At 66.2% G+C, this 110,754-nt stretch carries 113 protein-coding genes, 1 other RNA gene and 2 pseudogenes; 32 read left to right on the top strand and 84 right to left on the bottom strand.

Features of this window, described 5'->3' with window-relative positions; translation table 11 throughout:
- Window positions 1-3 precede the first annotated feature (3 nt).
- The 9 genes from ACTFO6_RS12035 to ACTFO6_RS11995 form a co-directional block, all read right to left on the bottom strand.
- Complete coding sequence (locus ACTFO6_RS12035; protein WP_439934691.1) at window positions 4-1,062, bottom strand: formate dehydrogenase subunit gamma; 1,059 nt, start codon at window positions 1,060-1,062, stop codon at window positions 4-6.
- A 9-nt stretch (window positions 1,063-1,071) separates the two neighbouring features.
- Window positions 1,072-1,311, bottom strand: coding sequence for a hypothetical protein (locus ACTFO6_RS12030; protein ID WP_439934690.1), 240 nt, complete (start codon window positions 1,309-1,311; stop codon window positions 1,072-1,074).
- A 2-nt stretch (window positions 1,312-1,313) separates the two neighbouring features.
- Window positions 1,314-1,937, bottom strand: a complete 624-nt coding sequence (fdh3B, locus tag ACTFO6_RS12025) for a formate dehydrogenase FDH3 subunit beta (RefSeq protein ID WP_439934689.1) — start codon at window positions 1,935-1,937, stop codon at window positions 1,314-1,316.
- Window positions 1,938-1,959: 22 nt separating this feature from the next.
- Window positions 1,960-4,881 carry a formate dehydrogenase subunit alpha gene (locus ACTFO6_RS12020; protein WP_439934725.1) on the bottom strand — a complete coding sequence of 974 codons (2,922 nt, stop codon included), beginning with the start codon at window positions 4,879-4,881 and terminating at the stop codon, window positions 1,960-1,962.
- A gap of 24 nt (window positions 4,882-4,905) precedes the next feature.
- Window positions 4,906-5,103, bottom strand: a complete 198-nt coding sequence (locus ACTFO6_RS12015; RefSeq protein WP_439934688.1) for a twin-arginine translocation signal domain-containing protein — start codon at window positions 5,101-5,103, stop codon at window positions 4,906-4,908.
- 30 nt (window positions 5,104-5,133) lie between these two features.
- A complete protein-coding gene (locus tag ACTFO6_RS12010) occupies window positions 5,134-5,754 on the bottom strand; it encodes a TorD/DmsD family molecular chaperone (RefSeq protein ID WP_439934687.1) in 621 nt (206 codons plus the stop codon).
- Window positions 5,751-7,838, bottom strand: a complete 2,088-nt coding sequence (locus tag ACTFO6_RS12005) for a 4Fe-4S binding protein (protein WP_439934686.1) — start codon at window positions 7,836-7,838, stop codon at window positions 5,751-5,753. Before ACTFO6_RS12005 ends, ACTFO6_RS12010 begins: the two co-directional genes overlap by 4 nt.
- A 153-nt stretch (window positions 7,839-7,991) precedes the next feature.
- Window positions 7,992-8,603: a DUF3306 domain-containing protein gene (locus tag ACTFO6_RS12000; RefSeq protein ID WP_439934685.1), complete on the bottom strand. Its 612-nt coding sequence runs from the start codon at window positions 8,601-8,603 to the stop codon at window positions 7,992-7,994.
- Window positions 8,581-9,051 carry a DUF3305 domain-containing protein gene (locus ACTFO6_RS11995; RefSeq protein ID WP_439934684.1) on the bottom strand — a complete coding sequence of 157 codons (471 nt, stop codon included), beginning with the start codon at window positions 9,049-9,051 and terminating at the stop codon, window positions 8,581-8,583. The genes ACTFO6_RS12000 and ACTFO6_RS11995 overlap by 23 nt, the downstream gene beginning before the upstream one ends.
- 230 nt (window positions 9,052-9,281) lie before the next feature.
- Here ACTFO6_RS11995 and moaA point away from each other — a divergent pair, with 230 nt between their 5' ends.
- From moaA to ACTFO6_RS11975, 4 genes are read left to right on the top strand one after another with little or no spacing between them, the layout of a single operon-like run.
- Window positions 9,282-10,289 (top strand): GTP 3',8-cyclase MoaA, encoded by a 1,008-nt coding sequence (moaA, locus tag ACTFO6_RS11990; RefSeq protein ID WP_439934683.1) that lies wholly within the window; start codon window positions 9,282-9,284, stop codon window positions 10,287-10,289.
- A gap of 4 nt (window positions 10,290-10,293) precedes the next feature.
- Window positions 10,294-11,109 (top strand): formate dehydrogenase accessory sulfurtransferase FdhD, encoded by an 816-nt coding sequence (locus ACTFO6_RS11985; protein WP_439934682.1) that lies wholly within the window; start codon window positions 10,294-10,296, stop codon window positions 11,107-11,109.
- Complete coding sequence (gene mobA / locus ACTFO6_RS11980; protein ID WP_439934681.1) at window positions 11,106-11,690, top strand: molybdenum cofactor guanylyltransferase MobA; 585 nt, start codon at window positions 11,106-11,108, stop codon at window positions 11,688-11,690. The genes ACTFO6_RS11985 and mobA overlap by 4 nt, the downstream gene beginning before the upstream one ends.
- Complete coding sequence (locus tag ACTFO6_RS11975; RefSeq protein WP_439934680.1) at window positions 11,675-12,595, top strand: substrate-binding domain-containing protein; 921 nt, start codon at window positions 11,675-11,677, stop codon at window positions 12,593-12,595. Before mobA ends, ACTFO6_RS11975 begins: the two co-directional genes overlap by 16 nt.
- On the opposite strand, the gene glk is transcribed toward ACTFO6_RS11975, so the two are convergent.
- Genes glk through ACTFO6_RS11960 form a run of 3 tightly spaced genes read right to left on the bottom strand, consistent with a single transcriptional unit; the run spans window position 12,579 to window position 16,762 of the window.
- Window positions 12,579-13,607 (bottom strand): glucokinase, encoded by a 1,029-nt coding sequence (glk, locus tag ACTFO6_RS11970; RefSeq protein ID WP_439934679.1) that lies wholly within the window; start codon window positions 13,605-13,607, stop codon window positions 12,579-12,581. The genes ACTFO6_RS11975 and glk overlap by 17 nt on opposite strands.
- 4 nt (window positions 13,608-13,611) lie before the next feature.
- Window positions 13,612-15,993 (bottom strand): EAL domain-containing protein, encoded by a 2,382-nt coding sequence (locus ACTFO6_RS11965; RefSeq protein ID WP_439934678.1) that lies wholly within the window; start codon window positions 15,991-15,993, stop codon window positions 13,612-13,614.
- Complete coding sequence (locus ACTFO6_RS11960) at window positions 15,986-16,762, bottom strand: zinc-dependent peptidase (protein ID WP_439934677.1); 777 nt, start codon at window positions 16,760-16,762, stop codon at window positions 15,986-15,988. The genes ACTFO6_RS11965 and ACTFO6_RS11960 overlap by 8 nt, the downstream gene beginning before the upstream one ends.
- Window positions 16,763-16,894: 132 nt before the next feature.
- Here ACTFO6_RS11960 and ACTFO6_RS11955 point away from each other — a divergent pair, with 132 nt between their 5' ends.
- Entirely contained in the window at window positions 16,895-17,581 is a 687-nt protein-coding gene (locus ACTFO6_RS11955; RefSeq protein ID WP_439934676.1) for a Bax inhibitor-1/YccA family protein, read from the top strand.
- A gap of 37 nt (window positions 17,582-17,618) precedes the next feature.
- Here ACTFO6_RS11955 and rlmD read toward each other — a convergent pair whose 3' ends face one another.
- From rlmD to gyrA, 21 genes are all read right to left on the bottom strand, one after another.
- Entirely contained in the window at window positions 17,619-18,920 is a 1,302-nt protein-coding gene (gene rlmD / locus ACTFO6_RS11950) for a 23S rRNA (uracil(1939)-C(5))-methyltransferase RlmD (RefSeq protein WP_439934675.1), read from the bottom strand.
- 46 nt (window positions 18,921-18,966) lie between these two features.
- Entirely contained in the window at window positions 18,967-19,746 is a 780-nt protein-coding gene (locus ACTFO6_RS11945) for a 3'-5' exonuclease (RefSeq protein WP_439934674.1), read from the bottom strand.
- Window positions 19,743-20,165 carry a YdbL family protein gene (locus ACTFO6_RS11940; RefSeq protein ID WP_439934673.1) on the bottom strand — a complete coding sequence of 141 codons (423 nt, stop codon included), beginning with the start codon at window positions 20,163-20,165 and terminating at the stop codon, window positions 19,743-19,745. Before ACTFO6_RS11940 ends, ACTFO6_RS11945 begins: the two co-directional genes overlap by 4 nt.
- A 16-nt stretch (window positions 20,166-20,181) precedes the next feature.
- On the bottom strand, window positions 20,182-20,382 hold the full coding sequence (locus ACTFO6_RS11935) for a hypothetical protein (protein WP_439934672.1): 201 nt from the start codon (window positions 20,380-20,382) through the stop codon (window positions 20,182-20,184).
- Between the two features lie 44 nt (window positions 20,383-20,426).
- On the bottom strand, window positions 20,427-22,280 hold the full coding sequence (locus ACTFO6_RS11930; RefSeq protein ID WP_439934671.1) for a hypothetical protein: 1,854 nt from the start codon (window positions 22,278-22,280) through the stop codon (window positions 20,427-20,429).
- A 151-nt stretch (window positions 22,281-22,431) separates the two neighbouring features.
- Complete coding sequence (gene cysM, locus ACTFO6_RS11925) at window positions 22,432-23,349, bottom strand: cysteine synthase CysM (protein ID WP_439934670.1); 918 nt, start codon at window positions 23,347-23,349, stop codon at window positions 22,432-22,434.
- Between the two features lie 54 nt (window positions 23,350-23,403).
- Complete coding sequence (gene rfaD / locus ACTFO6_RS11920; protein ID WP_439934669.1) at window positions 23,404-24,411, bottom strand: ADP-glyceromanno-heptose 6-epimerase; 1,008 nt, start codon at window positions 24,409-24,411, stop codon at window positions 23,404-23,406.
- An 18-nt stretch (window positions 24,412-24,429) separates the two neighbouring features.
- Window positions 24,430-25,365, bottom strand: coding sequence for a D-glycero-beta-D-manno-heptose-7-phosphate kinase (gene rfaE1, locus ACTFO6_RS11915; RefSeq protein WP_439934668.1), 936 nt, complete (start codon window positions 25,363-25,365; stop codon window positions 24,430-24,432).
- Between the two features lie 40 nt (window positions 25,366-25,405).
- A complete protein-coding gene (gene pyrF, locus ACTFO6_RS11910; RefSeq protein ID WP_439934667.1) occupies window positions 25,406-26,104 on the bottom strand; it encodes an orotidine-5'-phosphate decarboxylase in 699 nt (232 codons plus the stop codon).
- Window positions 26,101-27,276, bottom strand: coding sequence for a lipopolysaccharide assembly protein LapB (gene lapB, locus ACTFO6_RS11905; RefSeq protein ID WP_439934666.1), 1,176 nt, complete (start codon window positions 27,274-27,276; stop codon window positions 26,101-26,103). Before lapB ends, pyrF begins: the two co-directional genes overlap by 4 nt.
- Window positions 27,277-27,323: 47 nt before the next feature.
- The gene (locus tag ACTFO6_RS11900; RefSeq protein ID WP_439934665.1) at window positions 27,324-27,584 is read right to left on the bottom strand and encodes a LapA family protein; all 261 of its coding nucleotides are present in this window, start codon (window positions 27,582-27,584) and stop codon (window positions 27,324-27,326) included.
- Between the two features lie 132 nt (window positions 27,585-27,716).
- Window positions 27,717-28,019, bottom strand: coding sequence for an integration host factor subunit beta (locus ACTFO6_RS11895; protein WP_439934664.1), 303 nt, complete (start codon window positions 28,017-28,019; stop codon window positions 27,717-27,719).
- 10 nt (window positions 28,020-28,029) lie between these two features.
- Entirely contained in the window at window positions 28,030-29,745 is a 1,716-nt protein-coding gene (gene rpsA / locus ACTFO6_RS11890) for a 30S ribosomal protein S1 (RefSeq protein ID WP_439934724.1), read from the bottom strand.
- Between the two features lie 247 nt (window positions 29,746-29,992).
- Complete coding sequence (gene cmk, locus ACTFO6_RS11885) at window positions 29,993-30,643, bottom strand: (d)CMP kinase (protein ID WP_439934663.1); 651 nt, start codon at window positions 30,641-30,643, stop codon at window positions 29,993-29,995.
- A 53-nt stretch (window positions 30,644-30,696) separates the two neighbouring features.
- Window positions 30,697-32,007 carry a 3-phosphoshikimate 1-carboxyvinyltransferase gene (gene aroA / locus ACTFO6_RS11880; protein WP_439934662.1) on the bottom strand — a complete coding sequence of 437 codons (1,311 nt, stop codon included), beginning with the start codon at window positions 32,005-32,007 and terminating at the stop codon, window positions 30,697-30,699.
- On the bottom strand, window positions 32,004-32,879 hold the full coding sequence (locus ACTFO6_RS11875) for a prephenate dehydrogenase (RefSeq protein ID WP_439934661.1): 876 nt from the start codon (window positions 32,877-32,879) through the stop codon (window positions 32,004-32,006). The genes aroA and ACTFO6_RS11875 overlap by 4 nt, the downstream gene beginning before the upstream one ends.
- Entirely contained in the window at window positions 32,876-33,970 is a 1,095-nt protein-coding gene (gene hisC / locus ACTFO6_RS11870) for a histidinol-phosphate transaminase (RefSeq protein ID WP_439934660.1), read from the bottom strand. The genes ACTFO6_RS11875 and hisC overlap by 4 nt, the downstream gene beginning before the upstream one ends.
- Window positions 33,971-33,972: 2 nt before the next feature.
- Window positions 33,973-35,037 (bottom strand): prephenate dehydratase, encoded by a 1,065-nt coding sequence (pheA, locus tag ACTFO6_RS11865; protein ID WP_439934659.1) that lies wholly within the window; start codon window positions 35,035-35,037, stop codon window positions 33,973-33,975.
- Window positions 35,021-36,223 (bottom strand): phosphoglycerate dehydrogenase, encoded by a 1,203-nt coding sequence (locus ACTFO6_RS11860; RefSeq protein WP_439934658.1) that lies wholly within the window; start codon window positions 36,221-36,223, stop codon window positions 35,021-35,023. Before ACTFO6_RS11860 ends, pheA begins: the two co-directional genes overlap by 17 nt.
- A gap of 9 nt (window positions 36,224-36,232) precedes the next feature.
- Entirely contained in the window at window positions 36,233-37,315 is a 1,083-nt protein-coding gene (gene serC, locus ACTFO6_RS11855) for a 3-phosphoserine/phosphohydroxythreonine transaminase (protein ID WP_439934657.1), read from the bottom strand.
- Complete coding sequence (gene gyrA / locus ACTFO6_RS11850) at window positions 37,316-39,910, bottom strand: DNA gyrase subunit A (RefSeq protein ID WP_439934656.1); 2,595 nt, start codon at window positions 39,908-39,910, stop codon at window positions 37,316-37,318. It lies immediately after the preceding gene.
- A 339-nt stretch (window positions 39,911-40,249) separates the two neighbouring features.
- Between gyrA and ACTFO6_RS11845 the strand changes: the two genes are divergently transcribed.
- The 4 genes from ACTFO6_RS11845 to ACTFO6_RS11830 are packed head-to-tail and all read left to right on the top strand — an operon-like array spanning window position 40,250 to window position 43,728.
- Window positions 40,250-40,945: an OmpA family protein gene (locus ACTFO6_RS11845; protein WP_439934655.1), complete on the top strand. Its 696-nt coding sequence runs from the start codon at window positions 40,250-40,252 to the stop codon at window positions 40,943-40,945.
- A gap of 56 nt (window positions 40,946-41,001) precedes the next feature.
- Complete coding sequence (locus ACTFO6_RS11840) at window positions 41,002-42,351, top strand: TRZ/ATZ family hydrolase (RefSeq protein ID WP_439934654.1); 1,350 nt, start codon at window positions 41,002-41,004, stop codon at window positions 42,349-42,351.
- Between the two features lies 1 nt (window position 42,352).
- Window positions 42,353-43,078, top strand: a complete 726-nt coding sequence (ubiG, locus tag ACTFO6_RS11835; protein ID WP_439934653.1) for a bifunctional 2-polyprenyl-6-hydroxyphenol methylase/3-demethylubiquinol 3-O-methyltransferase UbiG — start codon at window positions 42,353-42,355, stop codon at window positions 43,076-43,078.
- On the top strand, window positions 43,075-43,728 hold the full coding sequence (locus ACTFO6_RS11830; protein ID WP_439934652.1) for an HAD-IA family hydrolase: 654 nt from the start codon (window positions 43,075-43,077) through the stop codon (window positions 43,726-43,728). The genes ubiG and ACTFO6_RS11830 overlap by 4 nt, the downstream gene beginning before the upstream one ends.
- 24 nt (window positions 43,729-43,752) lie before the next feature.
- Here the strand turns inward: ACTFO6_RS11830 and ACTFO6_RS11825 are convergent, their stop codons facing one another.
- Window positions 43,753-44,667, bottom strand: coding sequence for an adenylate/guanylate cyclase domain-containing protein (locus ACTFO6_RS11825; protein ID WP_439934651.1), 915 nt, complete (start codon window positions 44,665-44,667; stop codon window positions 43,753-43,755).
- 140 nt (window positions 44,668-44,807) lie between these two features.
- On the opposite strand from ACTFO6_RS11825, the gene ssrA reads away from it, so the two are divergent.
- From ssrA to chrA, 10 genes and pseudogenes are all read left to right on the top strand, one after another.
- Window positions 44,808-45,203: a transfer-messenger RNA gene (ssrA, locus tag ACTFO6_RS11820) on the top strand.
- Window positions 45,204-45,277: 74 nt separating this feature from the next.
- Window positions 45,278-46,003 (top strand): annotated as a pseudogene (locus ACTFO6_RS11815) (RNA polymerase sigma factor); the annotation flags it as partial.
- Window positions 46,004-46,023: 20 nt separating this feature from the next.
- Complete coding sequence (locus tag ACTFO6_RS11810; RefSeq protein WP_439934723.1) at window positions 46,024-46,146, top strand: hypothetical protein; 123 nt, start codon at window positions 46,024-46,026, stop codon at window positions 46,144-46,146.
- 322 nt (window positions 46,147-46,468) lie between these two features.
- Window positions 46,469-46,960 (top strand): VOC family protein, encoded by a 492-nt coding sequence (locus ACTFO6_RS11805; protein ID WP_439934650.1) that lies wholly within the window; start codon window positions 46,469-46,471, stop codon window positions 46,958-46,960.
- 44 nt (window positions 46,961-47,004) lie between these two features.
- Window positions 47,005-47,388, top strand: coding sequence for a YciI family protein (locus tag ACTFO6_RS11800; RefSeq protein ID WP_439934649.1), 384 nt, complete (start codon window positions 47,005-47,007; stop codon window positions 47,386-47,388).
- A complete protein-coding gene (locus ACTFO6_RS11795; protein WP_439934648.1) occupies window positions 47,385-47,492 on the top strand; it encodes a DUF1579 family protein in 108 nt (35 codons plus the stop codon). Before ACTFO6_RS11800 ends, ACTFO6_RS11795 begins: the two co-directional genes overlap by 4 nt.
- Window positions 47,493-47,607: 115 nt before the next feature.
- Complete coding sequence (locus tag ACTFO6_RS11790; protein ID WP_439934647.1) at window positions 47,608-48,726, top strand: glycosyl hydrolase; 1,119 nt, start codon at window positions 47,608-47,610, stop codon at window positions 48,724-48,726.
- Between the two features lie 13 nt (window positions 48,727-48,739).
- On the top strand, window positions 48,740-48,997 hold the full coding sequence (locus ACTFO6_RS11785; RefSeq protein ID WP_439934646.1) for a MoaD/ThiS family protein: 258 nt from the start codon (window positions 48,740-48,742) through the stop codon (window positions 48,995-48,997).
- A gap of 244 nt (window positions 48,998-49,241) precedes the next feature.
- Window positions 49,242-50,447 (top strand): MFS transporter, encoded by a 1,206-nt coding sequence (locus ACTFO6_RS11780; RefSeq protein WP_439934645.1) that lies wholly within the window; start codon window positions 49,242-49,244, stop codon window positions 50,445-50,447.
- A gap of 185 nt (window positions 50,448-50,632) precedes the next feature.
- Window positions 50,633-51,997: pseudogene (gene chrA / locus ACTFO6_RS11775) on the top strand (chromate efflux transporter).
- Between the two features lie 86 nt (window positions 51,998-52,083).
- Here the strand turns inward: chrA and ACTFO6_RS11770 are convergent.
- The 31 genes from ACTFO6_RS11770 to ACTFO6_RS11620 form a co-directional block, all read right to left on the bottom strand.
- Window positions 52,084-52,503: an ExbD/TolR family protein gene (locus ACTFO6_RS11770; RefSeq protein WP_439934722.1), complete on the bottom strand. Its 420-nt coding sequence runs from the start codon at window positions 52,501-52,503 to the stop codon at window positions 52,084-52,086.
- A gap of 5 nt (window positions 52,504-52,508) precedes the next feature.
- The gene (locus ACTFO6_RS11765; protein WP_439934721.1) at window positions 52,509-53,192 is read right to left on the bottom strand and encodes a MotA/TolQ/ExbB proton channel family protein; all 684 of its coding nucleotides are present in this window, start codon (window positions 53,190-53,192) and stop codon (window positions 52,509-52,511) included.
- Window positions 53,193-53,255: 63 nt separating this feature from the next.
- Window positions 53,256-53,900, bottom strand: a complete 645-nt coding sequence (locus ACTFO6_RS11760) for an energy transducer TonB (RefSeq protein ID WP_439934644.1) — start codon at window positions 53,898-53,900, stop codon at window positions 53,256-53,258.
- Window positions 53,901-53,909: 9 nt separating this feature from the next.
- Entirely contained in the window at window positions 53,910-55,895 is a 1,986-nt protein-coding gene (locus ACTFO6_RS11755; RefSeq protein WP_439934643.1) for a TonB-dependent receptor, read from the bottom strand.
- Between the two features lie 227 nt (window positions 55,896-56,122).
- Window positions 56,123-57,070, bottom strand: coding sequence for a HoxN/HupN/NixA family nickel/cobalt transporter (locus tag ACTFO6_RS11750; RefSeq protein ID WP_439934642.1), 948 nt, complete (start codon window positions 57,068-57,070; stop codon window positions 56,123-56,125).
- 196 nt (window positions 57,071-57,266) lie between these two features.
- Window positions 57,267-58,571, bottom strand: coding sequence for a sensor histidine kinase (locus tag ACTFO6_RS11745; RefSeq protein WP_439934641.1), 1,305 nt, complete (start codon window positions 58,569-58,571; stop codon window positions 57,267-57,269).
- A gap of 70 nt (window positions 58,572-58,641) precedes the next feature.
- On the bottom strand, window positions 58,642-59,094 hold the full coding sequence (gene nikR, locus ACTFO6_RS11740) for a nickel-responsive transcriptional regulator NikR (RefSeq protein ID WP_439934640.1): 453 nt from the start codon (window positions 59,092-59,094) through the stop codon (window positions 58,642-58,644).
- Window positions 59,095-59,167: 73 nt separating this feature from the next.
- Entirely contained in the window at window positions 59,168-60,616 is a 1,449-nt protein-coding gene (locus tag ACTFO6_RS11735; protein ID WP_147799291.1) for a nickel-dependent hydrogenase large subunit, read from the bottom strand.
- Window positions 60,617-60,695: 79 nt separating this feature from the next.
- Complete coding sequence (locus tag ACTFO6_RS11730; protein WP_439934639.1) at window positions 60,696-61,730, bottom strand: HupU protein; 1,035 nt, start codon at window positions 61,728-61,730, stop codon at window positions 60,696-60,698.
- Entirely contained in the window at window positions 61,702-62,826 is a 1,125-nt protein-coding gene (locus tag ACTFO6_RS11725; RefSeq protein ID WP_439934638.1) for a sigma-54 interaction domain-containing protein, read from the bottom strand. Before ACTFO6_RS11725 ends, ACTFO6_RS11730 begins: the two co-directional genes overlap by 29 nt.
- Before the next feature lie 10 nt (window positions 62,827-62,836).
- Window positions 62,837-63,811 carry a hydrogenase nickel incorporation protein HypB gene (gene hypB, locus ACTFO6_RS11720; protein ID WP_439934637.1) on the bottom strand — a complete coding sequence of 325 codons (975 nt, stop codon included), beginning with the start codon at window positions 63,809-63,811 and terminating at the stop codon, window positions 62,837-62,839.
- Window positions 63,802-64,140 carry a hydrogenase maturation nickel metallochaperone HypA/HybF gene (locus tag ACTFO6_RS11715; protein ID WP_439934636.1) on the bottom strand — a complete coding sequence of 113 codons (339 nt, stop codon included), beginning with the start codon at window positions 64,138-64,140 and terminating at the stop codon, window positions 63,802-63,804. The genes hypB and ACTFO6_RS11715 overlap by 10 nt, the downstream gene beginning before the upstream one ends.
- A 16-nt stretch (window positions 64,141-64,156) precedes the next feature.
- Window positions 64,157-65,245, bottom strand: a complete 1,089-nt coding sequence (hypE, locus tag ACTFO6_RS11710; RefSeq protein ID WP_439934635.1) for a hydrogenase expression/formation protein HypE — start codon at window positions 65,243-65,245, stop codon at window positions 64,157-64,159.
- Window positions 65,242-66,411 (bottom strand): hydrogenase formation protein HypD, encoded by a 1,170-nt coding sequence (gene hypD, locus ACTFO6_RS11705; protein ID WP_439934634.1) that lies wholly within the window; start codon window positions 66,409-66,411, stop codon window positions 65,242-65,244. Before hypD ends, hypE begins: the two co-directional genes overlap by 4 nt.
- Entirely contained in the window at window positions 66,408-67,097 is a 690-nt protein-coding gene (locus tag ACTFO6_RS11700; RefSeq protein ID WP_439934633.1) for a D-sedoheptulose-7-phosphate isomerase, read from the bottom strand. Before ACTFO6_RS11700 ends, hypD begins: the two co-directional genes overlap by 4 nt.
- 53 nt (window positions 67,098-67,150) lie before the next feature.
- Window positions 67,151-67,426 (bottom strand): HypC/HybG/HupF family hydrogenase formation chaperone, encoded by a 276-nt coding sequence (locus ACTFO6_RS11695; RefSeq protein WP_439934632.1) that lies wholly within the window; start codon window positions 67,424-67,426, stop codon window positions 67,151-67,153.
- A gap of 15 nt (window positions 67,427-67,441) precedes the next feature.
- Window positions 67,442-69,844: a carbamoyltransferase HypF gene (gene hypF / locus ACTFO6_RS11690; RefSeq protein WP_439934631.1), complete on the bottom strand. Its 2,403-nt coding sequence runs from the start codon at window positions 69,842-69,844 to the stop codon at window positions 67,442-67,444.
- The gene (locus ACTFO6_RS11685) at window positions 69,841-71,055 is read right to left on the bottom strand and encodes an NHL repeat-containing protein (protein WP_439934630.1); all 1,215 of its coding nucleotides are present in this window, start codon (window positions 71,053-71,055) and stop codon (window positions 69,841-69,843) included. The genes hypF and ACTFO6_RS11685 overlap by 4 nt, the downstream gene beginning before the upstream one ends.
- A gap of 2 nt (window positions 71,056-71,057) precedes the next feature.
- Window positions 71,058-71,903 (bottom strand): NifU family protein, encoded by an 846-nt coding sequence (locus ACTFO6_RS11680; protein ID WP_439934629.1) that lies wholly within the window; start codon window positions 71,901-71,903, stop codon window positions 71,058-71,060.
- A 72-nt stretch (window positions 71,904-71,975) separates the two neighbouring features.
- Window positions 71,976-72,191: a hypothetical protein gene (locus ACTFO6_RS11675; RefSeq protein WP_333841066.1), complete on the bottom strand. Its 216-nt coding sequence runs from the start codon at window positions 72,189-72,191 to the stop codon at window positions 71,976-71,978.
- 24 nt (window positions 72,192-72,215) lie between these two features.
- The gene (locus tag ACTFO6_RS11670; protein ID WP_147799280.1) at window positions 72,216-72,446 is read right to left on the bottom strand and encodes a hypothetical protein; all 231 of its coding nucleotides are present in this window, start codon (window positions 72,444-72,446) and stop codon (window positions 72,216-72,218) included.
- Window positions 72,447-72,475: 29 nt separating this feature from the next.
- On the bottom strand, window positions 72,476-73,489 hold the full coding sequence (locus ACTFO6_RS11665; protein WP_147799279.1) for a hypothetical protein: 1,014 nt from the start codon (window positions 73,487-73,489) through the stop codon (window positions 72,476-72,478).
- Between the two features lie 98 nt (window positions 73,490-73,587).
- A complete protein-coding gene (locus ACTFO6_RS11660; RefSeq protein WP_439934628.1) occupies window positions 73,588-73,857 on the bottom strand; it encodes a hypothetical protein in 270 nt (89 codons plus the stop codon).
- A 79-nt stretch (window positions 73,858-73,936) separates the two neighbouring features.
- On the bottom strand, window positions 73,937-74,410 hold the full coding sequence (locus ACTFO6_RS11655) for a hydrogenase maturation protease (protein ID WP_439934627.1): 474 nt from the start codon (window positions 74,408-74,410) through the stop codon (window positions 73,937-73,939).
- Window positions 74,411-74,573: 163 nt separating this feature from the next.
- The gene (locus tag ACTFO6_RS11650; RefSeq protein WP_439934626.1) at window positions 74,574-74,888 is read right to left on the bottom strand and encodes a hypothetical protein; all 315 of its coding nucleotides are present in this window, start codon (window positions 74,886-74,888) and stop codon (window positions 74,574-74,576) included.
- 52 nt (window positions 74,889-74,940) lie between these two features.
- Complete coding sequence (locus ACTFO6_RS11645) at window positions 74,941-75,255, bottom strand: hypothetical protein (protein WP_333841062.1); 315 nt, start codon at window positions 75,253-75,255, stop codon at window positions 74,941-74,943.
- 322 nt (window positions 75,256-75,577) lie between these two features.
- The gene (locus ACTFO6_RS11640) at window positions 75,578-76,165 is read right to left on the bottom strand and encodes an OmpW/AlkL family protein (RefSeq protein ID WP_147799275.1); all 588 of its coding nucleotides are present in this window, start codon (window positions 76,163-76,165) and stop codon (window positions 75,578-75,580) included.
- A gap of 105 nt (window positions 76,166-76,270) precedes the next feature.
- Entirely contained in the window at window positions 76,271-77,866 is a 1,596-nt protein-coding gene (locus ACTFO6_RS11635) for a nickel-dependent hydrogenase large subunit (protein ID WP_439934625.1), read from the bottom strand.
- A 30-nt stretch (window positions 77,867-77,896) separates the two neighbouring features.
- Entirely contained in the window at window positions 77,897-78,859 is a 963-nt protein-coding gene (locus tag ACTFO6_RS11630) for a hydrogenase (RefSeq protein ID WP_147799273.1), read from the bottom strand.
- Between the two features lie 266 nt (window positions 78,860-79,125).
- Window positions 79,126-79,374, bottom strand: a complete 249-nt coding sequence (locus tag ACTFO6_RS11625; RefSeq protein WP_147799272.1) for a hypothetical protein — start codon at window positions 79,372-79,374, stop codon at window positions 79,126-79,128.
- A 10-nt stretch (window positions 79,375-79,384) separates the two neighbouring features.
- Window positions 79,385-80,842 carry a sigma-54-dependent transcriptional regulator gene (locus ACTFO6_RS11620; RefSeq protein WP_439934624.1) on the bottom strand — a complete coding sequence of 486 codons (1,458 nt, stop codon included), beginning with the start codon at window positions 80,840-80,842 and terminating at the stop codon, window positions 79,385-79,387.
- A gap of 168 nt (window positions 80,843-81,010) precedes the next feature.
- Between ACTFO6_RS11620 and ACTFO6_RS11615 the strand changes: the two genes are divergently transcribed.
- Window positions 81,011-82,198 carry a phospholipase A gene (locus ACTFO6_RS11615; protein ID WP_439934623.1) on the top strand — a complete coding sequence of 396 codons (1,188 nt, stop codon included), beginning with the start codon at window positions 81,011-81,013 and terminating at the stop codon, window positions 82,196-82,198.
- Between the two features lie 15 nt (window positions 82,199-82,213).
- On the opposite strand, the gene ACTFO6_RS11610 is transcribed toward ACTFO6_RS11615, so the two are convergent.
- The 3 genes from ACTFO6_RS11610 to ACTFO6_RS11600 are packed head-to-tail and all read right to left on the bottom strand — an operon-like array spanning window position 82,214 to window position 83,233.
- Window positions 82,214-82,510: a YqjK family protein gene (locus ACTFO6_RS11610; protein ID WP_439934622.1), complete on the bottom strand. Its 297-nt coding sequence runs from the start codon at window positions 82,508-82,510 to the stop codon at window positions 82,214-82,216.
- Window positions 82,507-82,905 carry a phage holin family protein gene (locus ACTFO6_RS11605; RefSeq protein ID WP_333844462.1) on the bottom strand — a complete coding sequence of 133 codons (399 nt, stop codon included), beginning with the start codon at window positions 82,903-82,905 and terminating at the stop codon, window positions 82,507-82,509. Before ACTFO6_RS11605 ends, ACTFO6_RS11610 begins: the two co-directional genes overlap by 4 nt.
- 10 nt (window positions 82,906-82,915) lie before the next feature.
- Window positions 82,916-83,233: a DUF883 family protein gene (locus ACTFO6_RS11600; protein ID WP_333844464.1), complete on the bottom strand. Its 318-nt coding sequence runs from the start codon at window positions 83,231-83,233 to the stop codon at window positions 82,916-82,918.
- 321 nt (window positions 83,234-83,554) lie between these two features.
- Here ACTFO6_RS11600 and ACTFO6_RS11595 point away from each other — a divergent pair, with 321 nt between their 5' ends.
- From ACTFO6_RS11595 to ACTFO6_RS11575, 5 genes are all read left to right on the top strand, one after another.
- Window positions 83,555-84,127 carry a LemA family protein gene (locus tag ACTFO6_RS11595; RefSeq protein WP_439934621.1) on the top strand — a complete coding sequence of 191 codons (573 nt, stop codon included), beginning with the start codon at window positions 83,555-83,557 and terminating at the stop codon, window positions 84,125-84,127.
- Window positions 84,128-84,166: 39 nt separating this feature from the next.
- Window positions 84,167-85,069 (top strand): hypothetical protein, encoded by a 903-nt coding sequence (locus tag ACTFO6_RS11590; RefSeq protein WP_439934620.1) that lies wholly within the window; start codon window positions 84,167-84,169, stop codon window positions 85,067-85,069.
- A 165-nt stretch (window positions 85,070-85,234) separates the two neighbouring features.
- Complete coding sequence (locus ACTFO6_RS11585; protein WP_439934619.1) at window positions 85,235-85,798, top strand: cytochrome b; 564 nt, start codon at window positions 85,235-85,237, stop codon at window positions 85,796-85,798.
- A 16-nt stretch (window positions 85,799-85,814) separates the two neighbouring features.
- Window positions 85,815-86,369: a YceI family protein gene (locus ACTFO6_RS11580; protein ID WP_439934618.1), complete on the top strand. Its 555-nt coding sequence runs from the start codon at window positions 85,815-85,817 to the stop codon at window positions 86,367-86,369.
- Window positions 86,370-86,448: 79 nt separating this feature from the next.
- Complete coding sequence (locus ACTFO6_RS11575; protein WP_439934617.1) at window positions 86,449-87,015, top strand: YceI family protein; 567 nt, start codon at window positions 86,449-86,451, stop codon at window positions 87,013-87,015.
- Window positions 87,016-87,035: 20 nt separating this feature from the next.
- Here ACTFO6_RS11575 and ACTFO6_RS11570 read toward each other — a convergent pair whose 3' ends face one another.
- The 13 genes from ACTFO6_RS11570 to ACTFO6_RS11510 all read right to left on the bottom strand — a co-directional run bounded on the left by ACTFO6_RS11570 (window position 87,036) and on the right by ACTFO6_RS11510 (window position 101,445).
- Window positions 87,036-91,868, bottom strand: coding sequence for an NAD-glutamate dehydrogenase (locus ACTFO6_RS11570; RefSeq protein ID WP_439934616.1), 4,833 nt, complete (start codon window positions 91,866-91,868; stop codon window positions 87,036-87,038).
- Between the two features lie 125 nt (window positions 91,869-91,993).
- Window positions 91,994-92,932, bottom strand: coding sequence for a PLP-dependent cysteine synthase family protein (locus tag ACTFO6_RS11565; protein WP_439934615.1), 939 nt, complete (start codon window positions 92,930-92,932; stop codon window positions 91,994-91,996).
- Window positions 92,929-94,101 carry a molybdopterin-synthase adenylyltransferase MoeB gene (gene moeB / locus ACTFO6_RS11560; RefSeq protein ID WP_439934614.1) on the bottom strand — a complete coding sequence of 391 codons (1,173 nt, stop codon included), beginning with the start codon at window positions 94,099-94,101 and terminating at the stop codon, window positions 92,929-92,931. Before moeB ends, ACTFO6_RS11565 begins: the two co-directional genes overlap by 4 nt.
- Complete coding sequence (locus ACTFO6_RS11555) at window positions 94,098-94,427, bottom strand: ubiquitin-like small modifier protein 1 (RefSeq protein ID WP_439934613.1); 330 nt, start codon at window positions 94,425-94,427, stop codon at window positions 94,098-94,100. Before ACTFO6_RS11555 ends, moeB begins: the two co-directional genes overlap by 4 nt.
- Window positions 94,424-94,840 (bottom strand): Mov34/MPN/PAD-1 family protein, encoded by a 417-nt coding sequence (locus ACTFO6_RS11550; protein WP_439934612.1) that lies wholly within the window; start codon window positions 94,838-94,840, stop codon window positions 94,424-94,426. The genes ACTFO6_RS11555 and ACTFO6_RS11550 overlap by 4 nt, the downstream gene beginning before the upstream one ends.
- A gap of 52 nt (window positions 94,841-94,892) precedes the next feature.
- Window positions 94,893-95,213, bottom strand: a complete 321-nt coding sequence (locus tag ACTFO6_RS11545; protein ID WP_439934611.1) for a Rieske (2Fe-2S) protein — start codon at window positions 95,211-95,213, stop codon at window positions 94,893-94,895.
- Between the two features lie 58 nt (window positions 95,214-95,271).
- The gene (locus ACTFO6_RS11540; protein ID WP_439934610.1) at window positions 95,272-95,628 is read right to left on the bottom strand and encodes an SUF system Fe-S cluster assembly protein; all 357 of its coding nucleotides are present in this window, start codon (window positions 95,626-95,628) and stop codon (window positions 95,272-95,274) included.
- A 10-nt stretch (window positions 95,629-95,638) separates the two neighbouring features.
- Window positions 95,639-96,088, bottom strand: a complete 450-nt coding sequence (gene sufU / locus ACTFO6_RS11535) for a Fe-S cluster assembly sulfur transfer protein SufU (RefSeq protein WP_439934720.1) — start codon at window positions 96,086-96,088, stop codon at window positions 95,639-95,641.
- A 35-nt stretch (window positions 96,089-96,123) separates the two neighbouring features.
- On the bottom strand, window positions 96,124-97,374 hold the full coding sequence (locus ACTFO6_RS11530; protein WP_439934609.1) for a SufS family cysteine desulfurase: 1,251 nt from the start codon (window positions 97,372-97,374) through the stop codon (window positions 96,124-96,126).
- On the bottom strand, window positions 97,371-98,714 hold the full coding sequence (gene sufD / locus ACTFO6_RS11525) for a Fe-S cluster assembly protein SufD (RefSeq protein WP_439934608.1): 1,344 nt from the start codon (window positions 98,712-98,714) through the stop codon (window positions 97,371-97,373). Before sufD ends, ACTFO6_RS11530 begins: the two co-directional genes overlap by 4 nt.
- Window positions 98,711-99,481, bottom strand: a complete 771-nt coding sequence (sufC, locus tag ACTFO6_RS11520) for a Fe-S cluster assembly ATPase SufC (RefSeq protein ID WP_439934719.1) — start codon at window positions 99,479-99,481, stop codon at window positions 98,711-98,713. The genes sufD and sufC overlap by 4 nt, the downstream gene beginning before the upstream one ends.
- Before the next feature lie 28 nt (window positions 99,482-99,509).
- The gene (gene sufB, locus ACTFO6_RS11515) at window positions 99,510-100,958 is read right to left on the bottom strand and encodes a Fe-S cluster assembly protein SufB (protein ID WP_439934607.1); all 1,449 of its coding nucleotides are present in this window, start codon (window positions 100,956-100,958) and stop codon (window positions 99,510-99,512) included.
- A 25-nt stretch (window positions 100,959-100,983) separates the two neighbouring features.
- Window positions 100,984-101,445: an SUF system Fe-S cluster assembly regulator gene (locus ACTFO6_RS11510; RefSeq protein WP_439934606.1), complete on the bottom strand. Its 462-nt coding sequence runs from the start codon at window positions 101,443-101,445 to the stop codon at window positions 100,984-100,986.
- A gap of 162 nt (window positions 101,446-101,607) precedes the next feature.
- Between ACTFO6_RS11510 and ACTFO6_RS11505 the strand changes: the two genes are divergently transcribed.
- The 4 genes from ACTFO6_RS11505 (at window position 101,608) to ACTFO6_RS11490 (ending at window position 105,779) form a co-directional block, all read left to right on the top strand.
- A complete protein-coding gene (locus tag ACTFO6_RS11505; protein ID WP_439934605.1) occupies window positions 101,608-102,516 on the top strand; it encodes an alpha/beta fold hydrolase in 909 nt (302 codons plus the stop codon).
- 228 nt (window positions 102,517-102,744) lie between these two features.
- Window positions 102,745-104,196 (top strand): diguanylate cyclase domain-containing protein, encoded by a 1,452-nt coding sequence (locus tag ACTFO6_RS11500; RefSeq protein ID WP_439934604.1) that lies wholly within the window; start codon window positions 102,745-102,747, stop codon window positions 104,194-104,196.
- 23 nt (window positions 104,197-104,219) lie between these two features.
- Window positions 104,220-104,648 carry a DUF1992 domain-containing protein gene (locus tag ACTFO6_RS11495; protein ID WP_439934603.1) on the top strand — a complete coding sequence of 143 codons (429 nt, stop codon included), beginning with the start codon at window positions 104,220-104,222 and terminating at the stop codon, window positions 104,646-104,648.
- A gap of 93 nt (window positions 104,649-104,741) precedes the next feature.
- Window positions 104,742-105,779, top strand: a complete 1,038-nt coding sequence (locus ACTFO6_RS11490) for an MBL fold metallo-hydrolase (protein ID WP_439934602.1) — start codon at window positions 104,742-104,744, stop codon at window positions 105,777-105,779.
- 129 nt (window positions 105,780-105,908) lie between these two features.
- Here ACTFO6_RS11490 and ACTFO6_RS11485 read toward each other — a convergent pair whose 3' ends face one another.
- Window positions 105,909-106,565, bottom strand: a complete 657-nt coding sequence (locus ACTFO6_RS11485; RefSeq protein WP_439934601.1) for an ArsR/SmtB family transcription factor — start codon at window positions 106,563-106,565, stop codon at window positions 105,909-105,911.
- 98 nt (window positions 106,566-106,663) lie between these two features.
- Here ACTFO6_RS11485 and ACTFO6_RS11480 point away from each other — a divergent pair, with 98 nt between their 5' ends.
- Genes ACTFO6_RS11480 through ACTFO6_RS11470 form a run of 3 tightly spaced genes read left to right on the top strand, consistent with a single transcriptional unit; the run spans window position 106,664 to window position 108,873 of the window.
- A complete protein-coding gene (locus ACTFO6_RS11480) occupies window positions 106,664-107,518 on the top strand; it encodes a sterol desaturase family protein (RefSeq protein WP_439934600.1) in 855 nt (284 codons plus the stop codon).
- Window positions 107,505-108,545: a VTT domain-containing protein gene (locus ACTFO6_RS11475; RefSeq protein ID WP_439934599.1), complete on the top strand. Its 1,041-nt coding sequence runs from the start codon at window positions 107,505-107,507 to the stop codon at window positions 108,543-108,545. Before ACTFO6_RS11480 ends, ACTFO6_RS11475 begins: the two co-directional genes overlap by 14 nt.
- Window positions 108,520-108,873, top strand: a complete 354-nt coding sequence (locus ACTFO6_RS11470; RefSeq protein ID WP_439934598.1) for a DsrE/DsrF/TusD sulfur relay family protein — start codon at window positions 108,520-108,522, stop codon at window positions 108,871-108,873. Before ACTFO6_RS11475 ends, ACTFO6_RS11470 begins: the two co-directional genes overlap by 26 nt.
- Before the next feature lie 44 nt (window positions 108,874-108,917).
- On the opposite strand, the gene ACTFO6_RS11465 is transcribed toward ACTFO6_RS11470, so the two are convergent.
- The gene (locus tag ACTFO6_RS11465; protein WP_439934597.1) at window positions 108,918-109,424 is read right to left on the bottom strand and encodes a MaoC family dehydratase; all 507 of its coding nucleotides are present in this window, start codon (window positions 109,422-109,424) and stop codon (window positions 108,918-108,920) included.
- Window positions 109,425-109,440: 16 nt separating this feature from the next.
- Entirely contained in the window at window positions 109,441-110,604 is a 1,164-nt protein-coding gene (locus ACTFO6_RS11460) for an acyl-CoA dehydrogenase family protein (RefSeq protein ID WP_439934718.1), read from the bottom strand.
- Window positions 110,605-110,754 lie beyond the last annotated feature (150 nt).

The raw sequence follows: 110,754 nt of genomic DNA, 5'->3' as shown, positions 1-110,754 counted from the left end.
TCCTCAAGCCCGTTGCGGGGCGCCGCCCACGGTGGGCGCGGCCTGGGCCCCCGCCTTCTGCTGGGCCTTGACCTCCTCGTACCAGTACTCGTGGTGGGCCTTGGCCCAGGCCTCGTCCACCATGCCGTCGTAGCGCATGGAGTGGTAGGCCCCCTGGACGCCGATGGTGCCCAGGTAGATGTGGCCCATGCCGAAGGCCATGTAGAGCAGCGCGCCGATGGCGTGGATCACGTTGGCGAGCTGCATTGCCTCACGCCCCTGCCCGAAGTTCGGGAAGTCCAGGATCAGCCCGGTGACGCTCACCACGATGGTGAGGAAAACGACGCCGATCCAGAACCACAGCTTCTCGCCGGCGTTGAAAAAGCCGGAAGGCACCTCCTTCTTGCTGAAAAAGCCCCCCAGCTTGGCGAGCCACTGCAGGTCGTAGGCGCGGGGGAGGTTGCGCCCCATGTAGGTGGCAATCATGGCCAGCGCCGAGACGATGAAGTACGGCCCCACGAAGTTGTGCAGGTTTTTCGACAGGTTGGCGAAAAACGCGAACACCGTGTAACCGAACACCGGCAGCAGCACGAACTTTCCGAAAAGGATGACGAGGCCGGTGATGGCCAGGATCACCCAGGAGATGGCCGTGGACCAGTGGATCACCCGGTCCCAAGCGCTGAAGCGCAGGATCTTGCGCCCGGTGTCGGGCTCGTGCTGCCCGATGGGGCCCCGGATCAGGTAGAAGGCGAGGATCAGGAGCGGAACCGCGATCATCAGGATGCCGCCATACAAAGTGACGGGACCGTTGCGCAGCTCCCGCCAGGTCTCTCCCTGGGACTGGACCAACACCCCGGTTTCGACGCCGCGCACCTGGGTGATGCCCTGACCCGAGCGCACCTCGCGCCACACCGGCGCGTTGTTGAGGGGCTGGGTCTCCTGGCGCGCTTGCTGCTCCTCGACCCGCTGCATCGGGACATCCACGAACGGCTGCTGCCCGGGAGCGGCCAGCGCCGTCCCCCCGATCAGCGCCAGGCCCAGCAGCCCGGTCGCCGCGAAACGGGCACAGACAAGGTTTGGCATGGATTCCTCCTATCGTCCGGCCGTATCGCCCGCGATGCGGACGTACTCGTTCTGGCCCAACTGCCGGGTCTTAATGCTCTTCTCCCAGGCCGCCTTATCGCCCTTGAACTCCTCGTTGTCCCACGGCAGGCTGTCCGGCTTGCCCTGGTACTTGCCCGCCTTGTACTGGGTCACCTGCGGCCTCTCGCCGCAGGCCCCGAGTCCCAAGGCGAGCAGGGCCGCGATGGCGGCCGCTGCCACCTTTTTCATGATCAGCCTCCTTTCCCGGCCGGCGCGCTCGGCTGCTGCTCAGGCCGCCCGTAGGCGGTCGCCCAGCCCCAGACCTCCGCGCCCCTGCCGCGCACCAGGACCCGCTGCCGATAGATGTCCGCCAGCACGTCCCCATCGCCGCCCAGGAGGGCCTTGGTGGAGCACATCTCGGCGCAGGCGGGGAGCTTTCCTTCCGCGATGCGGTTGCGGCCGTACTTCTTGAATTCCACCTCGGAGAAGTCCGGCTCGGGGCCGCCGGCGCAGAAGGTGCACTTGTCCATCTTGCCGCGCAGCCCGAAGCCCCCGTCTTGGGGAAACTGGGGCGCGCCGAACGGGCAGGCGTAGAAGCAATAGCCGCAGCCGATGCACAGATCCTTGTCGTGCAGGACGATGCCCTCCGAGGTCTTGTAGAAGCAGTCCACCGGACACACCGCCATGCACGGGGCGTCCGAGCAGTGCATGCACGCCACCGAGATGGAGCGCTCCCCGGGCACGCCGTCGTTGATGGTCACCACCCGCCGGCGGTTCACGCCCCAGGGCACCTCGTGCTCGTTCTTGCACGCGGTCACGCAGGCGTTGCACTCGATGCAGCGCTCCGCGTCGCATATGAACTTCATTCGAGCCATGGTCTAGCCTCCTCCGAATCCGTTACGCCTTGGAAATGCGGCAGAGCGTCGTCTTAGTCTCCTGCATCATGGTGACCGCGTCGTAGCCGTAGGTGGTGGCGGTGTTGACCGCTTCCCCACGGACGATGGGCGCCGCCCCCTGCGGATACTTGTCCAGCAGGTCCTGGCCCATCCACCATCCCGCGAAGTGGAACGGTAGGAACACCGTTCCCGGGGCCACGCGCTCGGTGACCAGCGCCTTGACCTTGATGCGCGCCTTGGTGGGGGACTCCACCCACACGTACTCGCCGTTGCGCACCCCGGCGTTGTTGGCGTCCTTCGGGTTCACCTCGACGAACATGTCCTGCTGCAGCTCGGCGAGCCACGGGTTGGACCGGGTCTCGTCGCCCCCGCCCTCGTACTCCACGAGCCGGCCGCTGGTCATGATTAGCGGATACTCCTTGGAGATCTCCTTGTTCGCCATCTGGATGGTCTTGAACAAGGTGGGCATGCGCCAGAACGCCTTCTTGTCGTCATGAGTGGGATACTTCTCTACAAGATCCGGCCGCGGCGAGTAGAGGGGCTCCCGGTGCTGCGGGATGGGATCGGGGAAGTTCCACACCACCGCCCGGGCCTTGGCGTTGCCGAAGGGATGGCAGCCGTGGTTCTTCATCACCACCCGGATGATGCCGCCGGAGAGGTCGGTCTTCCAGTTCTTGCCTTCGGCCTCCTTCTTCTCTTCCTCGGTCAGCTCGTCCCACCAGCCTAGTTTTTTGAGGAACACGTGGTCGAACTCGGGATAGCCGGTAGTGATGTCGGCGCCCTTGGAGTGGGAGCCGTCCTCCGCCAGCAGCGATACTCCATCCCGCTCCACGCCGAAGTTGGCGCGGAAGTTGCCGCCGCCGTCCATGACGTGCTTGGAGGTGTCGTACAGGTTGGGGGTACCCGGGTGCTTCAGCTCCGGCGTCCCATAGCAGGGCCACGGCAGCCCGAAGTAGTCGCCGTCCAGCACGTACCCGGTCTCCTTATCCACCCCGCCCTTGGCCCGCAGAGTCTTCACGTCGAAGACGTGCATGTTGCGCATGTGGGCCTTCAACCGCTCCGGCGACTGCCCCGTGTAGCCGATGGTCCAGGTCCCTCGGTTGATCTCCCGCAGGATCGATTCGGGTTCGGGTTCCTCGAACTTGTCTGGATCGGGCTTGACGATCTTCAGGTTCTTGGCGAACTCTTTTTCGAACCCGAACTTCTTGGCCAAAGCGTACATAATCGCCTGGTCGGTCTGGGACTCGAATAGGGGCTTGATCACCCGCTCCCGCCACTGGATCGACCGGTTGGACGCCGTGCAGGACCCGGACGTCTCGAACTGGGTGGCTGCCGGCAGGAGGTACGCGCCGTCGGTGCGGGCGAGGGCAGCCATGGCCGCAGTGGCGGACGGGTAAGGGTCGATCACGACGATGAGGTCGAGCTTCTTTATCGCCTCCAGCATGTCCTTGTTGCGGGACTGGCTGTTGGGCGCGTGGCCCCAGTAGATCACCGCCCGCAGGTTGGGATCTTGGTCGATGTTCTCGTTTTTCTCCAGCACCGCGTCGAACCAGCGGGACACGGTGATGCCCGGCTTGGTCATCATGGCCTCGGAGGCGAAGCGGCCCTTCAGCCACTCGTAGTCCACGCCCCACACCCTCGCCCAGTGCTTCCACGATCCCGGCGCGATGCCGTAGTAGCCCGGCAGGGAATCCGGGTTGGGCCCCACGTCGGTGGCGCCCTGCACGTTGTCGTGGCCGCGGTAGATGTTGCACCCGCCCCCTGAGACGCCCACGTTACCGAGGGCGAGCTGCAGGATGCAGGAAGCGCGCACGATGGCGTTGCCGGTGGTGTGCTGGGTCTGGCCCATGGCCCACACGATGGTGGACGGCCGGTTCTCCGCCATAAGCTTAGCCACCGTGTAGACCGACTTTTCGTCCAGGCCGGTGACGTCTTCCACCTTGTCCGGAGTCCACTTGGTCAGGACTTCCTCCTTGACCTTGTCCATGCCGTAGACCCGCTGGCGGATGTACTCCTTGTCTTCCCAGCCGTTCTTGAAAATGTGATAGAGCAGCCCCATCAGGAACGCCACGTCGCTACCGGAGCGGGTGCGGAAATAATAATCCGCCTTGGCCGCGGTGCGGGTGAAGCGGGGATCCACCACGATCACCTTGGCCCCGTTCTCCTTCGCGTGCAGCGTATGCAGCATCGACACCGGGTGCGCCTCGGCGGCGTTGGAGCCGAAGAACAGGATGCACTTGGAGAACTGCTCGTCGTTGTAGGAGTTGGTCATGGCCCCGTAACCCCAGGTGTTCGCCACCCCCGCCACGGTGGTGGAGTGGCAGATGCGCGCCTGGTGGTCGCAGTTATTCGAGCCCCACATGGACACGAACTTGCGCAGCAGGTAAGCCTGCTCGTTGCTGTGCTTGCTGGAGCCGATCCAATACACCGCGTCGGGGCCGCTCTCCTTGCGGATGGCGAGCAGCTTGTCGCCCACCTCGTTGATCGCCTGCTCCCAACTGATCTTCTGCCACTTGCCGCCCGCGAGCTTCATGGGATAGCGCAGGCGATGCTCGCCGTGGCCGTGCTCGCGCACGGATGCGCCCTTGGCGCAGTGTGAACCCAGGTTGATGGGCGAATCGAACACCGGCTCCTGCCGCACCCACACCCCGTTCTTCACCACGGCGTCGATGGCGCAACCCACCGAGCAGTGGGTACACACGGTGCGCCGCACCTCCACGGAACCCGCGCCTTCGGCCTTGGCGGCCTGGGCCCTATCCATCATGGAGAAGGGCAACTGGCTGGCAAAGGCGCCGGCACCGACCGCGATGCCGGAGCGCCTGAGGAAGGTGCGCCGGTCCATGGTGTTGCCCAGGAAAGCGGCCACGCTACGGCTCAGGCGACCCGAGCGCTGGACCTCAGTCGTCGATTTCTTGATCAGCAACATGTTTAGAGCCTCCTCCTTCCGTCAGACCCGGGCGGTCTGGTAGTACTGGCGCACGTGGGCCGTCTCCTGGTAGCCCCGCTTGGCGGCCGCCGCTTTCCCGGCTTTCGCCTTGAGGTGCGCCGGGGAAGTCCCGGTCAAAGCGGCCGTCGCGGCCGCCGCGCCGCCGGCGGTGAGCGCCAGCATGAACTTGCGCCTTCCGGCATTGGTCGTCGCGCTCATGGTCTTTACCCTCCTCTTCTCTGTCAGCCGTCAATCGGCAATGTCGAACGAAGCCACTTCCACATCGAAAAAAGCTGCAGCAAACCTGGCCACGTGCCTGAAAAAATCGGCCTCCTCGGTCCGCGCCAGGCTCTCGGCGAGCCTCGGGTACCAGGATTTCACATGGGCGGAGAAAAACCGCTTCTGGGTCTCCAGCCCGGCCCCGGAAAGAATCAGGATGCGCATCACATCGCACAGGGCCGCGATGTGATCCTCGGGTTCGCCGGCGGTGAGCTTGCGGGAAAACCCCAGCACCGCCAGGTCGTCCCGCAGCGCCGCCAGGGGCTTTTCCATCATAAACCCGGCCAGGTAATAGGAGCCGAACACCATGACCTTGGGCCGCCCCACGCCGTAGAACAGGGTCTCGAACTCTTCCCGCACCCGCGCCGGATCGGCCGCCGCGGCCGCGGCCTTCAGATCGCGCCAGGCGGAAGCGAAAGGCGACGCCCCCTCTCCTCCCGGCCCCGCATCGGATTGGGCCACCAGGCGCAGCAGCTCGTCCGACGGCGGCGCGTAGAACAAGTTGGAGATCAGCGCGTACATGTCGGCCCGGGCCAGATCCTCCGGAGCCACCGGCGCCGGGGCGTGCACGGTCATGGCGCTGCCGCTCATCGGGTCACCTCGAAGATGGACACCTTCTTCTCGCCTTGCATGAGGTCGATCACCCGGCAGTCGGCGCACATCTGCAGCCGGGTGAGCGCCCCCGCTTCGGCGAACATGGAATGGGAGGCGAGCTTGGCCGTCATGTTGTCGATCATCTGCTTCGTGGCGAAGGGCTTACCGCACTTCACGCAGTGGAAAGGCTCCGCCTCGTTGAGCACCCGCGGCTCCTTGGACGCCTTGGACAGCAGCAGCCGGGGCGCCAGGGTGATGGCACCCTCGGGACAGGTCTTGGCGCACAGGCCGCACTGCACGCAATTGGCCTCGACGAACTTGAGCTGGGGCAGCTCCTTGCCGTCCAGCAGGGCGCTCTCGGGACAGGCCCCGACGCAGGCCATGCACAGGGTGCAGCGTTCCTTGTCGAGGCGCACCTCGCCGTAAGGCGCTCCCGCCGACAGGGCGACCGCCTCCATGGGGCGGGGGGCATGGCGCAGGAGGTGCTCGAAGACGAAGTCCAGGGTGCTGCGCTTGTCGTTGGACAGGTTGAAAAGCGCGGGCGGACAGGTCTCGGCTCGGGGAAGATCCCACAGGGCCTCTTCCAGCGCCTCCACGTCAGAGGCCTCCACCAGATGCAGGTGGGTGCCGCCATAGCCCAGCCCGTGGAGAATTTCCTGGCCGTAGGTCATCTGTTGCCGCAGCGCCGCCAGATAGCCTTCCGCCTCGCCCCCGGTGCTCAACACCGCCACCTGGCCAGCCCCCAGGGCGATGGCGCCCAACATGAGGTCCAGCCCCACGGAACCCACGTGAAAGACTTCCACCGGAATCACCCGGGCGGGCAGGCCCTGGCCTTGGCGGCCGAGCTTCAAGAGGAGCTCGCGCCCGTCGGTGGCGTTGTGGAACAGCAAACAAGCGTCCTTCCCTCCGGCCCGGAGGTAGGCTTGCAGCAGAGCGCGCAAGCGAGTGCCCATGTCCGCGACCCGGGGATAGGCGTAGGTCATGGCGCCGGAGGGGCACACCGTGGCGCACCCGCCGCAACCCATGCACAGGTGAGGCTCCACCCGGACGTGATCCCCCTCCTCCGAAATGGCCGCCGTCGAGCAGACGTCGAGGCACTTGCTGCACCCGGTGATTTTCGATCGGCTGTGGGCGCAGATACTTTCTCTGTAGACGAAAAACTTCGGTTTCTCAAATTCGCCCACCAGCCCGAGCAGTTGCTGCGCCGCAAGAGCCTGGTCCAGGGGATCCCGGCCGGGGGCGAAATAGCCCTGGGGCGGCTGGGGCATGGACAACAGGGGCTTCTCGGACAGGTCCAGCACCAGGTCCCAGGTTTCCGAGCGCTCCCGCTCCGCCCGCTCGAAGTCGATGGCCCGCACCTCGCCGCAGGCCACCACACACTGGCGGTGGGCCTTGCACCGGTCCAGATCGATCTGGTAGGTGAAATCGATGGCGCGCTCCGGACAGACCCGGATGCAGGCGCCGCACCGGGTACAGACCTCCAGGTCGATGGGATTCGCCTGCTCCCAGCGGACTTGGAAAGCACCCAGGTATCCCCTGATTTCTTTCACCCGACCCGAGAACACCGGGTAGCGGCGCTCGGCGCCCAGGTCTCCCCCGCCGGCGGTGCTCGCCACCAGCACGCTCACCTCGAGTTGATTCGCCAGGCGGTCGGCCCAGGCGACGCAGGCCGCCGCCTGGCCGATGATCAGCAGGCGCCCTTCGGACTTGTAAGAGACCCGGGGTACCGGCTCGGGATCCGGCACCAGGGCCGCCGCCAGGAGGGCCGCCATCTTGGGACCGGCGTTGCGGCCGTCCCGGGACCAGCCGGCGGTTTCCCGGATATTGACGAAGCGCACCGGTGCCTGGGCGTCGATGCCCGCCGCCACCTCGGCGAAAAGGGGCGCCTCCTGGGTACAGGCCACCACCGTGTCCCCGCCGCTCTTCAGGGCCGCTTCCACTTCCCCGATCTGCCGCCGGCAAAGCTGTTGGTGGACGGGGAGAGGCGCGTCGAGCTGCATGCCCTTGGCCAACAATGACCCATCCACGGTCATCGTGCCATTGCAGGTACAGACCCGGATCGCCTTGTCGTTCAACGGCATTTCAATGGGTTAGCTTCGCTTGCGCAAAACCCTGTTGTTTATAGACCTCATAAATTCCAGCAATCCACGAGCCGGAGAAAACATGAAAGAAACGACAAGAAAGGAGAAATAAGGACAACGCCCCTTTCCGCCCGCCGATCTTTCCGGCCAGGTTCAGGCGCGGGCGTCGGGGTTCCGGGGCTCTGCTTGGTCGGGGGACGGGGTATCGGGGGCGGCGGGCGCTCCCTCGCCCCGGGCCTCGGAGGGCTCCGGGGCGGCAGGCGGCTCTTGCCCCGGCGGCGGGAGGCCCTCCCCGGCCTGGGCCAGCGCCGGTCCTTGCGGCGCCTCCTCCTCCCGGGAGCGGCTCTGCAGCAAGTGCTCCACGGTATGGGTCAGCCTGGCCAGCAGCTCTGGCTCCAGGGGCTCGAACTTGTTGTAGTCGTCGATGTACACGTCGAGCCCGTCCATGACGTTGAAATGGGGGTCGCCGAAGAGCTTTTTCAGCGCCGCCCGGCGCAGCCCGTCCTCCACCTTGGGGTGCATGAATGCCCGGAAATCCGAGTCGAAGCTCAAGCTTTCCAGGGGCGGCAGGGGCGGAGGCGGGTCGTCCGCCGGCTTGCGCTCGGGGCCGCCCGGGCTCCCTTGAGCGGCCCGGGACTCTCGCTTGAGCCGGGACCAGCGGGCGAGGAAAGGCTCCTCCCCTCGCCGCGGGACGGGCGCGGGTTCCTTCCGGCCTTCGGCCGGCTTGCCGGCGGAGGGCGGGTCAGTCCTGTCGGAGCTTGCCATGGTGTTCCAGCCTGCTGGAGGCGTAGCGGCGGCGTTTTTTCGCCTCGGGGTCCGGCCGGTAGTGGGTTTCCACGAATTCCCCGACCCAGCGGTAGATCTCCGGCGACATGGGCACCCCGTCCACCTGCTCGTTGGCGTCCATCCACCGGGCCGCTTCCCCGTAGCTCACCGTGACGAAGGCGGGACGCGCTTCTCCTTGCTCGTCGTAGCGCCACAGGACGAAGACCCGGGGCTCGCTCGCCGAGACGTTGAGCCAGTAGTCTTCTGCCTCGTCCCGGCGTAGCTCCAGGCGGAAGCCGGTATGGAGCACCCGTCGGTGCCGTTCGTCCTCGAAGATCACCCGGGGCGGGGTCTCCGGGGGCGCGCCGTCCTCCACCACCCCGATAGCCTCCCAACGGTGGGAGCACCAAGGATTGTCCAGGCGCAAACGCTCCATGACGACCGCCACGGGCAAAGTTTCTGCAGGCATAGGATCCAATATAGTCTAAAGTAACAGGCAGCGTTCGAGCCTACCGGTTCCCCCGGAAACTTCAACGCCTTCGGATCGAAACGGGTGCACGGGCGCCTTGAGCATATGTCGGAGTTTTTGTAATAATTTTTCCGCTCTTACCCGTGCGGCCCCGGAACGACCCTTGCAACAGCTATTCGGAACCGTCCTAGAAACGAGGATTGGAAAAAATGAGCCATGACCTTGGGGCAAGCCCGCTGATAGACAAGTTCGGCCGCACGGTCAACTACATCCGCCTCTCGGTCACCGACCGCTGCGACTTCCGCTGTACCTACTGCATGGCGGAAGAGATGACTTTTCTTCCCCGCGCCCAGGTCCTGTCCCTGGAAGAATGCCTGCGGCTTGCCCGGGTGTTCGTGGGCCTGGGGGTCACCAAGATCCGCATCACCGGGGGCGAGCCCCTGGTGCGCAAAAACGTGCTCTGGCTGTTCCAGCAGCTCGGGCGGCTCCCGGGGCTCAAGGAGCTGGTGCTCACCACCAACGGCTCCCAGCTCGAGCGGTTCGCCCGGCCCCTGGTGGAAGCGGGGGTGCGCCGGGTAAACGTGAGCCTGGACAGTCTCGACCCGGACAAATTCAGGCGCATCACCCGAGTCGGGGACCTGGACAAGGTGCTGCGCGGGATCGCTGCGGCCAAGGCGGCGGGCTTCGCCGGCATCAAGCTCAACACCGTGATGATCCGGGGCGTGAACGAGGACGAGTTCTGCGACCTGGTGCAGTTCGCCGTGGACCAGGAGCTCGACATCGCCTTCATCGAGGAAATGCCGCTGGGGGACGTGGGCCACGCCCGGATCGACACCTACTACAGCTCGGACGACGCGCTGGCGCTCTTGGGCAGCCGCTTCGAGCTGGTCGCCAGCACCGAGACCACCGGTGGTCCGGCCCGCTACTGGCGCATCCCCGGCACCCGAACCAAGGTGGGATTCATCTCCCCCCACTCCCATAACTTCTGTGCCGCCTGCAACCGGGTGCGCGTCACCTGCACGGGCGAGCTTTTCCCCTGCCTGGGACAGAACGATTCCGCAAATCTGCTGCCCCTGCTGCGCGCCTATCCCGACGACGACCAGCCGGTGCGCCAAGCCATCATCGATGCCATGGGCATCAAGCCCCGGGGCCACGACTTCAACCTGTTCCAGGCCAAGCCCAAGGTGATCCGCTTCATGTCGGTGACGGGAGGCTGAGGCGGTGGACGCGCCTTATCGTCCCCGGCTCACCAACGCCGCCCGCCCCGCCACTTTCACCATCACGGCGGTCAACGAGCGGGGCGAGGAGCTGCCGACCCAGATCGCCGGCGAGCATCCCCTCACCCTGTACGTGGACAAGCGGGAGATCGTCACCCTCATGACCCTGGGAGGCGCCCCGGAAGCCCTGGTCATCGGCTACCTGCGCAATCAGCGGCTGGTGAACAGCATCGAGGACATCGTGGCGGTGCAGGTGGACTGGGAGACCGAGGCGGTGGCGGTCACCACCCGCAACGGCCTCGGCGATATCGATGAAAAGATGGAGAAGCGCACCGTCACCACCGGCTGCGGCCAGGGCACCGTGTTCGGCGACCTGATGGAGGAGATCGACCGGATCCGGCTGCCCGCCGACGTGACCCTCACGGAGGAGACCCTCTATGGGCTACTAGACAACGTGCGCCGCTACGAGTCCATCTACAAGCAGGCCGGCGCGGTCCATGGCTGCGCCCTGGCCAAAGGGGCCGACATCCTCATGTTCGTGGAGGATGTGGGACGACACAACGCGGTGGACGCCATCGCGGGCATGATGTGGCTGGACCGGCTGGAAGGGGCCGACAAGATCTTCTACACCACGGGGCGGCTCACCTCCGAAATGGTGATCAAGTGCGCCCAGATGGGGATTCCCTTCCTCGTCTCCCGCTCGGGCCTCACCCAGATGGGCTACGAGATCGCCCGCAAGGTGGGCATCACCATGATCGGCCGGGCCACCGGCAAGCACTACCTGCTGTTCACCGGTCGCGAGAGGTTCGTCAAGGCGTGAAGGTCACCGGGGTCCTCCTCGCCGGCGGCATGGGCAGGCGCATGGGGGGCGTGGACAAGGGCCTGCAGCTTCTCCAAGGCAAACCCCTGGCCCAGTGGGTGCTGGAGCGCTTCGCCCCCCAGGTGGATGAAGTGCTGGTCAACGCCAACCAGAATCTCGAGCAGTACGCCCGCTTCGGCTACCGGGTCGTTCCCGACCAGGTGGGGGGCTTCGCCGGCCCCCTGGCCGGCCTGCACCGGGGCTTCAGCGAGGCCGCCCATCCCCTGGTGGCCACAGTGCCCTGCGATTCCCCTTTTTTGCCCCTGGACCTGGTGGCGCGGCTACGCACCGCTTTGGAAGCGAATGATGCCGACCTGGCGGTGGCCAAGACCTTCGATCAACCCCACCCGGTGTTCTGCCTGGGCCGCCGAGCCCTCAAGGACCACCTGGAACGATATCTGGCGAGCGGCGGCCGCAAGATCGACGCCTGGTACGCGAGCCTGCGGGTGGCGGAAGTCCCCTTCGACGACGAGGCGGACGCATTCCGCAACATCAACACCCCGGAGGAGCTGGACCAGTCCGCCCAGTGGGTGAGGCCGTGAACGAAGCGGGAGAACCTCGGGACTACTTCACGGTCAAGGAGGTGGCGGAATACCTCCACCTCAACGAGAAGAAGATCTACGCCCTGGTCAAGGAGGGAGCGATTCCCGCCACCAAGGCCGCCGGCAAGTGGTTATTTCCCCGCAGGCTGGTGGACGAGTGGCTGCTGGAGTCGGCCCACGGGGGCGTGCTCACCGACCGCCTGGTGATTGCCGGCAGCGACGATCCCCTGCTCGCCGCCGCCGTAGCCCAGCTCGCCAGCCAAATGGGGGCATCCGCCCTGGTGACCCTGTCCCCCACAGGAACCCGCCTGGGGCTCGCCCTCCTCGCCCAGCGCCGGGCCCATGCGGCGGCCATCCACTGGGGCCCGGCTGCCGCCGCCGACCGGCGCCACCCCCAGCTCGCCCGCAGCTACCCCACCCACCGGGGCTGGATGCTGGTGCGGCTGGCGCGCCGGGAACAGGGCATCCTCCTGGGCCCCGCCGTCGCCGGGGCGACCGGGCTGGAGACCCTAGTGAAACCCGGAATACGCTGGGCCCTGCGCCAGGAGGGCGCCGGCTCCCAGCACTTCCTGGAAACCCAGCTCACCCAGCGGGGGCTCACCCTTCCCGAGGACCTGATAACCGCCCGGGCCCTCTCGGAGCGCCACGCCGCGGCCCTCATCGCCCAGGGCCAGGCCGACTGCGCGCCGGGGGTACACGGGGCCGCAGGGGAGTTCGGGCTCGCGTTTCTCCCCCTGGGCTGGGAATGTTTCGACCTGGTGCTGCCCCGGTCCGTGTACTTCCGCCGCCTGTTCCAGGATTTCCTGGAGGTGCTGCGCGGGTCGGAAATGGCCGCCGTCGCCGCCGCGCTGAAAGGCTACGATCTGGAGCCCCTGGGACGGATCCTGCCTATCCCGGAGGATTGATCCGGCGAGACCGCAAGGCCAGGGCAGCCGCCCGCCGGGAAGCCCCCTTGAGACCCACCCCCTCGTCCAGCACCACCGCTACCGGCATCGCCGCCAGCAAGGCGGAGAACCGCCCCTTGGCGCGGAACGGCTCGAGGAAAGCGGCACTCGTGAGGCGCGGGAGGATCTTGGGCGCGATGCCGCCGGCGAGGTAAACCCCGCCGGTGGCGAGGAAGGCCAGGGCCACGTTCCCCGCGAAGGCGCCGTACACCGCCACGAACAAGTCCAGCGCTTGATCGGCCACTGGGTCCTCCCCCGCCAGGGCAAGGGCAGTGATCTCCCGGGCGGTGCGCTGCCGGGGCGGCGCACCGGCCTGGCTCTGCAGGTAGCGGTCGATGGCCTCCAGCCCGGCCCCCGAGAGGACCCGCTCGTAGGACACCCGCCCGAAGCGGTCGGCCAGGGCCTCGGCCAGGCCCGCCTGGCGGGGTCCCAGGGACGCGAAGTCCATGTGGCCCGCCTCGGAGGCCACCGCCTGGTAGCGCTCCCCGGTCCACACCAAGGCCGCCACCCCCAGGCCGGTCCCCGCCCCCAGGACCACTTTGGCGCCGTGGGGCGCGGCGACACCGGGCTGCAGGACCGCCTGGTCTGGGGGGGCCAAGGCTTCGACCCCGTAGGCCGCCGCGACGAAATCGTTCAAAACCTCCACCCGGGCCACCCCCAGATCGGCGGCCAGTGCCGTAGCCTCCACCTGCCAGGGGAGGTTGGTGAACCGCGCCCAGCCTTCCTGCACCGGGCCGGCCACCGCAAAGCAGGCGGCCGCAAGCCGCTTGCGCAGCTCCCGGGCTCGGGGCTGGGCGAGAAACGCCTGCGCTGCCGCGGCGAGGCTGGGGTAGCCGGCGCTTAGATATACCTGCTCCAGGAGGGGCTGGGGCGCACCGCCCGCCACCCGTCCCAGTTGCAGTCGGGTATGGGTGCCGCCGATGTCGCCGGAGAGATAGGCGAGCTCCCCTTCCCCGCGGTCGCGGCCCGCCATGGGCTCACCTAGCGGCGATGGCGGGACTCGCCACCACCCGCACCGCCAGGGGTTCCGGGGCGCCGATCAGGTCCCCCTGGGCGTAATCCACCTGGAGCTCCCTGAGCTTTTCCAGGGTGACCCGGTCGGTCACGAACTCGGCCACCGTCTTCATCCCTAGTAGATGGGCGATGCGGTTGATCGCCTCCACGATGGCGTAATCCACCGGGTTGGTGGCCAGGTCGCGGATGAAGCTGCCGTCGATTTTCAGGAAGTCCACCGGTAGATGCTTGAGGTAGGCGAAGGAGGACATGCCCACGCCGAAATCGTCCAGGGCGAAGCGGCAACCCAGGGCCCGCAGGTCGTGCATGAACTCGCTCGCCTTGGTGAGGTTGGAGATGGCGGTGGTCTCGGTCACTTCGAAGCAGAGCCGCCGGGGTGGCACCCTCGCCGTCTCCATTCGGCGGCGCAGGAAGTCGGCGAAGGTGCTGTCGTTGAGGCTCGCCCCGGACAGGTTGATGGAGTAGCTGCTCTCCAGCTCTGCCCCTTGGTTTTCCGCTTCCCGGGTCATGAAGTCGAGGAGCGCTGTCACCACCCAGCGGTCCACCATGGGCAATAGGTTGAAGCGCTCGGCCGCCGGCATGAAATCGTTGGGGGCGAGCAGGTGGCCGGATTCATCCACCATACGCACCAGCACCTCATAATGGGGGCATCCGGCCCCCTCCGCCACCGGCACGATGGGCTGGCGATAGAGCCGGAAGCCGCCCTTTTCCAAGGCGCCGGTGATCTGGTGCACCATGGCCACGTCGCCCTGGGGCGTGCGAGTGAGGCCGGTGCCGGGCTGATACAGCTCCACCCGGCTGCCGCCTTTTTCCTTGGCCGCGTAGCAGGAGGCGTCGGCCGCGGCCAGCACGTCGGCCACCGTGCCGCTGTCGGCGTCCACCATGACCAGTCCGATACTCGCTCCCAGGGAGAAGGTTTTGCCTTTCCAATGGAAGCGGAAGTCGCGCACGATTTCCCGCAGGCCGTTGGCGATGCGGATGGCCTGGTCCGCGGGGCACGCCTCCAGCAACACGCCGAACTCGTCGCCGCCGAGGCGGGCCAGGGTGTCGCTGCCCCGGATCTTGACGTGCATCACCGCCGCAAGCTGTCGCAGCAGTTCGTCCCCCGCCACGTGGCCGCAGGTGTCGTTCACCGCCTTGAACCTGTCCAGGTCCAGGTAGAGCAGGGCGTGCTTGCGGCCGTCGGTCTTGGCCGATTCCAGGAGGTAGGCGAGCCGGCGCTCGAATTCCCGGCGGTTGACCAGGCCCGTGAGGGGGTCGTGGCTCGCCTGCCAAGTGAGCCGCTGGGCCATGGCGCGCACGTGGCTCACGTCGTGGAACACTACCACCAGCCCGGTCACCGTCCCGTCCGGCCCCCGGATGGGGGAACAGGCCTCCTCCACCGGGATGCGCCGTCCGTCCCGAGCCTTGAGGATCGCCGCCCGGGTGACTAGGGTGCGGCCCGCCGCCGCGCCGAAGCCGTGGGGCAAGGGCTTCTGGGTCTCCTCGTCCAGCACCACGTAGACCGTATCCAGCGGCAAGCCCCGCGCCTCGGCGCTGCGCCAGCCGGTGAGCTGCTCCGCCACGGCGTTCAACACCTCGATTGAGCCCCGGGCGTCGGTGGTGATCACCCCCTCGGCGATGGAGTGCAACGCCACCTCGGCCCGCTCCTTTTCCCGGTGCAACGCCGCCTCCGCCCGCCCGATGTGACGGATCACCAGCACCGCCACCAGCGCGCCGATCACCAGCAGGCCGCCCCCCAGCACGGCGAGGAATAGATACGCCCCCCGGGCGCCGGTGAGGGCCTCGTCCATGGCGGCGAGCATCTCCGCCCGCTGGGTGGCCACCGCCCCCATGAGCAGTTCCTCGAAACGGCCAGCGGGCTCCGCCTGGGACGAGCGCAGGCGTAGAGCTTCGTTGATCTGGCCCGCCTGGAGGGCGGCAGCCAGGGCGTCGTGCATCCGCTGCAGGGCGCGGCCGGCGTGCAGGAGCTCCTCCAGGGCGGCCCGCCTGGCGGGGTCCTGCTCCAGGGCTTCCAGCCGGTCCATGAGCTGGGCGGAGCGCCGTCCTAAGGCCTCGAAGCGGCGATAGGGCTCCGCCTGCTGGCGCAGGGTCCGGTCCACGAAGAGGACCCCTAGCAGCTCCGAGCGCTGGCGCGTCACGTCCAGCAGGTCGGCGGTGACCTGCATCTTGGTCCCCTGACGGTAAGCGATATGGTCGATGCGGCCGGTCAACTCGTCGAGCCGCGCCATCCCCATGGCCACCAGCTCCACCATCAGGACCAGCATGACGGCGAAGCCGGCTACCGCTACCGCCCGGGGCTTGAGCCAGCGGCGCCCCCGCGTCCAGGCCAGGGTCTCAGCCATGGCCGCCACCCCGCGCGGCGGGATGCTGGCGGTAGAACCGGCGCATTTGCTCGTACACCGCCGGATAGGCCGCCTTGAGGGTCCGGGGCGCCTGGAAGAAGGCCTCGCTCGCTACCGCGAAGAACTCCCCCGGCGCTTCCGCCCCGTAGGGGTCGATCGGGGTGGGCAGGCCCCGTTCGGCGCGCCAGCGCAGGTCCTGGTAGGCCTCCTCGAAGGCCGTCTTCCAGGCCTTCGGGTCCATGCCCGGATGAAGGGGCGGCATACCGTTAGCATCGCCGTTCAGCATGTCCAGCTTGTGGGCGAACTCGTGGATCACCACATTCACCGGTCCCTCGTGCCAGGACGGGTCCACGTCGGCGGCCGAGAGGATCACGGGCCCTTGCAGCCAGGATTCTCCGGCCAGGGGCTCCCGCACCGTGTGGACCACGCCCGCCTCGTCCACGTATTCCCGCTCCGGAACGAACTCGTCGGGATAGACAATCACCTCCACCCAGTCCTTGTAATAGTCCAGATCCAGGTTGAGGATCAGAAGGCACGCCTGGGCCCCGATGACGAGCCGCGTTTCCTCGTCCACCTCGTAGCCGCCGGCGCCATGGATGCTCTTCTCGTGGAGGAAGAGAGCGGTCCAGTCTTTGAGCCGCGCGCCCTCGTCCTCGCTTAGATCCTTAAGGAACGGCACCCGTTCGATCACCCCGGCCCAGGCGCCGGGGTCGATGGGATGGCGCGCCAGCACCCGCCTGCGCTGCCATTTCCGTATTCGCCTCAGCATGGAGCCGAGTATAGCTCGACGGAACATCCCGGGTTGAAACTTCCCAGCCGCTCCGTTAGGCTTGCGGCTGAAACGACCACAGCCTCCACAATCGGAGCAGGACAATCCAAACCACCGAGGGAGAAGCGACCGATGGACCCCGTTCACAGCATCGCCCGCACCCACGCCTTAAGCCTGGAACAGCAGCGGGTGCTGCGCAACACCTACTGGCTGCTGGGCCTGTCCCTCATTCCCACCGCCCTGGGAGCGCTGCTGGGCCTGCGCATCCCCCTGTCCGTCCTGCAGGCGCATCCCATCGTCTACGGCGTCGCGGTGCTCGCCGTGTTCTACGGCATGATCTTCGCCATCGAGCGCAACCGTAACAGCAGCGTGGGCGTCTACCTGCTCCTCGCCTTCACCCTGCTCATGGGCGTGTTGCTGGGTCCCCTGCTGCAGGTTGCCCTGGGCCTCAAGAACGGCGCCCAACTGGTGGCCCTGGCCGCGGGCGGCACCGGCCTCACGTTCTTCCTGCTCTCCGGGATTGCCACCGCCGCCCGCCGGGATTTCGGCTTCCTGGGCAGCTTCCTCATGGTGGGCGTCGTCATCGCCCTGATCGGCGTGGTAGCGAACCTGTTTCTGGCGAGCCCGGTGCTGCATCTCACGCTGTGCGCGGCGATCATGCTGCTCTCGGCCGGGCTCATCCTGTGGCAGCTCAACGCCATCGTGCGCGGGGGCGAGACCAACTACGTCTCGGCCACCCTCACCCTCTACGTGAGCGTGTACAACCTGTTCAGTACCCTACTCCAGCTCTTGATGGCGTTCGGGGGCGAGCGCGAATAGGGCGCTTTCGCCAGTCTGCCCTTCCGTTCAATCCTCTTCACCGGCCGCGCTCGAAGAGGGCGATGGACTCCACGTGGGCGGTGTGGGGAAACATGTTGACTACCCCTGCAGCCCGCAGGCGGTAGTCTTTGGCGTGCACCAGCACCTGGGCGTCCCGGGCCAAGGTCGCCGGGTTGCATGAGACGTAGACGATGCGCCGGGGCGCCTCTTCCCCCAGCGCCTTGACCGCTTCAATGGCCCCGTCCCGGGGCGGATCGATCAGCATCTTAGCGAAGGCGCCTTGGTCCTGCATCCAGGCCTCGTCGGCCGCGAACAGGTCGGCGGCCACGAACCGCACCCGCTCCGCAAGGCCGTTCCCCTGGGCGTTGCGCAGGGCGGAGCGCACCAGGGCCTCCTCCCCCTCGTAGCCCACCACCTGGGCGCCGGCCCGGGCCAGGGGCAGGGAAAAATTGCCCAGCCCGCAGAACAGGTCCGCGATCCGCTCCCCGGGGCGAGGCTCCAGCAGGGCCACCACCCGGCGCACCAGCACCCGGTTCACCGCGGGATTCACCTGGGTGAACTCGGTGGGTCCGAAGCGCATCCTCAGGTTGAACTCGGGCAGGTCGTAGTAGAGATCGGCCTCCACCGGAGGATGAAACGGCGCCGCCGTGGCCGGTCCGCCCGGCTGGAGATAGAGGTGTACCCCGTGGCTTTCGGCGAACGCCCGGAGGGCGGCTTCGTCTTCCGGGGTCGGGGGCTCCAGCACCCGCAGTACCAGGACGGTGGCGGCATCTCCCACCGCCGCCTCCACCTGGGGCAGGCGCGCCCGGATGGAGAGCCCGCCGATCAGCGCCCGCAAAGGGGCGATCAGCCGCGATAGCCGCGCCGGCACCACCTCGCAGGAGGCCATGTCCGCCACGTAGCTGGAGCGCCGCTCGTGGAAACCCACCAGGACTCCGCCCTTGCGGGGCACGTAGCGCACGGCGAAGCGCGCCCGGTGCCGATAGCCCCAAGCCGGGCCGTGGACCGGGGGCAGCAGGGTCTCGGGCTTGACCCGGGCGACGTGCCAGAGCTGATCTTCCAGCACCCGCTGCTTGACCGCCACCTGGGCGTCCGGCTCCAGGTGCTGCAGGCTGCAACCGCCGCAGGTCCCGAAGTAGGGGCAACGCGGCGTCGTGCGCAGATACGACGGCCGCAATAGCTCCCTCACCTGGGCGAATTCGTAGGTGGGTTTCTTCCGGAAGGACGTGTAGGCGATCCGCTCCCGGGGAAGGGCGCCCTCCACGAACACCACCTTGCCCCCGTCCCGGACGACGCCGTGGCCTTCGTGGTCCAGGGACTCGACGGTGGCGACTTTCATGGCGCGGGAAAAACATTCGCCCGATACCCCCGGGCGCTGGGGAGGCTCAGACGTCCGGATTCCAGCAGGCGAGGAATTCCGACCAGTGGCTTTCCGTGGAGCGTTCCAGGGTGGAGCGCACCAGGGCGCACTCGGTCCGGTACTGGTCCGGGTCCAGGACGCCGCGCATGAGCTGGAAGCGCAGGAACACCAGGTAGGTGTTCAACACGTCCGCCTCGCAGTAGCGGCGTACGGCGTCCCCCTCGCCCCGGCGGTAGGCGTCCCACACGGCGCCCCCCTCCAGGCCCAGCTTGCCCGGCAGTCCCAGGAGCTGGGCCAGCTCGTCCAGGGGCACGTTGGCCCGGGACTGGTACAGGGCGAGAAGATCCATGAGGTCTAGGTGCCGGGTATGGTAGCGGCTGATGTAGTTGTTCCACTTGAAATCCCGGTCGTCATCGCCCAACTCCCAGTAGCGGGGCGCCTGGACGCCGTGGATGAGTCCCCGATAGTGGAGCACCGGGAGGTCGAAGCCGCTTCCGTTCCAGGACACGAGCTGGGGCGTGTACTTCTCGATGCCCTCGAAGAAGCGCCGCACCAGGTCGGCTTCCCCCTCCCCCGGGCCCAAGGACCAGACCCGGAAGCTGTCCCGGTCCCGCAGGGCGCAGGAGATCACGACCACCCGGTGCAGGTGCAGGGGAAGAAAGTCGCTCCCCGCCTGCTGCCGCCGACGCTGGAACGCCATCTCGGCCACCTGCACGTCCGGGACTGAGGGGCCGAGCCCGTGCAGGCGCCTCAGCCCCTCGATGTCCGGTACGGTCTCGATGTCGAAGGCGAGGACGGGGATCACTTGCGCGCCCAGGTGCCGTCGGGCCTGCGGTACCACCAGCCCGGCTGGGCCTTGTCGATCCAGCGCTGGGCGAAGGTGGCGCGGATGTCCTTTTCCCACTCGGGGTGGCCGTTGGCCCGGGCGATTTCCCGGTACAGGGCGAGGCGGTCCTGGTTTTCCGCCGCGATCAAGGCGTTGACCGCGGCCCGCTGGGGCAGGGGCACCGCGTTGGCGTCCCGCAGGCCCACCAGCCCGTCCTGGGTCAGCCCCACGGCGCCGCTCGCGTAATGGGGCGCGAGCTGGGCGTGGCGTCGCTGCATGCTCTCCTTGAGGGCCGCGATGGCCGGGGTGTTGATCTCCAGGTCCGCCTGGGCCCAGGCGGTAACCCCAACCAGCATCAGGGCAAACAGTGCCACCAGGCGGTGAAATGGGCGCTTCATATTCCCTCTGTCTGCATCACGGGGTGCGGGAAGGGGCAGGACCCTTCTGCTCCGATCCCTGACTTCCGCCTCCCGGTTCCTGGAGCCGCCATACCTCGTCGATGATCCGGTCGGCCGCCTTCTCGGCGGCCGCGGCGGGAAAATAGATGTTAATGGTGACGCAACCGCCCGCCGCCACCGCGGCGGCAAGCAAGAGCGCGCTTCGCCCCCGCTTCATGGCGTGCCTCGCGGGCGGTGCGCAGCCCTTGGCTTTTTTGCGCGTCATTGGATGACGGGCCGAACGTTTTCCTGGGTGATGCGCCGGAGCCGCTCCAGCAGCTCGCTCCAGCCGACCGCGCGATTGTAACCGATGACCGTGATGGCCGGTATGCCGCCGCCCTCCACGATCACGTAGCCGCCTGGCGCCTCGGTGATGCCGCCCATTTCGCACACCCCGCCGGCGAGCCGGCAGGACAGGCCCAGGCGGCGATAGCGGAAGCGCTCGAAGAAGCGCAGGAAACTGCGCTGCAACGCCGCCGCCGCGCCCGCACCCCCCAGGGCGGAGATGTTCTCCACCGCCCGCTGGCTGATGGTCCTGGGGTAGTCCCCCGGGCTGCTTTCCAGGCGGGCATCGAAACGCACGGGCTTCCACCGAACGAGCTCGAGCCCCTTCACGTCTACGTCCACCCGCCCCTCCATGCTGCCGAAGGAGAAGGTGCGGGTGAGGAGATCCAGATCCAGGCGGCGCATCTCCAGGTCGGCGAACAAACGCGGCACCCGCCCCAGGGGATCCACCAGGCGCAGGTTCCGCATCACCGCTGTCCCGTCGAATACCCGGAAGAGCAGCGCCCCGTCCACGGCGAGAACCGAATCGGCGTAGGAGACCCGGGGAACCACCGCGGACAGGCTCCCGTGCATGGGGGTGATGTCCAGGGCTTCGCACAACGCCTCCATGGACACCGCGCTCAAGCCCCCGGTCACCTGCCAGCGCCAGCCCTCGGTCGATCGGCCCACCCGCCCGTCCCGCAGGCTCAACACCCCGTCCAGGACCGGCACTTCCAGGGGTTCGAACCGGGCCTCCTCCGGAAACAATCGCCAGCGCACCGTGCTCGGTCCGAACGGGATTCTCAAAAGCTTTCCCCCGCGCCATCGGAGCCATCCCGCCCGGGGCGCATCCCCGTCCCAGGCGATCTCCGCGTAGAGCCCTTCCAGGGCAAACCGCCGCTCCTCCACGCGGGCATCGCGCAGGACGACGTCCAGCGCCTGCCAGCGCCCCTGGGCGAAGGAGAGTCGCACATCGGCGCTTCCCGCCACAGTGGCGTCGGCAAGCTGGAGCGCCGGCGCGAGGGGCGCCAGGAAGCGCTGGTACAGGCCGCCCAGGTCGAGCCGGCGGGCATGGAGGACCAGCTCGGCGAGCGCCCGGCGGTCGAGCCGGTATGTACCCCGGCCTTCCAGCCGGCCGACCTCCGTGACTTCGGCGCTGAAGGCCTTGACCGTCACCGCCTCCCGCACCGCCTCTCCCTCCGCTTCCAGCTTCACCCCCGCCGGCAGGTAGACCGGTTGCCAGAAAATCCCGCCGGCATGCCAGTCCACGCCGGCGCGGAAGCGTCCTCCCCCAGCGGAAGCCCGCCAGGAAAACTCGACCCGGACGCCCAAGCCCTCCCCCGCGCGCAACCCCGCGGCGTCGGAAAACGCTGCCCCCTCCACGTCGAGCCGCGCTTCCAAGGTATCCAGGCGGGCGCCGTCCCCCTGGAGCGCCACCGTGCCGCTCGCAGTGCCTGCGCCGGGGCGCGGCGCTTCCCGGGGCAGGAGCCCCGCAAACCGATCGATGCGGGCCCTGCGCAGCTCCACGGTGGCGCTCCACCGCCCGTCTTTGACCCGGCCCCGAGCCCGCCACCGCTCCCCGGCGGGAGAGAGGACGAGGTCGAAGTCGCCCGTGTCGGCGCGAAAGCGAAAGCTGAGCGGGACACGTTCCTTCGCGGCGTCCAGCACGCCCCGGGCGCAGGCGATGCGTGAGGGCTCCAAGCGCGCGGCGCGGCAATCGAGGGCCACGTCCCGGAACCTTCGTCCCGCCACCACCAGCCGTTCTGCCGTGAGGCGTAGGCGCGCCTCCTCCGCCGTCCAGTGGCCGCGCAAGCCCGAGACGGAAAACCCTGGCCCCTCCAGTCGGTCGATGGACAGGCTTAGCGTGGGCGGGGAAGGAGAAGCGCCGCCCGCGCTCAGGAGAAGGAGGGCCCAGGCAGCGCCGGCCCGAAGGCGCGGCGCAAGGCCAGGCGCTGGAGGTTCCTCAGGCGGGAAACACGCCGGTGGAGAGATACCGATCCCCCCGGTCGCAAACGATGGAGACGATGACCGCGTTCTCCACTTCCCGCGAGATCTTCAGCGCCACCGCCATGGCGCCGCCGGAAGAAATCCCGGCGAAGATGCCCTCTTCCCGCGCCAGGCGCCGGGTCATCTCCTCGGCCTCCGCCTGGGATACCAGCTCGATGCGGTCCACTCGGGACGGATCGTAGATCGCCGGAAGATAGGCCTCCGGCCACTTGCGGATGCCCGGGATCTGGGCCCCCTCCTCGGGCTGCACCCCGACGATCTGGATGGCCGGGTTCTTTTCCTTGAAGAAGCGGGAGCACCCCATGATGGTGCCGGTGGTGCCCATGCTGCTCACGAAATGGGTGAGGGTGCCCCGGGTGTCGCGCCAGATCTCCGGGCCGGTGCCCTCGTAGTGGGAAAGGGGATTGTCCGGATTGGCGAACTGGTCCAGGATCACGCCCCGCCCCTCGTCCCGCATGCGGTTGGCCACGTCCCGGGCCTCTTCCATCCCGCCCTCCCTGGGCGTGAGGATGATTTCAGCGCCGAACGCCCGCATGGTCTGCCGCCGCTCCAGGGAAAGGTGCTCGGGCATCACCAGTACCATGCGGTAGCCCATGATGGCCGCCGCCATGGCTAGGGCGATGCCGGTGTTGCCGCTGGTCGCTTCGATCAGGGTGTCGCCCGGCTTGATCCGCCTGCGCTGCTCGGCGCGCTTGATCATGTAGAGCGCTGGCCGGTCTTTCACCGATCCTGCCGGGTTGTTGCCCTCCAGCTTCGCCAGCACTACGTTGCGGGTCCTGCCCGGCAGGCGCTTGAGCCGCACCAAGGGCGTGTTGCCGACGAAGTCTTCGATGCTCGGGTAGCGGACGCTTTTGCCCGCGGTTGCCTCGTTCATTCAATCCACGCTTCGGTTGGAATCGCCCCGGGGATTATCCCATCCACCGGCCCGTCAGGGCGAGCCTTGGAGCAGAGCCTTCACGTAGCGGCTGACGCCCTCCTCCACCGTGAGGAACGGCTTTTGATAGCCGGCCCGGCGCAGGGCGCTCACGTCCGCCTGGGTATAGCTCTGATACCTGCCCTCCAGGGCCTCGGGAAACGGCACGTACTGGATGATGCCCTGATCCCGCAACGCCGCCAGGGTAAGGGGCGGCAAGCCTTCGGCCGCCCGACAGGCGTTGACGGTAGCGAGCGCCACGTCGTTGAACGTCTGGGAGACCCCGGTGCCCACGTTGAAGATGCCGGAGATCTCCCCGGTCTCGAGAAAATACATGACCACCTGGACCACGTCCTCCACCGAGACGAAGTCCCGCCGCTGCTCGCCGTCGTCGTAGCCTCCGGAGCCCTGGAACAGGCGCACCCGTCCCTCGCGCCGGTACTGATGAAACAGGTGGTGGGCCACGGAGGCCATGCGGCCCTTGTGGGACTCCCGCGGCCCGTATACGTTGAAGTAGCGCAGGCCCACGATCGGCCCGGTCGCCTCCGGCAGCCGGCGGCGCACCACCTGGTCGAACAGGAACTTGGAGTAGCCGTAGACGTTGAGCGGCGCCTCGAACTCCCGCGCCTCCTTGAACACGGTGCCCGCGCCGTAGACCGCCGCCGACGAGGCGTACAGGAGCGGCACGCTCTCGTTCTGGCAGAACTCCAGGAGCGCCAGGGAATAGCGGTAGTTGTTCTCCATCATGTAGCGGCCATCCGTCTCCATGGTGTCGGAGCAGGCCCCCTGGTGCAGCACCGCCGCCACCGTGCCCTCGAACTCGCCCTGCCGGAGCCGCTCCAGGAACTCCTCCTTGTCCAGGTAATCGGCGATCTCGCAGTCCGTTAGGTTGCGGAACTTGTCCGCCCGCTTGAGATTGTCCACGGCGAGGATGTGGGTCTCGCCCCGCTCGTTGAGCGCCTTGACCAGGTTGGAGCCGATAAAACCGGCTGCGCCAGTGACTACGTAATAAAGGGAAGCCATGCCTTTCCCAATCCCTTCTCAGAGTTCGTCTTCGCCCGGCTCGAATAGCTCGTCGGGCTTCACCACCGCCGTTCCCAGCTTCCCTACCACGATGCCGGCCGCCCGATTGGCAATGCGCACCGCGGTGGGAAGATCGGCCCCCGCCGCCAGCATCACCCCTAGGGTGCCGATGACCGTGTCGCCAGCCCCAGACACGTCGAATACCTCCTTGGCGTCCGCCGGCTCGTGCAGCACGTCCCCTTGGCGGTAGAGGGTCATGCCTTCCTCGCTGCGGGTGACAAGCAGCGCCGTGAGCTCGAGCTCCTGGCGCAGGCGCTGGGCTTTCTCGGTGAGCTCTTGCTCGCTCTTCCAGCTTCCCGCCACCGCCCGGAACTCGCTGCGGTTGGGGGTAAGAAGCGTCGCTCCCCGGTAGCGGTTGTAGTCGTCCCCCTTCGGATCCACCAGCACCGGTTTGCCGTTGGCCGTGGAGAGCGCGATCATCTGCTCGATGTGGGCAAGCCCCCCTTTGCCGTAGTCGGAGAGTACCACCACGTCCGCCTGAGGCAGCAGGCGCTTGAAGTCTTCCAGCTTGGAGGCGAGCACCTCGTGGGACGGCGGGGTCTCGAAATCGATGCGCAGGAGCTGCTGGTGGCGGGCGATGGCGCGCAGCTTGATAGTGGTGGTGAGCTGGGGATCCCGGTGCAGCACCGCCTGCACCGACTCCCTGGCCAGCAGCCGCTCCAGGGCCGCGCCCGCCTCGTCGTCCCCCACCACCGAGAGCAGCCACACCTGGGCCCCCAGGGCCGCCGCGTTGCGGGCCACGTTGGCCGCTCCGCCGGGCCGTTCCTCGACCCGCTCGATCTTGATCACGGGCACCGGGGCTTCCGGAGAAATGCGGCTCACTTCGCCGAACCAGTAGCGGTCCAGCATGACGTCGCCCACCACCAGCACGCGGGCCGCGCGCAAGTTTCGCATCGGGGGAACGGAGAAGGCAGCCACCAGACGCACGCTCCTGTCAGTCGTGGATCTCACGATGGACGGCCTCCAGGGCCGCCCGGGGATCGGGGGCGCGGGTAATGGGCCGTCCGATGACCAGATAATCGGCGCCGGCCGCCAGCGCCTCCCGGGGCGCGGCCACCCGCTGCTGGTCATCGCTGGCAGGACCCGAAGGCCGCACCCCGGGCGTGACCAGGCGAAAATCCGGACCCAGGGCGGCGCGCAGGCGCGCCGCCTCCAGGGGCGAGCACACCACCCCGTCCAGGCCACAGGCCTGGGCGAGGCGCGCGAGCCTGAGCGCCGCTTCCTCCAGCGGCCCCCCGATGCCCACCTCTTCCAGGTCCGAAGGGACGAGGCTCGTGAGTACCGTCACGGCTACCAACCGCGGGCGGGGGCTGAGGCCCTCCAGGGTCTCGGCCGCCGCGGCCAGCATGGCCCGCCCGCCCAGGGCGTGGACGGTGAGCATCCAGGCGCCCAGTCGGGCGGCCGCCCGGCAGGCTCGGGCCACGGTGTGGGGAATATCGTGGAATTTGAGGTCCAGGAACACGTCGAACCCGCTTCCCGCGAGCTCCCGAACCAGCCGCGGCCCTTCGGCCACGAACAGCTCCTTACCCACCTTTACGCGGCACAGCCGCGGATCCAGCACCCGGGCGAGCTCCAGGGCCTCTTGACGGGAGCCCACGTCCAGGGCCACTACGATGCGCGGACCGTCGTTCAATGGGTGAGCTCCTTCTCTTCCGTGCGCAGGGGCGAGTACGTCTCCCAGCCCCCGCAGGCGGGGCAGCGCCAGTAGTATTGGCGGGCGCGGAAACCGCAGGCCGAGCACCGGTACATGGCCAGGCTGCGGGTGTGGTTCTGGACCAGGCTTTTGATCAGTTCCAGGTCCGGGCGGCGCGCGGGCGGGGTCTCCAGGAGCTGAGCTTCCAGCAGCCGGTCGAGCCCGAGGAGGGTGGGATGGCGGCGCAGCTCCTCCCGCACCAGCCGGTAGGCCGCCTCGGTGCCCTGCAGCTCCAAGGTCCCCCGGAACACCGCGTCCAGGAGGTCCACCGAAGGCTGCAAGGCCAGGTAACTGCGCAGCAACTGCAGTCCCTCCTCCGGTTTGCCCAGTTGGCGGTACGCCTCCATCAGTCGCTCGGCCACCAGGGCAAAATAGGCGGGATTCTGGGTCTCGATCCTCTTCCACGCCGCGATGGCCTCCGCCGGGTTGCCCTGCTGCATTTCTAGCTCCCCGAGCAGGAGATTGGCGCGCACGCACTTGCGATTCACCTGGAGCGCCTCCTGCAGCCGCTCCCGCGCTTCCTGCGGGCGCGAATGGGTCATGGCGGCGGCCGCCTGCTCGCAGTAGTAATTGGCGATGTCCTTGGCGCTCGACTGGCCCGTGATGGCGTCCATGCGCCGGGAGGTGGCGATGGCCTTGTCCCAATCCTTTTCGGTCTCGTAGATCTCGAGGAGCTGCTTGAGGGCCGCCTGCTCATGCCGCGTCCCTTCGAGCTGGTGCAGCAGTTCCTCGGCCCGGTCCAGGAGCCCCGCCTTGAAGTAGTCCTGGGCCAGCTCGTAGAGGGCGTCCTCGCGGAACTCCCGGGGCAGGTCCTCGCGCTCCACCAGGTTCTGGTGCATGCGGATCGCCCGCTCTACCTCGCCCCGGCGGCGAAAGAGGCTCCCCAGAGCGAAGTGCAGCTCGATGGTCTCCGGGTCCACCTTCACCACCTCGATGAAGGCCTCGATCGCCTTGTCCGGCTGCTCGTTGAGCAGGAAATTGAGCCCCTTGAAATAGGACGAGGGAACGCGCCGGGATTCGGACAAAAGCTGGTTGATGTCCACCCGGGCCGCCATCCACCCCAGGGCGAAGAACAGGGGCAGGGCCAGAAACCACCAGTATTCGAACTCCATGGCGCTCGGCAGAGGCGGTGCGATCGGACGCCCGCGCAGTATCCGGGCTAGGCCCGGGGGTCTGGGGGCGACTGGGCCTGGAGGGCCTGGGCCCTGCGCCGGCGGCGCCGCCCCAGCTCGCCGATGAAACCGGCCAGGATGCCCACCACCAGCCCGGCCAGGAAGAACGCGAAGATCACCAGAGCGAGGGGGGCCTGCCACTCCATGCCCAGGTAGTAGCGGACCGTCACCGGGTCCATGTTCTTCAGGGCGAAGGTGAGCAGCAGAAGAAACAGGACGATGCGAACGATCCAGGAGAGAATGCGCATAGGCGAATCGCCGGCGGAAGAATCCTCATGGCGCTGGAATGCCCCGGCGGCGCACCGGGCATCGGAACGCGCCGCGCCGACCGCTCATGGGCGCCGGCAGGCCCCGGGCCGCCCTGGGCCGGCGCCATGGGCTCAGGACGACGACGGTTTCTTGCTGTTATAGTCCACCCGCTCCCGCAGTTCCTTGCCGGCCTTGAAGTGGGGTACGTACTTCTCCGGCACCTCCACCTTCTCTCCGGACTTGGGGTTGCGCCCGATGCGTGGCGGGCGGTAGTTCAGGCCGAAGCTGCCGAACCCCCGGATCTCGATGCGCTCGCCCTTGGCGAGGCTGGAAGCCATCGCGTCCAGGATCATTTTCACCGCCAGCTCCGCGTCTTTCGCTACCAACTGGGGATGGCGCGCCGCCAGCCGCGCGATCAGTTCCGACTTGGTCATGGTCAGGCCCTTATTCTTCGGTGTTCTTCCCGTCCAGCTTGGCCTTGAGCAGCGCTCCCAGGTTGGTAGTGCCCGCACCGGAGGCGCTTTCGGCCGCCATCTTCTGCAGCGCCTCGTTCTGCTCGGCCAGATCCTTGGCCTTGATGGACAGGTTGATGGTGCGGTTCTTGCGATCCACGTTGATGATCATCGCCTCGACGGCGTCGCCCTCCTTCAGGCGCGTGCGGATATCCTCGACCCGGTCCCGGGACACTTCCGACGCCCGCAGGTAGCCTTCCACGTCGTTGTCGAGCTGGATCACGGCGCCCTTGGCGTCGATGGACTTGACGGTGCCGGAGACGATGGAGTTCTTGTCGTGCTTGGCCACGTAGGCCGTGAAGGGGTCGCCCTCGAGCTGCTTGATGCCCAGGGAGATGCGCTCCCGCTCCACGTCGATGGCGAGCACCACGGCTTCCACCTCGTCGCCTTTCTTGTACTGGCGCACCGCCTCCTCCCCAGGAGCGCTCCAGGACAGGTCGGACAGATGCACCAGGCCGTCGATGCCGCCCGGAAGCCCGATGAAGATGCCGAAGTCGGTGATGGACTTGATCTGCCCTTTCACCCGGTCGCCTTTCTTGAAGTTCATGGCGAATTCTTCCCACGGGTTGGGCATGCACTGCTTCATCCCCAGGGAGATGCGCCGGCGCTCCTCGTCGATCTCCAGGATCATGACCTCCACCTCGTCGCCCACCTGCACCACCTTGGACGGGTGGATGTTCTTGTTGGTCCAGTCCATCTCGGAGACGTGCACCAGCCCCTCGATGCCTTCCTCGATCTCGACGAAGGCGCCGTAGTCGGTGATGTTGGTGACCTTGCCGAAGAGGCGTGTGCCCTGGGGATAGCGGCGGGAGATGCCGACCCAGGGATCCTCGCCCAGTTGCTTGAGGCCCAGGGAGACCCGGTTCTTCTCCTGGTCGAACTTGAGCACCTTGGCGGTGACCTCGTCGCCCACCGAAAGCACCTCGGAAGGATGCTTCACCCGGCGCCACGCCAGGTCGGTGATGTGCAGCAGGCCGTCGATGCCGCCCAGGTCCACGAACGCGCCGTAGTCGGTGATGTTCTTGACGATGCCCTTCACCACCGCCCCCTCCTTCAGGCTCTCCAGCAGGGCCTGGCGCTCGGCGCCCAGAGTCTGCTCCAGCACCGCCCGGCGCGACACCACCACGTTGTTGCGCTTGCGGTCAAGCTTGATGACCTTGAACTCCAGCTCCTTGCCCTCGAGGGGGGAGGTGTCCTTCATCGGCCGGATGTCCACCAGGGACCCAGGAAGGAAGGCGCGGATGCCGTTGATCATGACGGTGAGGCCGCCCTTCACCTTGCCGGCCACCACCCCCTTGACCAGCTCGCCTTTTTCCATCGCCCGCTCCAGGTCGTGCCAGGCGGCCAGGCGCTTGGCCCGCTCCCGGGAAAGCCGCGTTTCGCCGTAGCCGTCTTCCAGCGCTTCGATGGCCACGCTCACGAAATCGCCCGGCTTGACCTCGATCTCGCCCCGGTCGTTGCGGAACTCGTCGATGGGAATGAGGCTTTCCGACTTGAGCCCTGCATTGACCACCACGTAATTGGGATCGACCCGCACGACTTCCGCGGTAATCACCTCGCCCACGCGCATCTCCTTGCGCGCCAGGCTTTCCTCGAACAGGGCCGCGAAAGTCTCACCGGTCTGGGATGCAGGGGAAACGTTAGCCATCATCAAAAGAGTCCGATAAAAAACCCGCCCTTTTGCTCAAGCGGGATAAGTTGATAAACAGTCACTTGCGTTCCGCGCCGGCGGCTCATGAGATGCCGGGCCGGCAAAGAATTCCGGTGACAACCCTATCGAGCGTCTTCAAAATGCTCGAGGACGCTCGGCCTCCTCCCGTCCACCCTCTCCCGGGAGAGGAAGAACAACGATAAATGATTCGTCAACCAATTCGTCAACCATTTACCGGAGGCGTTCAACACGGCGCCAGGGACCGATAGCGCTCCACCACCGCCCGCACGATCTCGTCGACGGTGAGCGAGGTGGTATCGATCAGGACTGCGTCCTCGGCCTGTCTCAAGGGCGCCACGGCCCGTTCGCGGTCCCGGCGGTCGCGCTCGGCGATCTCCCTAACGAGGTCGCTCATGCTAACACGCATTCCTTTGTCCATCAACTGCTTATAACGGCGCCGGGCCCGTTCCTCGGCGCTGGCGGTGAGAAAGATCTTGAGCCGCGCGTCGGGAAAGACCTGGGTGCCCATGTCCCGCCCTTCGGCCACCAGCCCCGGCGGCTGCCGGAAGGCCCGCTGCCGCGCGAGGAGGGCGGAGCGCACCGGTGCCAGGGCGGCCACCCGGGAGGCGGCCTGGGACACCTCTTCGCTGCGGATCGCGTCGGTCACCCGCTCCCCTTCCAGGATCACCTGGTCGCCGTCGAAGGTGGCCTCGAGCCCCTGGGCCAAGGCCGCCAGCGCCTGCGGGTCGGAAAGCCCGATGCCCTGGCGCCGGGCGGCCAGGGCCACCAGGCGGTAGAGGGCGCCACTATCCAGGTAATGGAACCCGAGGGCCCGGGCCACCCCCTGGGCAATGGTTCCCTTGCCCGAGGCGGAAGGGCCGTCGATGGCGATCACCGGTGGGCTTTCTTCAACACCCCTGTCCGTCACGTCTCACCCCGAGGCCGCCCCTACCCCTTATGCTCTTCGATGTCCAGGCCCACGCTGCGGGCCGCGGGAACGAACCCCGGAAACGAGGTGGCCACGTTGGCGCAATCCAGGATCTCGATGGGCCCGCCGGCCCGCAGGGCCGCCACGGCGAAGGCCATGGCCACCCGGTGGTCGCCGTGGCTGTCCACCACTCCGCCCCCGTAGGCGCCGCCCCGGATGCGCATGCCGTCGGGCATCGGCTGTGCATCCACCCCCAGGCGGCGCAGCCCCTCGGCCATCACGGCGATGCGGTCGCTTTCCTTCACCCGCAGCTCTTCGGCGCCGGTCACCAGGGTCTCGCCCTCCGCGCAGGCCGCGGCGACGAACAGCACCGGGAACTCGTCGATGGCGAGGGGCACCAGCTCGGGCGGCACCTCGATGCCCTTAAGCGGCGCGTGCCGCACCCGCAGATCGGCCACCGGCTCTCCCCCCACCTCCCGCGGGTTCACGAAGGTGATGTTGGCGCCCATGCGCCTCAAGATTTCCAGCACGCCGGTGCGGGAAGGATTGACCCCCACGTGGGTAAGGGTTAGATCGGACCCCGGCGCGATGCTTCCCGCCACCAAGAAAAAGGCGGCGGAGGAGATGTCCGCGGGCACCTCGATCTCGCAGGCGGTGAGCTTGCCGCCCCCTTCCACGCACACGGTGGAACCGGAGGAGAGAACCGGATAGCCGAAGGCGCGCAGCATCCGTTCGGTATGGTCCCGGGTGGGGGCCGGCTCGGTCACGCAGGTGCGCCCGCTGGCGTAGAGGCCCGCCAGCAAGAGGGCGGACTTCACCTGGGCGCTCGCCACTCGCAGGGTGTGCTCCACGCCCTTGAGCCGGGTGGTGCCGTAGACCGTGAGGGGCGGCCGGCCCTCGGGAGCCGTTTCGATGCGTGCCCCCATGCGCGCCAGGGGCTCGGTCACGCGCCGCATGGGTCGCCGCCGCAGAGATGCGTCCCCGGTGAGCACGGAGGTAAACGGCTGCCCCGCCAGCAGCCCCGCCAGCAGCCGCATGGAGGTGCCGGAGTTGCCGCAGTCCAGCTCCCGGACCGGCGCCCGCAGCCCCCGCGGGCCCACGCCATGCACCATGACGCGGCCTTGCGCCGGGCCCTCGATGGGCACGCCCAGGGCCCGGAAGATATTCATGGTGGCCAGGGCGTCCTCGCCTTCCAGGAAGCCCGTGATCCGGGTCGTGCCCTCGGCGATGGAGCCCAGCATGATGGCCCGGTGGGAAATCGATTTGTCCCCGGGGACCCGCAGCCGGCCGCGCACCGCACCGCCGGGGTTGACGCGATAGAGGGTGCTCATGCTTCCTCGTCCAGTCGTTGGCGCGCCTCACGGGCCCGGGTGAAGAGCCGCTCGAGACCTTCCCCGTCCCCTTGGGCCAGCCGGCCGCGCACCTCATCAAGCCTGGACCGGTAGGCGTCGATCAGCTCGAGCAAGGTCGCCCGGTTGGCGAGGCACACGTCCCGCCACATCTCCGGGGAGCTGGCGGCGATGCGGGTCACGTCCCGGAAGCCGGGGCCGGCGAAGCGCAACAGGGTCTCGGCCTCGGGCTCGCCCGCGATGAGATCCATCAGGGCGAAGGCGAGCAGATGGGGGAGATGGCTCACGGCCGCCAGGATCCGGTCGTGCCGCTCCGGGGCCATTTCCACCACCCGCGCCCCGCACGCTTCCCACAGGGCGCGGACCGTGTCCCGGGCCTGGGGATCGGTTTCCGGCAGGGGCGTGAGCACCACGGTGCGGTCCCGGTAGAGGGCCGCGGTGGCCGCGCCCGCGCCGCTTTTCTCCGCGCCCGCGATGGGATGGGCAGGAACGAAGCGGGGCAGGTGATGGCCGAGAAGTTTCCGGGTGATCGCCACCACGTCCTGCTTGGTGCTGCCCGCGTCGGTCACCAGGGTGCGGCCGTCGAGCCCCGCCGCGAGCCGGGCTATCAGGCGCGCGTTCTGGCCCACCGGTGCCGCCAGCAGTACCAGGTCGGCTCCGGGCAGCGCCGTCTCCAGGGATCCGGCCGTTTCGTCCACCACGCCTGCAGCCAGGGCCCGCTCCAGGTTGGCGCTGCTGCGTCCCACGCCTACCACCCGCTCCACCCGGCCCGCCGCCTTCAGCGCCAGGGCGAAGGAGCCGCCGATCAGGCCCACGCCCGCCACCACCAGCTTCTTGAGCCGGACGTCCCTCACCCGGCCAGCACCTCCCGCAAGGCGGCGAGGAAGCGGGCGTTCTCCGACTCCAGGCCTACGCTCACCCGCAGGTGTTCGGGCAGGCCGTAGCTCGCCACCGGCCGCACGATCACCCCCTTGCGCAGGAGCGCCTGGAACACGCCGTTCGCGTCCCCCACCCGGAAGCAGACGAAGTTGCCGTAGGACGGGATGAAGGAAAGCTCAAGCTCCATCAGCCCCGCGGTGATCTGGATCATTCCCGCCCGGTTGAGAGCCACGCTCTTGGCCACAAATTCTGTGTCTTCGAGCGCTGCGGTGGCGGCGACCTGGCCTAGGGTGTTCACGTTGAACGGCTGGCGCACCCGGTTCATGAGGTCGGCGATACGCGGCGGCGCCAAGGCGTAGCCCACCCGCAAGGCCGCCAGCCCGTAGGCCTTGGAGAAGGTGCGGGTCACCACCAAGTTGGAGAACTCCCCGATCCAGGTCTCGCTGCGGCTCTTCATTTCCTGGGACAGGTACTCGTAATAGGCCTCGTCCAGCACTACCACCACCGTGGGCGGGACGCGGCGCAGGAAGGCCAGGAGCTGGGCCGGGCTCACCATCGTCCCCGTGGGGTTGTTGGGATTGGCGATGAAGACCAGGCGGGTATGCTCCTCGATCGCGTCCAGCATGGCCTCCAGGTCGTGCCCGTAGTCCCGCGCCGGCACCTCGATTCCCTGGGCGCCGATGGCCTGCACCGCCAGGGGGTACACGGCGAAGGCGTGCCGGGAATAGACGGCGGAGAGGCCCGGGGTCAGGAACGCCCGGGCCACCAGCTCCAGCACGTCGTTGGAGCCGTTACCCAGCACCACCTGATCCATGTTGACCCCCAGCTTGCGGCACAGGGCCGCCTTCAGCTCGAAGCCGTTACCGTCGGGATAGCGGGAGAGCTCCGGTAGTGCCTCCCGCACGGCTGCCAGGGCCCGGGGGCTGGGCCCCAGAGGGTTTTCGTTGGAAGCGAGCTTGACCACCTCCCTCAAGCCCAACTCCCGCTCCAGCTCGGAGATGGGCTTGCCCGGCTGGTACGGCGCGATGGCGCGCACATACCCGGGCGAGAGCTCACATACGTCCACCGTCAGTCCTTGGCGCACGGGTACGACCCGAGGATCTTGAAGAGGGAGGCCTTCTCCCGCACCTCAGTGAGGGCCGCCGCCACCGGAGAATCCTCCCGATGGCCCTTGATGTCCACGTAAAACACGTACTCCCACAGCCCGGTGCGCGAAGGCCGGGATTCGAGCCGGGTGAGGTCGATCCGGCGGCGGGCGAAGGGCTCCAGCAGGTCGCGCATGGCTCCTGGGCGGTTGGTGGTGGAAATGACCAGGGAGGTCTTGTCGGCGCCCGAGGGGCCCGCATCCTCGGGGCCGATCACCAGGAAGCGGGTGGTGTTGCGCGGGTCGTCCTCGATGTTCTCCGCGAACACCTTGAGCCCGAAGCGGCCGGCGGCGCGCCGGCTGGCGATGGCCGCCGCCCCCGGCTCCTGGGCCGCCAGGCGGGCCGCCTCCCCGTTGCTCGGTGCCGTCACCCGCTCGGCGTGGGAGAGGTTAGCCGCGAGCCACTGCTGGCACTGGGCGAAGGACTGGGGATGGGAGTAGACCCGTTTCACCTGAGCCAAGCTTTCCCCGTTGAACAGCAGGGCCTGGTGGACCTGCAGCATGATTTCCCCGCACACCTTGAGGGGCGTCTGCAGCAGCAGATCCAGGGTGCGGCCCACGGCGCCTTCGGTGGAGTTCTCCACCGGCACCACCCCGTAGTGGGCGCGCTGGGATTCCACCGCCCGGAACACCTCGTCGATGGAGGCGCAGGGAGTCCCCGCCGCGGCACTGCCGAAACGCTTGATCGCCGACTCTTCGGAGAAGGTGCCCTCCGGCCCCAGGTAGGCCACGGTGATCGGCTCCTCCAGCGCCCGGCAGGCGGAGATGATCTCCACGAACAGCCGCTCCACCGCCTCCGCTGGCAACGGCCCCCCGTTCAATCGCTTGAGCCGCTTAAGCACCTGGGCCTCCCGCTCCGGCCGGTAGACGTTCCCGTTCTTGAGGCCGCCGATCTGCCGCGCCAGCTCGGCGCGCTGGTTGAGCAGCTTCAGCAGCTCGGCGTCCAACGCGTCGATGCGGCTGCGCAACTCGTCAATCGGCTCGCTCATGGCCGTCTCCGGAGGGGAGATAGCGCACCGCCAGCACGCCCGGAATCGCGGCGATCTCCTCGATCACCCGGGGTGGCGGCGGGCTGTCCAGATCCACCAGGGTGTAGGCGGCCGCACCCCGGGACTTGTTCAGCATGTTGTGGATGTTGAGCCCGGCCCTGGCCATGGCGGTGGAGATCTGGCCCACCATGTTGGGCACGTTCATGTTGGCCACCCCAATACGATAGGGGGATTCCCGGGCCATCACCACCGTCGGGAAGTTGACCGAGTTCACGATGTTGCCGTTTTCCAGGTAGTCCATGACCTGATCCACCACCATCACGGCGCAGTTGTCCTCCGCCTCCTGGGTGGAGGCGCCCAGGTGAGGCAGGGCGATCACGGCGGGGTGATGCACCAGGCCGGGATGGGGGAAATCGGTCACGTAATACTTGATGCGGTGCTCGGAGAGGCCGGCCAGGACGGCCTCCACGTCCACCACCCCGTCGCGGGCGAAGTTGAGCAGGATCGCTCCCGGCTTCATCTTGTGCACCAGCTTGTGATCCACCAGGTGGCGCGTCATGTCGAGCAGGGGCACGTGGACGGTCACGAAGTCGGCTGCCCGCACCAGCTCTTCCAGGGTGTGGGCCTTGCGTACCTGGGAGGGCAGGCTCCAGGCCGCCTCCACGGTGATTTCCGGATCGTAGCCCACCACCTTCATTCCCAGCTTGATCCCGGCGTCGGCCACCAGGCTGCCGATCGCCCCCAGGCCGATGACGCCTAGAGTCCTGCCCGGCAGCTCGAAGCCGGCGAACTGCTTCTTACCCTCCTCGATCAGGCGGTGCAGGGTCGTCTCGTCCCCCATGAGGCCTTCGGTGAAGCGGATCGCCGGCACCAGGTTGCGAGCGGCCATCAGCATGCCCGCCACCACCAGCTCCTTCACCGCGTTGGCGTTGGCCCCCGGAGTGTTGAACACCGGCACGCCCCGCTCGGTCATGCGCTCCACGGGGATGTTGTTGGTGCCCGCCCCGGCGCGCCCGATGGCTTTCACGCTCGCCGGTATCTCCATCTTGAGCATGTTGTGGGAGCGCACTAGGATGGCGTCCGGCTCCGGGACGTGGGGGCCCACCGTGTAGCGCGCTCCAGGAAAGCGCTTAAGGCCCTGGGGCGAGATGTTGTTGAGCGTCAGGATGTGATAGCGTTCGGCCATGCTTCGAGCTCAGCCGTGTTTCACCGCGAACTCGCGCATGAACTCCACCAGCCGCCGCACCCCCTCGATGGGCATGGCATTGTAGATCGACGCCCGCATGCCCCCCACCGAGCGGTGCCCCTTGAGCTGGACCAGGCCGCGCTCCTTCGCCTGCCGCAGGAATTCTTCGTCGAGGGCCGGATTCCTGAGAGTGAAGGGGACATTCATGCGGGAACGGTCCGCCTTCGCCACCGGAGAAGCGTAGAAGTCGCTCGAGTCCAGGAAATCGTAGAGCAGGCGGGCCTTCTCCGCGTTGATCCGCTCCATGGCCGCGAGCCCGCCCTTGTCCTTGATCCACTCGAACACGAGCCCGGCGATGTAGATGGCGAAGGTGGGCGGCGTGTTAAGCATGGACTCGTTCTCCGCCTGCACCTTGTAGTCGAAAATGCTGGGAGTGGCGGTCAGCGCCGACCCGATCAGGTCCTCCCGCACGATGACGATGGCGAGCCCCGCCGGGCCGATGTTCTTCTGCGCGCCGGCGTAGATCAGGCCGAAGCGGGTCACGTCCATCGGCCGGGACAGGATATGGGATGAGGCGTCCGTCACCAGGGGCACGTCGCCCGTGTCGGGAATCCAGTGGTATTCCACGCCGCCGATGGTCTCGTTGGACGTGATGTGCACGTAGGCCGCGTCGGAAGAGAGCCTCCAGCGGTCCCGGGGCGGCACGTAGCTGAAGTTGCGGTCCTCGGCGCTGGCGGCCACGTGCACCTCGCAGTATTTCCTCGCCTCGGCCATCGCCCGCTTGGCCCAGTGGCCGGTGTTCACGTAATCGGCCTTGCGCTTCCCCCGCAGGAGATTCATCGGCACCGCGGCGAACTGGGCCGTCGCCCCCCCCTGCAGGAACAGGACCTTGTAGTGGGCGGGAATGGCCATAAGCTCCCGCAGGTCGGCTTCGGCCTTTCGCGCGATGGAAACGAACTCCTTGCCGCGGTGGCTCATCTCCATCACCGACATGCCGCTCGCGTGCCAGTCGAGCAGCTCGTCCCGCGCCCGGGCGAGCACTTCTTCCGGCAGCACCGCCGGCCCCGCGCTGAAATTGTAGACGCGTCCCATTTACCGCTCTTCTCCTTCGCCCGGCGTGCTCACCCTGGCCTCCCCGGCGGCTTCTCCCTCCGCCTCCGACTCCACCACCTTGCCAAGCCCCGCCAGCTTCTCGGAGGCGTCCAGGTCGATGAGCCGCACCCCCTGGGTAGCGCGCCCCATCTCGCTGATTTCCGCTACCCGGGTGCGGATCAGCACGCCTCCCGTGGTGATCAGCATCACCTCGTCCTCCGGCGCAACCAGGGTGGCGGCCACCACGTTGCCGTTGCGGGCGGTGGTCTGGATGGCGATCACCCCCTGGCCGCCCCGGCCATGGCGCGGGTACTCGGCCAAGGGCGTACGCTTGCCGTAGCCGTTTTCCGTGGCGGTAAGCACTTGCCGCTCCTCCCCGTCCGCCACCACCAGGGAAATCACCTGCTGCCCCGGCTCCAGCCGCATGCCGCGCACGCCCCGCGCGAGCCGGCCCATGGGCCGCACGTCTTCCTCGGAAAAGCGCACCGCCTTGCCCGCGTCGGAGAACAGCATCACGTCCTGGTGGCCGCTGGTGAGCTCGGCGCCGATCAGGAAGTCGCCCTCGGTGAGCTCCACCGCGATGATACCGGAGGGGCGGGGCCGGGAAAATTCGGAGAGGGGCGTCTTCTTCACCGTCCCCTGGGCGGTGGCCATGAAGACGTAATGCTGGTCGTCGAACTCCTTCACCGGCAGCACGGCGGTGATCTTCTCCTCCGGTTGCAGGGGCACCAGGTTCACGATGGGCTTGCCCCGGGACAGGCGCGCCCCCTGGGGCACCTCGTAGACCTTGAGCCAGTAGAGCCTGCCCCGGTTGGAGAAGCACAGGATGTAGTCATGGGTATGGGCGATGAAGAGGTGATCGATGAAATCGTCCTCCCGCGTGCCCGCCGCCTGCTTGCCCCGGCCGCCGCGCCGCTGGGCCCGGTAGTCGGCCACGGGCTGGCACTTGATGTAGCCCGCGTGGGACAGGGTCACCACCACGTCCTCGGGCGTGATCAGGTCTTCCAGGGACAGCTCCTGGGCCCGGGTGACGATCTCGCTGCGGCGCTCGTCGCCGTACTGCTCCTTCACGGCCCGCAGCTCGTCGGCGACGATGGCGTCCACCCGCTCGGGGCGCGCCAGCACGTCCAGGAGGTCGGTGATGGCGTCCATCACTTGCCGGTACTCGGCCACGATCTTGTCCCGCTCCAGCCCGGTCAGGCGCTGCAGTTGCATCTCCAGGATGCGCTGAGCCTGGACATCCGAGAGCCGGTAGCCCTGGGCGGACAGGCCGAATTCCGGCGCCAGGCCCTCGGGGCGGGCCGCCTCGGCGTCGACCCGCGCCAGCATCTCCTCCACCAGCGCGGAGCGCCAGATGCGCTCCATCAGCCGCTCTCTGGCCGCCGCCGGCGAGGGGGCCTCCTTGATCAAGGCGATGATCTCGTCCACGTTGGACAGGGCCACCGCCAGGCCTTCCAGGATGTGGCCCCGTTCCCGGGCCTTGCGCAGCTCGTACACCGTGCGCCGCGTCACCACCTCCCGGCGGTGGCGCAGGAACGCTTCCAGCAGCTCCTTCAGGTTGAGCAGCCGCGGCTGGTTGTCCACCAGGGCCACCATGTTCATGCTGAAGGTGTCCTGCATCGGGGTTTCTTTGTACAGGTTGTTCAGGACCACTTCCGGCATTTCGCCGCGCTTGAGCTCGATCACCACCCGCATGCCCGACTTGTCCGACTCGTCCCGCAGGTCGGCGATGCCCTCCAGCTTCTTTTCCCGCACCAGCTCGCCGATGCGCACCAGCAGGTTCGCCTTGTTCACCTGATAAGGCAGCTCGTCGATGACGATGGCCTGGCGGTCCCCCTTCTCCAGGTCCTCCACGTGGGTGCGGGCGCGGATCACCACCCGGCCGCGCCCGCTGCGGTAGCCCTCCCGCACGCCCTCCAGGCCGTAAATGATTCCCCGGGTGGGAAAATCCGGCGCCGGGACGATCTCCATCAGCTCGTCGATGGTCATTCCCGGCCGCGCGAGAAGCGCAAGGCAGGCGTCCACCACTTCCCGCAGGTTGTGGGGCGGCACGTTGGTGGCCATGCCTACCGCGATGCCCGAGGACCCATTGATCAACAGATTGGGCACCCGGGTGGGCAGGCAGACGGGCTCCCGCTCCTTCTCGTCGTAGTTGGGCTGGAAATCCACCGTCTCCTTGTCGATGTCGGCCATCAGCTCGGAGGCGATGCGGGACAGCCGGCACTCGGTGTAGCGCATGGCCGCCGGGTTGTCCCCATCCACCGAGCCGAAGTTGCCCTGGCCGTCGATCAAGGGATAGCGCATGGAGAAGTCTTGGGCCATGCGCACCAGGGTGTCATAGATGGCGGCGTCGCCGTGAGGGTGGTATTTCCCCATCACGTCGCCCACCACCCGGGCGCATTTCACGTACGGCCGGTTCCAGACGATGTTGGCCTCGTGCATCGCGTACAGGATGCGCCGGTGCACGGGCTTTAAGCCGTCCCTCACGTCGGGAAGCGCCCGGCCCACGATCACGCTCATGGCGTAATCCAAGTAAGAGCGGCGCATTTCCTCTTCGAGGCTGACGGGAACGGTTTCTTTAGCGAATGAATCCATATGGCCGAAACGGCTCACATAACGGGAAACAGGCCCGGCGCTTGCACCCTGCACGGCATGGCGCAAACATTCAATTCAAAAAAACGAAAATTTTATCATGGACAACCTGGCACGGACTATCCGCGGTTCCTGATTCCAGGCGCCAGGAGCGCGCGCAAGGGGTTGACATAACAAAGATTTTAACCGGATAATGCTTTCACGCCCTAGCGCGGATCGACCTCGTTCAACAGAGGTTTTGCGTTAACTCGAGGCGCAAAGGGAGTCCCGGAGCATTCGTGAACACCTCCCCGCCGGGGCTCGTATTGCTTTTTTTTTGGAACGAACAAGAAAGGTGCAAGCATGAAAACTTACTCCCCGAAGCATCTGATGTTGGGCCTGACGGCTGCCGCCGTTCTCGCATCGGGCCCGGTGCTCGCCGCCGCGGACAAGTCCGGCTACTGGGTGGATTCCCGCGGCACGGTCACCAAGAACAGCTACGGACAGTGCTGGCGCGCCGGCTACTGGACCCCGGCGATGGCCATCGAGGAGTGCGATCCGGACCTGGTGAAGAAGGCCGAGCCGCCCGCGCCGCCACCCGCGCCCGCCCCGGTCGCCCCGGCGCCGGCGCCCTCGCCGGCGCCTGCCCCGGCCCCCGCGCCGGCTCCCGTGATGATGCCGGAGAAGGTCACCTTCGCGGCCGACGTGCTGTTCGATTTCGACAAGGCGGAGCTGCGGCCGGAGGGCAAGCAAGCCCTGGACAACTTCGTGCAGAAGCTGGAAGGGGTGGAGTACGAAGTCATCGTGACCGTGGGCCACGCCGACCGCATCGGCCCCGAGGCCTACAACAAGAAGCTTTCCCTGCGCCGGGCCGAATCGGTGAAGGCCTACCTGGTGTCCAAGGGCATCCCGGCCAACAAGGTGTACACTGACGGCAAGGGCGAATCCGATCCCGTCACCAAGCCCGAGGACTGCAAGGGCAAGCGCGGCGCGGCGCTCATCAAGTGCTATCAGCCGGATCGGCGTGTGGAAGTGGAGGTGGCGGGCACCCGCAAGTAAGCGCAAGCCGCCTTCCGCGGACGAACAAAGCCCTGCCCGCGCAGGGCTTTCTTTTTATGGCGCGCGACACGGTCGATCTTCTGGTTGACGCCCGCTGGCTGCTGCCCATGGAGCCGGCGGGCCGGGTGCTGGAGCGCCACTCGGTGGCGGTCCGGGACGGCCGCATCCGCGCCCTGCTGCCCTGGCAGGAAGCCGAAGGACGCTTCGAGGCCCGGGAGCGCCTGCGGCTCGAGCGCCACGCCCTCATGCCGGGGCTCGTCAACCTGCACACCCACGCTGCCATGACCCTGCTGCGGGGTCTCGCGGACGATCTGCCCCTTATGGAATGGCTGCAGAAGCACATCTGGCCGGCGGAGATGCGCTTCGTGACGCCCGAGTTCGTCCACGACGGGACGCTCCTCGCCTGCGCCGAGATGATCCGGGGCGGGATCACCTGCTTCAACGACATGTATTTCTTCCCCGAGGCGGCCGCCCGGGCGGTGATGGAGGCCGGGATGCGGGCGGCCCTAGGGATGATCGTGGTGGATTTCCCCACACCCTACGCCGCCGATCCCGACGACTATCTGAGCAAGGGCATGGCGCTGAGGGACGAGCACCGGGCGAACGCCCTGCTCTCCTTCTGCATGGCGCCCCACGCCCCGTACACCGTGAGCGATAGGACCTTCGAAAAGCTGCTCACCTACGCGGAGCAGCTCCAGGTGCCCATCCACGTGCACCTGCACGAGACCGACGAAGAAATCCGGGAAAGCCTGCGCCAGTACGGGGTGCGGCCCTTGGAGCGGCTGCGGCGCCTCGGGCTCCTGGGACCCGGCCTGGTGGCGGTGCATATGGTGCACTTAACGCCGGAGGAGATGGAGCTCGTCGCCCGCGCCAACGCCAGCGTCGCCCACTGCCCCTCCTCTAACCTGAAGCTCGCCAGCGGTTTCGCCCCCATCGCCCAGCTCGTGGAGCGAGGCGTCAACGTGGGGCTCGGCACGGACGGGGCGGCCAGCAACAACCGGCTCGACCTCTTCCAGGAGATGCGCACCGCGGCCCTTCTCGCCAAGGCGGTGAGCGGCCGGGCGGACGCCCTTCCCGCCCACCGCACCCTGGAAATGGCCACCCTGGACGGGGCCCGGGCCCTCGGTCTAGAAAAGGAAATCGGCTCCCTCGTCCCGGGGAAACGGGCCGACATGGCCGCGGTGGACTTGGGCGCCCTGGAGCTTACTCCCTGCTACGATCCCCAGTCCCACCTGGTCTACGCCGCCGGCCGGGAGCACGTGAGCCACGTTTGGGTCGAGGGGCGGCTCTTGCTGGACGACGGGCGGCTCACCACCCTGGAGCCGGGCGAGCTCGCCACCCGCGCGAGCCGCTGGGGACGCCGCATCGCCAAAGCGGACGCCAACGTTCGACAAGACGGCAATTGAAATGGCCCGCGAATCCGGGCTTGAGGCCATGAACAACGTCGATCCCCTGGAGATCGAGAAATTCAACCAGCTCGCCCACCGCTGGTGGGATCCCCACAGCGAGTTCAAGCCGCTGCACGACATCAACCCCCTGCGCCTGAAGCTCATCGAAGAGGCGGCCGGCGGGCTGGCGGGCAAAGAGGTCCTGGACGTGGGCTGCGGGGGCGGGATTCTCGCCGAAAGCATGGCGGCCCGGGGCGCCCGGGTGACAGGAATCGACCTGGGAGAAAAAGCCCTCAAGGTAGCCAAACTGCACCTGCTGGAAAGCGGCCTGCAGGTGGACTACCGCCACTGCTCGGTGGAGCAATTGGCGGCCGAAATGCAGGAGCGCTACGACGTAGTCACCTGCATGGAGCTCTTGGAGCACGTGCCGGATCCCGCGAGCACCGTAAAGGCCTGCGCCGCCGTGGCCCGGCCGGGGGCGCCGGTGGTCTTCTCCACCATCAACCGCAACCTGAAGTCCTTCCTCTTCGCCATCGTGGGAGCGGAATACGTGTTGGGGCTGCTACCCCGCGGCACCCACGAGTACGCCCGCCTGATCCGCCCGGCCGAGCTCGCCCGCATGGCCCGCGAGGCAGGGCTCGACGTGACGGGCTTCACCGGTCTGACCTACAACCCGTTCACCAGGCAGTACGCCCTGGGAGCCGACATCGACGTGAACTACTTCGCCCTCACCCGGAAGACATGACCCGTCCCCGAGCGGTTTTCTTCGACCTGGACGGTACCTTCGCCGATACCGCCCCCGACCTGGGTCATGCCTTGAACCGCATGCGGGAGCGGCGAAACCTGCCTCCTTTGGCCATCGAAACGGTGCGACCCCACGCTTCGGCGGGTGCCCGGGGTCTGCTCCACCTGAGCTTCGGCCTCACGCCGGAAGACCCCGATTACGGCGTGCTGCGGGAGGAGTTCCTGGCCCTCTATAGCGAGGCCCTGTGCCGCCACACCCGGCTCTTCCCCGGCATTCCCGAGCTGCTGGACAGGCTCGAGGCCCGGGGTATCGTATGGGGCATCGTGACCAACAAGCCGGAGCGTTTCACCCGCCCCCTGCTCGCGGCCCTGGGCGTGGCAAGCCGCGCCCGCTGCATCGTCAGCGCCGACACCTGCCCTCATCCCAAGCCCCACCCCGAACCCCTGCTCACCGCCAGCCGGCAGGTGGGCATCGAGCCGCCGGCGTGCCTTTACCTGGGCGACGACGAGCGGGACGTGCAGGCGAGCCTCGCCGCCGGCATGCGTCCCGTCGTGGCCCGCTACGGCTACCTGGGTGACGGCAGGCCGTGGCAGGCCTGGGGCGCCCAGGGCGCCATCACCCAGCCGCTGGAGCTGCTCGACCTCCTTTAGAGAAGAGAGAAGACAAATCCGGACCTAGACCCGATAGAGCGAACGGCGGTCCCGCTCGAAGCGCACCGCATCCTCAAAGGATGCACCCCGCTTGCCGCCGGGCCAGATCCAGCCGGCGCTCTCCAGGGAAATCTCTCGCCGCAGGAGCTGAATGGAACGGCCGTCCTCGAATTCCACCACGGTGCCATTGATGCTGCTGTCGGTGAGATAGAACTGCACCCCCTCCAGCCGGACGATGGCATGCTCCCGGGAGACGAAGCGGTCCGCCAGCCGCACATCGCAGTGGAGAGCCCGGCCGATCACGACGCGGTAACGGAAACGATCCACGGTGATCCGCTGCCCCCGGTGGGTGAGCACCAAGCCGCCTGGGTCCGCCGGCAGCAAGCGCCGTCCCTCCAGGTTCAAATCGGTCACCGTCGTGCTGTCATGGTCCCAAAGGACTTGATAGATCACCGTCTCCCGGGCGGTGTCTTTGATCCGGACCTGGAAAATGGGCCGGCATGTCGCCTTGAGCTCTTCGGAGAGGGTGCCGTAGGTGGCCTCGGAAGTGAGAATCTGCTCCGGGCTTGCCATATCGCTCAGGTAGGCGGCCAGGTTCACGGTATCGCCAAAGATGTCCCGCCCCTCCTCCATCAGATCCCCGTAATGGATCCCGATGTGGAGTCGCACCTTCTCCCCGGCACAGGGCTGGCTCGCCGCCTGCCGCTGCAGGACGCCGGCCGCGCGGAGCGCCTGGTCCGCGGAGGGAAAGACGCTCAAGGCGGCGTCCCCCACCGCCTTGACCAGCCGGCCGCCATGCTCCTGGGTGACCCGGGCGCTCCGCTGCACGAAGGCTTCCACCACCGCGCGGCCGGCCAGATTGCCTAGGACGGCGTAGATCCGGGTGCTGCCCACCAGATCGGCGAACATCACCGCGCATCGGGCCAGGCTTCGACTCATATCAAGAACAAACTATAAGCATTTGAGGAAAATATACTTTTCATTTAGCCGAAATGGTATCACCGGTGGAACGAATCGCAAATCCTCGGGTCTCATAGGTTGAACCTGTCTGAAAGCGCTAGAATTCTGCATCCAATGCAGGGGGCGACCTGGTTTCGACGCGGGTTGCGAAGCAGCGCAGGGCATGCCGAGGACCAGTTCCCTCGTAAATCCACTGGAAACCAATAGACGCCAACGACGAGCGTTACGCTCTCGCCGCCTAACACCGGCGAGACGCTGCACTAGCCTGCTGATGGGCTAGGCCCTGCCGGGCGAGGGAGGCGCAAGCCGAGCTTGCTCGAAGGGGTGCAGCGTCATTCACATCAGCCCCTGCGCACGGTCTGGCCGCTTGGCCGTGCGCATCCGTCGAAGCGGCTGGCCAAGCGTCAGCCTGCCGGCCGGCGGGCGCGAGGCGAGATGCAATAGACCCGGCTAAGCATGTAGGCCTGACTGCGGAGGATTCGCGGACGGGGGTTCGATTCCCCCCGCCTCCACCATTTTCCTGAAACCCGGAACCTTTCCGGGTTTTCTCATCGGCTCAACCGGCAGATTCTTCTGGAGCTTAGGGCGGATGGCGGAGATACCCCGAGAGGGAAATCCTGGCACAGCCGAGCCAGCGCGCGAGGCGGTGGAGGCGACCTACCGCGCCGAGTCCCGGCGAGTGCTCGCCACCCCGATCCGCCTGCTCGGCGACTTCGATCTCGCCGAAGAAGCGCTGCACGATGCCTTCAAGGCCGCTTTGAAGCAATGGCCCCAGGAAGGCATGCCGGCCAACCCCCGGGCGTGGCTCGTCTCCACCGGCCGCTTCAAGGCGATCGACGGCATCCGCAAGCGCGCCCGCTTCGATCCCCTGGACGAGATGGCCGAGCAGGTGGAGGCGATCGTTGCCGACGCGCCGGCGTGGAGCGGCGACGAAGACATCGAGGACGACCGGCTGCGGTTGATCTTCACCTGCTGCCATCCGGCCTTGTCCCCCGACGCCCAGGTGGCGCTCACGCTGCGGGAAGTGTGCGACCTCGCCACCGAAGAGATCGCCCACGCCTTCTTGATTCCCGCCCCCACCCTCGCCCAGCGCATCGTGCGCGCCAAAGCGAAGATCCGAGAGGCCCGCATTCCCTATCAGGTGCCCGAACGAGCCGAGCTCCCCGAGCGGCTGGACAGCGTGCTGCGGGTCATCTACCTGGTGTTCAACGAAGGCTACGCCACCAGCTCGGGTGCCTCCCTCACCCGGCCCGATCTCTCGGGGGAGGCGATCCGGTTGGGGAGGCTGCTGGTCGAGCTGTTGCCTGAACCCGAGCCCACGCGGCGCGGGCGGAGCTGTGCCGGCGGCTGGGAAGGACGGCGGAGGCCCGGGCCGCTTACCAGCGAGCCCTTGCCCTGACGCGCCAGGCGCCGGAGCGGCGGTTTCTCGGACGGCGGCTGGCCGAGCTGCAAACTTGATCGGTCCATTGTCGATTTGGCGCCCCGCCGAACGACTATGGATCGTAAACGGCCCTCAAAGCCGGAGGCCGGGCGCTCAGGCCGGCCGAAAACTACACAGGCTTCAGAAACAAAGACTTAATCGAGGTACGTCAACTGTTCGAGCTGGAAGACTTCGAGACCGCGCTCGGCATGAAATCGGAGGCGGTCGAGCGCTGGCGCGAGATGGGGATCGGGACGAAGAAAGAGGCGCCATTCGAAGGGCCCCGCGCACATCCGGGACGGGGCCGTCATCGCCTTCTCCCCTTCTCCTTCTGCCGGCACCCAAAAGGAGCGAAACACCATGCAGAGAATCACCCCTTGCCTTTGGTTCGACAATCAGGCCGAAGAGGCCGCAAGGTTCTACACGTCGATCTTTAGGAATTCCAGGATCGGAAGAATCAGCCGCTATGGGAAGGAAGGCCACGAGATTCACGGAAGGCCCGAGGGGTCGGTCATGACCGTCGAGTTCGAGATTGACGGTCACGGGTTTATCGCACTGAACGGCGGACCGGTCTTCAAATTCAACGAGGCCATCTCGTTTCAGGTACATTGCGAAACGCAGGAGGAGGTGGACTATCTCTGGGAGAAGCTTTCCGAGGACGGCGACCCGAGTGCGCAGCAGTGCGGCTGGCTCAAGGACAAGTACGGCGTATCCTGGCAGATCGTTCCGACGGCCCTGATCGAGATGCTGCTGGACAAGGATGTCCGGCGAACCGAACGGGTCATGAAGGCGATGTTGCAAATGAAAAAGATCGAGATCGCGAAATTGAAGCAGGCATACGGGGAAGAATAGCCAGCCCGTGCACGGGCCGCCCCCTCAACGAAAAGGAGAACGCAATGAAATACCTGTGTCTGGTTTATCTCGACGAGAAACGGCTCCCGGAGCTGCCCGACGAAGACTGCGTGGAATACGACGCGGCGATCCGCAAGAGCGGCCAGTGCATCGCCTCGGAGGCCCTAGAGTCCGTACATACCGCCACTACCGTTCGGGTCAGGAACGGCAAGCTGTCCGTCACCGACGGCCCCTTCGCCGAAACCAAGGAGCAGCTCGCCGGCTCCTACCTGATCGAGGCGCAGGACCTGAACGAGCCCATCCAGCTAGCCTCGAAAATCCCACCGGCGCGGGTGGGCAGCATCGAGATACGACCGATCCGGCCGATCCGGGAAACGGTACAAGCCGAAGCAAAACGGAGGGCGAAGGAGGCCGGCGCAGGGACGTGATCGAACTGAAGAGCGACGATCATCGGGTGCTGACGTCCCACAGTCTGGACGACGACGGCCGATGGCACCATTTCATGACAGCCCACTATCGCCGGAAGAAGTAGTGGCGCGGCTCAATCTTCCCAGGAGGAACGATCGATGACGAGCAATCCCGAGAAAACCGCGACTCGAACCCGCAACCCGGCCGCCCGCGCCCAGCGCTCCCGGTCGACGGGTCGCGTGGTAGTGCTGGTCGCTACGCGCAAAGGGGCGTGGTTGTATCACGGCGATGGAGCACGGAAGGCCTGGCGGGTCGACGGGCCGCACTTTCTCGGTCACATCGTCAATCATCTCGTGCTCGACCCGCGCGACGGGCGGACGCTGCTCGCGGCGGCGAAGACCGGGCACCTGGGCCCGACCATCTTCCGCTCTACCGATCTGGGCCGCACCTGGAAGGAAGCAGAGCGGCCGCCGGCCTTCGCCAAAGCGCCGGCGGGCGAGCAGGGCCGCGTGGTCGACCAGACGTTCTGGCTGACGCCCGCCCGCGCCGCCGAGCCGGACGTCTGGTACGCGGGAACTTCGCCCCAGGGGCTGTTCCGCTCGGAGGACGGGGGCGTCACCTGGACGCCGTTCTCTAGCATCAACGACGACCCCCGGTACCGGAAGTGGATGGGCACCGTGCAGGACGGCACCCCCGATGGGCCGAAGCTGCACTCCATCATCGTCGACCCGCGCGATCCCAAGCATCTCTACTTCGCCATGTCGGGCGGCGGGGTGCACGAATCGCGAGATGGGGGCCGGACCTGGGCGCCCCTCCTGAAAGGGCTCGACGTGGTGGAAGGTTTCGATGCGACCAATCCCACGTTCCACGACCCGCACTGCGTGCGGCTTTGTCCGAGCAACCCGGATCGTTTGTATCAGCAGAATCACTGCGGCATTTACCGGCTCGACCGTCCGTCCGACGAGTGGATACGCATCGGCAAGACCATGCCCGAGCGGGTCGGCGACATCGGCTTTCCCATCGTGGTGCACCCGCGGGACGCGGACACCGCGTGGGTGTTCCCGATGGACGGCGCCACCGTCTGGCCGCGCACCAGTCCCGATGGGGCTCCAGCGGTGTATGCGACCCGTGACGGCGGCGAGACCTGGCAGCGGCTCGACGACGGCCTGCCCAAAAGCCAGGCCTGGTGGACCGTGAAGCGCCAGGCGATGACGGCGGACGCGCAGGATCCCGTGGGCCTGTATTTCGGCACCACCAGCGGCGAGCTGTGGATGAGCCGGGACGAAGGTCGCCAGTGGGCCTGTATCGCGCGGCACCTTCCGGAGATCTACGCCGTGGAAGCGGCTGAATTACCGTAGGCAGACCCACCCGATGAAAGTGCTCATCCCCAGCCCGCTGCGTTCATACACGGGGCGATCGTCGGTCGAGGCGAGCGGTTCCACCCTCGCCGCGCTCCTCGACGATCTGGACCGTCAATACCCGGGAATCCGCTTCCGCATGATCGACGAGCAGGACGGGATCCGGTCCCACATGCGCTTCTTCGTCGGCGGCAAGCAGGTCTTCGATCTGGCGCAGCCGCTGGGCGCCACCGAGGAAGTGATCATCGTCCAGGCGTTAAGCGGCGGCTGACGGCGCGGGACCTGCGCGCGGACGCGCCCAGCTTCAGGATTCCCACGCGCCGACCGAGAAGGGGACTGTGTCGATTCGCGGTCGTTCCGAACGACTACCTGCAGATCGACCACGGGCCTCCAACCGGGGGCGTCGCGATACGAACCGGGAATGTTGCGATACGATTCGGGATGATCCAGGACGCCCTTGATACCCGGTGCACAACCGCCCCGCCGAAGAAAACCGCCCTCGCGCCCGAGCGAGCGTGATCCTGCCCGCCGGCGCCGCACCCGAGGCGCGCCTGCTGCTCATCGGACGCGGCATGCGGGCGCTCTGCGACGGGTACGTCGCCGTGCTGCTGCCCGCTTACCTGCTGGCGCTGGGTTTTGGCACCTGGGAGGTGGGGCTGCTCAGCACCGCGACCCTGCTGGGATCGGCCCTCGCCACCCTGGCCGTGGGCGCCTGGGGACATCGTTTTCACCACCGCAGCCTGCTGCTCGGGGCGGCCCTGCTGATGACCGCTACGGGGCTTGCCTTCGCCAGCCTGTCCGCGTTCTGGCCGCTGCTGGTGGTCGCCTTTGTCGGTACGCTGAATCCCAGCGCCGGCGATGTCAGCGTGTTCCTCCCCCTGGAGCACGCCCGTCTGGCCGAAGCCGCCCAAGGCCACGTCCGCACCGCGCTGTTCGCCCGTTACAGCCTGACTGGCGCGCTCGCCGCCGCGTTCGGCGCGCTTGCCGCCGCCGTGCCGGACGGTTTGGCAACGCTGGGGGTCGATCGCCTCACCGCGTTGCGGGCCATGTTCGTCCTCTACGGCGCAGCCGGCTTCGTGGTCTGGTTGCTGTACGCACGGCTGCCGAGGCCGTCGTCCAGCCAAGCCCACCGCAGTCCGCCTGCCCCCCTTGGACCCTCGCGCGGCCTCGTCATCAAACTAGCGGCGTTGTTTTCGGTTGATGCCTTTGCCGGCGGGCTGATCGTGCACTCACTGCTGGCCTTGTGGCTGTTCGAGCGCTTCGAGCTGTCGCTTTCCGCAGCCGGCGCGTTCTTCTTCTGGGCGGGGCTTTGCACTGCCCTCTCTCAGCTCGCGGCGCCGTGGGTGGCCCGTCGCATCGGCCTGCTCAATACCATGGTGTTCACCCACATTCCCGCCAGCCTCGCCCTCATCGGGGCGGCATTCGCACCTCGTCTGGAGATTGCCCTGGGTCTGCTGCTTCTACGCGCTGCGCTGTCGCAGATGGACGTGCCGACCCGGTCGGCTTACGTCATGGCCGTGGTCACACCGCCGGAACGAGCAGCGGCGGCGAGCTACACTGCGGTGCCGCGGAGCTTGGCCTCGGCGCTCAGCCCCTCTCTGGGCGGCGCCTTGTTCGCGGCGGGATGGCTCGCCGCGCCGTTGGTAGTGTGCGGGATGCTGAAAATCCTCTATGATCTGGCGCTGCTCAAGGCCTTCCGGCGGGTAAAACCAGCGCACTGAGAAGGGCGTACCCGGCTCAGCGACAACCCCCGGAGCCCTGGGAAACACCGCCCCCGGGGGCGAGCGGCCTCGAACAGGTGCTGAGGGGCTCGCGCGAGACGATTGGCCTACGACGATCAACTTCTGGCGACCGCCGGCAGCGCGTTCGACGGCCTGCTGGCCGCCTTTGAAAAGGAGGCGAAGACATGAGCCAATCCACCGCCACACCGGCGCAACACGACGCCAGAACCCAGCCATCCGTTGTGAGCTTCTGGGAAGCTTTCCGCTTCTGGTTCAAACTCGGCTTCATCAGTTTCGGCGGTCCGGCCGGACAGATCGCTGTCATGCACACCGAGCTGGTCGAGCGTAGACGCTGGATCAGTGAGAGACGCTTCCTGCACGCGCTCAACTACTGCATGGTGCTGCCCGGCCCGGAAGCGCAGCAGCTCGCCACTTACATCGGTTAGCTGATGCACCGCACCTGGGGCGGCATCGTCGCCGGTACGCTCTTCGTCTTGCCTTCCCTGTTCATCCTGATCGTGCTGTCGTGGATCTACATTGCCTTCGGCGACGTGCCCCTGGTGGCCGGGCTGTTTTATGGCATCAAGCCCGCCGTGACCGCCATCGTCGTGCATGCGGCCTACCGCATCGGTTCTCGGGCCCTCAAGAACCACGTGCTGTGGGCAATTTCCGCAGCCTCGTTCGTGGCCATCTTCGCGCTCAATGTGCCGTTTCCGGCGATCGTTGCCGGCGCGGCGCTGATCGGCTATCTCGGCGGGCGCATCGTCCCAGACAAGTTCAAGGCGGGTGGCGGGCATGGCAAGGTTGACAAGTCCTTCGGTCCGGCGCTGATCGACGACGATACCCCCCCGCCAGAGCACGCCCGCTTTCACTTAAGCCGCCTTGTCCGCGTGCTCGTGATTGGAGCGTTGTTGTGGGCCGTGCCGATGGCAGGGCTTTCGGCGCTCTACGGCTGGAATGGCACGCTCACACAGATGGGCTGGTTCTTCACCAAGGCAGCCTTACTCACTTTCGGCGGCGCGTATGCAGTGCTGCCCTACGTCTACCAAGGCGCAGTCGGACATTACGGCTGGCTCACGCCGACGCAGATGATCGACGGCCTGGCGCTCGGCGAAACCACGCCAGGGCCGCTCATCATGGTGGTGGCCTTCGTCGGCTTTGTGGGTGGCTATGTCAAGGCATTGTTCGGGCCGGACATGCTTTTCGCGGCTGGTGCAGTCGCGGCCTGTGTGGTGACGTGGTTCACTTTTCTCCCTTCCTTTCTGTTCATCCTGGCCGGCGGCCCGCTCGTGGAATCGACCCACGGCGACCTCAAGTTCACCGCGCCGCTGACCGCGATCACTGCGGCCGTGGTCGGCGTGATCCTCAACCTGGCCCTGTTCTTCGGCTATCACGTGCTATGGCCGCAAGGGTTTGCTGGGAACTTCGATTGGGTATCGGCCCTGATCGCGCTAGCGGCGGTCGTCTCGCTCTTCCGCTACCAGGTCGGCGTCATCCCGCTCATCGCGGCGTGCGGCGTGTCTGGCCTTGTCTACCAGCTCGTCCTTTGAGGATGCCGGCCTGGACGACGATAGGCTCTTCACAGGAAAAGCAAAGTCTATCGAGCGTGGCGATCCGAGGCCGCGGGTTACCGCGCTCAAGGATGATTTTGGACCGGTTCGGTCACGAAGCCAATCCGCCTCAGCCCGCTGGCTTGCGCATCTGACATCACTTCGACGACGTTTTCATAGAGCGTTTTGCGATCGGCACGGATATGCACTTCCGGTTGCGGTTCGCGCTTTGCCGCCTCGGCAAAGCGCCCCGGCAAGGCGGCCCGGTCAAGGGGTTGCTCATTCCAGTACACTTGCCCCAGCGTGTCGATGCTGATCGTGATGGTCTGCGGTTTTGCTTCGTTGGGCTGGCTGGTGGCACGCGGCAAGTCGATCTTCACCGCGTGGTGCATGACCGGAATGGTGATGATAAAGAGGATCAGCAGCACCAGCATGATGTCCACCAGCGGCGTGGTGTTGATCTCGGCGTTGAGATCGTCGTCTTCGTTGAGTGTCGAGAAAGCCATCATGCTCACCGCGCGTCAATCGATACCACGTGCACGGGGGCCCCGTCACGGTGGGTTTCAGGCAAGTGTCGTGTCATGCCGGTGATGGCGAAGGTGCAGACGTCATGGGAAAAGCGGCGCAGCCGCGCAAGCAAGGCCTTGTTGTTGCGTACTGCCGCGTTGTAACCAAAGGTGGCCGGAATGGCCACCGCCAGGCCCAGCGCCGTCATGATCAGCGCTTCGCCCACCGGGCCAGCCACTTTTTCGATGCTGGCCTGTCCCGCTATGCCTATGCCGATGAGGGCGTGGTAGATGCCCCACACTGTGCCGAACAGGCCGATGAATGGCGCGGTACTGCTGATCGAGGCGAGCAAACCAAGCCCGCTCTGCAAGCGCGCAGAGGCGTCATCGATCGCCTGGCGCAGGTGGCTGGCCAGCCACTCGGCACCCGGTGGGGCTGCGTCGCCGCGCGCCCGCATGACCGGGTGTAGTTGAAGGCAGATCGTGGCCTCGTCGATCACCCGCCGGAAGGCGTTGTCCGGTGCAGGCTCAAGTCGAGGCCCAAGGTCGGACAGCGCTCGCGCATCGCGCAGGGAACGCTCGGCGATATTGGCTAGGCGGTTCATGCGGAGCGCCTGCCAGCCGCGCATCAGCATCACGTACCAGGACAGTACGGACATGGTGAGCAGCAGGAGGGCGACACCCCGCATGACCCAATCGCCCTGCGACCACAAATTGATTAGCCCGTAAAGATTGTTCACGATTTCCTCCCTTCATTGCAGCTTGAAAACGACGGGCACCAGTACCCAGGCGTCCACCGGCTGGTCGCCTTGGCGGGCGGGGACGAAACGCCATTGCGCCACGGCGCGCACGGCGGCCTCGTCCAGGCGCGCGGAGCCGCTCGTCGCATGCAACTTCACCTGGCTGGCACGACCATCGGCGGTGACCAGCACTCTCAGCAGTACCCGTCCTTCCTCGCCCAAGCGCCGCGCCAGCGCGGGATAGTCGGGTGCGGGATTATTGAGGTAGGCCGCGTCAAACCGTGGCGGTGTCACCGGCGTGGGCGGGGCAGGGGGGGCAGGAGGTGCGCTCATTGCCACGGGTTCGGAAGTGGGCGCCACTATCGCTGGCGCTTCTGGGGGAGAGATGGCGCGCTCGCTGGGTTCTGGATCCGCCATGGGCGGTATCGCCGGCTGCACGATGCGAGGCTTGTGCACCACTTCGGGCGGTCGCGGCGAAAGAGGCGGAGGTGGCTGCGGCACGGGGGGTGCAATGATTTCAGCGTACATCACCTTGGGTAATACGCGCTGCGCGAGATCGCGTGCCAAACCGGACTGCAAGGCGTACAGAAATGCGACGTGCAGCAGCAGTACCAGTCCGAAGGTGAATAGAGAGGTGCGCGGGGAGAAGATATCCATCTCAAGACGCTAGAAATTGGCGATCAGCGTCAAGCGGTAGGATCTCGGCTCCACGGGATGGAAGTGGATGTCGTTCACCCCTTGAGCCGGCTCGCCCGGCAAGCGGGAGGCATAAAAGTAAGCGATCTGATCGTCCCGGGAGTTCAACAGATTGTGGATGTCCAACGCCACCCGGAGGTTTTTGTCGATCCTGTATCCCACCCGGGCTTCCACCAGGGTGGTGGAATCGGAGCGCACGCTGTTGTCCTCGATCAAGGCCCGTGGACCGAAATACCGCAGCCGCAGCGCGCCGAAATAAGGGCCCAGGCGATCCACCGACAGGCCGATCGACGCAACCCCCTCCACCGCCCCGGGGATGCGATCTCCCGCAGGATCGGCGTTTCTGAACCTCGCCCGCGCGTAGGCGAAGTCCGCATCGACGGTCAGCCACGAGGTGGGGGCGTAGTAGTTGGCGAACTCGAAGCCGACGCGGCGGCTGGGACGGCCCGCCTCGGTGGTTCCGGCATCGCCGACGAAGACCAGCTCGGAGTCAAAGTCCAGCAGGAAAACGGCCAGAGAGCTCTGCAAACCCGGCACGATCGCGCTGCGCAGGCCGACCTCGGCCCCCTTGGCGCGCACCAGCAGCGGCGCCTTGTCCTGGGGCAGGTTGGCGTTGGGGCCGTTCCCCGGGGTGACGGTGATCGTGGCGCCGCGCGCGTCGTTGCTGTGGAATCCACCCCCCAGATTGACGTAATACTCGGTCTTCGCCCAGGGACCGAAAACCAAGCTCAATTGCGGGTTGGCGATGCTGGCGCTCACCTCGCCCGAGTTGGCCGGATTGTCGGACTCGACCTTGGCGCGATAAAAATCGCCGCGTATCCCTGCCACGGTGCGGAATTTCTCCAGCCATTGAGTGCGGTTCTGGAAATACACGCCGAGGCTGCCCTCGGTGACGTGATCTTGACGGACGGTGGAGAGCGTCTCCCGCTGGCGAGTCTTGAACAATCCGTTGAAGATGTTGTCATTGCGCACCTGCAGCCCGATGGTGTTTTCCACCTCCCGTCCGTTCCAGTTGCCAAGCCAGGTGTGGCTCGCGTTCATTCCCCAGAAAACGCGGCTGTCGGGCTGCTCGAATTGATCGCCGTTCACGGGATCGTCGAGAAAATAAGTGAAATTCGAAAATAGACTGAGTTTGCTCCTGACCAGATACGCATTGGCCTGGGTCACCGAATTGCCGGCGGTGCGCTTCCAGGCCCCGGACAGGCTATAGCGGGAAGCCTCGCCCCCATCGGTGGGATCCAGCGCGTCGAAGCGCCCGATCAGGCCGGAGTCCACGGCGCGCTTCGCCACCTGGTCGGTGGCGTTCCAGGTTCCGTGGTAGGCCATGGCGGTCAGGTTAAACCCATTCAGTGCCGTGCCCTGGCTGTAGCGCAACACGGCGTTGACTTTCTTGTAATCGTCCGGATGCGTCCAGGGGCCGTCGTTATGAAAGAGCTCTAGCGCGTACAGCAGATGGCCCTCGCCCCATTTGGGAGAATTGGCCACGAGTAAGCGTCCATAGCCGCCGCTGCCCCCGCCTAAGGACGCCACCCCCTGGGGCAGGGCATCGGCGTAATGGATATGCACCGCGCCGGCGGCCGCGAAATCTCCTTCCTCCGGGTAGTAGGGCCCTTTCTTGTATTGGAGGCTACTCACCAGCTCCGGAATCATGAAATTGAGGTCCGACCATCCCTGGCCATGGGCATGGGAGCGCAGATTGACCGGCATGCCGTCCACGAAAATCGCAAGATCGGTGCCGTGGTCCAGGTTGAAGCCGCGCAGAAAGTACTGGTTCGCCTTGCCCTCCCCGCTGTGCTGCGTCAAGATCAGCCCGGGGGTTTCCTCCAGCACTTCCCCCACTCGATACACCGGGTGGGCTTCCAGCTGAGCCCGGTTCACCGTTCCCACGTTCGCAGAATCGGCAGTCCCGATGAGGTCCTCGCGGCTGGCCGTGACTTCCACGGGTTCCAGCGTCAAGGTGGGGATGCCGCCCGCCAGGACAGGTTGCGTCCACCCCAAACCGAGGCCGGCCAGAAGCCACGGAGCAAGGCGAGCCGGGATAGGGCCCCTATGAGGCGGGTTTCTCATGCCCATTCTGTCGATCCCCTTCTCCAAACCGATCACGCCACAACACGCGCTTCCCCTGCCCGCACCAGGACTCGTCCGGGTCGCGGCGTATGAAAAAAACTAAATTCTTCTTACCGTTAGGGAAAAAATTCGGCGCTTTTCCCGTCCAAGTCAAAACGCGCCGAAGACGGCCGCGCGAGGCGCAACGCCAACGCGAAGCTTGCCGCGACCACAACGATCACAATGGCCCCGAAAGCAAGCTCCTTGCCCCGGCTCCACTGGTCCACCGCCGGAAAGAAGTATCGGGCGATGCCGAAGCCCGCCACCCCCAGGCTCAGGCTGGAAACCACCAGCCCCATCACCCGCGAGGCAATGCGCGCCGTCTCGTCCGCCCGCTGGATCAGGCGCGAGATCCAAAGCCCATTGATACCGTCGGTCACCATCATGCCGAGCATGAATAAAAGCCCCAGCATCAGCGAATACCAGGGACGGCCGAACTGGGCGCCTGTGAGCGCAAACAGCGCGGCCTGGCTGAGCGTATCGAAAGAAAGGGCAAAGGCTGCGCCGACCAGGGCGATGAGCAGCGGATTTCCGGTCCTCTGCAGGCGGCCGAGAAAACGCCCCTTGAGTCCGATGGTGCGCACCACTTCGCTGGGGTCGGTCTTGAGGACTGCCGTGAGGTTGAGTATTCCCAGGAGAAGCAGAAAAACGATGGAAATCCAGCCTCCCACCTCCTCCATCCAGACCGGAATCCGCCATCGCTGGGCGAGCGTGCCCACCATCAAGGCGACCGCCAGGACCACCGCCCCGTGGCCGAGCGAGAACAGGAAACCGCAGAACCGCGCAAGCCTTGGGTTTGCCCGGGCGTTGAAGCGGGTCAGGCCGTCGATCGTGGCCAGGTGGTCTGCGTCGAGCCCATGCTTCAATCCGAGCGTAAACGCCAGAACCATCAAGGCGAGCCCGTTCGTCTGTAAGGCTTCCAAGTTTCTCCTCCGATTTTCAACTGCCGCGTCTGTGGGCCGGTCCCTGCGAATCATCGAGCGGCTCCCAGCAGAGGAGCAGGCGACGATCCGCCCAGAAGCCATCGCCATCTCCGTCGAGGCGGCCGTCTCGAACCTTGACCGGCCCGGCGGTATGACGATTTACAAAATTGTCATAACAAAAACCGTGCCATGTAGCCGGTCCATTGTTTATTCATGGTTTTTGTGCAATTTCTGGACGGGGGAGTGGAAAGTTGCTTTCCAAACTGTTCGCGCCCCTGGCATCCCCTTGGACGCTGGCTCACGCCAAGGGCAAGGCCAAGGTGAAGACCGCGCCCCCTTCAGGATGATTGGCGGCGCAAAGCCGCCCCCCGTGACGCTCGACGATGCCGTAGCTGATGGACAGCCCCAACCCCGTGCCCTTGCCCACCGGCTTGGTGGTAAAAAACGGGTCGAACACGCGGGGAAGGTACTGTTCGGGAATGCCGGGGCCGTTGTCGTGGAAAGCGATCTCGATGCGGCCGTCCTTCGCCCGACCCGTGATCTCCAGCCGCGCATTCTCTTTCCTGCCGACGCTGTCGACCGCGTTTTGCACGAGATTGACGATCACCTGCTGCATCTGGCCCGCGGAGCCCATGACCGGGATCTCGGGCGGAACGTCCATCACCACCTGCAGGTGGGTGCCCGAAGCCTTGATCACCCAGCGCACCGACCGCTCCAGGACTTCCCGGAGGTTAAAGCGCACGTTTTCATTGCTGTCCGCAGCGGAAAAGCGTTTCAGGGCATCGACGATGTCGCGGGTGCGCTCGGCGCCCTCGATAGTGCCTTCGATCAGGGGGTTCAAGTCCTCCAGGATCCGATCGATGCGCAGGCTGCGGCGCAGCTCGGCGAGTCTGGCCTCGGGCGCACCGGCATGCACGGCTTCCAGATAGGTCCAGAGGCGGCCGACATAGCGCTTGAGGGCATGCACATTGCCCAGGACGAAGCTGATGGGATTGTTGAGCTCGTGGGCCACCCCAGCCACCAACAGGCCCAGAGAGGCCATTTTCTCCGAATGCACCAACTGCTGCTGGGTACGTTTCAAGTCCTCATGCGCTTCCCGCAATGCTTGATAGGCGCGCTTGAGTTCCCCCACCGGGCGCCCCACCAGCACCATGCCCACCGCCTTGCCCACCGTGTTGTAGCGAGGCGTCCAGTTCACAGCGACCGGGATCGCCGTGCCATCGGTCGCCCGGAACTGCAGCTCGCAATCCGTCAGGCCTTCCCCGTGGAGGTGGTGAATAAACTGAGCCGCCCGCTCCCGGGAAGCCTTGTCAGCGAGCAGCTCCAGCACGCACACGCCCCGCAACGCCGCGGCCTCTCGTCCCACCAGCTTGACGAGCGCGCGGTTCACCTCCTGGATCGCTCCTTTCCGGTCGCACACGATGAGGATGTCGGACATGGAAGTGAGGACGCTGAAGAGGAACTGCTGGGTTTCCTCCAGCTCGGCGTTCTTCTGCTCCAGCGCCACCTCGTACTGCAACAGTTCGCTGTAGACCTCGTCCATCTTGCGGATCACGTCGATCCACACGGATTCGCCGACTTCGCCGAGGTTTTCCGGAATCACGGACCGCTCGGGCAGAGCGCGCCCTGCTGTCGATCGCTCCTGTTTGTGCCGGGCCTTCATCGCCGGACTGCTAAGTCTTGGGGCGAGTGTGGAGATGTTGATGGGCGGCGTCCGCCGCCTCCAGGTCCACGGGAACGAGGTTGAGGCTGCCATGGCGCACGCCGCGCTCCGCCATCACGCTCTCCGCGAACTGCCTCACCGCCGCGGTCGGGCCGCGCAGAACCACGGTCTCCAGGCAATGCTCGTGATCCAGGTGCACGTGCATCGTCGACACGCACAAGTCGTGGTGAGCGTGCTGCTTGTGGGTCAGGCGCTCGGCGAGCTCCCGCTCGTGATGGTTGTAGATATACGACAGGCTGGCAGTGCAGAAAGGTGCATCCCCGGAGCGCAGGCGCTGCTCTTCCAGGTGCCGGCGCAGCAGATCCCTGATCGCCTCGGAGCGGTTCTGGTAGCCGCGCACCCGGATGAACTCGTCGAATTCCCGGGCAAGGCGCTCATCGAGCGAAATCGTGAAGCGTTCCATCTCCTGGGCTGTAATCGCTAAACTTAAGCCGCGACTCGCTCTCCACCCCCCCGGCAGCCCGCCGTTTCACCTCCTAATGCACGGTGCATACCATGCAAGGGTCGAAGGAGCGCACCACGTGCTGGACGGCGACGGGCACCGTTTCCCCTTCCTGCACCGGCGCGCCCACCAGGGCCTGCTCCAGGGGGCCGGGCACGCCCTGCGCGTCGCGGGGTGAGAAGTTCCAGGTGGTCGGTGAAATGATTTGATAATTATGGATGCGGCCTCGCCGGACCTCCAGCCAATGGCCGAGGCTGCCGCGCGCGGATTCGGTGAGCCCGACCCCGCACCCCTCTTCCGGCACCGGCGCGTGGTGGCAGAAGGGTGCACCCGGCTCCAAGGCCCGTACCCAGGACTCCATGGCGGGAACCACCAGCGCCAGCTCCAGCAGCCGGGCGATGACCCGATTGCGCACGTTACCGCCGCTTTGCGCCACGAGGTCCCGGATGAGGGGGTGCCCGTTCACCACTTGGCGGGCGAGCGCCCCCGTCTCCGCCACGTCGCCGTTCAGGCGCGGCGCCTTGCACCAGGAGTAGGCCTGCGGTTTCTCGGCCAAAGGCTGCGTGACCCCATGCGCAGGAGGTTGGGGCTTGGCCGGTCCCGCCATCCAGCTGTGGCTGATGTCCTCGGTAATGGCGTCGACATCCAAAGGCTTGAACTCGCCATCCCATACGCCACGGCGGAACATGAATCCATCCCCCTGGGAATAGGTCCCATAGCTCAGAAACCGGTCGGTCGCGCGTCCCAGTTTTTCCAGCGCCAGGTCCTGAGCGATCTCCAGGAACAGACGGAAATCGCTCGCGTCCGGCGCCCGGGCTGCCATCCAGCCTTCCAGGTCCCGGGCGCTCTCCAGGCCTGCCACCGCTTCCAGGGCATCGCCAAACAGCGTTTTCTCCAGAGACCTCCGGAACTCCCTCAGGATGCTGTAAAGCCGTATCTTTTCCCCTCCCTCCACGGGACGAGCGGAGCCCCCCGGCTGGATGGAAAGCGTATGAGGCCACTTGCCGGCCATGGACCCCATGAGCGAGAGCAGCTTCGCCCGGGCCGGCAAGGCGTCGCCGGCGGCCGAGCCCTCGATGGCCTTGAAGCGCGCCTGGACGGCGGTAAACCAGGGCCGATGGCGGTAGACGTCCCTGGCAAAATCCGGCATGAAGAAAAGGTAGAAATGGGTGAAATGATCGGCCAGGTTCTCCGCAGCCAGGATGAGGTTGGTCGCCAGCCGGCCATTCTCTGGCGGCTCGAGCTTCATGAGGTTTGCCAGAGCTGAGGCCGCCGCGACCGACTGGGACACCGAGCAGATGCCGCAGATACGCGGCGCAAACACGAGCGCGTCCATGGGGTCTTTGCCGCGCAGGATCTGTTCGAAGCCGCGGTATAGGGGGGAATTCACCCGGGCCGAACGGACTCGGCCTGCCGCGACCTCGAGGGTGACTTCGAGGTCGCCCTCCACGCGGTTAAAAGGGCCAACGACTAGCCGGCTCATGGGAGTATCCTCTTCCCGGCAAGGTCTTTTCTGCCCTCCTCAAAGAGAGATGAGGATACCACACCGGCCATCCTCCGCTTCATCGGAGGCGGGTTTTGCGAATCGCAGGCGTAATCACCTGGTGGTCGGACACTGCATTCTCCCGCACCCGCCTGGGCGTGGCCGATTTCGACAGCGACGCCAGCGCCACGAACCACGCCTTGGGCATATCCGTGGGCAATCCCACGGGAATGCCGGCGATCTTGGGCGTCTGGGCAAAGGGATGACCCGGCTCCTCAAAGCCGGGCTCGGTGCAACTGATGCAGGCATAACCGCCTCGGGTACATGAGCCCTCGCCGTTCCACAGGCGAATGTTGCAGTCGGCGTGGGCCTGGGTACCCTTGCAGCCCATGTTCTCCATCATGCAGCCCAGGTCCGAGGGCTTCTCCGCGCTGGCCTTGAATTCGTAATACTCGTTGCGCGTGCAGCCATGGTGAACGAGATGATCGGCGTAGAAACGCGGCCGCCCCAGCGCGTCCATATCGCGCTCGGAAAAAAGGCCGAAGGCCAGGCACATGAGGGTCTCAACGACCCAGTTGGGGTGCGTCGGGCAGCCCGCGACGTTGATGACCGGCAGCCCTGATCGGGAACGATATTCCACACCGAGCAGCCCGCCGGGCTCGTCGCCCTCGTACTGGAGCCCGCAGGCGTCCGTCGGATTGCCGCCGGCCGCCGTGACCCCACCGTAGGCGGCGCAAGTCCCGACCGCGACCGTATAGCGGGCCACGCTCGCCAGCTCCCGGACCCAGTGGATCATAGGGCGGCCAGTACCAGCAAAGAGATGAAAGCGCCCGGTGCCGTTCGGGCCCCGAAGCAGCGACCCCTCCACGCACAGCGCGTCGAGCGTCACCTGACCTGACAGGCAGCGCTCCATGACTCTGGTCACTTCAACTCCCGTCTCCTCGGACAAGGAAGGGTGCCACAAGAAGCGTACGCCCGCCGAGCTCAGCATCTCGAAGAGGTTGCACGAATCGGCGCACAGCAGCGACATGGTGCAGCCTCCGCAGCCGCCCGACTGCAGCCAGAGAACGTTGATGCCTTCCGGTTTAGGGCCGATCATTTTTTTCCATTCCATAACGGGCAAGCTTACTGCGCAGGCCCGCCCTGGAGAGTCCCAGCTCTCGGGCGGCTTGGGTCTTGTTCCAGCGGTGGCGGATGAGGGTTTCCTTCAGCATGCGGGCTTCCAGGATTTCCATCCGCTCCTTGAGCGTTCCGTCCAGCCGTGACAGGGTGGTGAAGGCCGCTTCGTCGGCCTCTTCCTCTGCGGCGTGAAACACCTGGGGCGAAAGCAGCTCGGCGCCAAGGCGGGGGCCTCTGGCCAAGGCCAGCATGCGCACAATCTCGTTTTCAAGCTGGCGTACGTTACCCGGCCAGCGATAGGCTTTGAGCAACGCCAGGGCCTCTTCGGTAAACCCTTCCACGGGCTTGCCCAGCGCCGCCATGGCCCGCGCCAGGATATGGTTCGCGATGAGCGGAATGTCCATCGGGCGCTCCCGCAACGCAGGCACATGGAGGGTGACCATGGCTAGACGGTAGTAAAGGTCTTCTCGAAAACGGCCCCGCCGCACCTCCTCCTGGAGGTTTCGGTTGGTGGCGGCGATCACCCTCACATTCACGCGCAGCGTACGGCTGGAGCCCACCGGCCGGATCTCCCCGTTTTGCAGCACGCGCAGCAGCTTCACCTGAAACGCGGGTGAGGTTTCACCGATCTCGTCGAGCAATAGGGTGCCACCGTCGGCCTGCTGGAACAACCCCACATGATCCTCGTAGGCGCCGGTGAAGGCCCCGCGCCGATGACCGAAGAGCTCGCTTTCCAGGAGCGGATCCGGCACCGCGCCGCAGTTTTCCACCACGAAGGCACGGCTCGCCCGGAGGGAACGGTCATGGATGGCGCGGGCCAGCAACTCCTTGCCCGTGCCGGATTCGCCGGTGATCAGGACGGAGATGTCGTACGGGGCAACCGCCTCCGCCAGCTCGCACACGGCGTTCAAGGGACTGTCCGGGGCCCGTACCAGGCGGTCCAAGTCGCCCAGGCGGTTTAGAACCTCGCCTTCAGCCTGGTGGGAACGCGCCTCCTCATCGACCAGGCGCACGGTCGACCGCTCCGCCACCAGCCCTTCCCTGCGCCGGGGATCGACCTGCGGGCCGCGCGCTGTAACGATCGCCTCCATGCTTCGCGCCTTATGCAACCCCCGCGTGCGGCCTCTCGTGACGCTGACTTCGCAGCCAGCCGTACCAGGCGTCCATGCCCTCTCCTGTCTGAGCCGACACGCGCAACACCCGGATCGCAGGATTGACCTCCCGGGCAAAGGCGATGCAGCGTTCGATATCGAATTGAAGATAAGGCAGGAGATCGATCTTGTTGATGACCATGAGCTCACTCGCCTTGAACATGTGGGGGTATTTGATCGGCTTGTCCTCGCCCTCGGTCACCGACAGAATGACCACTTTGGCCTGCTCGCCCAAATCAAACAGCGCCGGACACACCAGGTTGCCCACGTTTTCGATCATCACCACCGAGCCGAACGGCGGATCGAGTTCGCGCAGACCCCGCGCCAGCATTTCGGCGTCCAGGTGGCAGCCGGTTCCGGTGTTGATCTGAATCACCTTGCATCCCGTGGCTCGGATACGCTCTGCATCGTTGATTGTCGCCTGGTCGCCTTCGATTACATGGATCTGCAGCTCTTCCTTGAGATCGCGGATGGTGCGCTCCAGCAACGTGGTCTTTCCAGCACCCGGGGAGCTCATGAGGTTCAGTGCCACCACGCCGCGCCCCGCGAGCCATCCCCGATTGCGTTCGGCGAGCAACCGATTCTTCGCAAGGACTTCCTCCTCAAGCGCCATGGTGCGGGTGTGCCCTTTGGCCTGGCCCCCGATCGCTGCACCGGCCGGCACGGGCCCGTGAGCATGTTCATGGACGTGGTCATGGGCATGATCGTCGGGATGATCGTGTCCGTGGCCGCGAAAGGCATCGCGATCATGCGTGTGCCCGCGCCCCTGCGAATGCTCGCGGATATGCGCATGACTGTGATCGTGCGCGATCCCCAGGGCATGGGCGCGGTCATGCTCCGCCTTGCTCAGCGTGATCGTCTTTCCCGTTGCCGGATCCGTCAGAGTGATTGTCTCTGTGTCTGAACAGCCGCAGGTCATGCACATTCCGCCACCTCCATCTCTTTGATTTTCAGCTCCTCTCCGGCAATCAGCTCGAGGCTCGAGCTGCCACACGGACAACGGCCGTAGGGTTCGGCAAGCGCCATCTCACCGCCACAGCCCCGGCAAATGGCCCGCCCCGGCACCTCGATGATTTCCAGTTCTGCGCCCTCGGCCGGCGTGCCCCTTGCGCACACATCGAAACAAAACCGCACTGCATCGGGCATCACGGCCGACAGCTTGCCGATTTCCAAGGTCACGCGCAGAACCTTCGCGCCCCGGGCCTGTTCGCTCACGATCGCGACGATGCTGCGGGTAATGCCGAGCTCATGCACGTCTTGCGTCTCCTCGCTAGCAGATTCTCGGCAGTTGTTCGCCCACCAGCATGTCAACGATGCGCTCGCCGCCGAACACGGTCTGCAGAACCACGACGCCCGCCTGTTCGCCGGTCACTTCTCCGATCACCGCTGCATGCTCGCCCGCTGGGTGGGCGCGCATGGCCGCCAGCACGCGCTGCGCCGCTTCAGCCGGCACCACGGCCACCAGCTTTCCCTCATTCGCCAGATAAAGCGGGTCGAGGCCCAGAATCTCGCACGCGCCCTTCACCTCCTGGCGCAGCGGCAGCGCTGCCTCCCGAACGCGGATCGTGACCCCGGAGCTCTGCGCGAACTCGTTCAGCACGGTCGCCACGCCGCCCCGGGTCGCGTCGCGCAGGCAGTGGAGATCGGGACATGCCCTCAACATGGTCTCCACCAGTCCGTTGAGCGGTTGGCAGTCGCTTGCAATCTGGGTTTCAAGCGCCAGCTCGTTGCGGGCGACCAGGATTGCCGTGCCATGATCCCCCAGGTAGCCGCTCACGATGACCGCGTCGCCCGGGCGGGCGTTGCGTGCGGAAATCGATATCCCTTCCGGAACGACGCCGATCCCGGCCGTGTTGATGAAGAGCTTGTCCGCCGCGCCTCGTTCCACCACCTTGGTGTCACCGGTGACAATGTAAACGCCCGCCTGTTCTGCGGTGCGCTTCATGCTCGCCACGACGCGGCGCAGCGCCTCCACCGGTAGCCCCTCCTCCATGACGATTCCGCAGGACAGAAACAGCGGCTTTGCCCCGCTCACCGCGAGATCGTTGACCGTGCCCGCCACCGCCAGCGTGCCGATGTCGCCGCCGGGAAAAAACAAAGGATTGACGACGAAGGTGTCGGTGGTGAAGGCGAGACGATCGCCGTGGGAAGCGAGTTCCGAAAGCGCAACCACCGCCTGGTCTTCCAGGGCGGCGAGCGCCGGGTTATCGAACGACCCGACGAACACGTCTTCGATGAGATCCCGCATCGCCTTGCCGCCGCTGCCGTGGGCGAGCGTGATGTGCGAATCGCGCAGCCGGCCGCGCTTGCGCAAGCTCCCTTCGATCACCCGGACGGCGGCTTCAGCCCGATCGCTCATGGGTTGATCCTTCGCTGAGGCCCGCCATGTTGCAGCCGGCCGTGTTTCGAACCTAGCTCGATCCGCCCATAGCTGTAATAGGCCGCGCAGGCGCCCTCGGACGAGACCATCAGAGCGCCGAGCGGTGTTTCCGGGGTACAGGCCGTCCCGAACACCTTGCATTCGTGGGGCTTGATCACACCCTTGAGCACCTCCCCGCACTGGCACGATTTGGGGTCGGCGATTCTCACGTTGGGCACGGAAAACTTGCGCTCGGCGTCGAACTCAGCGTAGGCGTCTCGAATACGCACGCCGGAGTGATCGATGGAGCCCAGGCCACGCCATTCGAAAAACTCCCGCAGCTCGAACACCTCATGGATGGCGGCCAGAGCTTGGGCGTTACCCTCCTCGGGCACAACCCGGCCATATTGGTTTTCCACCTCGCAGCGGCCCTCGGCGATCTGCCTGAGCACCATCCAGACGGCCTGAAGCACGTCCAGCGGCTCGAACCCGGCAATGGTGATCGGTTTCCCGTAATGCCTGGCGATAAACTGGTACGGGCGGGTGCCGATCACCATACTCACGTGACCCGGGCCCAGGAACCCGTCCAGGTGCATGTCCGGTGAATCGAGAATCGCCTTGATGGTGGGAATGATGGTGATATGGTTGCAGAACAGCGAGAAGTTGCGCAGCCCCTCGGCCTTGGCCTGCAGCACCGTCATGGCCGTGCTGGGCATGGTGGTTTCAAACCCGAGGCCGAAAAAGACGACCTCCCGCCCGGGATTTTCTCGCGCCAGCTTGAGCGCGTCGAGGGGCGAATACACCATGCGCACGTCTGCGCCGTCGGCTTTTGCCTGCAACAGGCTCTTCTTCGACCCGGGCACTCGCATGGCATCGCCGAAGGTGGTGAAGATAACCTCCGGGCGCTCCGCCAGCGCCACGCAGTCGTCCACCCTCCCCATCGGCAGCACGCATACAGGGCAGCCGGGACCGTGCACGAACTCCACTTCGACCGGAAGCATCTGCTGGATGCCGTAGCGGAAAATCGAATGGGTGTGGCCGCCGCACACCTCCATGATCTGCAGGGGACGCCGGCGCGCCCGCTCGATCCGCCCGACCAGGTCCCGGATCTCTTTGGCCAGCGTGCGCGCCTTTTCCGGGTCGCGGAACTCATCGACATATTTCATGGTTCATTCCTTGCCGCAAGACCGCCGCGGTCGTCAGCGAGCAGCGTGTGCACGAGATCCCACAAAATGTGATAAATCGCCACGTGGGTTTCCTGGATGCGATGAATGCTGTCGGTACGCACCGTCAGGCAGTAATCCACATCGGGGCTTACGGCCATCTTGCCGCCGTCCATGCCCGACAGCCCAATGGTCACCATTCCCATTTCCTTGGCCTTGGCGAAAGCCGCGAGCAGGTTTTCCGAGTTGCCGCTCGTCGAGACCCCGATCAGACCGTCGCCGGCGCGCCCCAAGGCGACGATCTGGCGAACGAAGATGTGCTTGTAACCCACGTCATTGCCCACCGCCGTCATCATCGCCGTATCGGCTACCAGGTTCACCGCCGTCAACGCAGGGCGCCCGGCGGTGATGGGATGCAAAAACTCCACCGCGATGTGGGCGGCGTCGCAACTGGAACCGCCGTTACCCATGCTGTAAAGGCGCCCATGACGGCGATACACATCGGCGATAGCGTGGGCGACCTGAACGACCTGCTGCGCGTTCTCTTCAAAGAAGGCGCGCTTCACCTCGTAGCTGTGCCGGGCCTTTTGCCGCACCGACTCGAGCAGCGCCTGGTTCAGCGCGTCCGGATTCTGTCGATCGCCGTGCAGGAACGGGTAAAGCGTTTGCAATGCGTCGCGTTCTGGCATGGGTCAAGCGGCTCAAGGGGGGTCAGCGGCGACTATTTCAGAGCGCCGGGCCGCTACGCCGTGGCTTGCATGGCCTGGATTTCGGCCTGCACTTCGCCCAGTTGGGTCAGAAGCTCCAGCGTGCGCGCGGCCTCTTCTTCGTCGATGCGGCTCATGGCGAAACCGACGTGCACCAGGACCCAGTCGCCGACGCATGCCGCAGCGGGATGGGCCTCATCGACGATGCAAGCGATGTTGACCGTTCGCCTGACGCCTCCCACATCGACGATGGCGAGCTTTTTGTCGGGATCGGTCACTTCCACGATCTGCCCCGGGATTCCCAAGCACATCCTTTCCTCCTTGCCCTATTGGCTATTGGTCAGCGATCTTGCCGCGGCGACAGCAGCCTGTCCCAGCGCCAGCCCGCCATCGTTCGGAGGCACATGCCGGTGGGTCAGTACCTCAAAGCCGATGGCCTTGAGCCGCGCCGTCACCTGCTCCAGCAGGACGCGGTTCTGGAAGACGCCGCCCGACAAGGCAACCGTCCTGACAGGCTGGTCGCCGCCGGCCTCCCGGCTGAGCGTGTCGACCATGCGCGCGATGACCATGGCCAGCCCCTTGTGGAAGCGAGCCGCAATGACCGGGACCGGCGTGCCCAAAAGCAGATCCCCGAGCAACGCCTGCCACATGGCCAGCGGCTCCACGTAAGGGAGATGGGCGGACTTGAGCCTCGGAATCGCGAACGGATAGGCGAGGAGTTCGTCCTCCTCCTTCAGCGTGCGCTCGTCCACCAGGGCTTCGAGCGCCACCGCCGCCTCCCCTTCGTACGTGACCCGCTCCCGACACACGCCTGCCGCCGCCGCGACGGCGTCGAACAGCCGCCCGCACGAGCTGGCGAGCGGGCTGTTGATTCCGCGGCTGATCATCCGATCCAGCAGGCGGCGAGGCTTGGCTTCCAAGAAGCGGTAAAGGTCGAGTTCAGCGTAGTTCATCGCGAACCGGGCCCAGCCCATCTCGGCCATCAGGTGCGCGTAGGTGTTGCGCCACGGCTCGTACACCGCCTGCTCCCCACCCGGCATCGCCACCGGCTTGAAGGTGCCCAGCCGCTTGCACACGCGGTAATCAGCGAGCAGGAACTCCCCGCCCCATAGGGTGCCGTCCGTGCCGAAGCCCATCCCGTCCAGCGCCACACCGATCACCGGTCCCCCCTCCAGCGGGAAGGCGTTTTCCGCCAGACAGGCGGCGATATGGGCGTGATGATGCTGCACTTCCAGCAGGCTCGCGCCCCAGCGCGCCGAGAGCTCTTGCCCCCACTTGCGCGATAGATACTCGGGATGGCAATCCACCGCGACGATCCGTGGTTCGTGCTCGAACAGCTTCAAATACTGTTCGACGCAGCTGCGGTAATCCGCGTAGGTCAGCGCATCTTCCAGATCGCCCATGTGGTGCGACACGATGGCCCGTCCGTCACGCAACAGGCAAAACGTGTTTTTCAGCTCGCCGCCCATGGCGAGCACCGCCGGAGCGGCGGAAAAACCAGGCGCGAGGGACAGAGGGGCCGGCGCGTAACCCCGTCCCCGCCGCAGGACGCGCGGTGCACCGGCCATCTCGCGCACCACGGAATCGTCCACGCGCCGGGCGACGTCCCGGTTATGCATCAGGAAATACTCGGCGATGCCGCCCAGGCGGGCGCGGGCCTCGGCATTGTCGATGCACTGGGGCTCGTCCGAGCGGTTGCCGCTGGTCAGCACGATAGGCCGGTTCATCCGCCGCAGCATCAAGTGGTGCAGCGGCGTGTTGGGCAACATAAAGCCCAGGGTCTTCACGCCGGGCGCCACGCTTTCCGCCACCCGCTCCGGTCCGGTCGCATCCAGAACGACGATCGGGCCGGCCGGGCTGCGCAGCAGCGCTTCTTCGCCCTCGGTCACCGCACAGTAACGGCGCACCGTCTCCACATCCCGCGCCATGAGGGCGAAAGGCTTGCGGCTGCGCCGTTTGAGCCGGCGCAGGCGGGCGACGGCCGCTTCATTGCAGGCGTCGCACGCGAGCTGGAACCCTCCCAGCCCTTTGATCGCGACGATATGCCCGCGCTGGAGCAGCGTACAGACAGCGTCCACGTCGTCCAGCATGGTGAACGCTTCGACCGCCACCGGCGCCCCATCGGCGCGCTCCAACCAGGCACGGGGCCCGCAGGCATGGCAGGCGATCGGCTGCGCGTGGAAGCGGCGATCCGCGGGGTCGGCGTACTCAGCGCTGCACTGCGGGCACATGGCGAACGCCCGCATCGTGGTCGTGGCGCGGTCGTAAGGGATGGCCTCGATGATGGACAAACGCGGGCCGCAGCGGGTGCAATTGGTGAAAGGATAACGGTAGCGCCGCGCGAAGGGATCGAATACCTCCTGGACGCATTCGGGACAGGCTGCCGCGTCGGGCACGACGCCGGTGCGAATGCTGGTCGCATGGCTGCCAAGAATGCGAAAATCCGGGTGCTGGGGAAGAACTGCGGTCGGCTCGCGCTCGATGCGATCGATGCGGGCAAGCGGCGGAGCTTCGCGAAGCAAGGCTGCAGCGAACCGATCGAGGGCCGCGACGGGACCGCACACATGGATGCTCACGCCCTGCCCGTCGTTCGCCACCGAGCCGCGCAGGCCGTAGCGGCGGGCGAGCCGCCACACGGTGGGCCGGAACCCCACGCCTTGAACCAGGCCCTGCACCCGGATGCGCTCGGCCGCCTCCTGGGTGGTCTGCATATCGGCGACATCGTTCATGAAGCCAGCTCCTCCGAGAGCCGCCAGAGCAGCACGCGGTTGTTGCCCGAATCGCTGACCACGACCAGTCCATCGCGGTGCATGATTCCATAGGGCCAGCACAGGCTGTCCCGCGCGGGAAGCTGCCAGCGGTTATCTCCCTTGGCGTGGAAATCCGGCTGCCCCGTGAGCGCCCTGGCCTCCGCCCCGGTGCGGCAATCTTCCGCCCGCCACGCGAGCAGACGGGAGTTGGCGGTATCCGCGACAAGGAGCCAGCCTCCAGCGGCATCCACGCCGTAGGGCATGTTGAGGCTGGCAGCGCTGGGCCAGTAGAGGGATTGGTTATGGTCCACTTGGTGAAAATCGCGCTGCCCCAGCACCACATCGCAGGGTGTCCAGTTCTCGCCCGGAATCGCGTCCCACACCATGATGCGGTTATTGCCTGCGTCGGCCACGCAGAGCCGGCCCTGCCACACGACGATGCCGTGGGGCCAGCGCATGCTGGCGGCCGTGGGCGCTCCCCCGCCGTTCTCGTCGCGGCTGACGAAATCACGCTGCCCCAACACCAGATCCGCCGGTTGGCCGTTCACCTCCGGCAGACCGTTCCACATGAGCACACGCCGGTTGCCGGTGTCGGCGACCCATAACCGGGCGCCATCCCAGTGCACGCCGTAGGGCCAGAATAGACTGCCGGCGGATGGATCGTCCTTGCCGCCGTTGGGCTCGACCGACTCAAAGTCTTTCTGCCCGAGCACCCGGTCCGCCGGAACGTTGTGGTCCCGGGGAAGGGTTTTCCAGATCAGCACCCGGTGGTTCCAGGCGTCGGCGACCGCCAGCCCGTCGCCGCAGAGCGCGATGCCGGTGGGCACATTCAGCGTTGCCGGGCCCGCCGGTCCTTTCGCGTTACGTCCCTCGTGCGCGAAATCGGGCTGCCCAATGACCCAGTCTGCCGGCGTCCCGTCCTGAGACGGCAGCCGCGCCCAACCGAGCAGTCGATGATGGCCAGTGTCGCTGACCCACAGCGGTCCCTCAACCCCTGCAAGGCAGGCTCCCCGAGGTCCAAAGAGCGAGGCGGCCTCCGGCTTCACGGGGAGCGCCAGGCCCTCGCCGCTGCGGGCGGCGCCGATGCACGCGAAGGGTCCGCCGCGGTCCAGCACGGGCACAGCAGACGTTCCGCCGACCATCTCGCGCTTCAAGGCCGGAGTCCACCTCACCCGTAAAGACGTCGCCATCGCTACTCTTCCAACCGCACCTGGACCCGATCGCCGAGCACCCGGACGGCATGCACCCGTAACTGGACCTCGGGGGCCGTCAGGCATTCGCCCGTCTCCAACAAGTACTGAAAGCCGTGATAAGGGCACGTGATGATGCCATCGCGGACCTCTCCCATCTCCAAAGGCATCCCGAGGTGGGCGCAGCTATTGTCGAAGCAGCTCACGTGGTCGCCGCGTTTGCTGAGCAACACGGAGCGCCCTTTGATCTTGCACTCGGTCACGCCGCCTTCCGGGATGTCGTCGAGCCGGGCAGCATCCACCCAGCCGGAGCCCGCGTGCAGCGCGAAGGGGCTGATAAAGTGCACCGTGGCCACGCCTTTGTTTTGGGTATCCGCAGCACCCTTGCTTGCCTGTTGGATATGGAGAATCTCCGGGCAGTGGACGCGGATCGCCCTTTCGACGCCTTCGGTCAGCGTCTGGCTTGAAGCGGGACAGCCCTGGCACGACCCGATCAGACGGATTTCCACCGTGTCGGGGGGCTTGACTGCCACCAGCTCCACGTCGCCGCCGTGGGACTGCAAGAACGGGCGCACTTCGTCCAGCGCTCTCTGAACCCGCGTCTCCAGGGGCTCCTTGACGAGTCCGTGGAAACGCAGCACCCCATAGACCACTTGGTCGCTGACGGCCTCCCGCATGCGAGCAAGCGCCGCCGGCTCACCCTTCAGCGCGCGAATCAGGCGTTTCAGGGCTTCCTTATGCAGGTCCTCGATCGCCGATTTGAGCGCCTGCACGGTCAGCCGCTGCCCCTCGTCCCAGTCGGCGATGATCGCTTCGAGACGGGTGATCGCCTGAACCAGCCGTTCCAAATCGGCCGCGGAATCGCCGCCGCTCTGGAGGCCTGCCTGATCAGTCGAGGGGCCGTTCATAGAGGAGGAAACTCAGTTGTACTTGAGATCCTTGAACAGATAGGGCTGCAGCAAGCCGGTTCCCAGGGCGGCGATCACCACCGTCCACCCGATCGGCAATCCCGCTTTTGCCAGGACGATGACAGCGATCAGGGATGCCAAAAAACCGATAAGCCACTTCCTGAACACTGCGCGCGGGTCCCGGAACAGCTTGCCCTTGAAAAACAGCTTGAGCGAATTAAGAAACATATCCCACATGGTTCCCCCTCAGCCTCAGACCAGCGCGAGGATGATCAAAGCCAGCAGAATTCCGGGCACCGCGCCGGTCGGGCCGAACATGGCTCCCATCAGGGCCGCCAGCTCATTGCCCAGATCTTTTCCAGCGAGCCTCATACCCGCCACCGCCCCGCCGCCCATCGCCAGCAGGAAAGCCAAAAAAGTCCAAATCGCGATCGTGAGAACGCCGAGCTGTCCGGTTGCCAATTGATTCAAGATTCCCTCCATTCAGTGTTTTCCTCACGACAAAGACACCATCAAAGCCGACTCGCCCGCCCATCGCCATTGCCGCGACGGGCCGACTGATCGGCAAGCTCCTGCTCGATCTCCGCCAGTGCCTCTTCCACGACGGCTGCGCTTCCAACCTGATTCAGGCTTAAAAAAATGCGCCGCGCCTCCTCATAGAGTTCCCGCGCCCGGAGAAGATTGGCACGACGCCCGGAACCAGGGTTTTCAAGCTCATCTGGAAGATTTCTGAGCACGTTGGCTTTGTTTGATATGGTGTTGGCATATTCCAGAGGCGTGTCGCGGGCGTTGCGGACCTTGAGCGCCTCATCGTAGGCGGCAAGCGCGCGCAAGTTGTTTTCCAGCGGATGGCCGGAGGCGGCATATTGCAGCGCGTTGCCGAGGTTGTTCTGAACCATTGCGTATTCGGTCGGATGATCGACCAGGTTGATGACCTTGAGGACCTCTTCGAACGACTGAACGGCCAGCGCCTCGCGCATTTTGCCGCGCTCGTCGGACAGCGGAATCGACAAATAGGCAATCGCCAAGTTATTGTGGAGAATGGCGTATTCCTGGGGGTACGCGTCGCGGGTGAAGACTTTCAAGGCTGCGTGATAGCACCGGATCGCCTCTTGGATGCGGGCCGCGCCGGCGCTGGAGAGCGACTGCAGCACCAGCCCCAGGTTCATTTCCGCTTCCGCAACCTCTTCCGGCCGCCCCTTCTCCTTGAGGACGGGGATCGCCTCTTCATAGCACGCCCGGGCCCGATGGAGCGCGTCGACACCGCCATCGGGCAATGCCTGTAAGGCCGTGCCCATGCGGGCGCGCAGCCGGGCCCTGAGCAAGACCGCCTCAGCGGGACAGAGATCGAGCGCGCGCTCGTAGAGCGCGACGGCGTGCTGCAACTGATCCGGGGTTTTCGGCCGCATCTGCATGCCCATGGCAATTTCCATGAGCATTTCGGCCTTCTCCTCCGGCGTCCCCGCCGCCGACTCCGCCGCCTGAATGGCGGCCTTGAATTGGGACGCCGCCAGGGTCTGCGCCATGGGCTCCTCCTAAGGTCGTGCGATCAACTTATTTTTTAGTCGTACTTTAGAAGGAAACCGAAAAACTGTCAATAGATTTTTCAACTTGTAAATTAAATTTACACTCCCTGAGATTTCGCCAAGTTGGACAGGACCAGGGCGGCCGCCTCGGGGCTCCACTGGGCAAGGACGACATGCTGTTGAAAATCTTCAGCAAAACCGTTTTCCCGGAAAAACTCCTGAGCGTGAACCACCCGGTCTCCCCGGGCATTGCGCGTCTTGACCAGCAATCCCCCGGCAGACCCGTGCACCAAGGGGATGACCAGGATCTTGTCTTCCCGGGCGACGAGCGCGACCGTCTGAGCGCCGGCAAAGTAAAGGTCGTACATCTCCCGCGGCAAATAGAGGCTGCCCCGACAGATGGAAACGGCCCTCTGCGGCCGATCAGCTTCAACAAGGCCGGCGGGATCAGGCTTCCGCGTATTCATCGATCATCTGCTCAAGGTCAGCGATCACCTTCTGCGCCGACAGGCGCACCGGCTCGCTCAGTTCCAGGCCAAAATCGAGGCGAGCCGCCTCGATCAGGTACACGGTCACATCGGTCGGGAAGTCTTCGCGAAAGAGCCGCTTTCCTGCGGCCAGCGCATGGTCCCAGCGGAAATCGTGCAAGGTGTATCCAGGCTCGTGATCGGAAGCCAGCTCGCTTCCTGGCACCTGGAAGATGGCGCCGGCCTCGGATCCGGTCCTGGCTGCATCGACGATGACGAGTTTGCGCGTGCCCCGGGCCTGGAACATCACCTCCATTCCGCCGGTCCCGGCGTCGAACACGCGCACATGGTCACGTGGCCGCTCGACCAGATAGGCCTGCAACGACCGGGCGACGAACACACCCACGCCGTCGTCGCTGCGAACCGGATTGCCACAACCGATGATCGTGAGCATGCTTTACCCCCTCTTCACCGAAACAGCGGGGGACCCGCTCCACCGTCCAAGGCGATCAAGCGTTTCTCTGGGCGGTCGCAGGGCGCGGCATCAGGCCCGGTGGAAAGCCCACGACGCCCTGGCGGCAGCCGCACCCCGGGAGCCTGGGCGCCCGGTGCCGTCTTTAGATGCGCCACAGCCGGCACGACCACTTCGGCTTCACCGGGATTTGCAGTTCCGGCAGCTCGCAGAACTGCCGATGAATGACGAAATACATACAGGTCTCGCAGGCTTGTTCAATCTCTCCGCCAGCACCATAAGGCTGGCTGGTAAAACCGGCGACCTTGAGCTTGGAGACATAATCGTCAGGCCGGATCGCCTGAAGCCGCGCCACGATACGGTTGACCTCCTCGCTGGTATAAGCGCGCTCCCGCCATTCCGTCTCGAGCCCTTGTTGAAGGAGATGCTCCAGCTCGCGCCGCAAGGCTTCCTCAACCATCGTTTCCCTCCTAAACCTCATCGTCCCCAGAGATTCGGGGCCGGCGCTGCGATCAGATCCGCCATAAGCGGCACCACCAATCCGGCTCCACCGGCAGATTAAGCTCCGGCAGATCGCACCATTTCCGATGGACCAGGTAGTACATGCACTCCTGGCAGCGCATCTTGTCCTCGCCGTAAGGATGATCTACAAATCCTGCCAGCACCAGCTTGCCTTTCAGGTCATCTGCGGGAAGCTCACGCAGCGCTGCCAGCAACTCCCCGAACTGCCGGTCATTTTCGGGAAAAGGCTCTGTTTGGGTCTCCAGCCCATCAGCCAGCATCCGCGCGATCTTGGCACGCAGTTGGTCTTCCTCGTCGCGTCGCATCTACCGCATTCCCTTCTGTTCGGCGCCGGCCATGACAACCCCCTAGATCCTTCTTCTGTCGCAGGACCCCGATGCTGTCGAGCCAAGACGCTGTCCATCAATCCTTGCCGCACCCTGCCGAGGATTTCATCACCGAATGCCCGAACTCGCCTCGTCGGCGCTCCCCCTCTCCCCAAGCCCTCGTCTGGAGAGGGGGACGACTGCATACGCTCAGAGGCAAAGTCCCCTGCTCCCTGGAAAAGGGGCGAGAGGAGAGGGCTGATCAGCGCTTCCTCTTGTCGCAAAGTGATGTAAGGCCCTCTCGGAAGCATGAGCACGACGGCTAAAACTTCATCCCCACCCCGGCCCCGATGATCCACGGGTCGATTTTCAAGTCGGTGAGTGGCGCCCCTGCCGAATTGACATCGGTCTTGATGAAAACCTTCTTTAAGTCGAGGTTGAAAGAAAAGCGCTCATTCAACGCGACATCGAACCCCACCTGCAACGCCGCTCCCCAGCTCTCCTTATCCAGGGACAGCGGCGAAGCAAGGTTCACGTCGTGAAAGCGAGTATAGTTGATACCGGCCCCCACATAAGGGCTGAACGGCTGTCCGGGCGTAAAGTGGTACTGCAGCAGGAGCGTGGGCGGCAGCACCTTGACCGAGCCCAGGGGAGCGCCGTTCAGGCTTACGTTGAATTTCCTATCGGTTGCGACCAGCTCCAGCGCCAGATGGTTGGTCAAAAAGTAGCTGACATCCACTTCTGGAGCGACTTCCGAGCTCACATCCAGACCAGGCAGGGATGAGTCCACATCCGGGTTGATGGAGAGCAGCCGGACACGACCCAACCAATCCCCAGCCCCCGCATCGGCGGAAGTCGTCGAAGCCGCCAGCAAAGCAGCCACAATGCTCAAGCTCCATCGCTTGTTCATGAGATTCTCCTCCTGAGTTGGTCTGATTTCTTGCGCCAACACCCTCCCGCCCGCCGCAGGCGGGAGGGCGAAAGCGAAGGATTGATTTGGCTACGGCAACCCGGCTCAGGCCGTACGGAAACGGGCGAGCTCCTTGCCCGTCTTGGCATCGTGGGCGTGCACGGTGCACACGAGGCAGGAGTCGAAAGACCGGGCCACATGTCCCACTTCGACGGGGTCAGTGGGATCGGCAATCGGTGCGCCGATCAACGCCTCCTCGATCGGCCCCCGGTTGCCTTGAGCGTCCCGCGGGCCCACGTTCCAGGTCGTCGGAGCGATGATCTGGTAGTTCTTGATTTTGCCGTCCTTGATTTCAATCCAGTGGCATAGCGCGCCCCGAATCGCCTCGGTCGCCCCCCAACCACGCCCATCCTTCTCTTTGGGCTTGATGTACCAGGGTTCGTTCAAGCGGAATTCCCGCAGGCAGCGCTCGGCCTGGCGATAGAGCTTGACCGTCTCGTGCATGCGGGCGATCTGCCTCAGATGGAGACTCGGCCCACCCATCTTCTTGAACATGTCCAGGATGAGCCCATCGTAATGTTGCCAAGATTCGCCGTGCTTGCCGCCCGCGATCAACTGACGGGCGAACGGTCCAGCCTCCAGGCGACCGAATTCGGAATGCAGTACCGCGGTATCCCAGGTGTATTTGCCAGAGAAGTCGGTGTTGTTCTTCTGGATCGGGCGAGTGACCCGGTCGAACGGATGGACATCGGTCGAGCCCTCTTCGTACCAGGCGTGAACGGTATTTTCACGAACCTTATCCTGGGTCATCAGCACGTGCCGGTCGGTCTTGCTGTCGTAGACACCGCTCTTCATGATGACCGCCGCATTGCGACCTTCGATCGTCGGCTTCTGGTACTTGTCCTCGTGCGGCAGATAACCCCAGGAGACGTACTTGCCCACGCCGCCGCCGTACTTGTCCAGCCCGATATCAAGTCCCATGCGCCAGTAGAATCCCAGGTCCGAATTGGCGTGCGCCGGGCTCTCGTCCAGCCATGCCAGGAAGTCCTCGTAGGTCTTGATCTCTTCGTAACGCTCCAACGAACAGCCGAGCCAGACCGGCTCGAGCCAGTTATTCTTGAAATACTCGAGGATCGACCAGGCGCGGGTGATATCGGCCAAGGTCGGGGCGCACATGACGCCGCCCGGCACCATGTAACTCGAGTGGGGCCACTGCCCGCCGAGCAGCGCATAGATCTCCACGGGCTTACCCGAAATGGTGACCCCGATCTCGTAGGATCGGCCCGTGAAGGGCGCAAAGCGTTTGACGGCCTCTTCGTAGAACTTGCTGTTGCGGTACTTCTTGTTGGTCAGGTCGATCGCATACAGACCGTAAAAGTAGCGGGGGTTGCTCTGCAAGCTCTCGACGATCTGCCCCAAGTTGCGCGCCAGAATGGCGTTGCGCGGAACCTCGGTCTGCCAGGCCGTGTCCAGGGCCCAGGCGGCGCAGGTCAAGTGCGAGGCGCCGCAGATGCCGCAGGCCCGCGGCGTCACCACCAGTCCGGCTTGCGGGTCCTTGTCACGCAGAATGATCTCGAATCCGCGAAACAATTCCGCCTGGGTCCAGGCATTGACGACTACCCCGTTGTCGATGTCCACCCGAACGTCCAAATCGCCCTCAACGCGCCCGACCGGCGAGATGTCCAGCGTTTGTACTGCCATGATTGCGCCTCCTCAGATGTCTGGAACTTGTTAAACCACAAAAATGTCCTGTTCAGCCCACGCGGGCGCGGCGTTTTTCGCCGCGCCGGTCAGCGCGATGTAGCCCTTCTTGTCGACACCGGCGGGCAGATCCTTGGGAATGCCCATGACGGTCTGGGTTTTGAACACGGTGCCCGGCGCCAGGTCGAAGAACGGGAACTCCGGTTCGGTGCACCCCAAGCACGGCATTCCAGCGCGGGTCTTGGAGGACTGTCGGTTCCACAGGATCCGGTTGCAGGGGGAGTGCGTCATCGGCCCGCGGCAGCCGAGATCGTAGAACAGGCATCCCTTCCGCTGCCCGAACTCGGTCGCGGAAACCTTGTAGGCAAAGTGCATGTTGCGGGTGCAGCCGGTCTGGGTGAAGCTCTGGAAAAAGGTCTTGGGTCGCTGCAGGTCGTCCAAAGAAATGTCCTTGGCGCGGCCCGTGGCGACCGCGACCAGGATCTGGGTGACCCAATCGGGGTGGGCCGGACAGCCTGGAATATTGATCACAGGCAGCCCCGACTTCGCCCGGAAGTCCTTGCCCAGGAATCCGCCATGCTGACGCTTCAGAAACTGCAGTCCCTGGGACTCGCTGGGGTTCGGTGCCGTCGCCGGGATGCCCCCCCACGTGGCACAGTCGCCGATCGCGACGACAAACTGGGCGGCATCGGCAAGCTCCCGCACCCACTGCTTCATCGGCCGTCCGGCAAAGCGGTTCCATTCGCCGGTGCCGTTGGGGGCGTTCACGACGGTGCCCTCGAAGACGAAAATGTCGAGAGGAATCGCGCCGGACACGCAATCGCGCAGGATCTTCTGGAGATTGTCTCCCAACTCCAGACCCAGCGACGGATGCCAAAGGATATTGATCCCGAAGTCCGTGACCAGGTCACAGGCGCTGGGCTCCTCGGCGTTCAGAAACGACATCGTATTGCCGGAACACGCGCCTCCTTGCAGCCAGAGCAGGTTGGCCATCTTGAAGCTCCTCCTTCGGTTGATGGTTGGGTGAGTTGGGCGTGCGCGCCAGCGGCGCTGCTGAATCGCACGCTTCACTTCGTGCCACAGCAACGCCCGTGCCAACTTGACCGAAGTACGGACGACTGGCTTTTTATCAACGAATTAGGAACAGCGACGCGAACCGCCGCGGGCGGTGTTCGAAGGATAAGACTGCAAACCCTCTTTACAGCGGCTATGCAGTCGCAAGCGCAATTTACGACGTGGGGACAGGGTTTTTGGGGTGCCTACCCCTTGCGATTGCCGCAAACCGGACACTCGGCCTCCAAGGTGTAGCCAAACCAGATCCCCTGGCATCGGCTGCACCAGTGGCCATTGGTTTGCTCCACCGTCAGGCCCAGCTGGCGCGCAAGCGGTGTGACGCCGAGATCTTTAAAGCCGCCGGGCGTCGCGGGCGGGTTGGTGCGGGAGTAGGGAAAAGGATAAGTCTTTGCCGGAGCGCTTCGGTCAGGCGGGTCGTCTCGGTCTTCGGACATGGACAGCCTCCTATTGGGCACCCGATTTATCCAACTTGTATCGCTTGATCTTGTTGGCCAAGCCGACGCGGGAAATACCCAACTCCCGCGCCGCCCGGCTGTAGTTCCATTTATGCTTGAGCAGCGACTGAGAGACCAGATGCATCTCCAGCGCCTCGACTTTTTCCTTCAGCGTTCCTTTTTCCAACAAGAAAGCAGCCCGTCCATTGTCGGGCTTGGCCGGGAGCAGCTTGGCAAGCTCCGGCGACATGTGCTTGACGGACAGGATCTCCCCGTCTTCAGCCACGGCGACCATGCGCCGCATTTCGTTCTCGAGCTCCCGCACGTTGCCCGGAAAAGGATAGAGCTTCAGGCGCTGCAGCACCTCGTTCGATATTCCCGCGATGTTCCGATTGATCGACTTGGCGTACTTCTTCGCCGCGTGTTCCGCCAGCACCGGAATATCTTCCACCCGTTCGCGCAAAGGCGGAATGTTCAGCTCGAAGCCCCGCAGGCGATAATAGAGGTCCTGACGGAACTTCTTCTGTTCAACCAGCTCTTTCAACGGCCGGTTTGACGCGGCAATGATGCGGACGTTGCAGTGCCGGGTCTGATCCGACCCCAGGGGCTTGACCTCACCTTCCTGAAGGAACCTCAACAAGCTCACCTGAAAAGACGGCGACACTTCGGAGATCTCGTCAAGGAACACGGTGCCGCCATCGGCTGCGGGGAAAAGCCCCAGGCGGTCGCTGATGGCGCCGGTAAAGGCGCCTCGTTTGTGCCCAAACAATTCCGAGTGCAGCAATTCGTCGGGCAGAGCGCCGCAGTTTTGTGCCAGAAAAGGAAAGGCCTTTCGAGCGCTGAAGAAATGCACCGCTCGAGCCATCAGCTCCTTTCCCGTCCCGGTCTCGCCCTGGATTAAGACCGGCAGGTCAGTGGCAGCTGCCTGGCGCGCCAAGTTGCAAACTTCCACCATCTTGTCGCTGGCGAACACCAGTTTGTCGAATTCGTAGGTGTCCTGGAGCAGTTTGACCATGTGGTCGTTCTGCCGCCGCAGCACGTCGTCGCTGAACTTGAGCTCCCTGCTCAGGTAGCGGTGACGCCGGGCCAGCTCGCGGCTTTCAAGCGCCCGCTTGATGAGGAGCAGAAGATGGTCAGGCTGCCATGGCTTGGATACAAACTGGTATATCGCCGCCTCGTTGATGGAACCGATGATATCGTCGGGGTCCGTGTATCCGGTAATCAGGACGCGAATGACCTCCGGATGGGACACCCGTGCCTCCCGAAAGAATTCGACCCCGGTCATGTCGGGCATACGCTGGTCGCACAACACCAGGTCGACTTCCTCCCGGTTCAAGATTTCCAGCGCCTCCCGCGCAGAGGCTGCTGTGAGCACTCGGTAGTCCTCTTCCAGGCAGCGCGTCAATGATGCCCGGACCTGGGCCTCGTCATCGACGACCAGAACCGTCCAAAAGCCGTCGGACTGCATAATACCTTTTTATCAAATCGTATACTAAGTTAACACTTTAGCAGGGTTTCCAGGAAGATCAAAGGGTCGAAATCGGGCCCCGGGCAATCCTGTATATTCAGGGCCTGGTTCGCAGGGCGCCCCCGAAACCCGTCAGGGGCGCTCACCCGTCACCCAAGGAGCCCCGTCATGTCCCGATGCTCATCGACGATGGCAGCCGCCGTGCTGCTGTACGCTGCCGGCGTCGCCAGCGCCGACGTTTTGGTCATCGCCCCCGCCGAGCCGGTCGTCGCCGGCACCACCATGACCCTGGAGCTGTACTTCAAGAATGAATCCAACACACCCCGGACCGTCACCGTACCGAAGGTGATCTCCGCCCGGCTCTCGGCCGGCAGTTCCTCCTCGCCGATGGAACTCAAGGCCCGGGAAGCGCGTGACGTTCCTGCTGTACAGCTTGCGCCCCAGTCCTTCGTTCGCGTCGCCTACACAGGAACGCTGCCCCCCTCCCTGGACGGCATGGTCACCCTCGCTTTGGACGGCCTGACCGCAAACCGCATTCTGCTGGCGGTGCGGCCCGCGCCGGAGCCGGCCCCGGTGACGAAGGGCGTCACCGGGGAAATCAGGCAGGCAGAGCCCTCGCCGCCCCAGCCCGCCCCCTTCGCCCTGATCTCTCCTTACGAACCGCTGTATTTCATCTATGGCACGCGGGATGGCGAGAACGCCAAGTTCCAGCTTTCTTTCAAGTACCGCTTTGTGAGGCCCGACAGAGACCTGGCGCGCCTGCTGCCCGGGATCGAAGACATTTACCTCGGCTATGCCCAGACCTCCCTTTGGGACCTGGAGCGGGAGTCGAAGCCTTTCCGGGACACGAGCTACAAGCCGCGGCTTTTCTACTTCAAGGAAGGCCTGTGGCGCAGCGTCGGGGACCGCCTGCGCCTGGGGCTCGAGGCCGGCTACGGTCACGAGTCCAACGGGCGCGACGGCGATCAGTCCCGCTCCATCGACATCCTCTACGCGAGACCCGTCTTCACGTTCGAGAACCGCCAGGACTATCACCTGGTGGCAGCGCCCGGGGTATGGGCATACCTGGACAAGGAGGAAAACCCGGACATCGATGAGTTCCGCGGCTACGGAGACCTGTACCTCGCCCTGCAGAAGACCGACTCGTGGCAGCTTGCCACCACCCTGCGGCTCGGCTCCGACGGCGACAAGGGCAGCGTGCAGGTGGATCTGTCCTATCCCCTCACCCGGATCGGGTTCGGCAACATCGACGGCTACCTGCTGGCCCAGTACTTCAACGGCTACGGGGAGTCCCTCCTGGACTACAACCGCAAGCTGCGCTCCCAGTTCCGGTTCGGGGTCATGCTACTGCGTTAAAGCGAGCGGACCGGCTCACACCCCCAGGGACTGCAGTAGTCTGCGGGCACTGCGGAGCGCCCGCCACCCGACCCAGGCCCGCGAGGCGAGGCGCAGGGCTCTGCGGGGCTTCAGGATCACCGCTAGGAGCACGGCGATGGCGACCCAATGGGGATGGGTGCGAAGGTAGTGAACGGTCTCGACGGCCCGATCGGCGAGCCGGAGAGCGGGCGAGAAGCGCTCCAGCGTGCCGACCAGCAATTCCCGCTCCTGCTGGGCTTGGGCCAGGAGGCGAGCGCGCCTCGCGGCTAGATCGTGCGGTGGCGCGTTCATGTACGCCGGCTCAGGCGCTCCCGATCCTTGGCGAGCTCCTCCAGCGTGGTACCGAAAACCGATGGCCGGCGCCGCCACCAAGCCCGCAGCCCCAGTCCTACCGCGGCCGCGGCCCCAAGGGAGAGTCCCGTGAGCACGCCCAGGACGGCGAGCCGCTGGCTTTCCCAGAAGGCGACGACAATGAGCATGGCGGCCAGTACCACGCCGAGGAACAGGGAAAACAAGAAAACGGTGCCCCAGAAAATCAGTCGCACCAGGGCGTCGCGCTCCTCCTCCAGATCGGTGGACAGGATGCGCAGCCGGGTCTCCACCGCGGCGACTGCGGTCGTCCCCAGCGCCTTGAGTGATTCCAGCAGCCGCGGCTGGGCAGGCTGCCTGCCGGAATCCCCGTTCATGCGGGCAGGGTCAGCGGCGCCCGATCAGCAGCCCGACGATCAAGCCCACGCCGGCGGCGATGCCCACCGCCTTCCAGGGATGCTCGTGGACGAACTCGTCCGTCGCCTTGGCGGCGATCCGGGTGCGCTCGGCGGCGAGACCTTCCAGCTCCGCCAACCTGACCTTGGCTTTTTCTAGGCTGGCCTGCACCCGCTCGCGGGCGGCGCTGACCCGCTCGCCCGCCTGGCTGGCGGTCAGCTTCAGCAGCTCCTCAGCGTCGGCCAGCACGACCTTCAAGTCGGCCATCAGCTTGTCCCTTTGGGAAGTCGTGGAGGTCGTGTCATTCATAATGAAAATTCCTTTTAAGTGAGCTTGTGGAAAATGCAATAGAGTTAACCTACCGTCTTTTCCTGCGCAAGGCAATGGCGGGCACGGAGCTCGCTCGCGCGAGAGTGGCTCGGATATACTGCAATTTTATCCCCGGTGCGACTGCCCGGCGAGCCTCCGGCCCATAATTTGGAACCGTCGGCCATCGTCTCCCCTCTCCGGATGGAAGTGGGAGAAAGGAAGAGGTGCCGAACACCGCCAAGCTTGATTTCGGAATGCTCGGGGGGTCGGATGGGCGCCCTGTCCGCACCGGCGACCGGGTGTTCTTGGAAAGGAGTCTCTATGGGCGTATTGGGGATTGCGTTGCTTGTGCTGCTGGGGGTGATCGCGCTCTACGCCGTGGTGACCTATAACAACCTGGTCACCCTCAAACACAACGTGGCCAAAGCCTGGGCCAACATCGAAGTCTTGCTGAAGCAGCGCAACGACGAGTTGCCCAAGCTGGTGGAGACCTGCAAACAGTACATGCGGTTCGAGCAGGAGACTCTACAGCGGGTGATGGAGGCCCGCGCCCAGTCCCAGATGGCCCACGCGGCCGGCAACATGGCCGCCCTCGGCCAGGCGGAAGGGGCGCTGCGGGCGGAGCTCGGGCGCCTGTTCGCCGTCGCCGAGGCCTATCCCGATCTCAAGACCAACGAGACCTTTCAGCACCTGCAGGGCCGCATCACCCAGTTGGAGAACAGCATCGCCGACCGCCGCGAGCTCTACAACGAGAGCGTGAACATCAACAACGTCCGCATCGAGCAGTTTCCGGACGCCATCATCGCGGGGCTGTTCAACTTCAAGCCGTTCCAGCTTCTCGAGTTCTCGGACGGGGAAAGGAGCGACGTGGACATGAAGAAGCTGTTCGCCTAGGGAGGTTCCCGGGCGGCCCCTTCTCGAGCGCTGCCCGCCATGATGCGCGAGCTGCGGCGCCGCTACGGGGATTACCTCGCTTCGGGCGCCTACTTGGCCATCGTCCTCTTCGGGCTGGAGAGTCCCGCGCCCCAATCCCGGCTCATGGCCGCGGGCCTCATCGCCGTCCTGGCGCTGTGGGCCTGGCTCGCCGCGTTCCATCGCTACCGGTTCATCGCCGACACCCCCACGTCCCGGATCGCCTCGGCGGCGCAAGGGTACGTGGAGCTCCTGGGGCGCGCCCGCTCCCATCCGGGCAACCGGATCCTGAGCAAGCTGACCCTGCTCCCGTGCGTGTGGTTTCGTTACGAGATCCACCGCCGGCAGGCGGACGGCAAATGGGAGCGGCTCGACCATGGGGAGAGCCCGGACACCTTCCTGCTGGACGACGGAAGCGGCGAATGCGTCGTGGACCCGGAAGAGGCCGAGATCGTCACCCCGCGCAAGCAGGAATGGCGGCGGGGGGAATACCGCTATCGGGAATGGTTGATCCTGGAGCAGGATCCCCTCTATGCCCTGGGCTATTTCGTCACCCTGGATCCCCTCGGCGGGCCGCCCGCGGCGCGGGAGGAAGTGGGCGCGCTGCTCGCCGAATGGAAGCGGGACCGGGCGGCGTTGCTCGCGCGCTTCGACGCCAACCGGGACGGGGAGATCGACCTGGTGGAATGGGAAGCCGCCCGCAAGGCCGCGAAGGCGGAAGTGGCCGAGCGGCACAAGGCCCTCCAGTCCGCGGCGGGCTCGATCCACGTCTTGCGCAAGCCTCCGGATGGGCGGCTCTATCTGCTCTCCAATCTGCCTCCCGAGGGCCTTGCCGGGCGCTTCCGCCGCTGGGCTTGGTTCCACCTGGCGGTGCTGCTGGCTGCCGCTCCGGCGGCGATCCTGTTCTGGCTCGGGCTCCTCTAGCCCGGGGCGTCCAAATATTTTGAAATACAGGCTCAAAACCGCTCATGCCGCCATGAGGATATTTTCGGCGTGTCGCGGTCTAACCCGCCGGTGAGAACCGATCCCGGTCCGACGGCACGGATTCGCTGCACCGAATCCACTGTATTGTGATGGAGAAAGCGCTCGATGGCCTTGGCTAACACGGCCGACCGCTATGGACCGGTGGCCCAGGCGCTGCACTGGGCCACCTTCCTGCTGCTCGTCGGCTCTTTCTCCCTGGGATTGTGGATGGTGGAGCTACCCCTGTCGCCCCTCAAGCTCAGGCTGATTTCGTATCACAAATGGATCGGGGTGACCGTCTTCCTGCTGGTTCTGATGCGGCTCGCCTGGCGGCTCTACAGCCCCCCTCCTCCCCTGCCCGCCTCGGTTCCCCTCTGGCAGCGGCGGGCGGCGAAAGCGGTCCACGGGCTGATCTACGTGCTGCTCATCGCCATCCCGCTGATCGGCTGGCTGGGCAGCTCCGCCAAAGGCATCCCCACGGTCTACCTGGGGTTGGTCCGGCTGCCCGACCTGTTGGCCAAGGACCCAGAGCTGGCCGAGCGGCTGTTTCTGGTCCACTGGGTCCTCAACAAGGCCCTGCTCGTGGCGGTGGGCGTGCACGTGGCGGCGGCGCTCAAGCACCATCTGGTGGACCGGGACGAGGTGCTCGTGCGCATGCTGCCGGCGAGCCTGATACGAAAACGCGCTTGAAATGAGGATTCCTCCCATGATTCGATCGGGCATCGTCATAGCTGGGCTGCTGGCGGCCACCGCCCTGGCCCAGGCGTTCCAGGAGGTAGATTACGCCAAGAGCTGGGTGCGTTTCGCGGGCAAGCAGATGGGGGTGCCGGCGGAAGGCGAGTTTCGACGCTTCACCGCCCGGGTGCGCTTCGACCCCGCCCGGCTCGATCAGGCGCGGGCGGAGGTGGAGATCGACGTGGCAAGCGCTGCCGTGGGCGACCCGGAGGGGGACGCGGAGCTCAAGCGCAAGGCCTGGTTCGACGTAGGGCAATATCCGACGGCCAGGTTCGTCTCCACGGCTTTCCGCAAGGTGGGAGAAAATCGCTACGAGGCCACCGGCCAGCTCACCCTCAAGGGCCGCACCCGGGACGTGGTGGTGAGCTTCACCGCCAAGCCCGCGTCCCCGGGCCTGGAACTCACCGGGACCCTGCCCATCAAACGGCTCGATTTCGGCGTCGGTGAAGGCATCTGGGCCGATACCGATACCGTGGCAAACGAAGTGGAGATTCGTTTCCGCCTCATGTTGGGACCGCCGCGATAGCGTGGCTTCTAAAGATTTCCTTTCGCGCTCTTCGCGTCCTTTGCTTTGAGTTTTTTGTTCCTTCGCTCTGGAGGTGACCATGGAAAGACGCATTCTTGGTTTGCTCGCGGGACTTGCGCTGGCGACCGGGGCGGCGGCCGCCGACTCCTACACCCTGGACCCGAGCCACACCTATCCGAGCTGGGAGGTGTGGCACCTGGGCATCTCCAAGTTCCGCGGCAAGTTCACCAGGAGCGAGGGCAAGGTGACCCTGGACCCGGCCAACAACACCGGCCACATCCTGGTCACCATCGATCCGGCCTCGGTGGCGAGTGGCCACGAAAAGCTGGATCAGCACCTCAAGACGGAGGATTTCTTCCACGTGGAGAGGTATCCCGAGATCCGCTTCGAATCCACGGCGCTGCGCTTCACCAGCGGCGTGTTGACCGGAGTGGACGGCAACTTAACCATGCTGGGGGTGACTCGGCCGGTGACGCTGAAAGTGCAGTCCTTCCGCTGCACCGAGCACTTTCGCTTGAAAAAGGAGGTGTGCGGGGCGGAGGCCACCACTACCATCAAGCGCTCAGACTTCGGCATGACCTACGCCCTGCCCCTGGTGGGCGATGAGGTGACCCTCAACATCGAGATGGAAGGCTTCAAGGATTGAGCCATCCCGCGGGCTCTGCCTCAAGCCAGGTTGCGCAGCTCCCGCAGCGCCACCAGCAGCATGGCCAGATCCGGCTGGCTGGCCGCCTGGAGCTCGGTGAGCATTTGCTGCAGGCGCGCCAAGGCCCCTTGATGGTCCGACGCCCAGGCTTGGATCAGGGCGTCCGCTTCCGCCAGTTCCGGCCTCGTCTTCAGGATCACCGCGACCAGGGCCCGCAGTTTCTCCCCTAGCTCGTCCCGCAGGGTGGTGCGCGCCAGCGCCTGCCAGTGGCTGTCCGTGGGCAGCAGCCCCACCTGCTCCCTCAGCCAGGAAAAGCGCAGCCGGGCCGCCAGCCGGAAATACACCTGGGCGACGCTGGACGCCGGACGGCCGGTGGCCCTGGAAACTTCTGCGATGTCCAGGGCCGCGTACAGGGGCTCGAGCCGGGCCACCCGCAGCGCCAGGGCGGCCGGCACGCCGCCCTCGGCGTATTCCCTCGTTTCCTCCTCGAGCCGCTCGCGGTCTTCTTCCTGCAGCAGCTCCCCCAGCTCCCCGGCCAGCGCTTCCACCGGCGCGCGGAACCGGGCGATGGTCTGTTCCAGATCGGCGGCGTGCAGCCGGTGGCGCAGGAACCACAGGGTGGCGCGCACCAGCACCCGGCTGGAGCGCACCAGCATGGCGGTCTGCAGACGGTCCGCCACCCGGTTGTCCAGGGCCTCGATCTCCCGCCATAGCTCGGGCATGTGGAACACCTCCCGGGCGGCCACGTAGGCGCGCACCACGTCGGCGGGCGCCGCCCCGGTCTCCTCCGTCATCCGGTGGACGAAGGCGCTGCCCATCCGGTTGACCAGGGCGTTGCCCACGTGGGTGGCGATGATTTCCCGTTTCAGGGGATGGCGCGCCATGTGGGCCCCGTAGCGGCCCCGCAGCGGCGTGGGGAAATAGTCCGCCAGGGCCCGGCCGATGAAGGGATCCTCGGGAACGCTGGACCGCATCAGCTCGTTGAACAGCCAGATCTTGCCGTAAGCGAGCAGCACCGCCCGCTCCGGGGAGGTCAGCCCGATGCGGGCGTTCCTGCGGGCGGCGATCTCCTCATCGGAGGGCAGGAATTCCAGCGCCCTGTTGAGCTTGCCTTGCCGCTCGAGATAGCGCATGAAGCGCGCCTGGGCGTCCAGCACGGCGACCCCCATGGCGCCGCTCACGGCCAGGGACTGGGCCTGGTCGTAGTTGTCCCGCAGCACCAGCCGCGCCACTTCGTCGGTCATCTCCTCCAGCAGTCGGTTACGCTGTTTCTCGGTGAGCTCGCCCTCCGCCACCACGGCGTCCAGCAGAATCTTGATGTTCACCTCGTGGTCGGAGCAGTCGACGCCGGCCGAGTTGTCGATAGCGTCGCTGTTGATCAGCCCCCCCTTCAAGGCGTACTCGATGCGGCCCCGCTGGGTGAAACCCAGGTTGCCCCCTTCCCCCACCACCCGGCAGCGCAGCTCCCGGGCGTCCACCCGCACGGCGTCGTTGGCCCGGTCGCCCACGTCGGCGTGGGACTCGGCGCTGGCTTTCACGTAAGTGCCGATGCCGCCGTTGTAGAGCAGGTCCACCGGGGCCTTGAGGATGGCGCGAACGAGGTCCGCGGGCGTGAGCGCCTCTGCGTCGATCCCCAGGGCCCGGCGCGCCTGCGGAGAGAGGGTAATGGACTTGGCGCTGCGGGGATACACGCCGCCACCCTGGGAGAGGAGCTTCGGATCGTAGTCGGCCCAGGAGGAGCGGGGCAGCCGAAACAGCCGCTCCCGTTCCCGGTAGCTCGTCTCGGGATCCGGATCCGGGTCGATGAAGACGTGCCGGTGGTCAAAGGCGGCGATCAGCTTGATGTGGCGGGAGAGCAGCATCCCGTTTCCGAACACGTCCCCCGACATGTCGCCGATGCCCGCCACCGTGAAATCGGTCGCCTGGATGTCCACGCCCAAGGTACGGAAGTGTTTCTTCACGGACTCCCACACCCCCCGGGCGGTGATGCCCATCTTCTTGTGGTCGTAGCCGGTGGAGCCCCCGGAGGCGAAGGCGTCGCCCAGCCAGAACCCGTATTCCCGGGCGATGCCGTTGGCGATGTCGGAGAAGGTGGCGGTGCCCTTGTCCGCCGCCACCACCAAATAGGGATCGTCGTCGTCGTGGCGCACCACGTCCTGCGGCGGCACCACCCGGCTTCCGATCCGGTTGTCGGTGAGATCCAGCAGTCCCCGGATGAAGACGGAATAGCACGCCATTCCTTCCTTGAGCAGGGCCTCCCGGTCATCCCCCGGAGGCGGCTGCTTCACCACGAAACCGCCCTTGGCCCCCACCGGCACGATGACGGCGTTCTTCACCATCTGGGCCTTCATGAGACCCAGGATCTCGGTGCGGAAGTCCTCCATCCGGTCGGACCAGCGGATGCCGCCCCGCGCCACTTTCCCGCCCCGCAGATGCACTCCCTCCACCCTAGGCGAGTAGACGTAGATCTCGAACATGGGCCGGGGTTCGGGCATCCCGGGCACCTTGGACGGATCGAGCTTGAACGAAAGGTAGGGCTTGGCCCGGTCGTCGCTCGTTCGCTGGTAGAAGTTGGTGCGCAAGGTCGCCAGGACGAGCGCCAGGAAGCGGCGCAAGATACGGTCCTCGTCCAGGCTCGCCACCTCTTCCAGGGCCTCCTCGATCTCCCGCGCCAAGGCCTGGGCCCGTTCCTGCGCCCCCGCGGGGCGCCAGGGATCGTGGCGTTCGTGGAACAGGGCGATCAGTTTGGCGGCGATGCCGGGATGGGCCGCCAGCGTGTGCTCCATGTACGCCTGACTGAAGGCGGCTCCGCACTGGCGGGAATACTTGGCATAGGCCCGCAGCACCGCGATCTCCCGCCAATGGAGGCGGGCGCCCAGCACCAGCCGGTTGAAGTCGTCGCTCTCCGCCTCGCCGCGCCACACGTGCAGGAACGCCTCCTGGAACAGCTCCCGCACTGCGTCGATGTCCACTTCGGCGCCCTTGCCGGTGGCAAGCCCCATGTCATGGATCCACACCGGCGCGGCGCCTTCCGGCTTGATCTCGTAGGGGCGCTCGTCCAGCACCTGCACGCCCATGTGCTCCAGCATAGGCAGGCTCTGGGACAGGGGCACCGGAGAACCGCGCCGGAACAGCTTGAAGCGCAACTCACCTTCGGGGGCTTCCAGGGGCAGGTAGAGGCTCATGCCCAGGCCCTCCTCCCCGAGCCCCTCTATGATCTCGATGTCGTGGACCGCGGCGCGGGGGCTGCACTCCTCCCGGTAGCCCGCCGGAAAGGCGCCCTGGTAGGCGCGGGCGAGCCGCGTGCCCCGCTCCTCCCCCAGCCGGGCGATGAGGGCTTCCGCCAGGTCGTCCTCCCAGCGGCGCGCCACCCGCGTGAGCCGCGCTTCCAGCTCCCGCACGTCGTAGTCCGGCACCGTCCCGGGCCGGGTGTGGACCACGATCAGCACCCGGGCCAACACCGATTCGGTCAGGCTCACGCTGAATTCGCTGGAGACGCCGTTGAACGCCTCCATCAGCACCTGCTGCATGCGCTGGCGTACCTCGGTGTTGTAGCTGTCCCGCGGGACGAAGATGAGGCAGGAGAGAAAGCGGCCGAAACGGTCGCGGCGCACGAACAGCCGCGTGCGCTGGCGCTCCTGCAGACGCAGGATCCCCATGGCGATCCGCAGGAGCTCGTCGGCGGAGATCTGGAACAGCTCGTCCCGGGGATAGGTCTCCAGAATGGTGAGCAGGTTTTTGCCCATGTGGCTGCCGGGCAGCAGCCCCGCCCGCTGCACCACCGCCTGCACTTTCCGGCGCAACACCGGGATCTCCTGGGCGCTGGCGCTGTAGGCGGTGGAGGTGTAGAGCCCGAGGAAGCGGCGCTCGCCCACCACGCGCCCTTCGGCGTCGAAGCGCTTGATCCCCACGTAGTCCATGTACCCGGGCCGGTGCACGGTGGCGCGAGAGTTGGACTTGGTGAGGATCAAGAGTTCGGGCACCCGCGCCTGCTCCCGCACTTCCGGCGGCAGGATGGCGAAGCTCACCGACCGGGCCTCGCCCCCCTTTTCCCGCAGGATGCCGAGCCCGGAGCCCGGCACCACCTTGAGCACGTCCTCGCCCCCCTCGGTGGCCAGATCGTAGTCCCTGCAGCCGAGGAAGGTGAAATGATCGTTCATGAGCCACTCGAGGAAGGCGATGCCCTCGACCATCTCCTCCCGCGCGAGGGGCGGCGGCGACTCGCGGATCGCCTCCACGGTCTCGCGCATGCGCTGGACCATGGGCTTCCAGTCGTCCACCGCGGCGCGCACGTCCTCCAGCACCCGGAGGAGCCCCTGCTCCAGCCGGGCCAGGTCCTCCGGATCCGTCTCCCGGCTCACCTCTACGTGCATGAAGGATTCATAACGGGCGTCCTCCGCCTCCTCCGCCGCGGTGGGCTCCAGCGGCAGGATCTCCAGCAGGTTCCCCTCTCTGTCCCGCCGCACCCGCATCACCGGATGGATGATGAGATGGATGGTGTAGCCCTGGCGGTTGACCTCCATGCGCACGGAATCCACCAGGAACGGCCGGTCGCTGTTCACCAGCTCGATGACCGTATGGGGGCTCTGCCAGCCGTGCTCCTTAATCCGGGGGTTGTAGATCCGCACCTTGGGCCCGTCTCCGGAACGGCGGCGCGCGAAATGCCATTGGGATAGGGCGGCGCCGTACAGGTCGGCCGTCTCCCGCTCCCGCAGGTCCTCCAGGTCCACCTGCCGGTAGAACTGCCGGGTGAACTCGGCCACCTGGGCCTGCTCCCGCAGGGGAACGCGGGCGCGGATCAGGGCGAGGACATCCTCGACCAGCTCGGCGTTGTCTTCGTCACGCAGGTTCACGGGCGCTCCGGGAGCGGGTCTTGCAGGGCCGCCGGAGGGCGGCCCTGCAGAGCGAGATTAGCGGAAATCCCCGCCCCTGAGAACGACGGCGCGGATTTCGGCGCGCTTTTCCGGGGCGTTCCGGGCTATGCGGCCCGTTTCCACATGCCGGTGGAAACGTAGCGCTCCCCGGTGTCGTTGAGCAGGGTGACCAGGGTGCGGAAACGGCCGGTGGCGGCGAGCTGCAGCGCCCCGTGCACGTAGGCGCCCGAGGAGGGGCCGACGAACAGGCCTTCCCGGGCGAGCCGGCGGCACAGCGCCACCGCCTCGTCCAGAGTGACGGGGATGCGCTGGTCAATCAAGGCTTCGTCCAGGATGGCGGGCACAATGTCGCCCGGGTGGCCGAGGGGCTTCAACCCCTCGACTCCCGGGAAGGTCTCGGGAATGACCGCCGCCACGTGGGCGTCGGGGCGCGCTTCCTTGAGCCGACGCCCGACGCCAGTAACGGTGCCCCCGGTGCCCACCCCGGCGACGAAGGCGTCCGGAGGGCCCAGCCCTTGCTGGGCCAACTGGTCCAGGATCTCCCGGCCGGTGGTCTCGTAATGGGCGCGCCAGTTCTCCGGGTTGGAATACTGGTCGCAGTACCAGTAGCGGTCGGGATAGGTCTCGGCCAGCCGTTTCGCCTCCCGTAAGGCGAAGTCGTAGCCCTCCAGGGGATCGGTAAGGATCAGTTCGGCGCCGTGGGCGGCGATGCGGGCGAGGCGCTCTTCGCTGGCGTTGCCCGGCACCACTAGGGTGATCGGGATGCCCAGGGCCGCCCCCAGCATGGCGTAGGAGATGCCGGCGTTGCCCGAGGAGGAGTCCAGCAGCCGACGCCCTCCGGCGAAGCGCCCGTCGGCCGCGGCTTGCATCAGCATGCGGGCTACCGGCCGGTCCTTGATGGAACCGCCCGGGTTCACGCTCTCCAGCTTGGCGAACAGCCGCACCCCCGCCTCCCGGGCGAGCTGGATCTCCACCAGGGGAGTCCCCCCAATGCGAGCGATGAGGGGATGGGAGGCGAGGGCTTCCGGCCGTGCCGGCTTCATGGCGTGGCGCTGGCACAGAAACGCTCGTAGTCGATGTAGCCGGGGAACTGGGCCCCGTCGCCGCAGTAGCGGCAACTGGGGTCCCGCTCCAGGGCCAGCTCGTCGAAGCGCCCGCACAGGGCATCGTAGTAGAGGAGCCGCCCCACCAGGGGATCGCCGATGCCCAGGATCAGCTTGATGGCTTCGGTGGCCTGGAGCAGCCCGATGATCCCGGGCAACACCCCCAGCACGCCAGCCTCGGCGCAGGAGGGGGCGAGCTCCGCCGGTGGGGGCTCGGGATAGAGGCAGCGGTAGCAGGGCCCGCGGCGCTTCGGATACTGGGGCCAGAACACCGTAGCCTGGCCTTCGAAGCGGAATACCGATCCGTGCACGTTAGGAATCCCGAGTTTCACGCAGGCGTCGTTCACTAGGTAGCGGGTGGGAAAGTTGTCCGAGCCGTCCACCACCAGGTCGTAGCCGGAGAAGATCTCCTCCACGTTGCGGCTGGAGAGGTGGGTCTCGTAACCCACCACCTTCACCGCCGGGTTCAAGGCGTTAAGGGTCTTCTTGGCGGAAGCGACCTTGGAGGTGCCCACCCGGTCGTCGGTATGGAGCACCTGGCGCTGCAGGTTGCTCCGATCCACCACGTCGTGGTCCACGATCCCCAGGGTGCCCACGCCGGCGGCCGCCAGGTACAGGGCCGCGGGACTGCCCAAGCCGCCGGCGCCGATCAGCAGGACCTTCGACTGCGTGAGCTTGAACTGGCCCGCCTCCCCCACCTCCGGCATGAGGAGATGGCGCGAGTAGCGCTCGCGATCGGCGGGCTCGAAGCGGGGCGGCACTTCCACGGGCAGTCCTTCGTTCTTCCAGCGGGTGAAGCCCCCCGCCATGGAATAGACGTGCTTGTACCCGAGCCGCTTCAGCTCTTCCGCGGCGAAGAGGGAGCGCACCCCGCCCGCGCACAGGGTGACGATGGGACGCTCGTAGTCCGGCACCGCATCCTCGATCTTGAGCTCCAGGTAGCCCCGCCCGAGCCGGTGCGCCCCCGGGGGGCTGCCTTGGGCGATCTCCTCTGCTTCCCGCACGTCCACCAGGGCCGCGCCCTTGGCCTGCAGGGCCAGGGCCTCGGTGGGCGTCACCTCGGGAATGGTGCGCTTGAGCTCCGCCAGTCTCAGGTCCCGCGCTTTCATGACGATCTCTTGAAGAGCAAATCCCACTCGCCGCGCCGCGACGTACGTCCACCCCCCGCCACCGCCGGAACGATGGAGATCACGTCTCCGTCGGCCACAGGAGTCGCCAGGCCGCTCAGGCTGCGCACGTTGCGCCCGGCGACGAAAACGTTCACGAACTGCCGCAGTTCCCCGTCGGGCCCCAGCACCCGCGGCAACAATCCCTCGTGGCGGCGGCCGAGGGCCTGGAGCGCCTCCCCCACCGTGGCTGCGGAAACCTCCACCTCCTCGGCGCCGCCGGTGTGAGGGCGAAGCGGCATGGGAATGCGGATTTTGACCGTGGTCATGGGGTCACCGTCTCCTCTTCGAACGCGCCGTCCTCGAGCCGCCAGGAGCGCAAATCCGTGACGCCATTCGGACCCACGGAGGCGATCAGGTACGACCACCCCTCCCAGGCGTGGGCCCGGTCGGTGGCGGAGGGCCGGGCCGGATGGTCCGGATGGGAATGCCAGATGCCCACGATGGAAAGCCCCCGCTCCCGGGCGGACTCGTCGGCCCTTAGGTAATCCTGGGGATCCAGCAGGTAGCGGTCCCGGGCCCGCTCCTGGTTCAGGTTACAGGCCGGGAAGACTTCCACCACTTCGGTGACGCCATCGCGGCTGCGGCCGATGAGGACGCCGCAGGTTTCCTGGGGATAGCCCTTTTCCACCCAGGCTCGCAAGCGCTCTTGCTCGGCTGCGGGCAAATGGAGCGTTGCCATCGAGCTTCCTCCGTTGGCCGATCGGCCCGCCGGCGGGCGGGTGCAGAAGCGCCTATCCAGCGGGCTGATCGCAGACCTGCACTATCCCGTTCTCCACCCGCACCGGGAAGGTGGCGACGCCCTCGTACGCCGGGGGGGCCAGCACCTCTCCGGTCTTGATGGAAAAGCGGGCTCCGTGGCGCGGGCACACGATCACGTCGCCCTCGATGTCGCCGCTCGCGAGATCCCCGCCGTCGTGGGTACAGAGATCCTCGATGGCGTAGAACTCCCCGTCCAGGTTGATCACCGCCACCGGCCGCCCGTCCAGATCCACGGTGCGGCAGGCGCCCGGAGGGATCTCCTCCACGGGAGCGACGTCGTACCACTCGGCCATGTCGGATGAATGAATCAGTCGTCGAAAGCGAGGCACCGGGCCTTCGGCTCTCCGGTTCTCACAACATCCCCAGTTGCAGCTTCGCCGCCTCGGACATGCGCTCCATGGTCCAGGGCGGCTCCCAGGTGAGTTCCACCTTCACGTCCTTCACCCCTTCGACGGCGCTCACCCGGTCCCGGACCACGTCCGGAAAGGTCTGGGCCACGGGGCAGCCGGGGGCCGTGAGGGTCATGGTGATCGCCACCTCTCCCTCGGGCGTCACCTCCAAGCCGTACACCAGTCCCAAGTCGTAGATGTTGACCGGGATCTCGGGATCGTAGATCTCCCGCAGCGCCGCGATCACCTGGCCCTCCAGCCCTTCCTGGGGGATCGCCTCGTCCTGCCTTTGCGCCACGTCTTCCCAATGGGTGCTCATGGGCGTCTTTTCACTCCGTGGATACCGGCGTCTTCTGGTCGCTCAAGGCGGCGTGGAGGGTATGCCAGGCCAAAGTCGCGCACTTCACCCGGGCCGGGAATTCCCGCACGCCCGCGAGCACTTCTAGCTTGCCCAGGTCGGCGTGGCTGCCTTCGTCCGAGTCGGTCACCATGGCATGGAACGCGTGGAACAGCCGCTCCGCCTCCTCCAGGGTCTTTCCCTTGAGCGCCTCGGTCATGAGGGACGCGGAGGCGGTGGAGATGGCGCAGCCCGACCCCTGGAAGCTCACGTCGCCGATCGTGTCGCCCTCCAGCTTCAGGTACACGGTCACTTTGTCCCCGCACATGGGGTTGTAGCCGTCGGCATGGCGATGGGCGTCCTCCATCTTCCGGAAATTGCGCGGGTTCCGGTTGTGGTCGAAGATGACTTCCTGGTACAGCTCCCGCAGGTCCGCCACGATTCAGCCTCGTCGTCGCTAAGGGTCCGAAACAGGCCTCAGCCGAAGACTTCCTGCACCTTGCGCAAGCCCGCCACCAGGGCATCCACGTCCTCCCGGGTGTTGTACAGGGCGAAGGACGCGCGGGCGGTGGCCGGCACCCCATAACGGTCCATCACCGGCATGGCGCAGTGGTGCCCGGCGCGGATCGCCACCCCCTGGTGGTCCAGGATGGTGCCGATGTCGTGGGGATGCACCCCGTCCATCACGAAGGACAGGATCCCGGCCTTTTGCCGGGCGGTGCCCACCAGGCGCAGGCCCTTGATCCCGGCGACCGCTTCGGTCGCGTACTCGAGCAGGGCGTGCTCGTGGGCGGCGATCGCCTCCATGCCGATGCCCGCCACGTAATCCAAGGCCGCCCCCAGGCCGATGGCGCCGGCGATGTGGGGCGTGCCCGCCTCGAACTTGTAGGGCAGGTCGTTGTAGAGGGTCTTCTCGAAGGTGACCACCTTGATCATGTCGCCCCCGCCCTGGTACGGCGGCATGGCCGCGAGCAGCGCTTCCTTGCCGTAGAGGGCGCCGATCCCGGTAGGGCCGTAGATCTTGTGGCCGGAGAGGGCGTAGAAGTCGCAGTCCAGGGCCTGCACGTCCACCGGGACGTGGGGAGCCGCCTGGGCCCCGTCCAGCAGCACCTTGGCCCCCACGGCGTGGGCCCGCTCCACGATGCGCCCGACCGGGTTGATGGTGCCCAGGGCGTTGGACACGTGCACCGCCGCCACGATCTTGGTGCGCTCGGAAAGGAGCCGCTCGAACTCCTCGAACACCATCTCGCCGGCGTCGTTGATGGGCGCCACCTTGAGCACGGCGCCGGTCTGCTGGCACGCCATCTGCCACGGCACGATGTTGGAGTGGTGCTCCATGGCGGTGATGAGCACTTCGTCGCCGGGCTTGAGAACGGCGCGCCCGTAGCTCTGGGCCACCAGGTTCACGCCCTCGGTGCAGCCGCGCACGAACACGATCTCCCGTGCCGAGCGGGCGTTGAGGAACCGGGCGACCTTCTCCCGGGCCCCCTCGTAGGCATCGGTGGCCTTCTGGGACAGGGCGTGCACGCCGCGGTGCACATTGGCGTTGTACTCCTCGTAGTAGCGCCGCTCGGCCTCGATCACCGCCGCCGGCTTCTGGCTGGTGGCGGCGTTGTCCAGATAGACCAGGGGCTTGCCGTAGACCTGCTGCTTGAGGACGGGAAAATCCTCCCGCCAGCGATATGCCGGGGCCACGTGCCGGACCAGAGCTTCCTTCGTCGCGCTCATACCAGTTCCCTGATGGCTTCACCCTCGGGCAGGCGCCCGATCACGAATTCCTCCAGCCGCACCCGCAGAGGTTTCAGGCCGATGCGGTTGATGACGTCGTTGGCAAACGCGTAGGTAAGAAGATTCCTTGCCGCCACATCCCCAATGCCGCGGGAACGCAGATAAAACAGCATATCCTCGTCGAGCTGCCCCACGGTGGCGCCGTGGGCGCACTTCACGTCGTCGGCGTAGATCTCCAATTGGGGCTTGGTGTCCACTTCGGCGTCCTGGGAAAGGAGCAGGTTGTTGTTGGTCTGCTCCGCGTCGGTCTTCTGGGCGCCCGGATGCACCACCACCCGTCCGCTGAACACGCCCCGGCCGGCCCCGTCCAGCACGCCCCGGTAGTACTCCCGGCTGGTGCCGCGGGGTTTGGCGTGATCGATGCGGGTGTGATGATCCACGTGCTGGCGCCCGCCCACCAGGTAGAGTCCGTTCAGGGTCGTTTCGCACCCCTCGTCGTCGAGCGCCACGGCGATGTCGGTGCGGGCGAGCTGGGCCCCCAGCGCCATGGAATGGGAGACGAAACGGCTGTCCCGGCGCTGCTCGGCATGAATGCCCGCCAGGTGGACGGTCTTCACGTCCTCCTGCTGCAGCTTCACGTGCTCCACCGCCGCGCCGGGGCCCACCGAGATCTGGGTGAGGGTGTTGGTGAACGCCACCGCCCCGGGCACGCCCGCGTAGTGCTCGATCACCAGGGCCTGGGCTCCCTCCTCGGCCAGGACCAGGTGGCGCAGGTGGGCCGCCCGCCCGCCGCCGCTCGCGAGGATCAGCAGGTGCAGGGGCCGGGGAAGCTTCACCCCGGGCTGCAAATGAACGACCGCCCCGTCCCGGGCGAAGGCGGTGTTCATCGCGGCGAAGGCGCCGCCCGGCGCCTCGGCCCCGAAATACGGCGCGAGTAGCGCCGACCCCTGCTCCAGAAGCCCGCCCAGCCCCGCCACCGTGGCGCCCTCCGGCAACTTCCCCAGCCGGGAAAGCTGCGGCACGAAACAGCCGTCCACGAACACGAGCAGGTCCGCGTCCAGGTGGGCGAAGCGGTGGATCGCCAGGGTACTCTCGAGCCCGCTGGACGGTGCGCTCCCCGCGGCCGGCGGGAAATGCCGCCGCTCCAGGGGCGCGACGCTGGTGTACTTCCAGTCCTCGTCCCGGAGCGTCGGAAAGCCCAGGGCCCGGAAACGCTCCAGGGCCCGCTCCCGCGCCTTGCGCACCCAGGGCACCCCGTGCCCCGGAAGCAGGTCGGCCACGGCCGCGTAGTCGTCGGCGTAGCGGGCCGCGGCGTTCGCCTTGAGATCGTCCACCTTCACGTCCGCGCCTCCTTGCCTTTGCCCCCGTGGGCCGCCATCCAGGCGTAGCCGTGTCTCTCCAGCTCCAGCGCCAGCTCCCGCCCGCCCGAGCGGATGATGCGGCCCTGGGCCAGCACGTGCACGAAATCCGGCACGATGTAGTTGAGCAGCCGCTGGTAATGGGTCACCAGCACCATGGCGCGCTCGGGGCCGCGAAGCGAATTGACCCCTTCCGCCACCACCTTGAGAGCGTCGATGTCCAGGCCCGAGTCGGTCTCGTCCAGGATCGCGAGCTTGGGCTCCAGCACCGCCATCTGCAGGATCTCGTTGCGCTTCTTCTCGCCGCCGGAGAAGCCCTCGTTCACCGAGCGGTAGAGGAACTCCTCCGGAATCTGCACCAGCTTCATCCGGTCCTTCACCAGCTTCAGGAAGTCCATGGCGTCCAGCTCGGGCTCGCCCCGGGCCTTGCGCACCGCGTTGACCGCCGCCTTGAGCAGGTAGACGTTGGAGACGCCGGGGATTTCCACCGGGTACTGGAACGCCAGGAAAATGCCCGCCCGGGCCCGCTCCTCGGGCGGCAATTCGAGCAGGTTCCGGCCCATGTAGAGCACTTCGCCCTCGGTCACCTGGTAGCCTTCCCGGCCGGCGATCACGTTGGCGAGGGTGCTCTTGCCCGAGCCGTTGGGCCCCATGATGGCGTGCACCTCCCCCGCGTTCACCTTGAGGGAGAGCCCCTTGAGGATCGGCTTGCCCTCCACCGTTACGTGCAGATTCCTGATTTCCAGCATCGTCATGTCCTTTCGAGATCCTCGATCCTCAGCCCACGCTTCCTTCCAGGCTCACCCCCAGGAGCTTCTGCGCCTCCACCGCGAACTCCATGGGCAGCTCCTTGAACACTTCCTTGCAGAAACCGTTGACGATCATGGAGACCGCGTCCTCGGCGGAAATGCCCCGCTGCATGCAGTAGAAGAGCTGGTCCTCGCCGATGCGGGATGTAGTGGCCTCGTGCTCCACCCGCGCCGTCGGATTCTTGACCTCGATGTAGGGGAAGGTGTGGGCCGCGCACTTGTCCCCCATCAGCAAGGAATCGCACTGGGTGTAGTTGCGGGCGTTGTCGGCGCCCTTGAGCACCTTCACCAGGCCCCGGTAGGCGTTGCGGCCGTGGCCGGCCGAGATCCCCTTGGAGACGATGGTGGAGCGGGTGTTCCTGCCGACGTGGATCATCTTGGTGCCGGTGTCGGCCTGCTGGTAATTGTTGGTGAGCGCCACCGAGTAGAACTCGCCCACCGAGTTGTCCCCCTTCAGGATGCAGCTCGGGTACTTCCAGGTGATGGCCGAACCGGTCTCCACCTGGGTCCAGGAGATGTGGCTGTTCGCCCCGCGGCACTCGCCCCGCTTGGTCACGAAGTTGTAGATGCCCCCCTTGCCTTCCTTGTCCCCCGGGTACCAGTTCTGCACCGTGGAATACTTGATCTTGGCGTTGTCCAGCGCGATCAGCTCCACCACCGCGGCGTGGAGCTGGTTCTCGTCCCGCATGGGCGCCGTACAGCCCTCCAGGTAGGAGACGTAGGAACCCTCGTCGGCGATGATCAGGGTGCGCTCGAACTGGCCGGTGGACTTGGCGTTGATGCGGAAATAGGTGGACAGCTCCATTGGGCACTTGACCCCCTTGGGCACGTAGACGAAGGAGCCGTCGGAGAACACCGCCGAGTTGAGGGCGGCGAAGAAGTTGTCGGTGTAGGGCACCACGCTGCCGAGGTACTTCCTCACCAGTTCGGGGTGTTCCCGAACCGCCTCGGAGAACGAACAGAAAATGATCCCCATGGCCGCCAGCTTGTCCTTGAAGGTGGTGGCGACGGAGACGCTGTCGAACACCGCGTCCACCGCCACGCCCGCCAGGATCTCCTGCTCCTTCAGGGGAATGCCCAGCTTTTCGTAGGTGCGCAGCAACTCCGGATCCACCTCGTCCAGGCTCTTCGGCCGCTCCTTCTTGGTCTTGGGCGCGGCGTAGTAGTAGATGTCCTGGTAGTCGATCTTGGGGTAGCGCACGCTCGCCCACCCGGGCTCCCGCATGGTGAGCCAGTGGCGGTAGGCCTTGAGGCGCCACTCCAGCATGAACTCGGGCTCCTCCTTCTTCGCCGAGATCAGGCGGACGATGTCCTCGTTCAGCCCCTTCGGGACGAAATCCGTCTCGATGGGGGTCTCGAAGCCGTGCTGGTATTCCCGGCGAATCAGCTCGTCCAGTTGCTGTGCGGCCGTCGACATGGAAGAGTCTCCTCTGGCAATCCGTTCAAGCGTTGACCCGGACCCGGCGGTGGGCGAGCAACTGGTCGGCGTTGATCACCGCCAGGGTGGGCTGGGCCATGTCCGCCAGGGTCACCCCCGTGAGCGCCTGACGCACTGCGGCGTTGATTTTCATCCAGTTCACCCGCACCGAGCAGGAGGTCTCCTGCTCGCACGACCCCGGGGCGCTCGAGCACTCCGTGAGTCCGATGGGCCCCTCGATGGCGTCGATGATCTCCATGAGGGTAATGGCCTCCGGCGCCCGGGCCAGGCTGTAGCCTCCCCGCATGCCCCGGTGGGATACCAAGATGGCCTCCCGGGCCAGGATCTTCAGGATCTTGCTCACCGTGGGGAGCGAGATCTGGGTGGCAGCGGCGATTTCGGCGGCGTTGTGCACGCCCGCCGGGTGGCGCGCCAGGTAGGTCATCACCAACGTGCCGTAATCGGCCAGTTTGCTCATGCGGATCATGGAGATTCCCGCTCCCCTGGGATTTAGGACTATTTTAGTCCTGTATCGTTTCCCGGTTCAACAAAAATTTCTCATATTGCTTCGCAGCAAGCTTATAATCCCTTTAGAAATCATGGATATAACCAACGGCCGGCGAAACCGTCCGAGAGCGATTCTAACGCCGTGAAACAAAGAAGCTTTCTGGCCCTGGGGCCCCAGGGCTTCCACCGTCTCGCCTACACGGAATGGGGCGATCCCCGCAACCTTCACGTGGTGATCTGCACCCATGGTCTCACCCGCAACAGCCGGGACTTCGATACCCTGGCCCGGGCCTTGGCCGGGGACTACCGGGTGATCTGCCTGGACGTGGCCGGCCGAGGCAAGAGCGAGTGGCTGGCCGAGCCGGCCCATTACGGCTACCCCCTTTATGTCTCGGACGCGGCGGCGCTGGTGGCCCGGGTGACCGGACCCCGTCCCTCCCTCTGGTGGCGCTTTTTCGCCTTCCTGACCGGGCGGGACCCCCAACCCAAGGTGGACTGGGTGGGCACCTCCATGGGCGGTCTCATCGGCATGATGCTGGCCGCTCGGAAAAATTCCCCCATTCGCCGGCTGGTGTTGAACGACGTGGGGCCGGTCATTCCCCGGGAGGCCCTGAACCGGATCGGCCGCTATGTGGGCAAGGACCCCCGGTTCGATAGCCTGGAGGCCTTCGAGGCCTATTTGCGGGAAATCCACGCCCCCTTCGGGCCCCTTTCGGACGCCCAGTGGCGCCATCTCGCCCTTCACAGCCACCGGCGTACGGAAGACGGGCGCTACGCGCCCAACTACGACCCGGCCATCGGCGAGGCTTTCCGCCGGCCCTTTCTCCAGGACCTGGAGTTCTGGGACGTGTGGGACGCGGTCCGCTGCCCCGTGCTGGTCTTGCGGGGCGCGGATTCGGATCTCCTGACCCTGGATACGGTGCGGCGGATGCAGGAGCGGGGCCCCGGCGCCCGTTACGTGGAATTTCCGGGGGTCGGCCATGCCCCGGCCCTCATGAGCGAAGACCAGATCCGGCCCATCCGGGACTTCTTGCGGGCAAAAGCGCCTTGAGGCGCCGTATCGACGATCCGGGTCTACGACACTATCTGTGGGAAATTCGACTCCGGGACGTCATCGCGGCCTGGTTCGGGCACTCCCGACTTGCCGCCAATCGTTTGTTCAGTAAGCGCTTTCATCGCGATGCCGCGACGCGCAACACCTGGCACAGTGCTTGCAGCGCTCCGAACGCGGGGGCCGTTCGCGACGGCTCTGGGCACGACACCGAGAACGGGACGACCAATGTTGAAGCTCATCCACACCGCCGAGCAGTCCGCCGGACCTTCAGGGAAAGGCCCGGCAGCGGGCATGGACCTCCAGGGCTTGCTCGATCGCCTGGACCAGATGGTGTACCGCTACCGCACCGATGGGGAAGGGGCCATGGAGTTCGTGGGCGGCGGCTGCCTCGTGGTCACGGGATTCCCCGCCGACGACCCGGTGTTTCGCTCCCGCGCGGCCTTCGAGGAATTGATCCTGCCCCAGCACCGGCGGCGCGTGCGCCGGGCGATCGAGGAGGCCCTGGCGGCCTGCCAGCGCTTCGAAGTGGAATACCGCCTGATCGACGCCTTCGGCCAGGCGCGCTGGGTGCTGGAGCGGGGCATCGGCATCATCGATGCCAACGAGCGCTGCGTCGCCGTCGAGGGCACGGTGACCGACATCACCGCCCGCAAGCATTGGGAGCGCTCCCTCAGGAAGTCCGAAGAGCGCTTCCGCGGCACGGTGGAACACGCGGCCGAAGGGATTTTTCAATGCACGCCCGAGGGCGCCTGGCTCTACGCCAATCCTGCCGCGGCCTCCCTCTTCGGCTACGGATCCCCCCGGGAGCTCATGGCCTCCGTCTCCAACATCGCGCTGCAACTGTACGCAGAGCCCGCCCGCTTCGCCGAGTTCCAGCGGCGGCTGCGGGAGGAAGGAACGGTCATCGACTTCGAGGTGGAGATCAACCGCAGCGACGGGGAAAGCCTGTGGGTGCTCCAGAGCGGGCGCGCGGTGTACGGAAAACGGGGCGAAATCGCCTATTTCGACGTCTTCGTTCGGGATGTAACCGAGCGCAAGCAGCACCTGGAAGCGATCCAGCACCAGGCCACCCACGATCCCCTCACCGGGCTACCGAACCGCAACGACCTCTACCGGCGCCTGCAGCAGGCCATGTCGGAAGGCGCCCGCAGCGGCTCGCCCCTGGGGCTCGCCCTGCTGCATCTGGACGGGTTCCAGGAGATCAACCGGCGCCTCGGCTACTTGATGGGGGATCAGGTGCTGCGGGCCGTGGCTCAGCGCCTGGGCGTCTCGGTGCGGGAAAAGGACGCCGTGGTACGCATCGGCGGCGGACAGTTCGCCTTGCTCCTGCCCGGCGAGCCCGACGGGGGCGCCATCATCGATCAGGTGAACCGAGTGGTGCAGGTGGTCTCCCAGCCCCTCCTCCTCGGGGGCGAGGAGCTGTGCCTCACCTTGAGCGTGGGCTTGAGCCTGTTCCCCGAGCACGGGGGCAGCCCCGAGAAGCTCTTCATCCGGGCCGAGGAAGCCATGAACGCCGCCCGGGACGCGGGCGGCAATACCCTGCGCCTGTATCGTCCCACCGAGTCCACGGTGAGCGACACAGCAAGCGGCACCTGGTCCAAGGCTCCCAGTGCGGCGGGGCCCCTGGACCCCCTCAAGCGCCTGTACGCCCGCCTGCGCCCCCAGTCCCGGCCTTGACGCGACCCCGGGCCGGGCGGAAGATGGTACGAATCGCGCCGCCCTTTCACCGCTTTCTTTCCTCTCATCCCATGCTCATCTTCGAGCTGATCGCCGAGCAGCGCATCCAGGAAGCGATCGAGGCCGGAGAATTCGACAACCTGCCGGGGGCCGGCAAGCCCCTCGCCCTGGACGACGACTGCATGGTGCCCGAGGCGCTGCGCGTCGCGTTGCGGGTGCTCAAGAACGCGGGCTACGTGCCGCCGGAAGTGGAGCAGCTCAAGGAGCTGCGGGAGCTCACGCGCTACATCGAAGCCGCGCCAGAGGGAGAGGAGCGGCGCCGGGCGATCGCCAAGCTCAACCTGCTGTCCCTTCGCCTCTCCCTGTCCCGGGGCCTGGGGGGAAGCTTGCGCATCGACTCCCAATACTACGAGAAGGTCATCCATCGCCTGGCGGGCCATCACGGGAAGTGATGGGGCGTCGCGGTCCGCGAGGTGTCGGCGCGGTAAAAGCGTCAGAGCATCTCGATATAATAAAATTTCATCGCATCGCACCCTTTTCCGAGCATGCTGTTTCTCGAGCTCAATCACGGCAAGTGCAAGACCTATCTGTTAGGCTGCGACGAGACCCGCCGGGCCGCCCTTATCGATCCGTTGCGCGAGCGGATCGAGCGCTACCTGGGGGTGCTGGCCTATCACGGCTACCGGCTCGAGTACGTAATCGACACCCACACCCACGCCGACCACCGCACCGGCCTCTTCGAGCTGGGGGAGCTCACCGGCGCGAAGCGGGTGATGCACCGCCAAGCCCCCGCCCCCCACGTGGACCTGCACGTGGACGAGGGCGACGCGCTGCGAGTGGGAAATCTGACGCTCAAGGTGTTGCACACTCCGGGCCATACCCCCGACAGCATGAGCCTGTACGCGGAAGACCGGGTGTTCACGGGGGACACCCTCCTCATCCGCGGCACCGGCCGAGCGGACTTCGCCGGCGGCGACCCGGGCCTGCAGTATGACAGCATCGTGGGCAAGCTCTGCTCCCTTCCCGACGAGACCCTGGTCTACCCGGCCCACGACTACCGCGGCAACACCCGCTCCACCGTCGGCGAGGAGAAGCGCCTGAATCCGCGGCTCGCCGGCCGCACCCGAGAGCAGTACGTGGAGCTCATGAACAACCTGGGGCTGCCCCTGCCGGAGAAGATCCAGGAGGTGCTCCAACCCAACCAGACCGCCCTGGACGACGACGTGGTCCACTTCCCCACCATGGCCCAGCTTTCCCAGGTGCGCCAGCTTTCGCCCGAAGAGGTTTACCAGCTCGTTCAAGGCGGCCAGGACGTCCTGCTGCTGGACGTGCGCGAGCCCGAGGAGTACCGGGGCGAGCTGGGCCACGTGTCCGGCAGCCGGTCGATCCCCCTCAAGGAGCTGGCCAACCGCGCCGGGGAGCTGGAGGCTCTCAAGAGCCGACCCGTGGTGGCCATCTGCCGCGCCGGCGTGCGCAGCACCACGGCGGCGGCGATCCTCACGAGCCTGGGGTTCGAGCAGGTATACAACCTCAAGGGCGGCATGCTGGCCTGGAACGACCGCAGGCTGCCGGTGGAGCGTTGAGCTCCCAGCCGCCTCCTGGGGTCGGGACGCGCTCTCAAATCTCGGCGATCAGGCCACGGCGGGATCCTTTTCCGAAACGGGCGAGCCCTTTCGAGTCGCCGTGTTCCATGCCCCGCTCCAGCCCATCCCCTATTCGACCGGGAAGCCGGCCGCCTTCCACTCCGGGAAGCCATTCTGAAGGCGCCGGGCCTTCAAGCCTTTCTGGCGCAGCCGCGCCACCGCCTCGAAAGCCAGCACGCAATAGGGCCCCCGGCAGTAGGCCACGATCTCCCGGTCCCGGGGGAGCTTGGACAGCCGGCCCTCCAGCTCGGCCAGCGGAATGTTGATGGCTCCCGGCAGGTGGCCGGCGGCGTACTCCTCGGGCGGGCGCACGTCCAGCACCGTGACCAGGCCCTTGCGCGCCCGCTCCAGCAGCTCCCGGGCCGGAATGGGCTCCAGGTCGTCCCGGCTGGTGAGGTAGCTGCCCACCAGTTTCTCCACCTCGGCGATACGCCGCTCCGCCACCTGGCGAAGGGTGTGCAGGAGTCCCACCACGTCGTCCCCGGCGATCTCGTAGTAGACGCGTAAGCCCTCCTTGCGCGCCACCACCAGCCCGACCTGCCGCAAAGCCTGCAGGTGCTGGGACGTGTTGGCCACCGACAGGCCGGAGACCTTGGCCAGCTCCTCCACGCTGCGGGGCCCCTGGGCGAGAAACTCCAAGAGCTCCAGCCGGTTGGCACTAGCCAGGGCCCGAGCCACCCGGGCGAATTGGGCGAACAGCTCGTGCTTGGCACCTGGTCTTGACATGACCGGAGAGTCTTCTCTACAATTCAATTGAATACTTGAATACTAACCCATTTTCCCCACGCTCCGAAAGAGAAGCGCCGGGAGCAGGAGGAAGGCTTTTGAACGGTAACGAGTTTTTCGCCGCATGGGAAGTGCCCTTGCGCCTTGCCGCATTCTTCGGCGTGCTGGGCGCCATGGCCTTCTGGGAGCTCAAGGCGCCGCGCCGGGTTCTGGCTCTGCCCCGATGGCAGCGCTGGCCCGGTAACCTGGGGATCGTGGCCCTCGACGCCCTCCTTGTCCGGCTTCTGGTTCCCGTGGCGGGCGCGGGAATGGCGATGCTCGCCGCCGCCCAGGGCTGGGGGCTGTTCAACCAGGTGCCGGTTCCGTTCTGGCTCGCCGCCTTCCTCTCGGTGGTTCTCCTCGACCTGGCCATCTACGTGCAGCACGTGGTCTTCCACGCGGTACCCGCGTTGTGGCGCGTGCACCGCATGCACCACGCGGACCTGGATTTCGACGTGACCACGGGCGCCCGCTTTCATCCCATCGAGATCGCGCTCTCCATGCTGATCAAGCTGGGCGTGATCGTCGCCCTGGGGGCACCCGCTATGGCGGTGGTGTTGTTCGAGATCCTGCTCAACGCCACGTCCATGTTCAACCACGGCAACGTGCGCCTTCCCGCGGCGGTGGACCGGGTGCTGCGATTTTTGATCGTGACGCCGGACATGCACCGCGTCCATCATTCGATCAAGCGCCGCGAGACCGACAGCAACTTCGGCTTCAATCTATCCCTGTGGGACCGGCTGTTCGGCACCTACCGGGCCCAGCCGGAGGGCGGGCACGAGGGGATGACCCTCGGAATCCCCGATTTTCGCGACCCCCGCGACTGCGCGACGTTGCCGGGCATGCTGGCCATCCCCTTCCGCGGCCGCGCCGGGCGCGCGCCCCGTCTCGAGCGCGGCCATGAAGGCCGCTAGCCTGCTGCGCGGCGCCCTTGCGCTCCTGCTCGCCGGCGGCATCGTGGCCGCCGCCGTTCACTCCGGTGGCGCGGATTCCCTCGAGCTGCAGGCGCTGCTCGAGCGGGCGGGTGTGGCCGCCCCCCTTGTCTTCATTGCCATCTATGCGGCGGGGGCGGTGCTCTTTCTGCCCGGCTCGGTCTTCACCATCGCCGCAGGCGCCCTGTTCGGGCCGGTGGCGGGCGCGTTCTATAGTCTCGCGGGCGCAACCCTCGGCGCGACGCTGGCCTTCCTCTGCGCCCGTTACGTGGCCGGCGAGTGGGTGCGGCGGCGCGCGGCCGGCCGCCTGCAGGCGTTGCTCCAGGGGGTCGAAGCGGAGGGCTGGCGGTTCGTCGCGTTCGTCCGGCTGGTGCCGCTCTTTCCGTTCAATGGACTGAACTACGCGCTGGGCCTCACCCGCATCCCGCTGGCGCAATACGTCGCGGCCTCCTATGTCGCCATGCTGCCGGGGGCGGCGGCATATGCTTATCTGGGTTATGCCGGTCGGGAGGCGTTGACGGGAAGCGAAACCCTGATTCAGAACGGGCTCATCGCCCTGGCGCTCCTGGCGGCGGTGGCGTTCCTTCCGCGCCTGGTGCAGCGCTTGCGCCGTCGCGGGATGGATACCATGGCGGAGATCATCGACGCGCCGACGCTCAAGCGGCGGCTTGAAGGTGGCGAGCCGCAGGCGATCCTGGACGTGCGAAATCCCGACGAGTATCACGGCGAGCTAGGCCACATTCGCGGCGCGCTCAATATTCCGGTGGCCGCCCTGCCGGACTCGCTGCCCCAGCTGGGGCCGTTCAAAGACAAGTCCCTCGTCGTCGTGTGCCGGACCGACAAGCGCTCGGCCAAGGCAGCGGAGCTGCTGCGGGGGAAAGGGTTCCGCCGCGTCCTGGTGCTCCGGGGCGGCATGGAGCAGTGGAACCGGGAAGGTTTTCCGGTCACCCGCTCGACTCCTTCCAACCCGAAAGGAAACCTTCATGGGCAGAACCCTCATCATCCTTAACGATCCACCCTACGGCACGGAGCGCAGCTACAACGGCCTGCGCCTGGCCATTTCTCTCCTCAAGACCGAGGGCGAAGCGGTCCGCGTTTTCCTGATCGGCGACGGGGCCGCCTGCGCCAAGAACGGCCAGAAGGTGCCCCAGGGCTACTACAACATCGCCGACATGCTGGGCATGGTCGCCCGCCGCGGCGGGCAGATCGGCGTATGCGGCACCTGCCTGGACGCCCGGGGCATCGCCGACGCCGAGCTGGTGGAGGGCGCCCAGCGCAGCACCATGGCCGAGCTGACCGCCTGGACCCGGTGGGCGGACAAGGTGGTCCCGTTCTGAGGCCGACCCGAGCGGGCGGCCCGTAACGACCAACGTAAGGGCGCTCAGGGCGCGCTTTCGAGCTTGGGCCGCGGGATGGCGGGCGCCTGCCCGCGCTTGTAGACCATGAGGGTGCGCTTGAACGTGATCACCACCACCCCGTCCTGGTTGTAGCCCGTGGTCCTGATGGTCACGATGCCCACGTTGGGGCGCGACCTGGATTCCCTCTTCTCCAGCACCTCCGACTGGGAGTAGAGGGTGTCGCCCTCGAACACGGGGTGCGGCAGCCGGATCTCGTCCCAGCCCAGGTTGGCGAACACGTTCTGGGACACGTCGATCACGCTCTGGCCGGTGACCAGCGCCACCGTGAAGGTGGAATCCACCAGCGGCCGCCCGAACTCTGTCTGGGCCGAGTAGTGGGCGTCGAAGTGAATCGGAGCCGTGTTCTGGGTGAGGAGCGTAAACCAGATGTTGTCGGTGCGGGTGATGGTGCGCCCGAGGGGATGGGGGTACACGTCGCCCACCTCGAAGTCCTCGTAGAACCGCCCGCGCCAGCCTTCCTTCAGCGCCATCGCTGTCTTCCCCCGTTCAATAGGACCTGGGGAGCCCCAGCACGTGCTCGGCCACGTAGGCCAGGATCAAGTTGGTGGAAATCGGCGCCACCTGGTACAGGCGCGTCTCCCGGAACTTGCGCTCCACGTCGTACTCGGCGGCGAAGCCGAACCCGCCGTGGGTCTGGAGCGCCACGTTGGCCGCCTCCCACGACGCGTCGGCCGCCAGGAGCTTGGCCATGTTGGCCTCCGCCCCGCACGGCTCGCCCCGGTCGAACAGCTCGGCGGCGCGAAAGCGCATGAGGTTCGCCGCCTCCACGTTCACGTAGGCGCGGGCGATGGGAAACTGGACCCCCTGGTTCTGGCCGATGGGCCGGTCGAACACCACCCGCTCCCGGGCGTAGCCGGCCGCCTTCTCGATGAACCAGTAGCCGTCGCCGACGCATTCCGCCGCGACCAGGATGCGCTCCGCGTTCATGCCGTCCAGGATGTAGCGGAAGCCCTGGCCCTCCTCCCCGATCAGGTTCTCCGCCGGGATTTCCAGGTCGTCGAAAAACACTTCGAAGGTTTCGTGGTTCACCATGTTGCGGATCGGGCGCACGCTCGCCTGCTTCCCCAAGACTCCCCGCAGGTCCACCAGGAACACCGACAGGCCTTCCCCTTTTCGCTTGACCTCGGAGAGGGGCGTGGTGCGGGCGAGCAGCAGCATCAGGTCCGAGTGCAGCACTCGGGAGGTCCACACCTTCTGGCCGTTCACCACGTAGCGGTCGCCTTTTTTCACCGCCGTGGTCTTGAGCCGGGTGGTATCGGAGCCGGTGGTGGGCTCGGTGACGGCGAAGGACTGGAGCCTCAAGCGCCCGGCGGCGATCTCCGGAAGATATTTCCGCTTCTGGGCTTCGGAGCCGTGCCGCAAGAGCGTCCCCATGATGTACATCTGGGCGTGGCACGCCCCCGAGTTGGCGCCGGAGCGGTTGATCTCCTCCAGGATGACGGAGGCTTCCGTCACGCCCAGCCCCGCGCCGCCGTATTCTTCCGGAATCAGGGCCGAAAGCCAGCCCGCCTCGGTCAGCGCCCGGACGAATTCCTCGGGATAGGCCCGCTCTTCGTCCAGCCCGCGCCAGTACTCGGGAGGAAACGTCCGGCACAGGGCGCGGACCGCGCTGCGCAGCTCGGGGTGGGAGGCGGCTCCTCGAAACTCCATCACGGGAAGGCGGGCTGTCACGGTGAAAAAACGCCCCGCTATCTTTGCGGCAACGGCGCAGGGTGTCAACGCCGTGTATGAGTCCACCACCTTTGGCACTCGGGTTGGTGTTGGAGGAGGAATGATAGAGGAGTGCGCTGGCCGAGGCGA

The organism is Pelomicrobium sp. G1 (assembly GCF_051905455.1).
In the GTDB taxonomy this organism is placed as follows: domain Bacteria; phylum Pseudomonadota; class Gammaproteobacteria; order Burkholderiales; family UBA6910; genus Pelomicrobium.
The sequence above is the reverse complement of the archived record's forward strand: the minus strand, read 5'-3'. Positions and strand labels throughout refer to the sequence as shown.

What these genes read in the sequence shown, in the direction of transcription:
- ACTFO6_RS11545 (WP_439934611.1), bottom strand. Translation starts at nt 95,213, where the DNA reads ATGGCCGAGTGGTACGACGTCGCTCCCGTGGAGGAGATCCCTCCGGGC.
- ACTFO6_RS11490 (WP_439934602.1), top strand. Translation starts at nt 104,742, where the DNA reads ATGCTGTTTCTCGAGCTCAATCACGGCAAGTGCAAGACCTATCTGTTA.
- ACTFO6_RS11600 (WP_333844464.1), bottom strand. Translation starts at nt 83,233, where the DNA reads ATGAATGACACGACCTCCACGACTTCCCAAAGGGACAAGCTGATGGCC.
- ACTFO6_RS11555 (WP_439934613.1), bottom strand. Translation starts at nt 94,427, where the DNA reads ATGACCACGGTCAAAATCCGCATTCCCATGCCGCTTCGCCCTCACACC.
- ACTFO6_RS11730 (WP_439934639.1), bottom strand. Translation starts at nt 61,730, where the DNA reads ATGGAATGGAAAAAAATGATCGGCCCTAAACCGGAAGGCATCAACGTT.
- ACTFO6_RS11460 (WP_439934718.1), bottom strand. Translation starts at nt 110,604, where the DNA reads ATGGAGTTTCGAGGAGCCGCCTCCCACCCCGAGCTGCGCAGCGCGGTC.
- ACTFO6_RS12035 (WP_439934691.1), bottom strand. Translation starts at nt 1,062, where the DNA reads ATGCCAAACCTTGTCTGTGCCCGTTTCGCGGCGACCGGGCTGCTGGGC.
- hypB (WP_439934637.1), bottom strand. Translation starts at nt 63,811, where the DNA reads ATGTGCATGACCTGCGGCTGTTCAGACACAGAGACAATCACTCTGACG.
- ACTFO6_RS11615 (WP_439934623.1), top strand. Translation starts at nt 81,011, where the DNA reads ATGTCCCGATGCTCATCGACGATGGCAGCCGCCGTGCTGCTGTACGCT.
- ACTFO6_RS12005 (WP_439934686.1), bottom strand. Translation starts at nt 7,838, where the DNA reads ATGCCGTTGAACGACAAGGCGATCCGGGTCTGTACCTGCAATGGCACG.
- ACTFO6_RS12015 (WP_439934688.1), bottom strand. Translation starts at nt 5,103, where the DNA reads ATGAGCGCGACGACCAATGCCGGAAGGCGCAAGTTCATGCTGGCGCTC.
- rfaE1 (WP_439934668.1), bottom strand. Translation starts at nt 25,365, where the DNA reads ATGCGAAACTTGCGCGCGGCCCGCGTGCTGGTGGTGGGCGACGTCATG.
- fdh3B (WP_439934689.1), bottom strand. Translation starts at nt 1,937, where the DNA reads ATGGCTCGAATGAAGTTCATATGCGACGCGGAGCGCTGCATCGAGTGC.
- moaA (WP_439934683.1), top strand. Translation starts at nt 9,282, where the DNA reads ATGAGCCATGACCTTGGGGCAAGCCCGCTGATAGACAAGTTCGGCCGC.
- ACTFO6_RS11580 (WP_439934618.1), top strand. Translation starts at nt 85,815, where the DNA reads ATGATTCGATCGGGCATCGTCATAGCTGGGCTGCTGGCGGCCACCGCC.
- ACTFO6_RS11620 (WP_439934624.1), bottom strand. Translation starts at nt 80,842, where the DNA reads ATGCAGTCCGACGGCTTTTGGACGGTTCTGGTCGTCGATGACGAGGCC.
- ACTFO6_RS11595 (WP_439934621.1), top strand. Translation starts at nt 83,555, where the DNA reads ATGGGCGTATTGGGGATTGCGTTGCTTGTGCTGCTGGGGGTGATCGCG.
- sufC (WP_439934719.1), bottom strand. Translation starts at nt 99,481, where the DNA reads ATGCTGGAAATCAGGAATCTGCACGTAACGGTGGAGGGCAAGCCGATC.
- gyrA (WP_439934656.1), bottom strand. Translation starts at nt 39,910, where the DNA reads ATGGATTCATTCGCTAAAGAAACCGTTCCCGTCAGCCTCGAAGAGGAA.
- ACTFO6_RS11960 (WP_439934677.1), bottom strand. Translation starts at nt 16,762, where the DNA reads ATGCTGAGGCGAATACGGAAATGGCAGCGCAGGCGGGTGCTGGCGCGC.
- ACTFO6_RS11675 (WP_333841066.1), bottom strand. Translation starts at nt 72,191, where the DNA reads ATGTTTCTTAATTCGCTCAAGCTGTTTTTCAAGGGCAAGCTGTTCCGG.
- ACTFO6_RS11660 (WP_439934628.1), bottom strand. Translation starts at nt 73,857, where the DNA reads ATGTACGACCTTTACTTTGCCGGCGCTCAGACGGTCGCGCTCGTCGCC.
- ACTFO6_RS11805 (WP_439934650.1), top strand. Translation starts at nt 46,469, where the DNA reads ATGCAGAGAATCACCCCTTGCCTTTGGTTCGACAATCAGGCCGAAGAG.
- ACTFO6_RS11895 (WP_439934664.1), bottom strand. Translation starts at nt 28,019, where the DNA reads ATGACCAAGTCGGAACTGATCGCGCGGCTGGCGGCGCGCCATCCCCAG.
- ACTFO6_RS11825 (WP_439934651.1), bottom strand. Translation starts at nt 44,667, where the DNA reads ATGAGTCGAAGCCTGGCCCGATGCGCGGTGATGTTCGCCGATCTGGTG.
- ACTFO6_RS11575 (WP_439934617.1), top strand. Translation starts at nt 86,449, where the DNA reads ATGGAAAGACGCATTCTTGGTTTGCTCGCGGGACTTGCGCTGGCGACC.
- ACTFO6_RS12030 (WP_439934690.1), bottom strand. Translation starts at nt 1,311, where the DNA reads ATGAAAAAGGTGGCAGCGGCCGCCATCGCGGCCCTGCTCGCCTTGGGA.
- hypD (WP_439934634.1), bottom strand. Translation starts at nt 66,411, where the DNA reads ATGAAATATGTCGATGAGTTCCGCGACCCGGAAAAGGCGCGCACGCTG.
- ACTFO6_RS11550 (WP_439934612.1), bottom strand. Translation starts at nt 94,840, where the DNA reads ATGGCAACGCTCCATTTGCCCGCAGCCGAGCAAGAGCGCTTGCGAGCC.
- pheA (WP_439934659.1), bottom strand. Translation starts at nt 35,037, where the DNA reads ATGAGCGAGCCGATTGACGAGTTGCGCAGCCGCATCGACGCGTTGGAC.
- ACTFO6_RS11475 (WP_439934599.1), top strand. Translation starts at nt 107,505, where the DNA reads ATGAAGGCCGCTAGCCTGCTGCGCGGCGCCCTTGCGCTCCTGCTCGCC.
- ACTFO6_RS11590 (WP_439934620.1), top strand. Translation starts at nt 84,167, where the DNA reads ATGATGCGCGAGCTGCGGCGCCGCTACGGGGATTACCTCGCTTCGGGC.
- ACTFO6_RS11585 (WP_439934619.1), top strand. Translation starts at nt 85,235, where the DNA reads ATGGCCTTGGCTAACACGGCCGACCGCTATGGACCGGTGGCCCAGGCG.
- ACTFO6_RS11955 (WP_439934676.1), top strand. Translation starts at nt 16,895, where the DNA reads ATGGACCCCGTTCACAGCATCGCCCGCACCCACGCCTTAAGCCTGGAA.
- aroA (WP_439934662.1), bottom strand. Translation starts at nt 32,007, where the DNA reads ATGAGCACCCTCTATCGCGTCAACCCCGGCGGTGCGGTGCGCGGCCGG.
- ACTFO6_RS11965 (WP_439934678.1), bottom strand. Translation starts at nt 15,993, where the DNA reads ATGGCTGAGACCCTGGCCTGGACGCGGGGGCGCCGCTGGCTCAAGCCC.
- ACTFO6_RS11800 (WP_439934649.1), top strand. Translation starts at nt 47,005, where the DNA reads ATGAAATACCTGTGTCTGGTTTATCTCGACGAGAAACGGCTCCCGGAG.
- ACTFO6_RS11605 (WP_333844462.1), bottom strand. Translation starts at nt 82,905, where the DNA reads ATGAACGGGGATTCCGGCAGGCAGCCTGCCCAGCCGCGGCTGCTGGAA.
- ACTFO6_RS11665 (WP_147799279.1), bottom strand. Translation starts at nt 73,489, where the DNA reads ATGGCGCAGACCCTGGCGGCGTCCCAATTCAAGGCCGCCATTCAGGCG.
- ACTFO6_RS11900 (WP_439934665.1), bottom strand. Translation starts at nt 27,584, where the DNA reads ATGCGCATTCTCTCCTGGATCGTTCGCATCGTCCTGTTTCTTCTGCTG.
- ACTFO6_RS11565 (WP_439934615.1), bottom strand. Translation starts at nt 92,932, where the DNA reads ATGAAGCCGGCACGGCCGGAAGCCCTCGCCTCCCATCCCCTCATCGCT.
- ACTFO6_RS11485 (WP_439934601.1), bottom strand. Translation starts at nt 106,565, where the DNA reads ATGTCAAGACCAGGTGCCAAGCACGAGCTGTTCGCCCAATTCGCCCGG.
- glk (WP_439934679.1), bottom strand. Translation starts at nt 13,607, where the DNA reads ATGGCGGGCCGCGACCGCGGGGAAGGGGAGCTCGCCTATCTCTCCGGC.
- ACTFO6_RS11725 (WP_439934638.1), bottom strand. Translation starts at nt 62,826, where the DNA reads ATGGAGGCGATCGTTACAGCGCGCGGCCCGCAGGTCGATCCCCGGCGC.
- rpsA (WP_439934724.1), bottom strand. Translation starts at nt 29,745, where the DNA reads ATGGCTAACGTTTCCCCTGCATCCCAGACCGGTGAGACTTTCGCGGCC.
- ACTFO6_RS11635 (WP_439934625.1), bottom strand. Translation starts at nt 77,866, where the DNA reads ATGGCAGTACAAACGCTGGACATCTCGCCGGTCGGGCGCGTTGAGGGC.
- cysM (WP_439934670.1), bottom strand. Translation starts at nt 23,349, where the DNA reads ATGAACGAGGCAACCGCGGGCAAAAGCGTCCGCTACCCGAGCATCGAA.
- ACTFO6_RS11735 (WP_147799291.1), bottom strand. Translation starts at nt 60,616, where the DNA reads ATGAGCCGGCTAGTCGTTGGCCCTTTTAACCGCGTGGAGGGCGACCTC.
- ACTFO6_RS11765 (WP_439934721.1), bottom strand. Translation starts at nt 53,192, where the DNA reads ATGCGGGGTGTCGCCCTCCTGCTGCTCACCATGTCCGTACTGTCCTGG.
- ACTFO6_RS11840 (WP_439934654.1), top strand. Translation starts at nt 41,002, where the DNA reads ATGGCGCGCGACACGGTCGATCTTCTGGTTGACGCCCGCTGGCTGCTG.
- ACTFO6_RS11670 (WP_147799280.1), bottom strand. Translation starts at nt 72,446, where the DNA reads ATGGAGGGAATCTTGAATCAATTGGCAACCGGACAGCTCGGCGTTCTC.
- ACTFO6_RS11625 (WP_147799272.1), bottom strand. Translation starts at nt 79,374, where the DNA reads ATGTCCGAAGACCGAGACGACCCGCCTGACCGAAGCGCTCCGGCAAAG.
- ACTFO6_RS11640 (WP_147799275.1), bottom strand. Translation starts at nt 76,165, where the DNA reads ATGAACAAGCGATGGAGCTTGAGCATTGTGGCTGCTTTGCTGGCGGCT.
- ACTFO6_RS11750 (WP_439934642.1), bottom strand. Translation starts at nt 57,070, where the DNA reads ATGGCTTCTGGGCGGATCGTCGCCTGCTCCTCTGCTGGGAGCCGCTCG.
- ACTFO6_RS11830 (WP_439934652.1), top strand. Translation starts at nt 43,075, where the DNA reads ATGACCCGTCCCCGAGCGGTTTTCTTCGACCTGGACGGTACCTTCGCC.
- ACTFO6_RS12010 (WP_439934687.1), bottom strand. Translation starts at nt 5,754, where the DNA reads ATGAGCGGCAGCGCCATGACCGTGCACGCCCCGGCGCCGGTGGCTCCG.
- ACTFO6_RS11610 (WP_439934622.1), bottom strand. Translation starts at nt 82,510, where the DNA reads ATGAACGCGCCACCGCACGATCTAGCCGCGAGGCGCGCTCGCCTCCTG.
- ACTFO6_RS11845 (WP_439934655.1), top strand. Translation starts at nt 40,250, where the DNA reads ATGAAAACTTACTCCCCGAAGCATCTGATGTTGGGCCTGACGGCTGCC.
- ACTFO6_RS11540 (WP_439934610.1), bottom strand. Translation starts at nt 95,628, where the DNA reads ATGAGCACCCATTGGGAAGACGTGGCGCAAAGGCAGGACGAGGCGATC.
- ACTFO6_RS11650 (WP_439934626.1), bottom strand. Translation starts at nt 74,888, where the DNA reads ATGGTTGAGGAAGCCTTGCGGCGCGAGCTGGAGCATCTCCTTCAACAA.
- ubiG (WP_439934653.1), top strand. Translation starts at nt 42,353, where the DNA reads ATGGCCCGCGAATCCGGGCTTGAGGCCATGAACAACGTCGATCCCCTG.
- ACTFO6_RS11495 (WP_439934603.1), top strand. Translation starts at nt 104,220, where the DNA reads ATGGTACGAATCGCGCCGCCCTTTCACCGCTTTCTTTCCTCTCATCCC.
- sufB (WP_439934607.1), bottom strand. Translation starts at nt 100,958, where the DNA reads ATGTCGACGGCCGCACAGCAACTGGACGAGCTGATTCGCCGGGAATAC.
- ACTFO6_RS11470 (WP_439934598.1), top strand. Translation starts at nt 108,520, where the DNA reads ATGGGCAGAACCCTCATCATCCTTAACGATCCACCCTACGGCACGGAG.
- ACTFO6_RS11700 (WP_439934633.1), bottom strand. Translation starts at nt 67,097, where the DNA reads ATGCCAGAACGCGACGCATTGCAAACGCTTTACCCGTTCCTGCACGGC.
- moeB (WP_439934614.1), bottom strand. Translation starts at nt 94,101, where the DNA reads ATGAAAGCGCGGGACCTGAGACTGGCGGAGCTCAAGCGCACCATTCCC.
- ACTFO6_RS11685 (WP_439934630.1), bottom strand. Translation starts at nt 71,055, where the DNA reads ATGGCGACGTCTTTACGGGTGAGGTGGACTCCGGCCTTGAAGCGCGAG.
- ACTFO6_RS11465 (WP_439934597.1), bottom strand. Translation starts at nt 109,424, where the DNA reads ATGGCGCTGAAGGAAGGCTGGCGCGGGCGGTTCTACGAGGACTTCGAG.
- ACTFO6_RS11760 (WP_439934644.1), bottom strand. Translation starts at nt 53,900, where the DNA reads ATGGATATCTTCTCCCCGCGCACCTCTCTATTCACCTTCGGACTGGTA.
- lapB (WP_439934666.1), bottom strand. Translation starts at nt 27,276, where the DNA reads ATGGAGTTCGAATACTGGTGGTTTCTGGCCCTGCCCCTGTTCTTCGCC.
- ACTFO6_RS11935 (WP_439934672.1), bottom strand. Translation starts at nt 20,382, where the DNA reads ATGAAGCGGGGGCGAAGCGCGCTCTTGCTTGCCGCCGCGGTGGCGGCG.
- ACTFO6_RS11770 (WP_439934722.1), bottom strand. Translation starts at nt 52,503, where the DNA reads ATGGCTTTCTCGACACTCAACGAAGACGACGATCTCAACGCCGAGATC.
- ACTFO6_RS11510 (WP_439934606.1), bottom strand. Translation starts at nt 101,445, where the DNA reads ATGATCCGCATGAGCAAACTGGCCGATTACGGCACGTTGGTGATGACC.
- ACTFO6_RS11860 (WP_439934658.1), bottom strand. Translation starts at nt 36,223, where the DNA reads ATGGCCGAACGCTATCACATCCTGACGCTCAACAACATCTCGCCCCAG.
- ACTFO6_RS12000 (WP_439934685.1), bottom strand. Translation starts at nt 8,603, where the DNA reads ATGGCAAGCTCCGACAGGACTGACCCGCCCTCCGCCGGCAAGCCGGCC.
- rfaD (WP_439934669.1), bottom strand. Translation starts at nt 24,411, where the DNA reads ATGGCTTCCCTTTATTACGTAGTCACTGGCGCAGCCGGTTTTATCGGC.
- ACTFO6_RS11645 (WP_333841062.1), bottom strand. Translation starts at nt 75,255, where the DNA reads ATGCGACGCGACGAGGAAGACCAACTGCGTGCCAAGATCGCGCGGATG.
- ACTFO6_RS11500 (WP_439934604.1), top strand. Translation starts at nt 102,745, where the DNA reads ATGTTGAAGCTCATCCACACCGCCGAGCAGTCCGCCGGACCTTCAGGG.
- ACTFO6_RS11655 (WP_439934627.1), bottom strand. Translation starts at nt 74,410, where the DNA reads ATGCTCACGATCATCGGTTGTGGCAATCCGGTTCGCAGCGACGACGGC.
- hypE (WP_439934635.1), bottom strand. Translation starts at nt 65,245, where the DNA reads ATGAGCGATCGGGCTGAAGCCGCCGTCCGGGTGATCGAAGGGAGCTTG.
- ACTFO6_RS11530 (WP_439934609.1), bottom strand. Translation starts at nt 97,374, where the DNA reads ATGAGCGCGACGAAGGAAGCTCTGGTCCGGCACGTGGCCCCGGCATAT.
- nikR (WP_439934640.1), bottom strand. Translation starts at nt 59,094, where the DNA reads ATGGAACGCTTCACGATTTCGCTCGATGAGCGCCTTGCCCGGGAATTC.
- ACTFO6_RS11940 (WP_439934673.1), bottom strand. Translation starts at nt 20,165, where the DNA reads ATGAAGCGCCCATTTCACCGCCTGGTGGCACTGTTTGCCCTGATGCTG.
- ACTFO6_RS11630 (WP_147799273.1), bottom strand. Translation starts at nt 78,859, where the DNA reads ATGGCCAACCTGCTCTGGCTGCAAGGAGGCGCGTGTTCCGGCAATACG.
- serC (WP_439934657.1), bottom strand. Translation starts at nt 37,315, where the DNA reads ATGGGACGCGTCTACAATTTCAGCGCGGGGCCGGCGGTGCTGCCGGAA.
- rlmD (WP_439934675.1), bottom strand. Translation starts at nt 18,920, where the DNA reads ATGAAAGTCGCCACCGTCGAGTCCCTGGACCACGAAGGCCACGGCGTC.
- hypF (WP_439934631.1), bottom strand. Translation starts at nt 69,844, where the DNA reads ATGAACGATGTCGCCGATATGCAGACCACCCAGGAGGCGGCCGAGCGC.
- ACTFO6_RS11695 (WP_439934632.1), bottom strand. Translation starts at nt 67,426, where the DNA reads ATGTGCTTGGGAATCCCGGGGCAGATCGTGGAAGTGACCGATCCCGAC.
- ACTFO6_RS11785 (WP_439934646.1), top strand. Translation starts at nt 48,740, where the DNA reads ATGAAAGTGCTCATCCCCAGCCCGCTGCGTTCATACACGGGGCGATCG.